Raw genomic sequence first — 115,343 nt, forward strand, 5'->3', positions numbered from 1 at the left:
GGAAGGGCTCAAACCCGTGGCCTTTGTGCTGATTCAGGACGTGATTCGTCCCGAGGCGGAGGAAACCCTCCGGTATTTTATGGAGCAGGGGGTGGACGTGAAGGTCATCTCCGGCGACAACCCGCTGACGGTGTCGCAGATTGCAAAGCGGACGGGGCTCAAAAACTGGGACCAGTGGGTGGATTTGTCGGCCTGCAAGACCGATGAAGAGGTGAAGGCGGCGGCCGCCCGGTACACGGTGTTCGGGAGGGTGCTTCCCGACCAGAAAAAGCTGCTCATTAAGGCGCTCAAAGAAGCGGGGCACACGGTGGCCATGACCGGCGACGGCATCAACGATGTGCTGGCGCTGAAGGAAGCAGACTGCTCCATCGCCATGGCTTCGGGGAGCGACGCGGCGCGGAACGTGTCCCAGCTGGTGCTGTTAAACTCGAACTTCGACTCGATGCCGCGTGTGGTGGGGGAGGGGCGGCGCTCCATCAACAACATCCAGCGGTCGGCGTCGCTGTTTCTGACAAAAACCATGTACGCGACCATGTTGGCGCTGCTGTTTCTGTTTATCCAGATGCCCTACCCGTTCATGCCGATTCAGCTGACCCTCATCAGCGCCGTGACCATCGGCATCCCGGCGTTTATTCTGGCGCTGGAGCCCAACCGGGCGCGGATCGAGGGGAATTTCCTCCGAAACATCCTCATGAAGGCGGTGCCGGGGGGCGTGACTATCGTTATGAACATCGTGCTGACGGTGTTTATCGGGTGGAAGCTCGATTTCCCGGTGGAGATGATTTCCACCATCTGTGTGCTGCTGACGGGGTTTGCGGGGCTGTTGTTGATTCTGCGGCTGTGCATGCCGTTTACCCAGATTCGGAAGATTCTGCTGGGATTTTTGTGCGCGCTGTTTGCCGGGTGCGTCGTGTTTTTGCCGGAGCTGTTCTCGCTGGTGCCGTTGAGCGGCGCCGGGTGGGCGCTGACCGGGGGGCTGGCGCTGCTGGCAGCCGTGGTGCTAAATCTGCTCATCTGGGGGATGGGGAAGCGGTTTGGGAAAGGGCGGTCTGTGGGAAAATAGCGGGCCGATAGGGCATCGGCCCAATAACAGAGATTTCGGACAGCTCGGTAAATCTGCGGGCGGCTGATAGCCGCCCCTACAGGGGCCACGGCCTACCCGTGCTATCCGTCAAAAAAAGGGACAAAAGGCGGGTGATAGGGTGTCGGCCCCTACGGTGTTTCGATAGAAGAGGTAGGGGCGGCTATCGGCCACCCGCCACCATCTATTTTAGAACAGATTGTCCTACCATGGGCTTTTCAGGAATTTGTTTGGTATAATCGCCTTGAGGTGATTAAAATGATCTTTCCAAGGCTGAGAGATTTGCGTAAAGACAATGATTTGACACAGGCGGAGATGGGAAAGTATCTCTGGGTGAGCCAGCGGACTTATTCCCTGTATGAGACCGGAAAAAGGGAGGTTCCTTTGGCGGTATTTATCAAACTTGCAGATTTATATGGTGTGAGTGTGGATTATCTGATGGGTCTCAGCGACGATCCCACGCCGTATCCGCCGTGTAACAAAGAATAAACTGCGGGGGCTGTGCGGGCGGCTGATAGCCGCCCGCACAATGGGTGTGGAAACGGCGGGCCGATAAGGTATCGGCCCCTGCAAGGGGCCAGCCATTCCGGCAAAAAACAATAGAAAGGGGCGGTTTGATGGAAGAGCGGGAGACGGTTTTTGCACTTTTGGGGGCGTATCTCAGGGGAAAAGTGCGCACGCTCCTGTTTTTTCTCATTTCCGCTATGGCGTTCTGCCTCATTTACGCGCTGTACCGGCTTCCCTGGGGGCCGGTGCTTTACTGCGGGCTGATTTCATTCACGGTAGTGCTGCTGTTCGGCGCGGCGGATTTTGCCCGGTTTGTCAAGCGGCACCGGCACCTCATGACCCTTTTGGGGACGGCGGATTTGGAGCTGGGATTCCTGCCCGAGCCGGAAAACCGCATCGAGGCGGATTACCAGCAAATCGCCAAAGTGATGGATCAGACGAGGGCGAAGATTATTTCCGAGCGGGATTCCAGCCGGGAGGAGATGGAGCGGTATTATACCCTCTGGGCCCATCAGATCAAGACGCCCATCGCCGCCATGCACCTGCTTCTCGACTCCGGAGAGGCGACGGAGGAGAAAAAAGAATTGGGGCAGGAGCTTTTCAAAATCGAGCGGTACGCTGAGATGGTGCTCCAGTACCAGCGGCTCGAAACCATGTCCTCCGACCTGATGTTCGGGAAATACGGCATCGGGGACATCGTCAAACAGGCGGTACGGCGGTACGCCTCCATGTTCATCCACAAAAAGCTGTCGGTGGAGCTGGGGGAGCTCTGCGGCACCGTTGTCACCGACGAAAAGTGGCTTGTTTTCGTGGTGGAGCAGATTCTCTCAAACGCCCTCAAGTACACGAGGAAGGGGAAAATCTCCATTTACATGGCGGCGGACGCTCCTAAGACGCTCGTCATCGAGGACACCGGCATCGGCATCCGGAAAGAAGATTTGCCGCGGCTGGGGGAACGGGGTTTTACCGGCTACAACGGGCGGATGGACAAAAAGGCCAGCGGGCTGGGGCTGTTCCTCTGCCGGCGGGTGCTCCAGAAACTGCGGCACGGGATGGCAATTGAGTCAGAGGTGGGGGTTGGGACCAGGGTGCTTCTCGACCTGAGCCGGGATGAGGCGGAGACGGGGCGGGAGTAGGGATGCTGTTCCTTCACATTCCCAAACGGCAACGAATTTGCTGTTTAAGCGGGGAAAACAAAATTTGTCATGTATCATTCAGAAGTTTGGCAATAACTGTGGTTCCCCAATGATGCAAGCTTTTTCAAACGGGGCTGTATATGCAGTTTGAGGCTTCAGTTGAAAAATAGTCCTAAACGAGATATAATCATTTTTGAAAAGAGGTGGACTCTTATGAGGGTTCTTCGAGGTAACTACTCGGTGCAGTATATCTAATGGCGGAGTGCATCGAGATTTTTAGATTTTGCCATCGGCTGGCTGCACCGATTTTATATAAAAATCCAAATATGAGACGGAGTAGTCAACATGAATTTTGAACGATTAAAAGAACAGTGGTTACAGGAAGAGCGCATTGCACATATTCACGGATGGGATTTCTCGCATATACAAGGGCGATATGAAGAAGGCCGGGGCATTCCGTGGAACTACGAGGCAATTGTACGCGGATATTTGTCCTGCGAAGCCAATCTGCTGGATATAGACACGGGAGGCGGGGAGTTTTTACTAAGTTTAAACCACCCGTACGAAAAAACCAGCGCAACAGAGGGATATCCTCCCAATGTCAACTTGTGCAAGTCGGTTTTATTACCCCTTGGAATTGATTTTCGAGAAGCCAAAGATGTCAGCCATATGCCGTTTGGCGATAACTCATTCGATATAGTGATAAACAGACATGGCAATTTCGATGTCAAAGAGTTATTTCGTATTTTGAAACCTGGCGGCATTTTTGTTACACAGCAGGTCGGTGCGGAGAATGATCGAGAATTAGTCAATTTACTGCTTCCTGATACAGCGCTGCCATTTCCGGAACAATATCTAGAAAAGGCTGCCAAAAAATTTACTGACATTGGATTTCAAATTTTACAGTCTCAGGAAGCGTTCCCTATCATTAAGTTTTTTGATGTAGGAGCATTGGTATGGTTTGCTCGAATTATTGAGTGGGAATTTCCGGGATTTTCTGTGGAAAGCTGTTTTGAAAATCTGTACAAGGCGCAACAAATACTGGACAAAGAGGGCGCCATAGAAGCCTCGACGCACAGGTATCTGTTGGCGGCGTTGAAGCCTGCTTAAAATAAAAGCAGACAGATGTACTTTATGTAACAGATCCCTGCTATGCCTATGAATGATATAAATGAACGGATTGAGCGCATCGTTGAAAGGCCGTCAATTTCCACCTATATGGCAATTTAGAGAGCGAAAGCTTAGGGCGCTTTCGCTCTTTTTGAATGATGTGGCACGCCTGATGCGGCAGGGCGCTTTGAGGTGTATGTTGATACGGCTTTTTGACCTGGGAAGCACCGACGACAGAATTTTATATCCTTTTACTTTGCTTTTTTAAAAGACAGATGTCTCTCGAAGCTGTCTCCGATAGGTTTGCCGTTTAAAATGCAAAAAGTAATGATGAAAAAGCGGAAACCTTGCAAAACTGTAAGGTTCCAAGGAGAAATGTAAGCTCTTTCGATGGCTGTACATTTCTTTTTTTATTATAATAGGAGCATGGAAGCGGGGTTCCGGTTCCATCGGGCCAATCCATCCGTCCAAGTGAGATTTCATCCATGGGTCTTTTGGGGTTTTCAGTGGGGGCGGCCCGTTTGGCGGCCCGCGCGCATGCCTTTCGCGATAATGGCCCGCGAAGGGGCAGGAGAACTGCTTTTGTTCCTCTCAATCCTGTTTTGCGGGCGGGCAAGCCGTTTTTTAATCAGATTTTTTAGATAAAAGGAGGAACCCTTATGCCGCTTTTGGAAGTGCGCAACCTAAAAAAAGTATACACCACCCGGTTCGGGGCGAACCAGGTGCAGGCCCTTTCCGACGTGAGTTTTTCGGTGGAGGAAGGGGAGTACGTCGCCATCATGGGCGAGTCCGGCTCCGGCAAGACGACGCTTTTAAACATCTTGGCGTCGCTGGACAAACCCACCAGCGGCGACGTGCTGTTAAACGGGCGAAACATCACCGCCATCAAGGACGGGGAGATCTGCGCGTTCCGGCGGGAGCACCTGGGTTTTGTGTTCCAGGACTTCAACCTGCTGGACACCTTTTCCATTGAAGACAACATCTTTCTGCCCCTGGTGCTGTCCCGGCAGCCCCACAAGGCGATGCAGCAGAGGCTAGGGCCGATTGCACAGAAGCTGGGCATCGGGGAGATTCTTCAAAAATACCCCTACGAGGTGTCCGGCGGGCAGAAACAGCGGGCGGCGGTGGCGCGGGCGCTCATCACGAACCCGCAGATCATTTTGGCCGACGAGCCCACGGGGGCCCTCGACTCCAAGGCGGCGACAAAACTGCTGCGGATGCTCCACGACATCAACGCCGACGGGCAGACCATTTTGATGGTCACCCACAGCATCCGGGCCGCCAGCCACGCCGGGCGGGTGCTGTTCATCAAAGACGGCGAGGTGTTCCACCAGATTTACAGGGGGCAGATGACAAACGACGAGCTGTACCAGAAAATCTCCGACACCCTGACGGTGCTGACGACGGGAGGGAAGGACGTTGAGTAGCCTGTTTTTCCCCAAGCTCGCGCTGACAAACCTGCGCAAAAATAAGAGCACCTATCTGCCCTACCTTTTGTCGGGCATCTTTTCCGAGGCGGCGTTTTACACCATGCAGTCCATCGCGGCGAACCCGGGGCTGAACGACATGCCGGGAGCACAGCCCCTTCAGGTGATCCTGCGGATGGGGACCATCGTCATCGGCATTTTCTGTGTCATCCTGCTGTTTTACACCAACTCCTTTTTGTTCAAGCGGAGAAAAAAGGAGCTGGGACTGTACAGCATCTTAGGGCTCCAGAAGCGGCACATCGCCGCCACCCTGTTCTTTGAGACGCTGTACACGGCGGCGATTACCATTGTCGGCGGCCTGTTGTTCGGCCTGCTGTTCAGCAAGGCGGTGTTTTTGCTGCTGCTAAACCTGTTAAACTTCCCGGTGGCGCTGACCTTTACCGTTTTTCCGTCGGTAATTGCCTCTTCAGCGGGGTTGTTTTTGGGGATTTTCCTCTTGATTTTAGTGGCGAACACCATGCGGGTGAGCCTCGTCAATCCCATCGAGCTGCTCCGGGGCGGGCAGACAGGGGAGAAAGAGCCGAAAACCAACTGGCCCCTGACCATCATCGGTATTTTGATGCTGGGGCTGGGGTACGGCATCGCGGTGTCGGTGAAATCCCCGCTGGACGCGCTGCTTCTCTTCTTCGTGGCGGTCGTCGCCGTCATCATCGGCACCTACTGCCTCTTTGTGGCGGGGAGTGTGACACTCTTAAAGGCCCTCAAGCGCAACAAGAAGTTTTACTACCAGCCGGAGCACTTTATTTCGGTGTCCGGCATGCTCTACCGGATGAAACAGAACGCCGTGGGGCTTGGAAACATCTGCATTTTGAGCACCATGGTTCTGGTGGTGGTGTCCACGACGGTTTCGCTCTATCTCGGGCAGGAAAACACCCTGACAAACCGGTATCCCCACGACATTTCGGTGCTGGTGAGCGACGAGGACTTCGCGCCGGGGAAAGTGGATGAGATCATCGACGACATCGCGGCGAAAAGCGGTGTGACCCTCGTTGACCGGAAAGATTACCGGAGCCTGATGACCTTTGCTATGGAGCGGGATGGGGCTTTTGACTCCGATCCTGAATTGATGCAAGGAAGCGAGATGCCGGTGCAGTTCGAGCTGATCCCCGTGGAGGACTACAACCGCCTGACCGGGGAAAACAAGGCGCTCGGTCCGGGGGAAGTGCTCTTTTATGCCGACGGCTGGCAATTTGACGACAGTGTGCTGCGGCTCGGCCCGAGGAAGTACGGCATCAAGGAGCATCTCGACTCCTTCCCGCTGAAATCCGGGCGGTATCTGGCCACCATGAAGAGCTGCTTTGTGGTGATGGAGAGCCCGGAAGCGATGAAGGACCTCTTTAACGCCACCAGTAACGAGCCGCTCACCGAGTTTCAGATGCACTACTTCGTCTGCGACACCGAGGGGACGGAGGAGGCGCAGATGGCGTTCGCACGGCAGCTCAGGGAAGGCCTTTTAACCACCGAGAAGGCCTTCAGCTACGACAACCGGGCCCTCAACACTCAGGACTGGTACGGCATGTACGGCGGATTTTTGTTCCTGGGCATCTTTTTGGGAATCCTGTTCCTCATGGCGACGGCGCTCATCATCTACTACAAGCAGATCAGCGAGGGATACGACGACCACGACCGGTTCCAGATTATGCAGAAAGTGGGCATGAGCCGGAAAGAAGTGAAAAAGACCATTCACAGGCAGATTCTGACCGTCTTTTTCCTGCCCATCGTCGTGGCGGTGATCCACGTGGCATTCGCCTTTGGGGTCATCTGCAAGCTGCTGTCCATCTTCTATCTCACCGACGTAGGGCTGTTTTTGCTCTGCACCATCGGCGTGATTATCGCGTTTTTCGTGATTTACGCCATTGTGTACGCCCTGACGGCGAAAACCTACTACCGGCTGGTGGAAGAAAACAACTAAACAAAATCACCCGGCCGCGATGGAATGTGTTCCGTCGCGGCCGGGTGATTTTTCGTGGGAATGGGGCGAGCCGCGGGAAAATTCCGGCATGGCGGCGCGCCCCGAAAAGAGATGTATCAGACCTTCAGCATCCGGTAGCCCACGCCGATGTGGGTCTGGATATACTTGGGGTTTGAAGGGTCCGTTTCGATTTTCTTCCGCAGGGTGGCCATAAACACCCGGAGGGAAGCCACGTCGTTGTCCCAGGCGCTGCCCCAGATTTCCTTGGTGATAAAGGTGTGGGTCAGCACCTTGCCGACGTTTTTCGAAAGCAGGCAGAGGAGCTTATACTCGATGGGGGTCAGGTGCAGTTCCTTTTCTTCCAGAAAGACGCATCCGGCGGCGTAGTCGATTTTCAGCTCCCCGTTTGTGAAAACCGAGTCCGGGGCGGATTCGGAGCCCACGTCGTTCAGGCGGCGGAAGGTGACCCGCAGGCGGGCTAGGAGCTCCTCCACCGAGAAGGGCTTTGTCAGGTAATCGTCGGCTCCGGCGTCCAAAGCGTCGATTTTATCGGTGTCCTCGCTGCGGGCGCTGATGACGATGATGGGGGTTTTGGACCAGGAGCGGATTTTCTTGATGATGTCGATGCCGTCCATGTCGGGGAGGCCCAGATCCAGCAAAATCACGTCCGGGTTGTGGGAGACTGCTTCCATGATGGCGGCTTCCCCGTTGGGGGCGGCCTGATAGCGGTAATTGTGGGTTTCCAGGGTGGTGGTAATGAGGTTGCGGACGGCGGAATCGTCCTCTACCACCAGGATGAGCGGTTTATTCATGCAAGGTGACCTCCTCTGCCGGTAATGTAAAGGTGAAAACGGCCCCGTGAGGGTCGTTGTCGCCCACGGTGATGGTTCCGCCGTGGGCGGTGATGATGGACTTGCACAGGGCAAGCCCCAGGCCTAAACTGCGGCGGCTGTCATAGATTTTTGTCTCCGCCGTGTAAAACATGTCAAAGACGTGCTTTTTCGCGTCGTCCGGAATTCCGCCGCCGTCGTCGGAAACGATGACCACCGCCTCGGCACCCCGGCGCTTCAGCTCGATGACGATGTGGGAGCCCTTGGGGGTGTATTTGACGGCGTTGTCCACCAGGTTGATGAGGACCTGCATAATGAGCTTGGCGTCTATTTTCACCAGGATAAAGTCGTCGTCGGATTGTACCTCCACATGATGCTCGCTGCGCTTGCGGTCGGTGTGGCGAAGGGCTTCGGCAACCACTTCGTCGAGAAGCTCGGCGGCGAGGCGGAGCTTCATGGTGCCGTCCTCAATACGGGTGACCGAGAGGAGATTTTCCACAAGGTTGATGAGCCACAGGGAGTCGTCGTAAATATCGGTGTAAAGCTGTCGGCGCTTTTCTTTTTCAATGCTTTCCTCGCTGGACAAGAGGATTCCGGCGTTGCCGGAGATGGAGGTGAGGGGGGTGCGCAGGTCGTGGGAGATGGAGCGGAGAAGGTTAGCCCGAAGCTGCTCGTTTTTGGCTAGAAGGGCGGCCTGCTCCCGTTCTCTCGTCACCTTGTCGTTTTTGAGGGCCAGGGCGCATTCGCCTAAGATGGAGAGCATGATGCTGTTCTCAAAGGGAGCCAGGGGTTTCCCGCCCATGGCGATGCCTACGACGCCGAAAACATCGCTTGCCACACGGACCGAGAGGTAGAGGCATTTGGAATCGCCTAAAGTGCCGGTGGTGGCACCCGCCCGCTTGTTGTTGTGATAGACCCAGGCGGCGACGGCCTGTTCGTGGCTCGTTTGGTATGCGGACATCTCATTCCCGCTGTGGACGGGGAAGAGGAGGGGGGCGGAGAGCTCATCGTTTCGCACGCCGTAAAAGAGAACGTCTTTGTTTAAGAGCTTGGTCAGCTGATTGCAGGTGACCGAGACAATGCCGGCGAAGTCCTTCTCGCTGCCGATCAATTGGTTGGTGTCAAAGAGGATTTTGGTCCGGTAGGCGGTTTCCGCCGACTGCCGCGCCTGTTTTTTGATGCGGACGGCCAGGGAACTGGTGAGGAAAGCGGCGATGAACATAATGACAAAGGTGACAGGGTATCCCGCGTCATAGGCGTTTAGGGTGTAGCGTGGTTCGGTGAAGAGAAAGTTGAAAAGCAGCACGCTGACAATAGAGCTCACAAGGCTGAAGACCCGCCGGGAGGTGGTGACCGCCGTTACTAGCACCCCCAGGATGTAAATGGTGATGATGTTGGCCTCGCTGAATCCCAGCTCGTAAAACAGAAAGCCGATGGCGGTGGAGGCGGCCAGGGCCAACAGGCTTTTAAAAACGTCGGAAGGGACGCGTTCCGGCCGCTGAGGGGAGCGGCGTCTCGCCTTGTAGAGAGGGGTGTTCCGGTCGGGGATGATGTAGATGTCCAGGTTCGGGGAGAGCTGGGTGATCCGCTCGGTCAGGGAGGGGCGGGCGAACAGGAGGCCCCTCCGGGCGCTGCTCCGGCCCAGGACGATTTTCGACACGCCGGAGAGACGGGCAAATTCCGACACCTGAAAGGCGATGTCCTCGCCGTAGACCGTTTCGATGGCGGCGCCCAACTGCTGGGCCAGATGGATATTCTGCCGCAGCCGCTCTTTGTTTTCCTCGGTGATGGCGGAAAAGTCCGGCGTTTCGACGAAGAGGGCGGTAAAGGTGCCCTTAAATGCCCGGGCCATCCGGGCGGCGGTGCGGATGATTTTCGAGTTGGTGGGGGAGGGGGAGAGGCAGACGAGAATATGCTCGTCTGTGTAAAAATCGGTGTTGTTTTTGACCCGGGCCGTGTCGGTCAGGGTGTTCACCCGGTCGGCGCAGCGGCGCAGGGCGATTTCCCGAAGGGCGGTGAGATTGTCGATGTTAAAAAAGTTCTTAAGGGCCTGCTGGGCCTGGGATTCCTTATAAATCTGCCCGGCGTGGAGCCGCTCGATCAACTCCTCCGGCTCGATGTCCACCAGTTCCACCTGGTTTGCGTTGTCAAAGACTTTGTCGGGGATCCGCTCCCGCACCATGACGCCGGTGATGGAGGCCACCATGTCGTTTAGGCTCTCGATGTGCTGGACATTGACGGTGGTATAGACGTCGATGCCGTTGTCGAGAAGTTCGCTTACGTCCTGATACCGCTTCAAGTGCCGGCTGCCGTCGGCGTTGGTGTGGGCCAGCTCATCAATCAGAATCAGCTGGGGCTTCCGGGCGATGGCGGCGTCTAAATCCAACTCCCGAAGGGCGATGCCGCCGTGAACCGTTTGCCGGGTGGGCAGAATTTCCAGGCCGTTTAAGAGTTCCACCGTCTGCGGGCGGGCGTGGGGCTCCACGTAGCCCACCACCACATCGACGCCCCGGCGTTTGGCCGCGTGGGCGGCTTTGAGCATGGAATAGGTCTTGCCGACCCCGGCGGCGTACCCGAAAAAGATTTTCAGGTGTCCCCGGCGGCTTTGTTCCTCTTCCTTGCGGATCTGCCGGAGAAGCTTCTCCGGGTCGGTTCTTGTTTCCTCCACAATACCACCTCCATTACAACCATTATAAAGTGTTTTGCTTTAAATTTCTATGAGAGAATGGTTTTTAGTATTAAGATCGTATAAAGATTCTGCCCCAAAAGAGAAAAGAGGATTCCTTGAGAATCCTCTTTTTGGGGGGCTATTGTTGCAGGATGCCGTCCAGCATCAGGTTCACTTCCAGGACGTTGACGGTTTCCTCACCGAAAAGGCCCAGGAAGCGGCCTTTGGTGCAGGAGCGGATTGCGTTGCGGACTTCCTGTTCTGGAATGCCGCGGGCGCTGGCGATACGGGGAACCTGGTATTCCGCGGCGGCGGGGGAAATGTGGGGGTCCAGGCCGCTGCCGGAGCAGGTGACGAGATCCACTGGGATGGGGGCGTCGCCCATGTGGGGGTTCGATGCCCGGAGTTTTTGCACCCGTTCCGCCACCAGGGCCTCATATTCGTCGCTGGCGGGGCTCAGGTTCGAAGGGACGGCGTACATAAGGGGGTTGCCGTCTTTGCCGGTGTAGGTGGAAACGTCGATGTTCATGATGCGGCCCCAGAGGTGGCCGTCGTCGGTGAATTGCTGTCCCAAAAGCTCCGAGCCATATTTCTTGCCGTCCACTTCGATGATGCTGCCGTTGGCCTGATGGGGGAAAATGAGCTGGGCGGCTCCGGTGACCACGCCGGTGTACAAAACGCCGCAGACGACGGTAAAAATCAGGAAAATTGCCGCTGATTTTGCCAGAACCGATTTGAATGTTTTCATAAAATAATCCTTCCTTTCCGGGGATGGAGCGGTTTTTGCGGCAGAACCGCAAAACGGTCCATAACCGCGTTTGAAAGCTTCATTTCAAGCGGCTCCGCTATGCTAGGCCCAGCATAACCAGCAGCATGTCGATGAGCTTGATAAAGAGAAAGGGAGCCGCCAGGCCGCCCAGACCGTAGATTAAAAGATTGCGGGAGAGGAGCTTTCCGGCGGGGACCTCCCGGTATTTGACTCCTTTGAGAGCCAGGGGAATCAGCGCCACGATGATGAGGGCGTTGTAGATAATGGCGGAGAGTACGGCGCTCTGAGGGGAGTGGAGCCCCATGATGTTCAGAGCGGAGAGGCCGGGGTAGAGCCCCATGAAAAGGGCGGGGATGATGGCGAAATACTTCGCCACGTCGTTGGCGATGGAGAAGGTGGTGAGGCTGCCCCTTGTCATGAGAAGCTGCTTGCCGATGCGGACAATGTCGATGAGCTTTGTGGGGGAGGAGTCCAGGTCCACCATGTTGCCCGCTTCCTTGGCGGCCTGGGTGCCGGAGTTCATGGCCACGGCCACGTCGGCCTGGGCCAGGGCGGGGGCATCGTTGGTGCCGTCGCCGGTCATGGCGACTAAATGCCCTTTTGCCTGGAAGTCCCGGATCATGTCTAGCTTTCCCTCGGGGGTCGCTTCGGCTAAGAAGTCGTCCACGCCCGCCTCGGCGGCGATGGCAGCGGCGGTCAGAGGGTTATCGCCGGTGATCATGATGGTTTTGATGCCCATTTTCCGCAGGTCGGCAAACTTTTCCTTGACGCCCTTTTTGATGATGTCTTTCAGGTGGATGACGCCGAGGATTTTGTGGTTTTTGGCGACGACAAGGGGGGTGCCGCCCTCTTTGGCGATGTTTTTGACGATTTCCCCGCACTCTTTGCTGTAAACGCCGCCCGCTTGGGTGACGTAGGCCTCCATGGCCTCGGCGGCGCCCTTGCGGATTTCGTTTCCGTCGTAGTCCACGCCGCTCATGCGGGTTTTGGCGGTGAAGGGGATGAAGGTCATCTGTTTGTCGGAGAGGCTTCTCGCCCGGATGCCGAACTGTTCCTTGGCGAGGACGACGACGCTGCGGCCCTCCGGGGTTTCGTCGGCCAAAGAGGAAAGCTGGGCCGCGTCGGCCAGTTCCTCAGGGGAAACGCCGTCCACCGGGAGGAACGCATGGGCCTGCCGGTTGCCTAACGTAATGGTGCCGGTTTTATCGAGCATGAGGATGTCAACGTCCCCGGCGGCCTCAATGGCGCGGCCGCTCATGGCGAGGACATTCGACTGATTGAGACGGCTCATGCCGGCGATGCCGATGGCGGAGAGCAGCGCCCCGATGGTGGTGGGGGCGAGGCAGACAAGCAATGCCACCAGAGTGGTCACCGAGGTGGGGCTTTCGATTCCCACCTGTTTGGCGGAAAAGAGGGAGTAGGTGTAGAGGGACATGGTGACGAGGATGAAGATGATGGAAAGGGCGATGAGAAAAATCTGCAAAGCGATCTCGTTGGGGGTCTTTTTGCGGGCCGCGCCTTCCACCATGGCGATCATTTTATCAAGGAAACTTTCGCCCGCTTCGCTGGTCACCTGCACGACAATCCAGTCGGAGAGGACAGTGGTGCCGCCGGTGACGGCGCTCCGGTCGCCGCCGCTTTCCCGGATGACGGGGGCGGACTCACCGGTGATGGCGCTTTCGTCCACCGAGGCGGCGCCGCCCACCACTTCGCCGTCGGCGGGGATTTGTTCGCCCGCTTTGACGAGGACGAGGTCGCCTTTCTTGAGGGAGGCGGAGGGGACGACGGTTATGCGGTCTTTTTCGTCCGCCGACGGGATTTTATAAGCGTCCACGTCCTTTTTCGCCGCCCGGAGGGAATCGGCCTGGGCTTTGCCCCGGCCCTCGGCGATGGCTTCCGCGAAGTTTGCGAACAAGACGGTGAACCAGAGGATGACGGCGATGGCCAGGGTGTAGCCCGACGGCGCGTCCTTCAGGCCGAAGAGGGAGACGATCCACAGGCCGGTGGTCAGGATGGCGGAGAGGTAAACCAGCAGCATGACAGGGTTCTGCGCCTGGGTTCTGGGGCTGAGTTTGAGAAAAGAATCTTTGACGGCTCTGCCGAGCATTTTTTTATCGGCAAATGCGGATTTTATTGGTGCGGACATATGGGCGCCTCCTTAGACGATACTGGTGAAGAACTCAGCGATGGGCCCCAGCGCCAGCGCCGGGAAAAAGCTGAGAGCGCCCACCAGCAGGACGATGACGATCAGCAGAAACACGAACATGGCGTTTGTGGTGGAAAGGGTGCCGGCGGTTTCAGCGATTTTTTTCTTTTTCGCCAGACTTCCGGCGATGGCCAGGGTGCCGATGATGGGCAGAAAGCGGGCAAAGAGCATGACAAAGCCCAGCGAGACGTTTAAAAACACGGTGTTGGCGTTAAAGCCGGCGAAGGCGGAGCCGTTGTTGCCGCCGGCAGAAGAATAGGCATAGAGCAGTTCTGAAAAGCCGTGGGGGCCGGAGTTTGCGAGGCTATTGGCCACTTCGGGGACTGCGGCCGCCATGCCGCTGCCCACTAAGATGGCAATGGGGGTGGCGAGGCAGACGAGAACCGCCCACTTCATCTCGTAGGGCTCGATTTTTTTACCCAGAAACTCCGGGGTGCGGCCCACCATCAGCCCGGCGATGAACACCGCTAAGATGGCGAAAGCGAGCATCCCGTAAAGGCCGCAGCCGGTTCCTCCGAAAATCACTTCGCCCAGCTGCATCTGGACCATGGTGATCATGCCGCCCAGAGGGGTGTAGCTGTCGTGCATCGAGTTGACCGAGCCGTTGGAGGCGGCTGTCGTAAAGGCGGCCCAGGTGGAAGAGGCGGCGATGCCGAACCGAGTTTCCTTGCCCTCCATATTGCCGCCGGCCTGGTCGGACATGGAGATGTCCACCGCGCCGTTTTGTGCAAGCTGAGGGGTAGCGGCCTGCTCATTGACGGCGATGGCCGACAGGGCGATCAAAAGGCAGAGGAACATGGCCATAAAGATGGCGAAGCCCTGTTTTTTGTTTTTGACGCTCTTTCCAAAGGTGAAGCAGAGGGCTGCCGGAATGAGCAGCAGGGAAATCATTTCAAATAGGTTTGTAAAGGCGTTGGGGTTTTCTAAGGGATGGGCGGAGTTGACGCCCATGAATCCGCCGCCGTTGGTGCCGGTCTGCTTGATGGCCACCTGGCTGGCGGCCGGGCCCATGGGGACGAACTGCTCGGTGACGATTTGGGCGTCCTTTATGACCGCGCCGTCCACGGTGACGGTGTTTGTCTCCGCATCGATGACGGCGTTTTCGAGGATTTCTCCGCCGGCGCTAATTGCGATGGGTTCCAGGAGGGAAACGGTCTCGGCGGGCTTTAAGTTCTGGATGACGCCGCCGCCCACGAGGCAGAGGGCGATGACGAGGTTCAAAGGAATGAGGATGTGGACGACGATACGGGTCAGGTCCACCCAAAAGCTGCCCAAGCCGTCGGTCTTGACCTTGATAAAGCCCCGGATGAGGGCGAAGAGCACTGCGATGCCGGTGGCGGCGGAGACGAAGTTCTGTACCGTCAGGCCCAGGGCCTGGGTCAGGTAACTCAAAGTGGATTCACCGGAATAGGCCTGCCAGTTGGTGTTCGTCACAAAGCTCGAAGCCGTGTTGAAGGACAGGTCCCATTTGACGCCGGAGAGGCCTTGAGGGTTGCCGGGAAGAAATCCCTGCAAAAGCTGGAGCAAAAAGAGAAACAAAAGGCCGATGCCGGAAAAGACCAGGACACTCAGCAAATATTTCTTCCAGTTCATCTGCTCGTTTTTGTCCACTCTCATGACCTTGTAGACGGCGTTTTCACAGGGGGTCAGGATTTTTGAGAGGAAGGTTTTCTCCCCGTCCATGACCTTTTTGATATAGGCTCCCAGCGGGACCGCCAGTGCCACCAGAATGGCCAGGTAGAGGACGTATTGCAGGACGGAGCTCATTTTTGCGCATCCCCTTTCATGAGAATATAGAAGTAATAGAGTAAGAGCAGTGCCGCGCAGGCGCCGATGACGCCGACTAAGATGTTCATAAATTGACTTCCTCCTTTGCAAAAAAATTCTAACACCGCCGTGGTTAAAACGGTGTTAGCAAGATTCGTTCTATGTTAAGACGGCATTAAGACGGAAGCTGCCTTGTATTCTACAGCCAGCCGCAAAGCAGGGCGACGGGCAGCATGACGATGGAGGATGCCGCAAACAGAGCAAGCAATGTGAGCAGCGGAGCGCCGATAAAGATTCCTACCCAGCAAAGGACGGGGTGGCGCTGGGTCAAGCGGGTGAAACCGCTTTCTTTTTTGGTTTTCATTGGATGGATTATTTTGATGGCGCGTGTCATATGAATCCTTCCTTTCGGAATTTAAGGCGGGATCTGCCGAAATCGCACTGCCGTTTTCCGCGATAACGGATAAAATAGCAGGCGGCGAACTGCAAAGGCGTTGGTTTAAAATCTTTTTTGCCTTGCGCCCTTCTATGGTTTTATCCTATCACCGGTGTCGTTAAAACGGTAAAAGGAAGGAGCGAAGAAGGATAAAAATTTTGTTAAGATGGGTTTAAAAAGGTAGAAGGCGCAGAAATAAGGCCGAAAGCTTGCGGCCTTATGGGATAATTTATCATTCTGCGTCTTTGGAAAAGCCCCCTTCGCATAAAATTGGGGTAAGGCTTTGCAGCCAATCTCATTTGAGGAGGAATTTTGATAGATGGAGAAAAAAACCTTTCAGGAGATGATCGAGCGGTATAATCGAGAACTCGCCATGCTTCAAAGACAGTCCAGCACCGGGGAAATCTATGATGGGCCGGGGGTTTCAGCGATGCCCAGGCAGGAAGTTCCGCCCCCGGCGCCGGAGGTTCCGCCGACCACACCGGAAACGCCGCCCACAGGCCCGGAAGGAGGAGAGCCTGTGCCGCCGTTGCCGCCTCAAGAGCCGCCCTGCATACCGTGTCCCCCTTGTGAGCCATGCCCCTGTCCCCCTTGTGAGCCATGCCCTTGTCCGCCCTGTGAGCCATGCCCCTGTCCCCCTTGTGAGCCATGTCCTTGTCCGCCCTGTGAAAAGCCGGATTGCGGTTGCTGTGGGCCCAACGTTCCGCCCGAGTGGGGATGCAAACCGCCGCAGATACCAGAATGGGGCTGCTGCGAGCCGTGCGTCCCCTGCGACAAGCCAGCCTGCGGGTGCGGAAATCCAGACTGCAAGTGCGAGACCCCGTGTCAAAACTGCACCTGTGGGCGTGAGGAAAATAACGGAGGATCCTGCGTCGAAAATAATTGTGCTGAGGACCGGCGGGAGTTCCACTCCCAGACAGTGGGGGCGGATGGCCCTGTATTGGTGCAGGACGGACGGCTTCATGAGACGCTGGATATCTTTGTAAACAGCGTGGAGCGGGAGCGGGTCGTGCACACCAAAGGTTACGGCGCTCTGGGCTGCTTTAGGCCCTACCAGTGCATGGCACCCTATACTAAGGCGGCATTTTTGCAGGACCCGTCCGTGGAAACGCCGGTGTTTGTCCGATTTTCCCTGGCGGTGAGCAACAGAGGCACTCCGGACAGTGCCAGAAACGTCCATGGTTTTGCCACCAAGTTTTATACCAAAGAGGGAAACTTCGATATTGTTGGCAACCAGATCCCGGTATTCTTTATCCGGGATGCTATCCGGTTTCCTGAGGTTATCGCCGCGCTGAAGCCATCGCCAAAGAATAACCTGGCTAATCCCGAGGCCATCTGGGATTTTATCGCCCGGACGCCGGAAGCCCTGCACATGGTCACCTGGCTCTACTCCGACGTGGGGACCTTGGACAGCGTTCGCACCATGCGGGGCTTTGGCATCAACACTTTTGTCTGGGTCAACAAGGCGGGGGAGAAGCGGTATGTGAAGTACCACTGGATCCCTTTGGCAGGCGAGCGGTGCATCGACAGTGAGGAAGCCCGGCGGTTGGCCTGTGAAAACCCAGACGTCATGGCAGAGGATCTTTATCACACCATTGCCGGAGGCGGCTGTGTGGAATATGAACTACGGGTTCAGCTCATGAATCCCTGCGACGCGGAGAAGCTCCCCTATGACCCGCTGGACGACACCAAGGTGTGGAGCGAGCGAGATTACCCGCTGATGCCGGTGGGGCGGATGATTTTGGACCGCAACCCCGACGATTACCGCACGCAGGTAGAGCACGCCGCCTTCTCGCCGGCCAATTTAGTGCCAGGTATTGAGCTCTCAGCCGACAAGATGCTCCAGGGCAGGTCTTTTGTCTACTGGGACGCCCAGCGTCACCGGTTGGGTAACGGATTCCGGGAAATTCCGGTCAACCGGTCACCTGACTGGTCGCCTTCCAAGATGCCGGATAGCGGTATGGGAGAGTGTCTGGAAGGGGTTGTCACCCGTTCCGCCATCGAAAAAACCGATGATTTCACCCAGGCGGGGGAGCGATACCGCTGTCTGCCGGAAATCCACCGGCGGCATCTGGTGGAAAACATCGCGGCCGACTTAGGACCCATGCCAAAGCGGATTAAAACCTGCGTGATGGGGTATTTTAGAAAGGCTGACGAGGAGTTTGCCGCCCGCATCGAGGAAGAGATGAACAGAATGAGACGCCGGTAGGAAAACTTTTCTTATTTGCGGACCCTTTTACCCAGATGGACGAAGTTTTTAGGTTCAGATTCTTGATTAAAAATGCCCATTTAGGGTGTTGACATAAAAGCGGTGTAGAGCGCCACTGTGCACTTCTGCGTTTTTATGTCAGCCCCGCTAAATGGGCATTTCCTTTGTCTATAAATCTGGAGGCGTTTATGAGGACGGATTTTATGCCACAAGCGCGATGGCGGCAGCCGTAAGATACTGCATAAAACTCCCCGCTTTTCAGTTTGCGTTGGGAGATAAACCGCAGCCCCCTCGGCCGCATCCACTGAATTTCCGGCCTATCACTCCAATTTTATAAAAAAGGTGAAAAAACAGGCAGATGTTACAGCATCGCTGCGAGGATCTCCTCGAGGGGCACATCCACCAAATACATCGATGTCATTGGAGGATATAATCCACCGGAAAGCGGTCTGAGATTTGTACGACTGGTGGGACCAGGAGTCTCGGTATACCGGGTTTCGGTACACGGATTTTGGACTAGAGGGCGACGGTTTCATCTGCCTTTGCCGCACCGGCATCAACAGGCCAAATTCCTCTCACAATAGGAACTATGCCGCCTTTTGCCAAATTGAATACTTTGGATGATAAAAGGCAAAAACACCGGCTGAGACTGCGAAAGAAGTAAAACTTACTGCTGGAACATCATTAGGATGCAATGACGTCGAATGTCCTTTATTCATATTTTATGGTCATTATAGATAAAATTTGATTACTAAATTGTTATATAGTCGTGTAATATTGCGCCAATTTTTTATAAAAAAGTAGAAAGTATGCGCATAAAACAAATATAAGACTATAAAGTAAATAATAGACTATTTTTTATTCAAATACAGAATATATAATTAGAATGACCCGTGGAGATGAACTGAGTGGGTAAAAGATATTTTAGTTTTCAGTCAAAAGGAGAAGGGAGAAATCAGTATGTTTACAAAGTTTTTCAAACGGCGTTTGGCTTCCTGTTTGTGCTTTGTACTGGCAGCAACGTGTATTGTCAGTAGTTTGCCGCCCGGGATAACGGGGGGCGGATACCAGGTGTCCGCGGCAGAACAGCATGAGAGGAACTGGGCTCTTGGGGCGTCTTATGAGATGCAGTACAAAAATCACCACGATTATGACGACCCGGATTTTACAAAATTAACAGATGGGCAGTATACAAACGGATATACAAATACTCTGCTTGTATTCGGCTGTCGGTGGGATACCGGATATATTACCATGGATCTGGGACACCCGAGGACTTTGAGCCGGGTCGTCATTTCCGGCTACGAACAGCAGGATATCGGCATCGGGATTATGCCGGAAATATTGGTAGAATACTATGACGAAGAAGCCGGGGATTGGAAGCTGGGTACTACCTGGAACAACTCACCGCATTTTACCGGCAACAAAAACGACGGGCCTGGCATAGGGTACGGTTCCTATAAAGAAGAAAGAGATGTAAATTTTACCGCGTCGAGAATTCGCTTTACCTTAAAGGGAATGGAGAACGGATGGATCTCCTATGATGAAATCGAACTGTATGGCCCTGTGGATGAGACTATCCCAAGCATTCCCATCTTTGAACAGAATCTGTCCCGGGACAAAGGCGTTGCCCTCGGCGGCGAAACTTCCTTGTCCGTGTCGCTTAAACCGATGGAAATTGGTATGGGGACCATCACTTATGATTGGTACAAAGACGGCGTAAAAATCGAGGGAGTCGACTCCGATACCCTGACCATCACTGATGCGGCTTTTGAGGACGCAGGATCCTATTATGTAGTCGTCACCAACACCATTGGGGATTTGACGGAAACGGTGACCAGCAATACCTGTAGCCTGGTGGTTCAGGAGGCTTCTAAAGATAGTCTGCTGTACGGCATTCCCTTTACTACCTCTATGACCTACGGAGACGCTAATAAGGGCGAAGGAAACTACATAGAGCGGGATCCGTCCATGCCGGCTGCAACCATGCTGACCGATGGGATGAGATCTGACGGAAATGTGGGAAGCATTTATACCGCATATTATAACAAGGGCTATGGCTCGCTTAGCTATGCTGATTTCGTCTTTGATATGGGCGAAATGAAGCAGTTTGAGCAGCTGAACCTGAGCACTCTCGGCGGTGCGTCGGGAATTTTTGGCCCAAGCCGATTCCAGGTGTATATTTCAAGCAGCGCGGGCGAGGAGCCAACCTGGAAATTGATTCACGATGTGGAATTAGCCGAAGATTTAGGTGTCCACGAGTATATCTATAAGACGAACGGCGGCAAAATAGCAGCCAGACAGATAAAAATCAATGTGTTTTTCTCTAAGAAGCAGCTCCAAAACTGGATCGGTCTGGATGAGATCGAATTGCTTCAGACAGCGGATGGACGGGAACCGGACGGTATCTTTTCCACCGGCGGATACGTCCCCGCGGATAAAGACAACATAGTGTCTTGGGGAAAAACCTATTCGGTGAACAAAAACTCAGAGGATGACCCGGATTTGATCGCCCTGACAGATGGACGGACTGGCGATGAGCTTCTGAACAACTGGATCAATTATCCGGCGTCCAGCGGAAATCTGGAAGTTGTCATCGATTTGGGCGCGGCAACTGCTTTTGAACAGGTGGACGCAAACTTCCTGTATAACGCGGAAGGTGCCGCCAGATGGCCCCAATGGATCCGGGCAGAATACTCAAATGACGGTTCCAATTGGAAATCGGTCGGACAGGTGGACCTGGGTTCTCCTGCCGCTGATGAAACCGAGATCGCCCACGGGCAGATTGTGGCTGAGCAGCCCATCAGCGCCCGCTATGTGAAGCTCACTGTTCCTAACAGCGATGCGATAGCGTTGGATGACGTGATGGTTTTGAAACACAAAACATTTATCGTTGCGCCGCAGGAGCCGGACGTGACCGTTGACCCCAGCAACTTGGCATATGGGCGGCCCTATACTACGGCATGGCCTGCCAACGCCTCTTATCCGGATGACAATTACAAACTGACAAACGGAAAGAGAGGCCGTCTTGCATATAACGATCCTGAATGGGTCGGTTACCATATGAACGACGGCAAAAAAGAAGGATTGACCGATTTTTATGCTACCATTGATCTGGGCTCGGTTCAGAGCTTTGAACAGGTCAAGGTGGGTAGCCTGAGGCAGCAGGGCCCCGGTATTTCCTCCCCCACGGCAATGAAGGTGGAATACTCCTCCGATATGCAGAATTGGAGCACTTTGTCCGACGATGCCTTGAATTACGAAGGGGATTCCGTCAACCGGTATGTCGCCACTGCCGACAAAGCGATTTCCGGGCGGTATGTTCGGGTACATATCGTAGGCGTCAGTTGGTTTTTTATTGACGAAATCGAAGTGTTGCAGGTGGCGGACGACAATCCGGACGCCAATGAAAACCCGGATTACGGCGCTGAACTGAATTTGCTCCGGGGAAATAATACTTATACTATTTCACAAAAACCCGCAATTAACAACTTGGGTGGTCTGCTGACCGACGGAAAATACGGTGTGACCTATACCCAATACGACCAGAACTGGATGGGCTTCACCACGCCGGGACACGTTGTGATGGACTTTGATTTGAGAGCTCTCTCTTCTGTGTCCCAGATTATCGTGAGCTCTAGAAAGGACAGCGGAAATAAGCAGACGATTCCAGAGAACCTCACCATTTTTGCTTCTTCCAACGGGGTCGACTGGATCAATCTTGCATCCCTGAGTGGAGTTCGTCCGGCAGACGGAGAAAACGTCAACCTCACTTGGGATGCTTCGGTGAATAAATTCCCCAATCCTTATTTCGATGATGCGGAATATGCCTATATCCGCTACATCCGCGTGGAATTCGACGTGCCGGCCGGCGGCAATGCCGTCTATCTGGATGAAGTCAAGGCAATCGGTAAGCTGGGACAGTGTTCCAAAGCGGGTACTCCTTATATTCTCGATGAGGACGGCTCTCGCAATCTGGCGATGGGAACTTCCTACACCTATTTCCCAGAGGGGGCGACTAACAGCTACTCTGATGCCACAATGACAAGGTTGACTGACGGCGTTCAAGGCAGCGCCTCCTTCGGCGACGGCAAATGGGTCGGCTTCAACCGCACCGACTGCGCGATTGCAGGAGATATTATCCGCAGCGCCAAGCAAATCCGCTCTATTATTGTGGATTTAAATGACTTGAAAACCATCAAATCCGTTACCTACGGCAATGCTGTAAACAAAGGAGCAGGAATTCCCAATCCAGCAAATACCAAGCTCTTTGTTTCGGTAGACGGTGAAAAATGGCTGCCGATGACCAAGAGCACATCAGCTGGCAAAGCGGTTCCAGACGGAAGATACACCTATGGGTGGCACAACGAGGACATTTCTGAAAACGGCGCAACCATCATTGACTTGCTTCCGGAAAACGAGATGATTATCGCTAGATATGTCCGGCTGGAAGTAGAAGTAACGGGATGGACCTTTGTTGATGAAATTACGGTACAGGGTTACGACGAACTGAAGAGCGGTGTGGCTTATGCAGACAACGGTACCGTGGCTTTGGACGGTCAATTCCTGCAAACAGGGGAAAATACCGGCGATGTCCAAGATATGGTACTCTGCTACACCGGCTGGTATGGATTTGACGCTGAAGGCGGCGAGGCTGTAGGCGATTTAACGTTGACTAAACTGCGTCCGCTGCTGACCTATATCGACGAGAATAACAAAGCGGTAGATACTATGTTTGACACCGTGCTGCTGCTGGCGCTAAAATCCCAATACGGCCGCTATTATGCCGACAGCAGTCAGGCGCTAGCAAATGCCACTGACTGGCATTGGTTTATGGATAAGACCTTTGATGAGGGCGGTGACATGGACACTCTGAACGAAGCGGCAAGAATCGCTTCTGGGGAGCTTAACGACCCCAACTATAAGGTCAAGATGGTTTTGATGTACCCGACCGCTTACAATAAAGAACAGCCAAAATTCGGTTCTCTGGACGGAGAGCGGAATCTCACCTTCCGAACCGAAGATGATTATGATTACGCTCTTAATTGGTGGATCAACGAGGCCCTCAGCCGTTTTGAAGCGGGCAACTACGAATACATCGATTTTGTGGGATTTTATTGGCTGCATGAGGGTGCGGACGACGTTGTGTCAGAACAGCGGATCATGAAATTCAACGATGCTGTTCATGAAAAAGGAATGAAAACTTACTGGATTCCTTATTGGAACGCTTCCGGTACCTCCAGCGCTCATAACTACGGTTTCGATGCCACTGCATTGCAGCCCAACCACTTCTTCACCTACCGTGCCAACCAATCCGCCTATCTGCCCGGCACTATGGCAGAGCCTGTGAAGAACGGAAACCCGCTGATGGACACCTTCGCCTTCCGAATCAAGACCTTGGGCCTTGGTGCAGAGTTTGAAATTGAAGGCGACGCGTTCACGCAGGCAATCAAGTACAACGTTTTCCTCGATTATTTGAATAACGCAGAAAAACATGGATATGACGGTCCTGGAGTTTACCGCAACTGGTATTTGGACCGGCCGTTTGCACAGTCTGCCTACTCCGGAAATGCAGTAGTCCGTTCTATTTACGAATACTCTTATCAGCTGATGAAAGGCACCTATACCCAGAAGGAGTATATCGATCCTAAAGACTTCCCTACAGATCCCGATTTTGGCGGATTGTGGAGAGGCGATGGTGTAACAGGCGGCGGCTCCATCGGCGGCGGTTCTGGTTCCGGCGGAGGCGGAAGTGTCACCCCGAAACCCGATGATAAACCGGATCCCGAAACTCCTCCCACCGGCGACGACAACTACACCTGGGAAGAGACCGACGACGGCTACAAGCTGAAAGACGCTGACGGCGAGTATGTCACCGGCTGGGCCAAAGTGTCCGGCAAGTGGTATTATCTGGGCACAGACGGCATCCGGGCTACCGGCTGGCAGAAAGTCGATAACAAGTGGTACTATCTGAAATCCGACGGCGTGATGGCGACAGGCTGGCTCAAACTGGGCAACACCTGGTACTTCCTGAACGCAGGCGGCGTGATGCAGACCGGCTGGCTCTACAACGGAGGCGTATGGTACTACCTCTACAGTTGGGGCGGCATGGCAAACTCCGGCTGGGTACAGGTAGGAAACACCTGGTACTATATGAGAGGCAACGGCGCAATGATGACCGGTTGGCTGCAGCAGGGAAATACCTGGTACTACCTGAAAGAAAGCGGAGCCATGGCAACTGGCTGGAACTGGGTAAATGCTAAATGCTACTACTTTAACGCCAGCGGCAAAATGGCGGCAAACACCACCGTAGGCGGTTACAAGTTAGACGCTTCCGGCGCGTGGGTCAAGTAGCCCTTAAGGATTTGCTAATAACGATAGCAGTTGCCGTTTTCGTATCGGCCTGTATTCGTTAAATCTCCTTCATCTCCTATATTTGAGAGCGATAATCTCCTCAGCTCTCAAAAACAAAACCGGCTGGTTTCTTCCAGCCGGTTTTGCCTTGTTTATAAAGAGGTTTAGAAACTGTTTTTCCTGCTATTTCTCAATTGCTAAGCCGCAGGGATGGGCAGGAGCGGTGTCGAATCCACCGTTTTGTTTGACCAGGTCGTAGAACCGCCAGCCGCCGGAAAGGTTATAGCAGTCGTAGCCGTGGCCGCTGAGAATCCGGCAGGCGATATAGCTGCGAAGGCCGCTCTGGCAGTTGACGTAGACAGGTTTTGAAGGGTCCAGCTCACTGAGATGTTCCCGCAAAACGTCCACCGGGATGTGGAGGGTGCCGTCGATGTGGCCGCGGGCGTATTCCTCGTCGGTGCGGGTGTCCAGCAGGGTAACGCTGCCGTCTTTGGGGAGGGCGGGAACGTCGTGCCAATGGTACTGCTTGACGGTGCCGTCCAAGACGTTAACAGCGGCGAAGCCCGCCATGTTCACCGGGTCTTTGGCGGAAGAGTAGGGGGGAGCGTAGGAAAGCTCCAGCTCTTCTAAATCATAGACCGTCATACCGGCCCGGATAGCGGTTGCTAAAACATCGATCCGTTTGTCCACGCCCTCGAACCCGACGATCTGCGCTCCCAGGACTTTGCCGCTTTGGGGGTCGAAGAGGGTTTTCACCGTCATATTGCTGGCACCGGGGTAATAGGTGGCGTGGCTGGCTGTAAAGGTAATTACCTTGTCATATTCGATTCCCGCTTTTTTAGCGGCGTCTTCATTGATTCCGGTGGCCGCCACCGTCATGTCGAAGAGCTTGAGGACCGACGAGCCCTGGGAACCTTTGTACCGGCTATCCCGGCCGCAGATGTTGTCGGCGGCGATACGGCCCTGTTTGTTGGCGGGGCCGGCCAGGGGAATGAGGGTTTCCGACCCGGTGACAAAATGGCGGACTTCCACCGCGTCGCCCACGGCGTAGATGTCGGGAATAGAGGTTTCCATCCGGTCGTTGACGGCGATAGAGCCCCGCTGGCCCAGCCGCAGTCCCGCTTCTTTGGCCAGATGTGTCTCCGGGGTGACGCCGATAGCGAGAATGACCATATCGGACGTGAGGGTCCGGCCTTTGTCCAAAATGGTGCGCAGGCCGTCGTCAGCAGGCTCAAAGCCTTCTACCGAGCTGCCCAAAAACAGGCTGACGCCCTTGTCTTTCAGGTAGGCGTGAACGCCGCAGGCCATGTCGTAGTCAATGGGGGACATGACTTGATTTAAACGCTCCACCACCGTCACCGACAGGCCCAGATGGGTCAGGTTTTCCGCCATCTCAAGGCCGATGAAGCCGCCGCCCACGACCACCGCTCTTTTAGGTGCGTTTTCTTCCACGAACCGGTGGATGCGGAAGGTGTCCTCCACTGAGCGGAGGGTAAAAATCCTCTCATGGTTGATGCCGGGGAGGTTCGGGCGCACCGGTTTTGCGCCGGGGGAGAGGATCAGCTTGTCGTAGCTTTCCTCGTATGTGGTGCCGTCGCTGAGGCGGCGGACGGTGACTGATTTCTGTTCCGGGCGGATGGCGAGCACTTCGTTCTGTACCCGGACGTCTACATTGAACCGGCGCTTGAAGCTCTCCGGCGTCTGTAGGGTCAGGGCCTTTTCGTTTTGGATGGTCCCGCCGATGTAATAGGGGAGGCCGCAGTTGGCGTAAGAGACGTAACCGCTCCGTTCCAGTACGATGATTTGGGCGTTTTCGTCCAAACGGCGCAGTCGGGCCGCCGCGGTGGCGCCACCCGCCACTCCTCCGATGATGACAACTTTCATGCCGATTCTCCTTCCGCGATTTCACCGCGCCAGGATAAAATCCCGCCGATGTTTCGCACGTTTTTGTAGCCCATCTGTTCAAACAGAGCGCAGGCCCGGGCGCTCCGGCTGCCGCTGCGGCAATAGACATAGAGGCGGGCCTCCGGGCTGGGAGCTACGGCCTTTATGGCGTCCGTCCGGCCCAGGGGGAGGTTCACGCTGCCCGGAATGTGGCCTTCATCGTATTCCTCCGGGGTGCGGACGTCGATGAGGAGGCCGTCTGTGCGGCGGGCCTCCTCCACCCAGTCTGTGATGGATTTACGGGAAAACAGGTTCATCCGATCATCTCCTCCACCGCGTCTTTGGACCGCATGCCCACCGATTTGGCGGAAACTTTGCCGCCTTTGATGAGGATGAGGGTGGGGATGCTGGTGACGCCGAATTCCTGAGCCAGTTCCAGCTCTTCGTCGATGTTCACTTTGCCCACTTTGACGGAATCGCCGTTTTCTTCGGCGACCTCATCGATGACCGGCGAGAACATCCGGCAGGGGCCGCACCAGGGCGCCCAGAAGTCGAGCAGCACCGGCTGGTCGGAGGAGAGGACCTCGGATTTGAAATTCTTTTTATTGATGGTTAAAGCAGACATAGTAAATGCTCCTTTCGGTAACTGTGTTTTCGGTTTATGAGCCTATTATACGCCTGCTTTTTTTCGATTACCGTGACTTTATCACATAGGCCTAACGGAGGCTTTCCTGAGCGAGTCCACGGAGCTTTTTTTCGTCGGCAATGGTGATGCTGCCACGGGAGAGGGTCACGGCCCCCTCGGAATGGAGGTATTTGAGCATCCGGGTCACCACCTCCCGGGCGCTTCCCAGGTGGCGGGCGATGGCGTCGTGGGTGATTTTCAGCTCGGTTGCGCCGGTCAGGGCGCTTTCTTCCAGGAGAAAGGCCGCCAGCCGGGAATCGAGGCGCTTGTAGAGAATCTGGTCCATGAGCCACATCACGTCGGAAAACCGGGCGGAGATGAGTTCGTTGGTGTAGTTGGCTACCGGAGCGGATTCCTGCATCAGGTGGTGGTAGACCTTTGTGGGGATTTTATAGAAGGTGGTGTCCTGTTCTGCTTCGATAGAGATGTCGAACTGGATGCTGTTGAGCATACAGGAGGCGGAAAACAGGCAGATGTCCCGGCTCAAAAGCCGGTAGAGGGTGATTTCCTTTCCCTCGTCGGAGAGAATGAAGGCTCTTAGCTGCCCCGAAACGATCAGCAGCAGCCCCACGCAGTCCTCCGAGCCGTTGTGGACGATGGTGCCCCTTTGGACCCGGTGGGTGGTGGCGGCCCGGGAGAGGGTTTCCCTCTGGGTAGGAGTGAGTTTTTGCCAAAAGGGCAGGTAGGTTTCGATGGACATGGCGGCGCCTCCTCGGTACACATTGAAAATACCTTTATTGTACCACATTTTAGTCCTATACAAGAAGTCCGGTTTTGCCGCCGTTGAGCGAGCAAAATTGAGGACGAAGTCCTCAAAGGGCTTCTTCGGCGATAAACGCAGTTTACCTGCGTTTATTGTACCACAATTGGAGGGAAAAAGAAGCGGATTTTGACGATTTTTCGAAAAATCCAATGGGCGGCTCTTTCCTTATATAATAAAGAATCAGGTTTTCCAAAAAGAAAAACCGGACGAACGCTTTTGCGCTTCGCCCGGCAGTTTTGTTTTTTAACCGATGAACATCTGGGTCCAGTAATTGCCGCTGGCCACGTATCCGACGCCGATTTGGGTAAAACTGGGGTTTAAGATGTTTTTCCGGTGTCCCTCAGAGTTCATCCAGCCCTTGATTACCGCTTCGGGGGTGCTGTAGCCGTAGGCGATGTTTTCGCCGGCGGTTTTATAGGAAATTCCGAAGCTTTTCATCATGTCGAAGGGAGAACCGTAGGTGGGGCTGGTGTGGGAAAAGTATTTTTTATCTTTCATGTCCTGAGATTTGTAGCGGGCGACTCGGCTCAGCTCCCAGTTGGCGGTGAATTTGCGAAGCCCGTTCTGAACCCGAATCTCATTGACCAGGTCGATGACCTTCTGCTCGTAGGACGAGACGGAGGCATCCAGGGTGGGGACGGTGACGGCCTGTCCGGGGTAGATCAGGTCGGGGTTTTTGATCTGAGGGTTTGCCGAGATGATTTCGCTGGTGCCGACTTGGTATTTTACGGCGATTTTCCAAAGGGTGTCGCCGGAGACGACGGTGTGGGTTTTCGAGGCGGCCCCTACGGGCAGCGCCATGGTGGAAAACAGTGCGGTTGCGGCCAGCAGGGCCGCGATGAATTTGCGTTTCATATTTATTTGTCCTTTCTGGAATTGAACGCTTGCATTCGATTGGCTTTCCTTACTGGAAATTGTACCTTTACGGCGAAGCCGTGGAGGTGCAATTTCGGCATCAAACACTTGCGTTCCATTCAAAACTTCCTTTTTGAAATTGAATCTTTGCGGAGAAGCCGTGGAGATACAATTTCGGGATCGAACGCTTGCGTTCGATCCGATTCCTTGCTGGAATTTGCGCGTTTGCGGCAGGGCGCAAGTCCCGCTTAAAAAATTGAGGGCGAGAAGCTGCAAAAGCTCAAATATGTACAATTTTGCGGCTTTCCGCGCCGGCTGCTTTAAGCAGGTTTACTATAGCACATCTGTTGCATGGATTGCAAAGGTAAGTTATGGAAGCAGAAAGAGAGAAAGGAGGTTTTTCCCCATCGCTGCGGGCTTAACCGCGGATGTCGTTTTCCACAAGGAAATTTCTGACATCCAAAAGGCTGTCCATTCGGGCCAGGCAGATTTCGAGGGTTTCTTCGGTGGGGGAGATTAGGTCTGGAATGACGATGACGGGGATCCCTGCGGCGCGGGCGGCCTGGACTCCGGCTGTGGAATCCTCCAGGACGAGGCACTCTTCGGGCTGTGCACCCAAAAGCTCCGCCGCCTTCAAAAACAGGTCGGGAAAGGGCTTGACGTGCTCTACCATGCCGTCACAGACCACGGCGTCCATCCGGGAGAGTGCTCCGATGCCCCTCAAGTTCGCCATGGCCACCCGCTCCACATTAGAACTGGCGGCAGCCCGTCGAAGGTTTCGGCGGTCTAATTCCTCCAGAAGTTCAAAGAGACCGGGTTTGGGGCTCAAGCGGCCCTCCTGAACAGCGGCCTCATAGCGGGTCTCAAAAACGTCGTAAACGTCCTTTTGCCCGTCGATGCCTGGGTAGGTGTCGGTGAAAAGCCGGGCCCCAATCTTCTGGTCGACACCGATGGTCTGACGGTAAAAATCCAGAGTCATGTCGAGGCCCCGTTCTCGAAGAATCTCCCTAATGAGAGTAAAAGTGAGCTGTTCCGAATCTGCCATCAGCCCGTCAATGTCAAACAGGATGCATTTTGTGTTCATAAAATTCACCAGTCCTTTTTAATTGATGCAGCTCATAACATTTTGCTGCGTATTTGTCCCTTGCGTTGAGAGACAAACTTTCATGTCAAAATATAATCAATCACAAACAATCATTATATGAGAATAGCTCTATCATAGAATAGTTTTATAAAAATATCAATATTAATAATAAAATTTAGGTAAATATGCACGATGAATTCTAAGCAATATTGGTATACATACACATTGACGAAATAATTTTATGCGGATTATAATGAGCATAGAGACATAAACGTTCAAAAACGAAAATAAATAAACACAAAGGATGGAAGATTATGTTTGCCGAACAAAGGAAATCCATCATTTTGGATATGCTGAAATTAAAAGGGAGCGTCTCCCTTACAGAACTCACCGATTTGTTTGAGGTCAGCGAGGCGACTATCCGCCGGGATTTGACCGAGCTTGAAAAGCGAAACCAGCTCCAGCGCACCCACGGGGGCGCGGTGTCCACCAATTTATCCATTTTCGAGGCTGGTTACCTGGAAAAGGAACAGGAGTATCTGGAGGAGAAGCGGCAAATCGCTGAAATCGCGGCGTCCCTTGTCAACGACGGGGACACGGTTCTCTTGGATTCCGGTACTACGACGTTTGAGATCGCAAGGGCCCTCCGGAATAAAAAAATCACCCTCATTACAAACTCCGCTACCATTGTCACCGATGTAGCCGGGACCCCCGACAGCAATGTAGAGCTTATCTGCACCGGCGGCGTCTACCGGGCCAACACCCGGTCCTTCATCGGACCGGACGCGGAGAATTTTATCCGCAACATGGTCCCCGATAAGGTGTTCATTGCCGCAAACGGTTTCAGCACCCGGTACGGGGCGACGACCCCCAACCTGACCGAAGCCAGCATCAAGCGGGTGATGATCGAGGCGGGGAAAGAGGTCTACTTAGCCGTGGACAGCGGCAAAACCGGAAAGGATTACTTTTCGGTCATCGCAAAGCCGGAGGCGTTTCACGGAATCGTCACCGACTCCGGAATGGACGCGCTGACAATCAACGCCCTGCGTTCCGCCGGCATTTCTGTTATCAATGATGCTTCTTATCATATCACCAAAAACCAGGAGGACACGGACATGGACATTACGGAACTCTTAAAACCGGAAAACATGACCCTTGCGCTGCAATCCACAACCCGTGAGGACGCCATCGCCGAGCTGATGCATCTTTTGAACGCTTCGGGGGCGGTTTCCAAGGAGGAGGAGATGGTGCGCGCCGCTATGAAGAGGGAAGAGGAATTTTCCACCGGCATCGGCATGCAGGTCGCCATTCCCCACGCCAAAAGCCAGTATGTCAACGAAGCGGCCATTGCCTTCGGGAGAAGCGCCGGCGGCGTCGACTGGCCGACAGAGGACGGGGAAAATCCAAAAATGATTTTTCTCATCGTCGTGCCGATGGAGGCACGCAATCAGCATCTCAAGCTCCTGGCCCAGATATCCCGCAAACTGGTCCACGAGGAGGTTCGGAACAAGGTTTTGGAAGCGAAGAGCGCGGAAGAAGTCATTGACGCTCTGCGATAGGAATCGGAATGTATTCTTTTTATGAGGAGGGTAAAGGTTATGAAATTAGTTGCGATCACCAACTGTCCGACCGGGATCGCCCATACCTACATGGCTGCCGAAGCGCTGGAAAAGGCCGCCGAGGAACTGGGCGTTTCCATCAAGGTTGAGACACAGGGGTCCATCGGCGTGGAAAACGAACTGACGCCGGAGGACATCAGAGAGGCAAACGCCGTCATCATCGCATCGGGCGTGGCCACGGATATGTCCCGGTTTACCGACATTCCCGTGGTGGAATGGCCGGTGAGCAAAATCATCAAAGAGGCGAAACTGGCAGTGGAAGCGGCCATGAAAGTGGAACGGAAAGCCCCTGCCGCCGGTGGGCAAAAGACTGAACATGGCGGCTCCGCCATGGAAAACTTGGGCGCTCACAGTTCGGGTATCTTAAAGCACCTGTTTACAGGTATCTCCTACATGATCCCATTGGTTGCTGCGGGCGGCCTGCTCATCGCGGTGTCCTTCCTGTGGGGACTGGAACCGGCTGAAGGGTCCTTTGGCGCGACGCTCAATATGCTGGGCGGTGCGGCCATTTCTTTCATGCTGCCTATCATGTGCGCGTTCATCGCCTACTCCATCGCGGATAGGCCCGGTATCGCCCCTGGTTTGGCGCTGGGCTATATATGCGCAAACGTCATCGGCGCCGGTTTCCTGGGCGCCATCATCGCCGGCCTCGCCTGCGGTTACTTTGCGCTGCTGCTCAAAAAAGTCAAGCTGCCAAGGGCACTGGAAGGAATCAGCTCGGTGCTGTTTATCCCGCTTTTGACCATTCTCGTGGTGGGACTTTTGATGGTCTACGTATTGGGCGGCCCGATTTCCGCACTCATGGGCTGGCTCACCGACGCGCTGAAAAACCTGTCCACCACCAGCTCCATCCTGCTGGGCATCGTCATGGGCCTGATGACCGCTTTCGACATGGGCGGCCCCTGCGACAAGGTGGCCTATACCTTTGCCGTCGGCCTGCTGGCTGAGGGCATCACCGCTCCCATGGCGGCCAATATGGCGGCTGGCATGAGCCCCGCTTTGGGCCTGGCCCTCGCCACTGTTCTGTTCAAGAAAAGATTCAACCCACAGGAGAGAGAAGCCGGTAAAGTCGCCTGGGCTTTGGGCGCCTGCTTCATCACCGAGGGCGCCATCCCCTTCGCGGCGGCCGACCCGTTCCGCGTCATTCCGGCGACCATGCTGGGTTCCGCTGTAACCGGCGCGCTTTCGATGCTGTTCGGATGCACCCTGGCAGCTCCCCACGGCGGCATCTTCGCCATCGCGGTTCCCGGGGCGGTCGGAAACGTCTGGCTGTACCTCTTGGCCATTATCATCGGCGCTGTGGTCACGGCGGTCACGGTGAACTTCACCAAAACCATTGGAAAGAAAAAAGCAGCAGCATAGCAGTAAGATACATAACAACTTGGATTTGGGAAGTTTTCGAAGGGAAACTTCCCAAACTCATCTTTACAGCAATAGGAGATTACTATGATAGAGAAAAAATTTCGTTTTTCGGGGGAGGAGGGCTTTCACGCCCGGCCGGTTTCAGAATTCGTCGAAGTGGCGAAGCGGTTTGAGAGTTCCGTCGAGATCGAGTTCGACGGGGAAGTGTACGAGGGGAAAAGCCCTCTCTCCATTATGTGCGGCTGCATCGAGGACGGCTGCGTGTTCACGTTGAAAATAGACGGCCCGGACGAAAACGAGGCATTTGAAGCCATTTACGCCCGGATGGCCCTGTCGGTCGACCGGTATTTTGTGGACGCAGGGGAAGCGGACGGCGGCGCGGGGCAATCGGAAGAGAAAAAGGAGCCCGCCGCGCAAAATCCCGCCGGGGCCGTTGCGCTGTCGGGGGGAATCGCTATCGGCAAGACGATGATTTACCGCCGGAGCGAGCGGGAGTACGAGCAAAAGGCGGAAAACGTGGACGAAGAGACCGATAAGCTGTTCGCCGCCATCAAAGCGGTCCTCGACAAGCTCTGCCGGATGGAGCGGGAAGCCTCCGACGAAAACGCCGCCGGCATCCTCAAGGCCCACCGGGAGATCATCTCCGACCAGTCGTTCATCGAGTCCATCCGGGAGAAAATCGCCGCCGAGGGCTTTTCCTCCATCTACTCCATCCACCTGGTGGCGGAAGAGGTGCGGGGGCGGTTCGAGGCGCTCAAAAACGAGCGGATGCGGGAGCGGGCCGCCGACGTGAAGGACGTGTCGAACCAGCTCATCGACGAGATTATGGGCGGTTCTCAGGGCCTTCAGGTCGACGAGCCGGGCACCATCGTCATCGCCGACGAGCTGCTTCCGTCGGACACCATCCACTTAGACCCGTCGAAAGTGGCGGGATTCGTCACCGAAAAGGGCGGAAAGAACTGCCACAGCGCCATTGTGGCCCGGAGTCTCGGCATCCCGGCCATTTCAAACGTGCCGGACGCGCTGGACAGCATCCCGGACGGCGCGCCCATGATCCTCGATGGGGACAAGGGGCTTTATTTCCTGTTCCCCGACGAGAAGCTGAAAAAAGAGTATGAGGAAAAGCTCGCCCGGGAAAACGCCGAGCGGGAAAAGGACAAACTCTATCTCACCGGGCCGTCCCGGACGGCGGACGGGCGGGAGCTGGAGCTTTCCGCCAACATTTTCAGTGGGGCGGAGATGAAAAACGCCGCCTCGTTGGGAGCGGAGGGCGTGGGGCTTTTTCGGACGGAATTTCTCTATATGAACCGTTCCGACCCGCCGTCTTTGGAGGAACAGTTTGCCTGCTACAAAGGCCTTTTGGAGGCGGCGGACGGCCTTCCGGTGACCATCCGCACCCTGGACGCAGGCGGGGACAAACCCACCCCCTGCCTCAACATGCCAAAGGAGGAAAACCCGTTTTTAGGAGTGCGAGCCATCCGGTTCTGTCTGCGAAACGAGGGGATTTTCCGCACCCAGCTCAGGGCTCTTTTGATAGCGAGCGCCTGCGGCAGGCTGCGGATCATGTTTCCCATGATTTCCACGGTGGAGGAGCTTATAAAAATCCTCAGCCTCCTCGGGGAGGAAAAAGAAAAGCTGGAAGGGGAGGGGGTAACCCTCGGGCAGTATGAGGTGGGCGTCATGGTCGAGACGCCGTCCGCTGCGGTCATGAGCGGGGAGCTGGCAAGGCTCGTGGACTTTTTCAGCATCGGCTCCAACGACTTAAACCAGTACGTCATGGCGGCGGACCGGACCTCCGGGGAGCTGTCGGAATTCCACAGCGCCTACCATCCCGCCGTGCTGCGGCTCATCCGGTACGTGGTGGAGGCGGCGGAGAAAAACGGCGTCTGGGTGGGCGTCTGCGGCGAAAGCGGGGGCGACCCGCTGCTGATTCCGCTGTATGTAGGCATGGGCATCAAGGAACTGAGCATGTCGGCCCCGCGGATCGCCCAGGCCCGGCGGATCGTCAGCAACCTGTCCTTCGGGGAGATGAAAGAAAAGGTGGACGCGGTATTGAGCGCCGCCACCGAAGGGGAGCTGAAAAGCTTGCTGGAAGGGCTCCGGGCGGAGTAACGGTTTTATGAGGGGGCTTGACAGCCGCTCTCAAAATAAAGGAAACGCGGGGCTGACGTGTTGTCAGCCCCGCGTTTTGTGCTTTTTGCCTGCGGACGAGGCGATGCTACATCGATGAAATGCGGGCGGATATGGAATCCGCCCTTACCGCACTGATTCAAACATCATGGAATGCCATAGGGGGTAAATACCCATATCCGTCTGTTCTTTTCACGCCCACTGTAGAGGTGGCTATCAGCCGCCCGCCAATTCCCCCTCGGTTATTTTTTACACGGGGGATATGGCATCGGGTCGTCGGTCAGCTCTACCAGATAATCGGCGCTGACCCCGTAAAAGTCTGTCAACGCCATCAGCATGTCGGAGGTTAGATCCCGTTTCCCGGTTTCATATAGAGAATAGGCATGTTCACTGATTCCTAAATAATCTCCTACCTGTTTCAGGGTCAGGCCTTTTTCCGCCCGCAATTCGCAGAGCCTTCGAAAGCGCATTTTTATCACCTCAGCCTTATGATACAGGAAAAAATCTCGCTGATTAAGGGGATATGATCCCCATAACCAGATATTTTTGTGAGGCGTGCGCACAGGCGGTCAGCGGGAGCGGCGGCCGGACATCCTAAGACCTTCATCGCTCGTTTTTTGCCTAAAACTTTCCCTTTAGAAAATAATATTATGCTATAAAAATAATTTTTGCAAAATAAATAGAAAATATAATTGACATTTAAGAAAATAAGGTGTATTCTTTAGATAAGAAGAAGCGTCGTTGCAATCAAAATAAAAAGGAGTGATTTTGTGTATACAAAACGTTTGTTAAAACCGCCGTTTTTTGAAATCGGCCCCAAGCAGTACCTGTACGGAGACGAAGTACTGGAGCTGGCCCTCATCGCTGAGGAAGCGTCCAAAAAATACGATGTCCAGGTGATTTTCACCACCCCGTTCCCCGACATCAGAAGGGTGGCGGAGGCCACCGAGAACCTGATCGTCTTTGCGCCCTCCATGGACCCGATCCCCGTGGGAAGGGGCCTTGCTAACATCCTGCCGGAATCGGTGCGGGCGGCGGGCGCGGACGGCGTCATGTTAAACCACGTGGAAAAACAGCTTTCCTACCTGACCCTCAAAAACACCATGGACAGGGCCAATGAGCTCAATATGCTGAGTCTTATCTGTTCCGATTCCACCGTGGAGGCCAAGGCGGCTGCCCTGTTGGCCCCAACGGTCATCACGGCGGAGCCCAACGACCTGATCGGCACCGGCAAGGCCAGCGACCTTTCCTACATCCGCACCTCGGTGGACGCCATCCGCTCCGTCAACCCGGACATCTACGTCCTCATCGGCGCGGGAATTTCCTGCGGGCAAGACGTCTACAACGTCATCAAAGAAGGGGCCGACGCCTCCGGGTCGTCCAGCGCCGTGGCCTGCGCCAAGGATAAGCGGGCCATCGTAGACGAAATGCTGCAAGCCTGCCGGGAGGCCTGGGACGAGAGGACGGCAAAATAAACTTTCCATTTGGAAAGCAATTTAAATCACAGGATACATATATTTTCTATTTAGAAAACAATCATTTGTCACAAACGCGGGGACTCCCTGCGAAACTGAAAGTTTGGAGGAAAAAATCATGAAAGTTTACCGCAAAGCAATCGATGTACAGTCCGAGGGCCTGCACCCCACCTTCCACGACGTGACGAAACAGGTGAAGGAAATCGTCAAGGAATCCGGCGTAAAAGACGGCATCTGCGTCGTTTACTCCCACCACACCACCTGCTCCGTCATGGTGCAGGAATGCTCCCACGACCACACCTATTTCGGCTTGGAATTTTTACAGCAGGATCTCTGCAACATCATGGAAAAGCTGGTGCCCACCTGCCGGTATGAGGGCCAGTACCTCCACCCCGGCGAGAAGCACATCGAGTTTGCCTACACTGTCGGCGACGAGCCCTACGCTTCCCTGAACACCGACGCCCACCTGCGCTCCATCTTCTTCGGCCGCAGCGAGAGCATCGTCATTGCCGACGGCGAGATGGATTTAGGCCAGTTCGGCTACGTGTACTTCATCGACTGGGATCAGGTCCGCGCCCGTCCTCGTCAGGTTCAGGTGCAGATCATCGGCGAGTAATTCCCTCAAAATCCGCGGCGACGGTGGCGGGCCTCTCAAACCTCAGAAGCCCGCCCTCTCCGCCGTTTTTCCCTGAAAGAGGGGCGTGACTTGAAGCGCAATTGGTGCAGTAGTGGCAGCAGGAGTGGCCCGTCGTCTCTTACGCAGGGACGTGGTTTGAAACCGATAACCCTCCGCCCAAAACCAGGCTGCTGTGCCGCCCCTGACGCAGGGGATTCGATTGAAAGAAACCCACCGTGCCTTTCCCTCGGAAACGACGAAGGCAAGACACTCGGAAAGGAATGTGAATCTCAATGGAAACGCTGGATAACGCCGCACGCATTCTCGGCGATTTGCAGGATATTATCAGCGGCATCGACCCCGAAAAAGCCCAAGCGGTCCTGTCGGACATCCGCAGAGCAAACCGGGTGTTTGTGGCCGGGGCGGGGCGCTCCCTACTGATGATGCGCGCCTTCGCCATGCGGCTGATGCACCTGGGGCTCACCGTCTACGTGGTGGGCGAAACCGTCACCCCGGCCATCGGGGAAGGGGACCTGCTTCTCGGCGGGACGGCTTCCGGCGAGACGGCCACCTTAAAAGTCATGGCCCAAAAGGCCAAAAAGGCGGGCGCAAGGCTCGACCTGCTCACCATCTACAAAGATTCCTCCATTGCGAAACTGGCCGATTCTGTTTTGATCGTCCCCGCCGCCACCAATCAGGTGGAGGGCGGCAAAACTTCCTGGCAGCCCGGGGGCAGCTCCTTTGAGCAGAGCCTGCTTGTGCTGCTGGACGGAATGACTGCCGCTTTGGCTGGGCAGATGGGGATTCCCCTGTCCGGGGCTTTGGGGCTTCACGCCAATTTGGAATAGAAAATTCGTCCGGGAAGGCTTTCCCGGCTTTACGCACAGTCATTTGACGGAAAACTTGCGGCAGAGCCGCGAAAGAGCAATTTCCTGAAAGGAAGGAGCGAGAATGATTCTCTCCCCATCGTTATTTGCCGCCGACGCCGGCCGCCTGGATGAAGAAATCGCCCAAGTGGAACAGGCCGGCGCAGAATACCTCCACATCGACGTGATGGACGGGATGTTCGTGCCCAACCTCTCCTTTGGGCCCAACATCCTGTCCGGAATCCGTCGGAAGAGCCGTCTTTTTTTCGATGTCCACCTGATGATCGAGAAGCCGGAGCGGTTTCTCGAGCCCTTCATCCGGGAGGGTGCCGACGGCGTCACTGTCCATTATGAGGCGACGGATGCCCTCGACGAAATCGCCGGAATCTGTCGGGAACGGGGCGTCAAGTTCGGTGTCGCCCTCCATCCCCGGACGCCGGTTTCGGTGATCGAGCCCTGGACGGACGTTTTGGACATTCTGCTTGTCATGAGCATCGAGCCCGGGTTCGGCGGGCAGGCTTTTATGCCGGAAGCTGTGCCCCGCATCCGGGAGGCCAAGGCCCTGCGGGAGCGGAAAAACGCCCGCTACCTCATCAGCGTGGACGGTGGGGTGAATCCCGAGACTGCGGCCCTCTGCCGGGAGGCCGGAGCGGACGTCTTAGTGGCGGGCAGCTCGGTGTTCCGGGCGCAAGACCGAAAAGCGGCACTTGAACTGCTGCGCAGATAGTTGTATAATAAAATGGTTCTGTGTGGTTTTCGCCGCGCAGGCAATTGTGCTCATTATGCTGGCCCTTTATAAAAACGCTGATAGGGGAGCGAATTTCACGGCGGCTTCGGGCTGCTCTGTGTTCAGCGGTTTTCTGGGCGGCGGAAAAATTTATTTGTTCTATTCGGTACGACTGGCGGCCGGACGCCCGGCCCACGCGATAAATAAAATGAGGTGAAGAAAATGCCCCAAACAAACGGCCTGAAAATCGACGCGCGCCGCAAAAAAATACTGGAGCTATTGGAACGGGACGGAAAGGTGAAAATCTCCGACCTGAGCGAGCTTTTGGGGGCAACCGTCGTCACTATCCGCAACGACCTGGACGAACTGGAAAAAACCGGACGGCTGGAGCGGATCCAGGGCGGCGCGACTTTAAAGACTGCCTTTTCCGGCAACCTCCACGGCACTTATTTTGAGCGCTGCAAAGGGGAAAACGCTGATTTGAAGCAGCGGATCGCCGCCGCCACCGCCGCCATGGTCCGAGAAGGGGAGACGGTCTTCATTAACTCCGGCACCACGACGTTTTACACTGCTCTCGAGCTGAAAAAACGGAAAAACCTGAACATCGTCACAAACTCCATCTATATCGCCATCGAGCTGGGGGACGTCCCCTCCTTCCGGGTGAAGCTTTTAGGCGGCGACATCAACAATCAGTACCTATTTTTGTACGGTAACGAGGCACTGGATCAGCTCCGCTGCTACAAGGCCGACAAGACTATCCTTTCGGTCAGCGGCATCTGCGGGGGACAGACGGGAATCACCACCTTCCACGCGGAGGAGGCCTCCCTCGACCGGATGATGATGGAGCGCTCCCGGGAGACCATTGTGGTGGCGGACAGCACGAAGTTCGGCCACGAAGGGTTTTATCATGTGGCCCAGCCCGACCGCATCGCCAAATGTGTCACCAACGAAGGCGTGGACCGGAAGGCGGTGGAGAGCCTGCAGGAAATGGGTGTGGAGATCATCCTCGCCGATTGACCACGCGCAGTTTTTTTGATAAACACAAATAATCCGCCTGAGAACCAAGTTCTCAGGCGGATTTCTTATTCTGATTGGGCAAAGGGACCGGGCGGCGGAAAGTTTCTGGCAAAATACCGCCGGTTTTTGTGCAGTGCAGGCGCTACAGCAGGCGGAAACGGTTCCGGTCAAAGGCCAATATCCCCTCGTCCCGCATCCGGCACAGCTGGGCGGACATGGCGCTGCGCTCCACCCCCAGGTAATCGGCCAGCTCCTGCCGGTTAAAGGGGATGGCAAACTCGCTTCGGCCTGCCTTTTTTGCCTCGCCGGACAGGTAGGCCATGAGTTTTTCCCGGGTAGTGCGCCGGGAGAGAAGGTCTAACTTGCCGCTGAGATAGAGGTTTTTCCGGGCCATGACCTGGAGCAGGTTTTCGATGAGCAGCCTGTGAAAACCGCATCCGCTGGGGCAGGGAGAGAGGATTTTTTTGCAGTCCAGCAACAGGATTTCACTTTTTTCGGTGGCGAAAACGCTGACCGGCGCGGAGGGCACCCCGGCGCAGGCGAAAGTCTCGGCAAAAAGTTCCCCAGGACCTAAGTGGGCAACGATGTTGCGGTTTCCATAGTAGTCTTCCCGGACCACCTGAATTTTTCCCGACAGCACCACACCGATTGACTGTACCTTGGTTCCTTCCAGAAAAATCGCCTCGTTTTTTTGATAACAGGAAAATTGTGCGCCGAGGCATTGGAGCATCTGTTCCAAATCTCCTGGGGAAATTCCGGTAAAAAGAGACGTGTTCATCAAAGTTTCCTGAAATTTGAGCATAACGGTCCTTTCGTTGGAAAAACAACGGATTTTTTATTTTCATTATAGTAAAATCAAGTCATCAAGTCAAGGGTGATGTCCGGGCTAAGGCGGGCGCTTCGGGGGCGGGAACGGCTTTTCGGAGCATGGCCTCATCCAGAGCATTGCCGGAAAACGTAGAAAGTATGACTGTTTTGGTGAATTTTTAGGAGGAATCATAGATGCTGAGAAAAATTATTCGGATCGACGAAGAAAAATGCAACGGCTGCGGCCTGTGCGCTGAGGCCTGCCACGAAGGGGCCATCGGCATGGTCGACGGAAAGGCGAAGTTGCTGCGAGACGATTACTGCGACGGGCTGGGGGACTGCCTGCCGGTCTGCCCCACGGGAGCCATCACCTTTGAGAAGCGGGAGGCGGCCGCCTACGACGAAGGGGCGGTCAAGGCCGCTATGGCGGAGAGGGAAGGGAAGAAAGCCCCTCTGCCCTGCGGCTGTCCCGGCAGCAATTCCAAGGCCATCCGCCGGGAGGCGGCAAACACGGTACCCGCTGTCAGCGGGGCGGAGAGCATGCTGAATCAGTGGCCGGTGCAGATCAAGCTAGCCCCGGTGAACGCGCCGTACTTTGACGGAGCGAACCTGCTCATCGCGGCGGATTGCTCCGCCTACGCTTACGGGGATTTTCACCGGACGTTTATCAAGAATCGGATCACCTTGATCGGCTGCCCCAAGCTGGACGAAGGGGATTACGCCGACAAACTGACAGCGATCCTCTCCCACAACGACGTGAAAAGCCTCACTGTCGTCCGGATGGAGGTGCCCTGCTGCGGCGGCATCGAACAGGCGGCCAAGCGGGCGCTTCAGCAAAGCGGGAAGTTCATCCCCTGGCAGGTGGTGACCATTTCCACCGACGGGCGGATTTTAGACTAGGAGAAAAGATGAAAAAACCGGCTGTCTTTTAACAGCCGGTTTTCCGCATTCATTAAAGCTCGCAGTCAGTGACGGCACGGTCGGTGACCACTTTGTGGACAAACTCCTTCACCTTGACGTGGAGGGGATTTGTTTGGTAGGCATTCAGCGCCTCTTTGCTTTCAAACTCGCTGACGAGGCAGAGGTCCATGCCGCCGGGATTGAAATTCCTGCGGACTTCTGCCATGAGAAGGCCGTCCACCTTGCCGACGAGGGCCTCTAAGCCCTCCCGGATAACAGCGGCGTTCTGCTCTTTGGTCTTGCCTTCGGCTTCTTCTTTCAGGTTCCAGAAAACGATGTGTCGAATCATAAAAATCCTCCTGATCAATAGGGAATCGTGGCGAATACGTAAGCGATGGACGCGATAAACGACAAGACAAAGGGGATGACGATGCAGAGGATCAAAGCGAGTTTGGAGGTACCTCCCTTTGCCGAAAGAATGGTGGAGTAGTCGGGGGCATCCCCATGCTGTTTTTTAAGTTTATGGACCCGCTTAAAGGTCCGCTGGGTATACAGCCGGTTCGCAAAGCCGCCGAACAGCCCTTTGACCACCCAGGAGAGCATGGAGCAGACCTGTGAAGCCAGCAGAAACGAGCTGGGCAGGTCGGGAATGGTGTCGGCTCCGGCCGTGACGGCTTGCATCATCTGGAAAGAGGAAATGAGGGAGGGGATGCTCAATACAGCGGACACCACAAAGGCAAGAATGGCCATTCCCCACATTTTTCGATACATAAAATAATAAAAGTCAAAGAAAAAAGCGCACCAGTTCCAGCCGCCGCCTTTTCCAGTTTTGGCCAGGGCCTTGAAGCGTGGAATGAAGTATGGGGTATTGTCCCGGACATAAAGGGCCAGGTCTTTGACCGGCAGGCCGTCTATTTCCTCATCGGGGCCTACGCCGCCGAAGGGGGTGGTATAAGGGTTATAGGCCATGAAGTTTGGGGGCGTCTGCTGGTAGGAACCATAGGGATTTTGGTTTACTCCGCCAGCGGGCGGAGTTTCACCGGGTTCCTGTTTATTAAGGTCGTTGCCGCAGACCTCACAGAACAGCTTGTCGGGGGAGTTGAGCGTGCCGCATCGGCTGCACCGTTTGGAGGTGCTGCCATCATATTTTTCCTCGTCAGTCTGAATTTTGGGCGGCTGCCACTGCTCTCCCTTTTCATGGAGCAAAGTGAGAACGCATCCGCCGCTTTCCTTGGCGCATTCCTTGTGGTAGGGGGCGCCGCAGTCGGGACAGATGACGATCTGGTCGGATTCGGTGAATTCTTTGTTACAGTAGGGGCAGTGGACGCCTTTGTATTTAAACATTGTAACCCTCCAATGGTGAAAAAATTCTTTTCCTGTCTGTCGTAGAATTTTTATCTATGCTGTTTTGACTATTGTGACAATGATTCACAAAAAAGTTTTGCTGTGTAAAACTTCGCATCACAGATGCTGGCACACAAAGTGTGCCATTTGTGGATATTATAGCATATTGCTTCCTTTTTATCAAACAAATCTTTACAGAACCCAAAATCTCGATTATAATAGATAAGATAACGAGCAACACTGTGAGACGGAGGAACCTAAATGCTTCAATTTGAAGAAGAAAAGCTGGCCCTGAGGGCCCTGAAACCGGAGCTGGATGAATTGGCGTCAGCTCTGGGGATAGAAAATGTGAAAAAAGAAGTGGCCCAGTTGGAGCAACAGGCCGCTGCGCCGGATTTCTGGGACGACACCGAAAACTCCCAGAAAGTCCTGAAAAAAACCGGCGCGCTTAAGGCGGTTTTAGATAGCTACAGCGGTTTAGTGAGCCTTTACGAGGATGCTGAGACCATGTTTGAAATGGCGGAGGAGGACGAGGACGAAGGAATGCTCGCTGAAACCGCCCAGATGGTCCAGTCGCTTGAAGCTGGCATCGAGGCCCAGAAGCTCAGCACCTTGCTTTCCGGGGAATTCGACAGTAAAAACGCCATCCTCACCTTCCACGCGGGGGCCGGCGGCACCGAGGCCCAGGATTGGGTGGAAATGCTCTATCGGATGTACTGCCGTTGGGCGGAGCGTCACGCATTTAAGGTGACGGTTCTCGACATTCTCGACGGCGACGAGGCAGGTATTAAGAGCGTTTCGATCCTCATCGAGGGGTTAAACGCCTATGGGTACCTGAAATCCGAAATTGGTGTACACCGGCTCGTCCGGGTGTCGCCCTTCGACTCGTCGGGGCGGCGGCACACATCCTTCGCTTCGCTGGAGGTCATGCCGGAAATCGACGATGACATCCAGATCGATATTCGTCCAGAGGATCTGAAAATGGACGTTTACCGTTCCAGCGGCGCTGGCGGGCAAAAGGTCAACAAGACGTCCTCTGCTGTGCGGCTCACCCATATTCCCACGGGTATTGTCACTTCCTGCCAAACCGAGCGCAGCCAGTTCCAGAATAAAGACATGGCGTTAAAAATGCTTAAATCGAAGCTCTACGAGATTAAGGAGCGGGAGCACCTGGAGAAAATTGAGGATATCCGCGGTGACCAAAAGGAAATCGCCTGGGGCGCGCAGATCAGGTCCTACGTCTTTATGCCTTATACCCTGGTCAAAGACCACCGGACCGGATTCGAGATGGGAAATGTGAACGCCGTCATGGACGGGGATCTGGACGGCTTCATCAACGCGTATCTCAAGGCGCTCGCCCATGGGGAACTGCAATAAAGGATTTATGGCATATTTAAAGGGAGGTTGCGGATCACAACCTCCTTTTGTGTTTTCCCAAAGGAGTGAAAAAATATGGCTGTCATTGAAGGATTGGAAGGAACGTTTGACTCTGTCGCTTCTACCTATGCCAAATTGCGCCCAGGATATCTGAACGAATTGTATCAGGACATTTTCGGCTTTATTCCAATCGGAGAAGCAAGCAATGTGGTTGAAATAGGAATCGGAGGAGGGCAGGCGACGCTGCCGATTTTGCAGACAGGCTGTACCTTGACAGCTGTTGAGTACGGCGAACATTTTTCTGAGATATGCAGGGAGAAATTTAAGAATTTTCCGAAATTTTCCGTCGTCACGGGAAAATTTGAAGAAGTGGATTTTCAGGAGGAATCCTGTGACCTTATATTTTCCGCCTCCGCCTTTCATTGGATACCGGAGGAAGTTGGGTATCGAAAGGTTTTTTCCATGCTGAAAAAGGGCGGGGCGTTTGCCCGGTTTGCCAATCATCCCTTCGAGGACAAGGGGCGGCCAAAACTGGCTGATGAGATACAAAAGCTGTATCGGGTTTATATGCCCGCTTCCTCCAGGCCGGTGGAGTATAGTGAAGAAATGTCAAAAGCAAGGGCAGAAATTGCATCCCAATACGGTTTTGAGGACGTGAAATACAGGCTGTATCATAGGACGAGGACGTTTTCCGCGAAGGAGTATGTTGCCCTGCTGGGAACCTATTCCGACCATATCGCATTGGAACAGCAGAAAAGAGGGGAATTTTTCTCCAAGATCGAACAGGTTATCAACGTCTGCGGCGGTGAGATCACGTTATACGACACCATGGATTTGCAGCTGGCGCGGAAAAATCGGTCCTAAATCGGGAGGCGCTCGCCCACGGGGAACTGCTATAAAGGATTTACGGCATATTTAAAGGGAGGTTGCGGATCACAACCTCCCTTTTTTGACCGCGTATCCTGATAAAGCAAATGATGTTTGGCAGGGCGCCGTCCAGCATGTTTTTATAGATACTGCTTATGGGGAAGCCATTTCTCCCCGTGAAATCTGTGCCGGAAAGCCAGCGTTTTGATGGCCCACTCCACGCACATGCCGATCCACACGCCCTGGATGCCAAGTTTCAGCGGAATTGCCAGCAGGTAGCCGAACCCGACCCGGATCACCCACATGGTCACCAGGGAGAAGTAGGACGAATAGGAAGCGTCTCCAGCCGACCGCATAATAGCCGGCAGCGTGTTGGATGCCGGCCAGAAAAAGGGCATGCAGACCGCTGCGATAGCCAACACGCTGTAAATCATGGACACGGTGTTGGCGGGTGCCTGATACATTTTCAGAATCAGCGGCATCAGCGGCAGGCCAATCACCAGCGAAACCACAGTCAATACCGTGCACAGCCACATCATCGATTTTCCGTAGCGCCGGGCCAGTCCATTGTCCCCCGCGCCGATGCACTGGCCAACTACCGTGATCGCCAGCGTTCCCACGGCGGCAGGAGCCGCATAAAGCAGGGAAAAGGTGGAGTTGGCCACGGCGTTTGCCGCCACGCTCACTGTTCCCAGCTTTGCGATATAAATCTGCACCAGCATGGAGCCGCCGTTCATAAAAATCTGTTCCATCCCATAGGGAATGCCGATGCGGAACATCTCCTTCAAAATCTTTTTATCCAGCTGAAAAATGTGCCGCGCCTTCACCCGTAGGATGCTTTTGGGGGACAGCAGCATCCACATAGCCGCCCCGGCGCCTACAAGACGGGCCAGGTTCAGCGACAGGGCGCTTCCCATAATATCTAGGCGCATCAGATTAATAAAAACAAAGCTTGCCCCAAAGTGCAGCAGATTGATCAAAATCGTCAGGTGCAGGCAGCATCTTGTCTCTCCCAGTCCCCGGAACACCGCAAAGCCGCTCATATATACGGCTAGGAAAATCATCGAAATGGCGATGCCGATCAAATACTGCTCCGCTTTTTGAAGTACGGTTTCATCCACGCCGCCAAACAACATATGTACCAGCGGATCTGCAAACACTACCAGAACCGTGCAGGCGATAATGGCAGACAGGGGCGTTACCAGCATCAGCTGCCCTGCGGCCTTTTTCATCCCCTCAAGGTCCCCTTTTCCCTTAAACTGGGCCACTACCACGGTGCCGCCTGCCGAGACCGCGTTGTAAACTGCATGAATCATCATGTACAGCGGACTGACAAGGCTTACTGCCGACACGGATTCTTGGCTGGAGGAGCTGATCATAGCGGTCGTGAGAACACCGATGCCGCACACGAAAAAGGAATCTATAATCAGCGGCGCCAACATGGAAAAAATCTGCTTTGTGCTGAATAATGAGCTGTCAAATTTTTTGCTGAAAAACTCTTTCATAATCAAAGGCTCCCTTTTTTCGGCTTCCTTTTTATGCCTATCCTTTAATATAGCAGAACCTTTTAAAAAAACAAGTACCTGACACGATATTTTATTATTTTTTGGGGAATTTTTAAATCAGTCTGAAATTTTTGAACATCAGAAAAAAATCCCACCGGAAACCATGTCCCCGATGGGATTCTGAAGCTCGTATGAATGCTGCACCGTTTATTTTGCAGGGCCTAATGTCTTCCGCTCGATGAAGTGCCGCAGAACATCCACTGTGCTGTCGATGCCGATGGCGGCGCTGTTGACGCAGAGATCATAGTTTTCCGCCAGGCCCCAGCGCAAATTGGTATAAAAATTATAGTAGTTGGCCCGCTTTTTATCGAGTTTTTGGATGTTGTCCTCAGCCTTTTCACTTTCCATGCCATAGACGGTAGTGGCCCGGTCCACCCGGCTCTGCAGGTCAGCGTAAATGTAAAAATTGAGGCACCGGGGGCGCTCTTTCAGCACGTAGTCAGCGCAGCGGCCCACGATGACGCAGGGGCCTTCCGCTGCCACCTTGCGGATGATCTCCGACTGAATGAGGAACACCTTGTCGTTTAAGGGAAGCTCCGCCATACCTGTCATTCCGTGGAGCAGATAGGAATTCATCGACAGGGTATAGAGCAGGCTGTTAGTGGCTCGTTCGTCCGCCTTTTCAAAAATTTCCCTGCTGTAGCCGCTCTGCTGAGCCGCCATGGTGATAAGCTCTTTATCGTAAAAGGGAATCTCTAAACTTTCGGCCAGCTTTTTGCCGATGAGGCGGCCTCCGCTGCCGAACTGCCTGCTGATTGTGATGACGTAGTTGGTTTTTGCCATAGGGATTGCTCCTTCCGTTGATGGAATAATTGCATAGTTTGTTCTATTTATATTATGATACTTTTGTGCAAAAACGTCAAGAGAAAACGGGATATTTGGTTGGAAAAAAATGGTACAATATTTTAAAAGGCGGCGGAGAAGGATGCTGCGAGATGGTAATGCCCTCCTGAAGAGGACAGATTTCCTTTGAGTTCGCGGGAAAAATAGAGTATAATGCTACCAAGGGGGATGGATGTATGTTTGATGCTATTTTACGCGCCGACCAGGCAATTTTGAATGGGATACAAGATCTGCTGCGGTGCGAATTTCTGGATATTTTCTTCACTTTTGTCACAAAGCTCGGGAATGCCGGTTTTATCTGGATATTGATCGGACTTTTGATGTGCTGTTTTAAAAAGTGCCGGCGGACAGGCGTCGTGATGCTCTGCTCGGTAGCGGCGGCTTTCCTCATCGGGGAAGTGACCATCAAACCGCTGATCGGGCGGCTGCGGCCCTTTATGGACAACGCGGCGGTACAGCTTTTAATTGATCCGCCCCGGGGATTTTCCTTCCCGTCGGGCCACTCCATGTCATCCTTTGCGGCGGCGACGGCTCTGTTCCTTTGCGGGAACAGGAAGGTGAGCTGGACGTGGTACCTGGGGGCTTTCTTCATCGCATTTTCCCGGCTTTATCTCTATGTCCACTACCCCAGCGACGTTTTGACAGGGGCAGTGCTGGGAAGCCTGACGGCGTGGGCGGTTTACGCACTTTTCCGTCGTTTTGGGCCCGGGAGGAAGGTAAAAGTTTTTAAGGAGATGTAAATTTTTCCTAAAAAACTTGATTTTTTTCGGCATTGGCGCTATAGTAGTGTTAGCACTCACAAAAGAAGAGTGCTAACACTTTTCTTTTTTGTTACTAATTATATGGTTACGGGGTGCATTTTATTGGCGGCACCGGAACGGGGCGAATTTCCAATTTGCCTCCGAGTCCGCGGCGGAAAAGCTCCCCGGAAAGGAAGGAATCTGAATATGGCTAAGAAAAAATTCAAAGCAGAATCCAAGCGATTGCTGGACATGATGATCAACTCGATTTATACCCACAAGGAAATTTTCCTCCGGGAGCTGATATCCAACGCCAGCGACGCCATCGACAAGCTCTACTACCATTCTCTGACGGAGAATCTGAGCGGGCTTAACCGGGATGATTTTGCCATCCGGCTCGAAGTGGACAAAGAGGCGAGAACTCTTAAAATTTCCGACAACGGCTGTGGTATGACTCAGGAGGATCTGGAAAATAACTTGGGCGTTATTGCCCAGAGCGGCTCGTTCCAGTTCAAGAGGGAAAACAACAAGCAGGAGGACATCGACATCATCGGCCAGTTCGGTGTTGGATTCTACTCGGCCTTTATGGTCAGCGACGAAGTCACTGTCATTAGCCGTGCCTACGGTGCGGACAAGGCCTTTGAGTGGAAATCTTCAGGGGCGGACGGCTACACCATTGAGGAAGCGGATAAGGCGTCCCACGGCACCGACATTATTTTGAAAATCAAGGAAAATACAGAGGACGAAAACTATGACGAATATCTGGAAGGCTACCGCCTCCAGGGCATCGTCAAAAAATACTCCGACTACATCCGATACCCCATCAAGATGGATATGGAACGTTCCCGGATGAAAGGGGAGCCCAAGGAGGGCGAACAGCCGGAATATGAGACCTATATCGAAAATGTGACTCTGAACAGTATGGTGCCCCTCTGGAAGAAAAACAAAAGTGAGGTTTCCGAAGAGGACTACAATCAGTTTTACAAGGATAAATTCTATGACTACGAAAATCCGGCGAAAGTCATCCACAGCAGCACCGAGGGCGCTTCCACCTATAACGCTTTGCTGTTTATCCCGGCTCACGCACCCTACAACTACTACTCCAAAGAGTATGAGAAGGGGCTCCAGCTTTATGCCAGCGGCGTGCTGATCATGGACAAGTGCGCCGACCTGCTGCCCGACCATTTCAGCTTTGTGAGGGGGCTCGTCGACTCCCAGGACCTGAGTCTCAACATCTCGAGGGAAATGCTCCAGCACGACCGGCAGCTGAAGCTCATCGAAAGCCGGCTGGAGAAGAAAATCAAGAGCGAGCTGCTCTCGATGCTGAAAAACGACCGGGAAAAATACGAGGCGTTCTTCAAGAGCTTCGGTTTGCAGCTGAAATACGGTGTTTACACCGCTTACGGCGCCAACAAGGAACTTTTGCAGGATCTGCTGCTGTTCTACTCCTCTTCGGAAAAGAAAATGACCACTTTAGAGGAATATGTGGGCCGGATGAAGGAAGGCCAGAAATATATCTACTACGCCTGCGCCGAAACAACCGACCGGGCCGACCGCCTGCCTCAGACCGAGCTCTTAAAAGACCAGGGTTACGAAATCCTCTACCTGACCGACGACATCGACGAATTCGCCCTCAAGATGATGCGGGACTTCAGCGAAAAGGAATTCCGTTCCGTTTCCGACAAGGATTTGGGGTTGGAGAACAAGGAAGAGTCGGAGGAAATCAAGAAGAAAAACGAGGAGAGCGCCGAGCTCTTCCGGTTCATGAAGGACGCTCTGGGCGACAAGGTGGCCGACGTGCGGCTGTCGGAGCGGCTTAAATCCCATCCCGTCTGCCTGTCCAGTGGGGGAGGCTTGTCCCTCGAGATGGAAAAGGTCCTGAATTCCATGCCCAACGACCAGAAAGTCAAGGCCGACCGTGTGTTGGAACTGAACCCCAATCATCCGGTGTTTGAGGCGCTTTGCAAGAAGTTTGCGGACGAGCCGGATCAGGTCAAAAAGTACGCGGGACTTTTGTATGACCAGGCGCTGCTCATCGAGGGGCTGCCCATCGAGGACCCGGTCAGCTTCTCTAACGCCATCTGTGAGCTGATGGCAAAGTAAAATACATTTACAAGGAGAAAAAACGCATCCTGACGGATGCGTTTTTTTGATGCTTTTGCCGGCTAACAAATTCGGAAAAAACTTTTTCCAGTCGAAAAAAGTGGAAAATAATTGTAAACAAGCGGAGTTGCTGCGGATTATGATTGAGCTTTCTGCGGTATTTTGCTATAATGTACATGATTATAAGCAAATGGAGGCGCGATATGGACCTGAAAAAATATTTGTCGAGGAATCCAAAAGGGCTCAAATGGCTGGTACATCTGTACAACCGCACTGCCGGCTTCAATTCCATCCGCAGGGGAAAAAACCGGATTTGTGTCGGTGCATCCCTCTTAAAGCGCACGAAAATTCGGATTTCCGGCGAAGGAAATACTGTTGTTTTTTCAGATTGGTCCGCTCTGTTCCATTGTGCGATACAGATTACGGGAAATTACAACCGCATTGAAATCGGCCCGGACTGCGTTTTACGGCAGGTGGAACTGGTCATAGAGGACGATGGCAACGTGATTTCCGTCGGTAAAGGCGGTAGGCTTTACGGCCCCACTCAGCTGGCAGCTATCGAGGGAACAAAGATTTTTGTAGGGGAGGACTGTTTGTTTTCCAGCGGGGTCAAAATCCGCACCGGAGACAGCCATTCCATTGTGAATATGGATGGAAATAGGATTAATCCATCAGAGGATGTGGTCATTGGGGAGCATGTGTGGCTGGGGACCGACGTTCTCTGCCTTAAGGGGACTCGAGTGCCGGGACATTGTATCGTGGGCGCACGATCCCTTGTCAACCGAGCTTTTTCAGAAGAAAATTGCATTCTTGCAGGGGTACCTGCTCGAATTGTCAAATCTGAAGTCGATTATTTGTGCAAAAGGCTGTAAAATTTTGCATATTTTTCTCAAAAAATTGCGACTTTGTGCATTTTTTACATGTATATTTGCATATTTTTATTGACATTGCGAAAGGAATTGAATATAATATCAGTGTAGAAATTTATACTTTTTATTAATATCATCTTTTTAAACCTGTCATTCTTTTTGCAACATAAAAAATCGGCAAACTGCATAAATAAAAGGGTTGAAACCTTCCCTTGGTATATGCAGTATGCCGATAAAAGATGTGTTTTCAAAAAGTATGCCTTTTGAAAAAAATAAAAATGTTCAAAAATTTTAGACAATATGTCAGCGAAGGCGGAGTGGTAAAACATGAGGTTTAACAACCTGAGTCAAAGATCGTCGGATAACAACTTAATTAGTTTGTTCGCGGATATAGCTGCACTGCTCTTGTCATTCCTGCTTTCTGTTATGATCATTTTCCGGAATCCTCAGATTTGGGCTACCGACTGGCTAGTGGTGGGTACTGGAGTTTTGTACTGCGTTTCAGCAATCTTTTTGTTCCATGTGTTTGAGATGTATTCCTCTATTGCCATCGGCTTCAAGTCGGCAAAAGTCACCATCTGTCTCACCATGGTGTATGCAACTCTTTTGTGCGTTTTTATCAACCTGTTTTTTGTCCGGCGGCCGGATCTTTATCTGCTCTCGGCCTGCGAGGGAGCATTTTCGGTGTTCTTATTGCTGCTCTGGCGGTATTTTCAGCACCTGTATTTCATCCACAGGAAAAATAAAAGCAAAATTCTCATGGTAGAGCAGATGAAAGAGGATAATTCTCGGGTGCGGCGGCTCAAATACTCCTGCCTTGACATATACGACGCCTGGTACGAGCAGGTGGACGTAAACGATATGGATGCGGTGAAAAAATTCATGGAGGAGCAATTTCCAAAATACGACGGCATCTGCCTGATGGAAAGCATCCCCATCCACGTCAAAGATTTGTTTATTAAGGAATCCCTGCGGCTTGGCAAAGAGTTTTTCATCATTCCTGCTATGTATGAGCTGAATTTTACCAAGGTTATGCTGGCCTTTTTTGACGATGTGATGGTGTTCCATATCATCCCTCACCACCTGAGCGCCATCCAGATTTTTTTCAAGCGGGCTTTTGACCTGCTGTTTTCCTCTATCGGCCTCATTGTGGCAGCTATTCCCATGGCGTTCATCGCCCTGGCCATCAAGATCTTCGATCCGGGCCCGGTTTTTTACAAGCAGATCCGGCTCACCAAGGATATGAAGAAATTCAACATCTTTAAATTTCGAACCATGGTAGTCAATGCCGAGCAGATGACCGGCCCCACTTTCGCCCAGAAAAACGATCCGCGCATTACAAAGCTTGGGCGCTTTCTGCGGGCCAGCCGTCTGGATGAGCTGCCTCAGCTTTTAAACGTGTTCCTAGGGGATATGAGCTTCGTAGGTCCCCGACCTGAACGGCCCTTTTTTGTGGAACAATTTATAAAAGATGTGGAATACTATGACCAGCGCTTTACTGTAAAAGCGGGGCTCACCTCCCTTTCCCACGTCTGTGGGCGGTATTCCACCGCCATTGAGGACCGGACTCTGTACGACCTGCTTTACATCATCAATTTCAGTCTGCTGATGGACCTTAAAATCATTTTGTTGACCACCCGGACCATCTTTTTGAAAGAGGCAGCCGAAGGGGTGGACTATCAGGAAAAAAGGGTAAATCATCAGTCCGAGAAATAGATTGTTTCTACACCAGAGGAGTGCCATTATGGATTTTAAGAAAGTGGTTGCCTTTATCAGGCAGCACCTGGTTTCCGCCCTGTGCGTCGGGGGTGCCCTGGCGTTTTTTGTGCTGGGGATGGGAATTTACCGGAACGTGTACCGCGATTCGGTGCATTTTTCCTTTGTATATCCCAACATCGAAAACGGTCAGTACCCAGATGGACAGCGGTTTTTGATGTACGATTTCCTCGACAACGACGTGGTCAGCGAAGCCCTGAACAATATGCGGGAAAAAGGCTGGTACACCGATATTACCCCTACTCAGATTCAGCGGAACCTGAGTGTTTCGGTCTATCTGTCAAACCCGGTGCAGGAAAAGGTGGAAAGCTCTATCGCTTCCGGAAAGGATTTTTCCTACTACAGCAATGAATACGTCATCAGCTTCAGTCAGCCCAACCCTGTCCATTTGCGGGATTGGAATGACTTTTTTGGCCTTTTCAGGAAAAACCGGAGCCGGGAGTTTTTAGACGAGCTTGTGCGTGCCTACATCAAAAAGTTCACCGAGGAGCACGCCGACAGCGGGCAGGCCTTTTACAATCTGACCTCCAGCATCTCCGACAAGGACTACGATTTTACCGACATTACCAACTACTATAAGCTCAAGGTGAACGCCTCTCTGAACTACCTCCAGGAAAAGGATGAGGAGGGCAAGGCATACGTTGCCAAGAGCACCGGACTCTCCTTCAAGGATCTGATCGCGTCTTATCAGGCGTTGTTGGATGTGGATATCCAGAAGCTCGAAAGCTATGTCAAATCTTCCCGTCTGACGAGGAACCTAGAGCAGTTTAAAAACCGCAATCACGTTCTTATCGAAAACGACACTCTATCGATGCTCAAGCAGCAGGACGAGGCTCTTCTTTCAAAGACCGCCATGGAAGAATACGACCACACCTTTACCGAGAATATCATCATCGTCAGCGAAAACGAGGAAAACGGCCTTTACCAGGCCCGGCCCAAAACCGGATACGACACGGTGACCCAGCGGACACTGACCGCTTCCACAAACGCGGTGACTTTGTCGGAGAATATCTCAGCGCTCAACTTAAAAGTGGGGCAGTATTCAGAGTCGGCGGCCGCCGATCCGGCGGAATATGCCAGAATGTGCAGCGTAGCAAACCAGATGGTCGATGAGTTCGACCAGAAATACGAGGACTTGTTCAAAAAATCAAACGCCACCATCAACGAGTACCTCCAGTATGTTAACGGCAATTATATCGAAACTTCCGCCCGGCACACCGGCCTTTTAAACATGAGGATGATCGTGAAGGCCATCATCTTTTTTGTGGCTGGCTTCGCATTTGCAGTGCTCTTCGCCCTGGCCGGCAGACTGGCCAAAACCTATGGCTGGCCTGGAATTTCCAAAAAAGAAAAAGCAGATAGGGAAGACTGAAGATAGGAGGTGACTGGAATGACTGATCTCAACATATTCGACTTGCTGCTGGCGCTCAAAAAGAAGCTGCGGGTCATCATCATTTTTACGATTTTGTTCACTTTCGCCGCCTTCGGCATGGCGAAGATGATGCAGTCGTATACCGCAACCCTTCATCTTCAGTACAAATTCGATGAGGCCAAGGAAGGTCAAGCGCCCGACGGGACAAAGCTGGACGTTTACCAGATCATGAGTCCGTCGATTATTTCCAGCGCTCTCAACAACCTGAACATGGACCTGGACCTTTCCGTCGAAGATGTAAGGAATCAGATGTTGGTCACCGAGGTGGTAGACGCCAAAGCCACTGAAATCCAGAAAGCTTCGGTGGAAAAGGGCGAGGAATACGTCATCAACCCAACCGAGTACACCATCAAATATACCTGCGACGGCTCCTACGGTGCAGAGTTCGGTAACCGGCTCCTGTCCGCCATCATCAAGGCCTACGATGAGCAGTTCGCTGAAGAGTATTACAACATGACCAATGTCATCAACTTCATGGACAATGTCGAGACGGATGACATGGACTACATGATGCTCTGCGACTTTATCAGCAGCAATCTTGACAACATCATCAGCTCCTTAAACGGGCTCAAAGACGGCAACGAATCCTTTCGTTCCGTCACCACGGGACTGAGCTTTGACGTTTTGGCGTCCTATTTTCAGAACCTTAAAGATACCGATTACCAGAAGTATTACGCGAATGTCCGGGAAGGGCTGCTCACAAAGGACAAGGAAAAGCTTTTAAAAACTTATCAGAACAAAATCGAAAGCAACCGGCAGCAGATGGAAACGAACCAGAAGGAATCCGACCTGCTACACGACACCGTCAGCAGCTTTTATGACCAGTATAAGGAGAGCCCTCTCTACAAGCAGGCCATCAACACGCAGAGCACCACAAACGGCTCCAACAGCGAGAACAAAACACTGGTCTACGACGAAAACCTTCTCAAAAACATCAACACCTACGACGATATGATGATTCGCTACGTGGATGCGGGCACTAACGCCGCCATTTTGCGTCGGGACTCGGCCTATTACCAGAACCTCATCGACGAGTTTTCGGCAAACACGGTTTCTGCCGCCGCGCAGCAGGAGCTTCTCGCCCAAAACGAAATTATTCTGGACGAAATGCTCACAAACCTGAATACCTATGTCCAGATGGCCAATAAAACCCTGGACGATTATTATGGCCGGCTCACCGCCAACCACATCAAATACCTGATGGCGGTGGATGTGACTCCCAACATTGCCATCCCGGTTGTGCTGGTTCTGGGGTTTTTCATCGGCCTGTTTATGATCTGCGTTATCTGTGTCTTTATCGAGATGTTCAAGCGGAACATAGAGCGGAAAAAGCTCCAGGAACTGTCTGCCGAGAGCGCGTTTTCCCACATCACCCCGGAGATCATCAACGGCATGACTATGATTGAGAGGGCTTTCTACGAGCAGGCCCTCAACGGCTTTGACGAGTTTTATCTGCTCTATCAGCCCATGGTGGACGGCGACAAAAACTGGATCATGGCGGAGACGCTGGTCCGCTGGAACAGTTCGCGTCTTGGACACATTATGCCCGATGAATTCCTGCCCATCGCTGAAAAATATGGTTTGCTGGATTCTTTCGGCGTCTGGATTTTCCGCAACGTCTGCCACAAGCAGAAAGAGTGGAGCGACCAGTGCCTCAGCCACCAGATCAGCGTCAATTACTCGGTAAGCCAGATCGAGAGCGGTTCCTTTGTCGACAGTTTGTTCCAGATCATGAGTGAGACAAAGGCCGACCCTCAAAAGATCTGCCTGGAGATTTCAGGCGGAGGCGAGATCGACAACATCAACTATGTGGCTCAGAAGTTCGTCGCCCTCAAGGCTTTGGGCGTCATGGTTGCCATCGACCGGTTCGGAGATACCCTGTCGTCCCTGCGGGTGCTGTATGAGATTCCCGCCGACATCGTAAAAATCAGCCGGAACTACATCGCTTCCCTGGAAGCGGCTGAGCACAATTCTTTCTTAGTGGACACCATCACCATCTGCAAAGAACAAAACCTGAAAATCTGTATGCTGGGCGTGGAAAATGAGCTTCAGGTAAAACGTCTCAAGGATATGGGTATTTCCTATATGCAAGGGTATTATTTCTCAAGCCCTCTGAGCGCAAAGGATTATACGATGAAGATCGCTGAGGATACCGACCGCGCCTATGCGGCGAAGAAGAAGGGTGCCGACAGCGAAGACGCGGAAAACAACGGCGTCGTTTCGGTCGTGATTGGAGCCGATGCACCCACACAGGTGGACGCGGATTCGAATGAAGCCGTTGGGCAGAAATCCGAAGCGGAAGTTAATGTCAAAGAAGCTTCCGGGGAAGTTTCCGAAACGGCCGAGACCGTCAAGACGGCTGAAACCGGGGATGCAAAACCAGCCATCGAAACTGAGATTTTCGAGGCAGCGGCTGAGGCCGAGGCCCTGGAATCCGAGGTTATGACTGAGGTTTCCGAGGCGGTCCAAGAAATTGCCTGCGAAGAACCTGCCCCCATAGCCGAAGAACCCCAAAAAACGGTGAAACACAAGGTTAGCCCGGCGAAGACCGGTGCCGCCGGTCGGGTCAAGGTCCGCAAAGTGCAAAACCGGAAGAACCACAGATGAGAGCGGGGAGGAATAAATCTATGATTACGAAAAAACGTGTCCTCGCCTGCATTTTGGCCATTTTTCTTGTGTTTGCCGCCTGCGTGGTGGTGGATGATGTTACCGTCGAGCTAAACACCTACGAGTACTACGACTCCGATCTGCCTATGCTGTTTTACGGCTATCGGATCATGTGCGTTTCCGATTTTCACAATTCCTTCTACCCGGGCCAGATTTCCAAGAAGATAAACGAGGAAAAGCCCGACGTAGTCCTTTTCCTGGGAGACATGACAACGCTCCCCAAAAACAATACCGACAGATTTATGGAACTTCTCGACGGCATCGAAATTGACGTGCCCATTTACGGCGTCCTCGGCAATCACGAGGAATTTTCCGAACGCAAGGACGAACTTATCCGGGAGTTCGCCGGCACCAAGATGAAGCTTTTGCAGAATGAGAGCGTCATGCTGGAGCGGGACGGCGCTTCCATCAAGCTGGTGGGCGTCAGCGACGTGGATATGGAAGACGATCAGGCGAAGGACTCCTGGAGCCTTTCCCAGATACGGGAGTACCTCTCGAAGGAGCTTGACCACTCGGCCTTTACCATTCTCGCCTGCCACCGGTCGAATCTATATCCCTATCTGGAAGATTTGGACGCCGATTTGATGCTGTCGGGACATATGCACGGCGGCGTGGTACGGGTTCCCTTCTTCGGCGGGATATTCGGACAGGACGGCGGCCTCATGCCCGACTATGACGCGGGGCTGTATCAGGAAAGCAACATGGCCTTGTACGTCAACCGGGGCTGCGACTTCACACTGACAAAACCACGGATCAACAACGGGCCGGAGATCGTTCAGATCATCCTCAAGAAATAACGGGACGCCATGAAAAAGATACTGATAATTTATACCGAAATGATTATTGGAGGAGCTACATCCGCGTTGTTGTCGCTCCTCCATTCTCTGGATTACGAAAAATACAGCGTCGATCTGCAGCTTTACAGCAACGGCGGCATCCGGCAAGGGGAAATCCCCAAAGAAGTGCACATTCTGCCGGAGGCGGACCCGTACACCCACGGATTTTGGCAAAAGGCGGCGGGAAAACTCCTGTCGCCTTGCTACATTGGGGCAAAAGTGCGCGCGGTCTGGCAAAAATCGGTGAAAAAGCGGCCTTTGAGCGCAGTGCAGGTCATGACCTGTCAGGCGGCAAAGGCGGGGCAGAAGGCCCAAAAGTCATATGACACCGCCGTTTCTTTCCTGGAATTTTGGCCCCTTTACTACCTGGCGTTCCAGGTGGAGGCAAAGCGGAAGGTCAGCTGGATTCACATCGACTACAAGAAAAGCACGCTGAGCGTCAGTTTAGACGAGGAGGCTTTTGCCCAGTGCGACAAAATTGTCCTGGTGTCGAAACAGTGCCTCGATAATTTTAGAGAGCTCTGCCCGAAATTTGCCGGGAAAGCCGTCTGGACCGAAAACATCGTCTCGCCGGGGCTCATCCGCCGGGCGGCCGGGAAGGCACAGCCGGAGCTGCCCGGCAAAGCTTCGCCGGATGTGATTCGGCTCGTGACAGTTTCCCGGGTGGATTTCAGCCATAAGGGATTGGATCGTGGGATCGAAGCCTTCCGCCGCCTCAAGGAAGAAGGGCTGGCAGGGCGGTTCCAGTGGGTCGTCATCGGGGACGGGGACGACCTGGAAGCCTTTCAGGAGATGATTTCCGAAAACGGGCTCGAGAGCCTCATATTCCCCCTGGGCATGAAGCCGGAACCCCTCCCTTACCTGAAGCAGGCGGACGCATTTTTTCTGCCCTCCCGGTACGAGGGGAAACCCATTTCGGTATCGGAGGCCCAGATTCTCGGGGTGCCGCCGCTGGTCTGCGCCTATGAATCGGCTCGTGAACAAATTTGGGACGGCATCGACGGGCTGGTGTTTGAAAACAGCGGGAAGGGGGTTTATGAGGGGCTGAGACGGCTGGCGGAACAGCCGGAAATCCTCAGTGCCCTGGGGGAAAACCTGCTGAAACGGGATTTTGCCGACCGAGAGGCCATTGAGGCCATCGACAGAATCATCGGGGGCACGTCCTGACTGGCGGGACAGTCCAGTAAAATCCATGATGGAAGGGCGTTGGAGCCGTGAATCTATTGTTTGTCAGCGGTCTGTTCCGCAAAGAGCGGGAACGGGAGATTTTTTCTAAATTCAAGATGTTTCCCTACGCGGCCGCAAACGTTCACCAGTGGCATATCCTGGAGGGGCTGGCGGGGCGGGAGGACGTCTGTGTGGAAGCGGTGAACGCCGCTTTCGTCGGCACCTACCCCCGGGAGTACAAGGACGGCTACATCCACGGAGGCAGCTGGGAATACAAAGGCGTCGAAGTTCACGAGGTGGGCTTTTTAAACCTGTTCGGCATCCGGTCTATTTCCCGCTCCATTGGTGTTTACCGGGGCATGGTCCGCTGGTGGAAGCGGCACCGGGGGGAAGAAAATACCGCGGTGCTCTATTCGATGATCACCCCTTTTATGCTGGCGGGCGCGTTGGCGAAAAGGCGGTGTAAGGGGCTCAAGCTCTGCCTTTATGTGCCAGACCTGCCCGGCTCCTTTTTACAGATCGGCGGCAAGGGGAAAATCTACCGTTTTTTGAAGAGGGTGGACTGTGCTTTGATGAACAGGCTCCTCCAAAAGATGGATAGCTTTGCCCTTTTGACCGAACAGATGAACGAGAAGGTCAACCCCGGCGGGGAAAAGCCCTACACCGTAGTGGAGGGCATCGTTTCCGCCGCCGACGTGCCGGACATCGAGGATTTCGTGCCGGGAAAAACGCCGTCTTTTGTCTACACCGGGCTCATCGACCGGGCTTTCGGCGTGCTGGATTTGGCGGAGGCGTTCACTTTGCTGGAAGGGGACTGCACCTTGGAACTCTACGGCCAGGGGGAAGCCCTTGAGACCATCCGCGAAATGGCCGAGAAAGATCCCCGCATCCGCTGCCACGGGGCGCTCCCCCGCGGAGAAGTCCTTCAAAAACAGCGGAAGGCCACCGTCCTTGTCAACCCCAGAATGCCCGACAAGGATTTTGTCCGGTATTCCTTCCCGTCAAAGACGCTGGAATACCTGCTTTCGGGGAGGCCGGTGCTAATGTTTCGGCTGGATGGCATCCCGGAGGAATATTACGAGTATATCTCCACCTATCCATCCCCGGACCACGGGGAGATGGCAGCGGTTATGAAGCGGCTTATGGACGCCCCGGAACAAGAACTGACCTGCCGGGGAAAACGGGGCCGGGAATTTGTACTGCGAGAAAAAAATGAAGCAAAACAAGCGCAAAAACTTATCGAACTGCTGAAACGGAGCTGAAAGACAGATGCCCAAGATGTTCACCCTTATGACCTGCACCCACAACCACGCCGATCTGCTGCGGCTGACACTCTCCGCTATGATGGAGCTTCGCGGCCTTGAGGAATACGTGGAAGAAATCCTCGTCGTCGACAACGCCTCCACCGACGAAACGCCGGGGGTGGTGAGGGAATTTGCAGAGCAAAATCCCATCGTCCGGTATCTGCTGGAGCCGAAACAGGGTGTGGCTTATGCCAGAAGGCACGCGGCGGACCTCAGTACCCCGTGGCTCATCTTTGTGGATGACGACAACCTGCTCTCGAAAAACTATCTCATCCGGGCGGCGGAGCTCATCGAGGAAAATCCCGACGCGGGCGTCCTCAACGGGGCGGGCATCGCTGCCCCTGTACCGGGGCAGCGCTTTACCGCCGACGAGCAGCAGAGGTTGTTCGCTGTGGCGGCGTATCTGGCCTGCTCCCACCCCAGCGCCGATTCCTTCCGGGCAGGGATGAAAAGCATGGCCACCGTGCCCTACGGGGCGGGGGTCGTTTTGCGGGTTGAACCGCTCAAGCGGTTTTCCGAGCGGGGCTGGACCAAAAACGTGGGCCGCAGCGGCGGTGCCCTCACCTCCGGCGAAGATGGGGAGATCATCGTTTCTGTCTTGCAGGAGGGCTACCGCTACCTCTACGACTGTGAGATGTATTTTTACCACCTGATGCCCAAGGAGCGGCTCGGGGAGGATTACCTCTCGCGGCTTTACAGTGGCATCGGCCACGGCATGTATCACTACCACCGGCAGGGGATTTACGGAAGGCTCCGAAATCTTTGCTATTTTGCCGGGTACTGCCTGAAACTGCTGGTTCTCCCTGTGGCGGCGGCCCTAGTGAACGACCCGGTGAAGAAAATTTCCTATCATTACAAAGCCTGCTCCTGGAGAGCCTATAACCGCTGCTGTCTGGGGGAACGAGGCGAACATGAGGTGGTGAGCCGTCTATGACCGAAGCGCAGATTTCCGTAATTATCCCGGTGTACCAGGCGGAGAAAACCATCCGCCGGTGCCTGGACAGCATTTTTGCCCAAACTTATCCTCATTGGGCGGTTCTGGCGGTGGACGACGGCTCCAAAGACGGGAGCGGGGCGATTCTCGACGAGTACGCTCAGACAGACTCCCGGGTGCAGGTGTTCCACCAGCCCAACGGAGGGGCCGCACATGCCCGAAATGCAGCCATCAAGCGCCTCGAGACAAAGTATGTGACCTTTCTCGACTCCGACGACTGGCTGGAGCCGTACGCACTGGAGAAGATGCTCAAAATCGCCCAAGATACCGATGCCCAGATCGTTCAGTGCAAGTTCTATTATGATCACCCAAATGGGGAGCAATACCTCCCCCAGGACAGCTTCTCCGACGGTATGGTGGCCGACCGGGCGGATTTTCCCAAAACGGTCTATCACAAAATGCTGACTGGGATTCAACTGAACCATGTATGGCACTCCCTGTTTGAGTCCCAGTTGATGGAAGGCCTCGCCATGCCGGAAAATATGGTGACGGGGGAGGACCTTTACTTTTTGATCGACGTATTTCCCAGAGCCAGCCGGTACGCCTACACTGCCAAGCCCTTGTTCCACTATTTCAGGCGGCCGGACGGGCTGACCGGCTCTTCGCTGAAGCTCAAGGAAAAAATCCACTGTAACTGGCTTCTTTCAAAAAAGCTCAGCGCTTCGCTGAAAAACTGGGGGATGGATACCCCGTGGTATCATATAAAAGCGTATCTGCGGCTGCCGCGGGTCTTTGTATCCAAGGCCTACCGTATGGTGCGAAACGGCATGATGAAACTGAAAATCGGCGGGTAAGGAGATGAGGATATGACGGATATTGCCATGGAGGCAGGGAAACCAAAAATAAAAATCAAACAAGTCGACTGGAAGCAGTATTTGACGTATCCAAACGTGATTTTAGGGCTGGGCTGGTTTATCTGCATCGCCATCGGAATGGTGCCGGCGATGGAGAGCCTGCTTTCCATCGCCCTGCTGGGCCTTGCTCTCTTGCTCATCCGCCGGGACGAGTTTTATATCTTTTTGATGTTTTTCATCTTTTTTGTCGATCAGTTCAACTTGGGCTCCGGGTCTCCGGCCTATCGAATTTACTCCTATCTGGTGCTCATCAAATTCATCGTCGAGATTCCAAAGGCAAAGTTCCGAGTGCCTTACCTGCCCGCTTTTTTGGTCTTTTTCCTCTTCTGCATTTTCGGGGTAGGCTCGGTGGGGGGGATCCGGCTGGGCCTGCACCTCTTTGCCGATATTTTTATCATTTACGCCATCCTCATAAGGCTGAAGGCAGACCCGCCTATGTTCCGCAAAATGGTCTTTCTTTTCGGAGCGGTGGCGGTGGCAGCGGGCATTTACTCGTTGCTCGCCGGCAACATCATTTCCTATGACGTGGGCCGCGAAGGGGTCCGCTCGTCGGAAATCGTCCGGTACTGCGCTACCTTCGGGGACGCGAACTACGCCGGATTCTTCTACAACATCGCGATTTTCGGCCTCCTGAGCCTGAAAACGCCCAAATGGTATGCCCGGCTGCCCCTTGTGCTGGTACTCCATTACTTTCTGCTGCTCACCAACAGTATGACGGCTTTTTTGGCCTATTTCTGCTGCCTGGCCATGTTTATCCTCCTGCGTTACCCCAAAAAATCCATTGTCATTTTCCCAACGGCGGCCTTTGTGGCCATTATTGTCATTGCGGTGGTGATGGCAGTGCCGGCGCTGCGGGAGATCGACTTTATCAAAAATGTCGTCATACGGGTCAGCGAACAGCTGCGGTACCTGCAAAGCGGCCGTTTTGACATGTTCACCAGCGGCCGGACCGGCATATGGGAATATTTCATGGACTTTTTTAACAAGCAGGACATTTTAGGGAAGCTCTTCGGCGGCAACGTGGTCACGTCGGCTATCACTGACCCTAAATTTACCGAGCACGGCGCCTGCCACCAGGTTTACATCCAGGGCCTTCTCACCTTCGGCATCATCGGCTCCATCGTGGTGTTTTTGACGGCTATCGGCAAGTTTTTCTATAAATTTGTCACCTATTTTACCACCCATGTCAAGGGCGAAAACGCCGACATCGTCCGGGTGGTGCTGATTGCGACTATGATGTGGCTGTTTTTCGGCTTCAGCATCGACTTTTTCCTGGACTGGCGGTTTATGTACTTTTTCTTCATTTAACGGGCAAAGGAGCGGGGGACTGTGACGGTAAAATCGATTTTCAAAGGGCTGCTGGCGGCCGTGTTGGCGGCGGGGATGCTTTGCTCCTGCCTGCCCGGCGGGGAGGGAAAGCCCGCGTCGCCCTTCCCGGCGGTGGACGGCACTGGCTTTGTTTTAGACGGCGGGCCCTATGTTATCAAGAGCGTGGCCGTGGCCGTCAACGGAAACAACGTGATGACAGAGGACGACTATGAGACGATTGCCGATCTGGGTTTCAACGCTGTTCGCCTCCACTGGGACTACGCTCTGCTGGAGAGCGACGCTGACCCCTATATTTACCTGGATTCCGGGTGGAAGCTCCTGGACGCCCAGATTTCCTACGCCAAAAAGCACCGCGTCAAGGTGCTCATCAACATGCACTTTCCCCAGGGCGGCTACCAGTCGTCTGGGCAGGGGACGGCCCTCTGGACCGAGCAAGAAAATCAAAACCGCCTCGTCGAGATGTGGGGCGCCATCGCGAAGCGTTATGCAGATAATGAAACGGTGCTGGGGTACGGCATCGTCAACGAACCGGTCCCCTGTGCCGCCAACCTGAAAACGGGGCTTCGGCTGTGGAGCGAGCTGGCGGGGAGGATCACCGAGCGAATCCGCAAGGCGGACCAAAACCACATCATCTTTTTGGAGCGGGCAAATGGCATCGCCGACCAAAACGGCGTGCGGAGCCCTCAGGCTTTCGGTGAGGAATACCGCTACGGCTTCCCGGAATCGGAGGATGAAAACACCGCCTACGAGTTTCATTTCTACGATCCCTACGCTTTCACGAGCCAGATTTACAGGCCCCAGGGGGATTCCTACAAGCCTTATCTCAGCTACCCCAACGATTTTGTGACCGAGGCTCAAAACCCCCGGTTCGCGGAAAACAGTTACAAGGGCCCTACCGCCGACCTTGCTAACTATGAGGTTCAGACCGTCACCGGGGAGCCGGTGCGCTACGACGGGGACGGCCCCGCCTATTTCCAGACCGGGCTTTCCTGCGTTTCCTCTCAGGCGGGGGGAGGCGTGCTCCTCAAGGGCTTTCGGGTCCGGGAATACGACGAAAACGGCGGCCTTTTGGGGGATGTTCTCAGCTTGACCATGGAGGAGCCGGAGACCTTTTACATCTGGTCGCCGGATGTGAGCTGGAGCTCCCAGTACGATGAGGTGCAGAAGGCGGCGTACATCGAAAACGCTGTGGGGAATTTCTCTGCCGTCCTCAACGAGGCGAATATCCCCATGAAAAAAGGCCATTCCTATCAGGCGGAGGCCACGCTTTCTCTGTTCGGTTTTTCCCCCGACAGCCAGATCGCTCCGTTCATGAACCGCTATGACTGCGATGGCTACAGCGTTTTGGACAAAGACTACCTGCGGCGGCAGATAGAAACCTATGTCCGGTTCGGGGAAAAAGAGGGGATTTCCCTCTTCCTGGGGGAGTTCGGGCTTTCCGCCGCCGCTCAGGACCCCGCCCGCGGCGGGCTCCAGTGGGTTTCCGACGTAAAGGGGATTTTGGAGGAGGCGGGCCTCAGCTACAGCTACTTCGCCTACAACGACGAATACTACCCGCTGAACCGGAATAACTGGAAGGGGGCGTCTGCGCCGTGAGGAAAAAAATCGCTTTTGTGACGCCGTCTCTGCTGCCCATGCCCCCGGTGAAGGGCGGGGCCATGGAGACGCTTGTCAACCACCTGCTCCTCTGCAATGAAGAGGGCCATGAGTATGATTTCACCGTGTACTGTGTCGGGGGTGAAGTAGCTCAGGCAGCCGCGAAAGATTACCGGCACACCCGGTTCTGCCACCTGCCCGGCAAGGCTTTTTGCCCCCGGTTCGACGATCTGTTGGTCCGCGGCTGCCGGAAGCTGCTGCATCTGGAGCTGAGCCCGGAGCGCGCCTACGGAAAACGGGCGGCGAAGGCCCTTTCCGAAGAAGCTTTCGACCTGGTCATCGTGGAAAACCAGCCGGAATTTCTCCCATTGGTGCGGAAAGCGGCCCCTCATACGCCGGTTTGGCTGCACCTGCACAACCATCCGTCTAATTTCAGCCAAAAGGGCCTCCGCGGGCTTTCTGGCTGCGACGGCGTTTTGGCGGTCAGCGATTTTATCCGGGAAGAAACCCTGGGGGCTTGTTCCCTGCGCCCGGAACAGGCGCTGACTTTTAAAAACTGCGTCGACACCGGGCGTTTTGACGCGGGGCGGCACTCGGAAGAACGGCGGAAAATCCGCGCCCGGTTCGGCGTCGGGGAAGAGGACGTCGTTTTGATGTACAGCGGCCGCCTGTCGGAAGGGAAGGGGGTCGGCGAGCTGATGGAGGCGTTTTTGCAGGAGCCTGATCCTACGCTCAAGCTTCTCCTGGTGGGGAGCGACTGGTACGGCGCCAATGGGAAAACCCCCTTTATCTCTTATTTGCAGAGCCTTGCGGAGAAAGCCCCCGACCGGGTATTTCAGACCGGGTTTGTCCCGTTTGCCGAAATGCCCGCCTATTACGCCGCGGCGGACATCTGCGTCCTCCCGTCCCTTTTGGAGGAAGCGGCGCCGCTGACCGTCCTGGAGGCCCTGGCCGCCGGAAAGCCCTTGATCGGCACCGACGCAGGGGGAATTGTAGAAAACGTGTCGGAGGACTGCGCCGTCATCGTCAAGCGGGACGAAAACTTTGTGCCTTCCCTGGCCGCGGCCATCGGAATGCTCAAAGACGACCCGGAGCTGCGCTGCCGGATGGGAGAAGCGGGCCGGAAACGGATGGAAACGCGGGATGTCGAAAGCTATTACGAGCGTTTCCGGCAAATACTGACTGAAATCTGTGGGAGAAGCCATGCGGACTGAAAATTCCATTCGAAACAGCGCCTTTGCCCTGGGCGGGCAGTTTGTGAGCCTTTTGACCGGCTTTATCATGCGGACGGTGTTTGTCCACACCCTGGGCGACGATTATTTAGGGCTCAACGGCCTGTTCACCAGCATCCTTTCCATGCTGTCCCTGACCGAGCTGGGGCTGGGAACCGCCGTCAGCTTCGCCCTGTATAAGCCGCTGGCGGAAAACGACGAGCCGAAAATCGGCGCGCTGATGCACTTTTACAAAAAAGCTTACCAGCTCATCGCATTGCTGACGGCGGCGTTCGGGCTGCTGCTGCTTCCCTTTCTCGACGCCATCACAAACGGCGTGTCCGACACGGTGCCCCATCTGACCATCATCTACCTGCTGTTTTTGGGCAACACGGTGCTGAGCTACTTCTTTTCCTACAAGCGGACCCTCATCACCGCCCACCAGAAGCACTACCTGAACACCATAAACGAAAGCCTTTTTATGTTCATCCAGTACGTCATCCAGATGGCGGTGCTGCTGACTACCTATAACTACGTCCTCTACCTCGTCGTCCAGATGGGATGCGTCTTTTGCTCCAATTTGCTCATCTCCCGCAAGGTGGATAAAATGTACCCCTACCTGAAACGGTACAAGGGGGAGCGGCTGGACGGGGAAACCCGGTCGATGATGAAAACAAACATCGTTTCGATGATGTTCCACCGGGTCGGTTCGGTGGCGGTGACGGGGACGGACAATATCATCATCGCCCAGATCAGTATGGCGGTTTTGGGGCTTTACTCCAACTACACGCTGATTATCGGGACCATTCGGACGGTGCTGTCCCAGGTGTTTAACGCCGTCACCGCCAGCGTGGGGAATCTCATTGCCGTGGAGAGCCGGGAACGGCAGTACGAAATCTATAAAAACATCAACTTTGTGAATTTCTGGATTTTCGGCTTTTTCACCGTGGCCCTGGGCCAGACGGTAGAGCCGTTTATCGCCCTCTGCTTCGGCGGGGAGCGGCTTTTGTCCCAGGGGGTGCTCTACATCTCCCTTATCAATTTTTACTTGAACGGGATGCGGCTTTCCAGCGTGCTCGTCATCAACGCGGCGGGGCTTTTCAAGCAGGTCAAGTACAAGTCCTTCATCGAGGCGATTGTGAACCTGGGGGTGTCGCTGTTTTTCCTCATCGTGCTGAAATGGGGCATTTACGGAGTGCTTTTAGGCACCACCGTCTCCTTCCTGACCACCAACCTGTGGTGGGAGCCCTATTCCATCTACCGCTGCGCTTTTAAAGAACCTTTGCGGAAATACTTTACGTCCTACGCGGTCTACGCGGTGGTGACGCTGGGGGCCTATCTCCTCGCCGATTTTCTCTGCGGCTTCATCACCCTGGGCGGGTGGCTGGGCTGGATTCTTGTGGGGATCGTCAGCTCCCTCGTGTCAAATGCACTCTTTTTCCTGCTGTTTTTCCGGACAAGGGAATTTGGGTACTTCAAGGAAATCTGCCTGCGCTACGGGCATAAAATCAGCAATAGACTGACTCGGAAGGGGGAATGAATGTGAAAGCGGCTGTCAAATCGGCGCTCAAGGAAATGTGGTTTCGCCTGCCCCATATCAGGAGGCGGCAAAACCGGTATCTCGCCTGGATTCGCGCCCAGTACGACTACAGCGCGAAACCGCCTTCCATCCTCACACCGTCCTGCATCGGCGGGCTCATCTCCCACAACCTGGGGCTTGCGTTTCGCTCTCCCACTGTGAATTTGTGGATGGATAACCACGATTTTGTCAAGTTCGCCTGTGATCTTCAGCATTATCTCTCCATGGAGCTCACCTTTCTGGCCCCCGGGGAAAAAACAGAACAGTTTCAGGAGGGGGATTACCCCGTGGGAAAGCTGGGGGACCTGACCGTTTACTTCAACCACTACCGTTCCGACGAAGAGGCCAAAGACGCCTGGAACCGGCGGAGAGAGCGGGTGGATGCTCAAAACCTTTTCCTCATCTGCGACGACAACCGGCTCTCCGACGAAGAAATCGCGGCGCTCCAAAAGGTCCCATGCAAGCGGATGATTCTCTTTACGGCAAGGCCCCGCCCGGAACTGCCGAATTCCTTCTGGATGAGGCGATATGAGAGCCTGGGGTACCTGGACAACTACAACGTTCGGGAACCGGATGGGTTCCGAGAATTCGAGCGGGTGTTCAACTACGCCCGATGGCTCAATGGGGAAAAGGATTTTGCTATCGGGGAGGGGCAGTTCCCGCCGGAGGTTGCCTGAACCTTCACGCAGACATTCAAAAGACCGGGACGCCCTGTTCCGGCCTTTTTTGCGTTTTTTGTAGACATAGGCCGCATTTTGTTGTATAGTTAAGAAAAGAAACAATAAGCCTTCCAGGCGGGAAAGGAATTGCAGCTATGAAAAAAATCTCCATCGTCTTTTTTGCCCTTTTTCTCCTCACTGCGCTTTTGTGCCTCGGCTCCTGTTCCGGGAATAAGCTGGGCGGCGATGCCAATGCATACAGCTGGGAGCTCAACACCGGCAGCCACACCCTGACCATTGAGGGAAAAGAACCCAGCGGCGGGCCCGATCTTTCCCCGGGGCCGTGGAACCTGGCGGAAGTGCGGGAGATCGAGCACATCGTGCTCAAGGGGAAGGAAGCCCGATATTTTGTCCCCGAGGAGCATCTGGCGCAGCTTCCTAACCTGAAAACCTATTGCGGCAGCTACAACGGGGCCTCCTGGACCATTGATCTGGAGAAAGGAACCTTGACCCTCGACGCTGACGGAGTCATCAGCAATGAAATGTTTCCCGTGGTGGGAGAGGCCTGGAAACACTTTGCCGATTCGGTGAACCGGCTCGTCATCGGGGACGGCGTTACTTCCATCCGGCAGGTGGTGGGCGTGGGAAAACCCGCCGACCCAAGGCCTGTGCTCCGCGAGCTGGGACTTGACACCGTGGTGCTGGGCAAAAAGCTCAAATCCATCGAGGGCCTGGACACTGTTGCCAAAGAATCCTATGAGGTCAATGCCAAAAACCAGACCTTTTTTACCTATGACGGGGCGGTGTACACCAAAGCGGACAATATCATCGCCGCCCGCCCTTCCGGAAAGCCTTCCCTGACCTACCACCCGGACATGCCGGAGCAGATTGCCGGTATGCTGGGGAACTTTGCCTGGCGGCTCAATTTTATCGACCAGACTTTGACTTTTGAAGGAGAAGGCGCCATGCCCGACCCCTGTAACCTGGTGGAACAGTGCATCCCCTATCGTGATTCCATCCACCGCATCGTTTTCGGGGATAAAATCACCACCATCAAAAGGGAGCAGGACGAACGGAATATCCTGAACCTGGAAGCGGATACCTGCGTTTTAGGAAAAAGCATGCAGCACAATATGCAGCTGACCCGGATGGCGGAAAAATCCTATGAAGTGGATCCCGACAACCCCTATTTGTCGGTTTACGACGGGGCTTTGTACTCCAAGGACTACAAAAAGCTGGTGGCTTTTCCCGCCGAGAAGACCTCGGTTGAGTTCCATCCCAAGATGAAAGTCATCGGGCAGGATTCCTTTATCAACGCCCAGATCCCGCTGGTAGTGGTGCCCTGGGGCGTCACTATCGTGGAAGACAACGCCTTTTCCCAGATGGGCACTTATGGAGCTGCCGTGGTTCTGCCGGATACCCTGAAGCTGGCCGGTGCTCACGCCGCCCCCACCGAGGAATGGGCGACGGTTTATCTCTATTCCGACAAAAACACCGTAGCGAAAGAGGCGTTCCCCGTGGGCGGGCAGGCCTACGAGACCCTTGTAAAACAAATGAAGGAAAATATCGGTTTTACTTCAGTCTACGATTTTTATCCTGGCGCCCGTTAGGAAAAGGGGATGAGCGTATCGGGAGAGGTGTCCCCTTACGGAGCAGATTCCCTTTGTTAGGGAGAGAGAAGCGGCCGGGCTTTTGCTGGTCCTATCCCACCGCAAGTTTGTCTAAGTGAAAGAAAAGCCGGAGGCGGGATTGCCTCCGGCTTGTTTTATGGGGAAAAATCAATTTTTGAATTGGCTAAAAATTTGCGGCAATGCTGTTGCGCAGGTAATAATGCAACAAACAGGGTGATATTTTGCTAAAATGCATAAAATTGCGCGTGGAACCCGTTTTTTCTTGATTTTCAAGCTCGGCGGTACTATAATAGAATATAATAATTGGATTACTTTGCCGCAGGGAAAAAGAGCAGTTTTTTGCCTGCAATTTAGAAGGGACGGACAGACTCTTGCTGAAAGAAAAAGAAAAGGCGAAGACACAGAAATTCACTAAGTGGACAGCTGGGCTGTTGATTATTCTGCTTGTGGTCTATTACATTGTCACATTGGTGAACACCAATAAAATCGCAGATCAGGTGGAACAGATCAGCGAACATCCCTTTCCAGTGTCCATCGCGGCTGGAAAGGTGGATACCTGCGCCACTCAGCTGCGGACGTTGCCGGAGCGGCTCACCTATTTGCGCAGCCCTGAGGCCATCGAGACGGTGCGGCGCCATATTGACGAAATCGACTCTGTCATGACGGAAAATCTGGATTTTATATCCCAACGGCACCTGACTAATCAAAAGGCTCCGGAATTGCTCCAGGAAACTTATCAGGACCTACGAGTCCAGCTGAGCGCGCTGCTGACCCTGGCGGACCAGCCAGATGCAGACACTAAGGATATCAACTCCTTCTATACCAGCAATGTAATTCCTCTTTTGGACGAGATTGACCGCCTTGGACTGGTTATCCTAGACGGCGCACAGAAAAATTTTGTTGCCTTTGAGCAGCTGGCCGGCTCAACCAGATTGGGCACCATTGTCTTTGCCACTGTGCTCATGCTGGCGGTTTTAACATCGCTGGGAATCTATCTTTATATCATCCGGACGAAAAACCGGCAGGAACAGGCCATGCAGGACGCGTTGAGGGAGGCCCTCGCCTCGGCTCAGAACGCCAACGATGCAAAATCCCGGTTTTTGTCCAATATGTCCCACGATATTCGCACCCCTATGAACGCCATTATCGGTATGACGGCCATCGCGGGGATGAATTTGGAGGAGCCTGCCAAGATGAAGGACTGCCTCAATAAAATTTCCGCTTCTTCGAAACATCTGCTGGGACTTATCAACGACGTTTTGGATATGAGCAAAATCGAGAGCGGCAAAATCACCCTGAATAACGAGGAATTCTTCATGCCAGAGCTCATTCAGGGGATCGCCGCCATCGTCCAGCAGCAGGCCAAGGCTAAACAGCTGGATTTGGATATCAGCATCAGTGGATTGGATCACGAGCGGGTGGTGGGAGATACTCTGCGCATCAACCAGATGCTGCTCAATATCGTCGGAAACGCCGTCAAATTCACGCCTTCCGGCGGCCAGGTAAACCTCAAGATTCGGGAGCTGCCGCCCAAACTCCAAGGGTACGGCTGTTACCGCTTCATTATAAGCGACACTGGTGTTGGTATACCGGAGGATTTTCTCGACAAGATCTTTCAGCCCTTTGAACGTGTGGGCACTTCCACTCAGAGCAAAATCGAGGGAACTGGCCTGGGGATGGCCATTACCAAAAGCATTGTAGACATGATGGGCGGCCAGATTTCCGTTGAGAGCGAGCTGGGGAAAGGGACCACCTTCCAGGTGACGCTCCACTTGAAGCTGCAAAAAGGGGAAGAGCAGATGGACTTCAGCGCTTTGCGGGAGCTGCGGACTCTGGTGGTGGACGACGATAAGGACGTTTGTGAGGACACGGCTCGGATGCTGCGGGAAATCGGCATGGAAAGCGAGTGGGTCCTTACCGGACGGGAGGCTGTTGAGAAAACAGCTGCCTCTCATGAGGCGCACAGGGACTACCATTCGGTGATTCTCGACTGGAAAATGCCCGAAATGGATGGCCTGGAAACGGCTCGCCAGATTCGGAATAAGGTGGGAGACGAGGTTCCCATCATTATTTTAACGGCGTACGATTGGTCGGATATCGAGGAAGAGGCCAAACAGGCGGGAGTGAACGCTTTTTTGGCGAAGCCCCTCTTCAAATCCAGGCTTTATCACGTGCTGCGGGACGTAATAACGGCAGAGTACTCAGTCTCGGAGGAGGAAAAGGAACCGGACAAAGTTTTGTTTGAAGGCCGGGTGCTTTTGGTAGAGGACAATGCCATCAATATGGAAATCGCTGAGGAATTTCTCAACTTTAGCGGCGTTACGGTGGAAAACGCCTGGGATGGCGAGGAAGCATTACAGATGGTTTCCGACGCTCCAGACGGGTATTACAGCCTGGTGTTCATGGATGTGCAGATGCCGCGCATGAATGGCTATGATGCCACCCGGCAGATCCGCCGAATGGAGGATGCCCGGGGCAGAGGGCGCACCCCCATCGTGGCCATGTCGGCCAACGCCTTTGTGGAGGATGTAGACAAAGCCTACGCCTCTGGGATGGACGCATACCTGACAAAACCGGTGAGCATTGATGAGATTCGCGGCGTGCTGCGGGAATATCTGGGGTAAGTGCAGCGGACAGGATCGGGGAAGCTGTACGGAAAAATAAAACAGATCTGACCTGTGGCCAGCAGGTTTCGACTTTGGCTAAAAAGGAACCCTTCGGACAAGCGACGCTCTTCCGAAGGGTTTTTGCCTTCTGAGAAGGGAAGAGCTGCTTTCGACACCTTTATTTGTTTCCGGGGTTTTGAAACCAAAGCAACATCCCGGCAGTATTAAGGGTAAATGGGTTAAATGATGACGGTATGCGTTTGGAGGGCTTAATCATGAAGAGTTTTTTAAAGCTTGCGGTGACTGTATTTGCGTTGTGCTGCGTGGTCTGCCTAAGCCTCGGCACGGTTTCTGCCGGGGAAAAATACCGGGGAGTGCAGAACGGATGCCTTTGGGAGCTGGATGCTGCTACCGGGACTTTGACGATTGATTTCGGCGAGGGGGCGCCGCGTGGCGACTGGCTGCCCTATCAGAATTCCGTTAAACACATGGTTCTTTTAAACGATGAGGTGAACAGCGGCTATTTAAACAATTACTTTGACCCAGAGCTCTATCCCAATTTGGAAACGGTCTCCGGCACATGGCATCACGGGGCCTACGAGCCGTCCCTGCGGGAAGATTACATAAAACCCTGGAAGAAAGGGGACCCGGAGGTTCTGTGGAAAATCGACTTGAAGGCCGGAACCCTTTCTTTCGACGCAAAGGGAAACCCCTTTGTTCCCGGTTATTTTTCAGATGAGTGCGACTTTTTCGAACATTCCGGCTCAACCGGCGTCTGGGTGAACTTTAAGAACAAAATACACACCCTGGTGCTGTGCGACGGGATCACTTCCTGGCCTTCTTCCATCGATGTTCCCCTGCTCATGTATACTATGGAGTTTGACACCGTGAAGGTGGGCAAAAATGTCAAAGCCTTTGACGGGTTGGCCTATATGGCAAAAACGAAGTATGTCGTGGATTCTGCAAATCCGAATCTTGCGGCCTATAACGGCGCGCTCTACACCAAGGATTACAAGACTCTTGTGGGACTCCCTTATGGCAATCCCAAGGTTCAGCTCCATCCAAAAATAAAGCAGATGGGCAACGGGACGCTCAGAGGCGGCTACAATGGGTCCCAATGGGAAATCGACCTGGACGCGAAGACTCTCACCCTCAGCGGAAAAGGAACGTGGGGCCTTTTTAATATTGGATGGCTTTTCCAGCCCTATCTGCCATATCTCAACCGGCTGGTCATCGCCGACGGCGTCGAAAATTTGTACAGCGATGTGTTTTTTTACTCCCTCAAGGGTTTTGATACCTTTGTATTGGGAAAATCGATGAAATCCTTTGAACACAGCACCTGGCTTCCCAAAAAGGAATTTAAAGTGGATCCCCAAAACCCCAATTTTTCCGTGTACGACGGCGCGCTGTACACCAAAGATTACAGCAAGCTCATAGCCGTACCAACAAAAAAAGCTTCTCTCAAAATCCACCCCGATACCAAAACCATCGGAACCCGGGCCTTTGAGGACACCGCCCTCACTTCAATCGTCATCATTCCTGAAGGTGTGACGAAAATCGAAATATTTGCCTTCACCTGGATGGGCACCTCCAACCTGGTGGTCCTTCCGGACACGTTGACATCCATCGAGAACCAGAGCGACCGCCATCCCGCCCTGCCCAAGTTTATCTTTTCCGATAAGAATAAATTAGCTGCTGAACAGCTTGGCGTAAACGGGAAAATCCAAGCGAATTTGATGCCGGATTCCCTCAAAGGCGCTCAGACTGTGAGCGAGATTTATAAAATCACCCAAAACGGCCAGCACCTGCCAGAGGCCCAGTGGAAAACCGAAAACGGGAAAAAATATTATTATGTAAACGGCGTTAAAGCCACCGGGCATATCCGCATCGGAGGAAAGGCCTATTTCTTTGACCAAAACGGCGTGATGGAGCACAGCAAATGGAAGTATTATAACGGCAATTGGTACTACTTAAACTCGTATGGAGCGGGTGTGGTGAAAATCTGGCTCCTGAGCGGCGGCAAGTGGTATTTTATGCAGGCAGATGGCACCATGGCGACATCCAAATGGATCCAATGGTACAACAAATGGTACTACGTGGGGGCAGACGGCGCAATGTATGCAAACCGTAAAACCCCGGACGGATATTGGGTCAATAAAAACGGCGCCTGGGTTTCCTGACGGACAGTAAAAAGAATAAACCAGCCGGAGGCAGCGAACCTTCGGCTGGTTTTTTTGCGGACACTGGGTATTTATCAAAACAGGCCGCGTGTAATCGGCTGCCGGATTATAAAAACTAAAGTTCCACACATACTAAAAGAAACCGAAACAGTTCAATGGATTGAAAACGCGAGGTGAAATGTTGAAAAACCATTTAAAAGAGGAGACTAGCCCCTATCTTTTGCAGCACGCCGACAACCCGGTGGATTGGTATCCCTGGTGCGATGAAGCTTTTAAATTAGCGAGAGAAAAAGACCTGCCGGTGTTTTTGAGCATCGGGTACAGCACCTGCCACTGGTGCCATGTGATGGCACATGAAAGCTTTGAGGACCCGCAGATCGCGGAAATTCTAAACCGGAATTTCATTTCCATCAAAGTGGACAAGGAAGAGCGCCCAGACATCGACAGCATCTACATGACGGTATGCCAGGCACTGACTGGAAGCGGAGGCTGGCCCACCAGCATCTTTATGACGCCGGAACAAAAACCGTTTTTTGCCGGAACCTATTTCCCAAAAACTGCACGCTACGGCACTGTGGGCTTTGGAGAATTGCTCCGTGCCATCAGCGAGAAATGGCGGACCGAGCGGCAGGCGCTGCTAAAGTCCTCCGAGGATATCGTTTCGTTTTTGAACCGGCAGGCGGAAGAACCGGGAGAATCCGATAAAAACCTGCTGGATTCTGCCTGCGAACTGTACCAGAACAGCTTTGACGAAACGTACGGCGGCTTTGGGGAAGCGCCCAAATTCCCCACTCCGCACAACCTGTTGTTTCTGCTCACCTATTACCAAAAAACCGGTCAGGCGCAAGCCCTCCACATGGTGGAGGCGACATTGGAACAGATGCATAGGGGCGGCCTTTTCGACCACATAGGCTACGGCTTTTCCAGGTACTCCACAGACCGGTATTTTCTTGCGCCCCATTTTGAAAAAATGCTGTACGACAATGGGCTGTTGATCATGGCCTACAGCAAGGCCTACACCGTTACCCAAAAAGAATACTACAGAGATGTGGCGGAAAAGACCGCTTCCTATATCCTGCGGGAAATGACTGATCCGGACGGCGGATTTTACAGTGCACAGGACGCAGACAGCGAGGGAGTGGAGGGTAAATATTATCTGTTTGAGCCCAAAGAAATCATCTCCCTTTTGGGCAAGGAAACAGGGAATGCCTTCTGCCGATTTTACGATATAACAGAGAAGGGGAATTTTGAGGGCAAGAGCATTCCGAACCTTTTGGGAAATCCCCATCCCAGCAACCGATTTGAGCAGCATCTTCCCCAGGTGTACGAGTATCGGAAAAAGAGATACCGCCTCCATTTGGACGACAAGATACTGACGGCCTGGAATGGGCTGATGATTGCCGCATTGTCACAATTGTACCGGGTCACCGCCGATGCAACCTATCTGGAAGCGGCTTTAAACGCCCAGAAATTTATCGAAAAAAATCTCTGCCAGGGGGAAACGCTTTATGTGAGCTACAGAGAGGGGAAAACAGGGCAAAAAGGCTTTCTGGATGATTACGCCTTTTATATTTTTGCCCTTGTGGCGCTTTACGAGGCGACACTCGATCAATCTTTTCTTCGCAAAGCCCGACGATTCTGTGAAAAAGCCGAGGCGGATTTTTTTGACCAGGAGCAGGGCGGTTTTTGGCTCACCGGCCGGGAAAACGAGCGGCTGATTCTCCGGCCTAAGGAGACCTATGACGGCGCGGTGCCCAGCGGCAATTCTGTTATGGCGTATAACCTTGTTCGGCTTCACCTGGTTACAGCCGACCGTTGGTTCGGGGATTTGGCAGAGCGGCAGCTGTCTTTTCTCTCCGGTTCCGCCCGACACTATCCGGCGGGATACAGCATGTTCCTCACAGCCCTGTCGGACGCTTTGGACGAGCCGGAAAAAATTGTCATCGCAATAGGCGAAAACGGTATTCCGGATGGATTGTCCTGCAAAATAAGCCTCGGCGCCGCAGTCACCGTTTTGGATGCACCCACAGAGCAATACCGCCTCCTTGACCATCAGACCACCTATTATATCTGCCGGAACCGCGCCTGCCTGCCGCCAGTCAATGAAATATGACTGGACCAGACGGGATGGATAAGATAATGAAAGAGCAGCCGCTAAAGATTTTTCTTTACCGGCTGCTCTTTGATTTTTACATGGTCTGACAAGTGCTTTGATTGGTCCATGCGGGCCTTTCTTTCCAAAAAACCGGTGCTTTTCATAAATCTCTCATGTGGCCTCACGCAATGGAAAAACCCACATTTTACGAACATCTGCGGCCCAGTAAAGCTTTTCTAAGGTTTACATAAACCGTTCATTTAAGGAAATTTTCTCCCTGTCCGTTTCGTCTAGCTGCCCGTCCAGCAGGAAACGAATATCTTCGGCGAAAAGCCGCTCCTCAAAAGGGACATGCCAGCTTTTTCGTTCGAAATCCGTCAATCCAAAGCTGTCCATCAGCCGGTCGTCCCGATAACCCTTCCAGCTCTCCAGAAAATCCGCGAGATCAGGATCATCGAACACCTCATTGGCATAGTAGACGCAATAATACAGATAAGGAGCGACGGATAGGCGTTCACTGTGCTGCCGCAGGACGTCAAGGTCAGGAGCCAAATTCTTGAAGGCATAATAAATATCACAAAAAAGATAAAGCCGCAGCCCGCCTTTGTACAAAAGGTAGATGGAATTCATATCCTTATAATGGTGAAGGCAGAGTGAAACAAACGCCATTTCCGACTTGAGCCTTTTGACCGTTACCCCTGCAATTTCTGTTTCGGCGGAGTGCGCCAATACATAGTCCATATCGGTGTTCTGCCCGCTTTCCCCCCACAGGATGTCCAGATTGACATCGATATTTACATATGGGCACAGACGGTTTGACGTTTCCTTGACAAAAGGAGCTGTCTGATGACTCATAGCCGTTTGGAACAACAGCTCTCTTCTTGTAAAAGGAACCACGCTGCCTCCGACGAGCTTTCCCTGAATAAATCCATGCTCCAAAAGGGCACTTTTGACGGCATCGAGATTTTCTCTGGAAATCAAAAGGTCGATATCCCCTGACTTTCTCAGAAAGGGGGAGCCGTAAGCGTCCTGGGACAGGACGGCTCCTTTTATGACGGCATGGGGAAGTTGGCGGATCGTGTCAAAGAGAGGCTTGCATGTCTGATAGCGCTCCGTTACCGCCGCCTTTGAAAGCTGAATGTCCATCATGGACTTTTTGTCCCCTGTGAGGTTCCGCAGGAAAAGGCATTTGTGCCTGTCGAACAGCGGAATCAGTTCGGGACAGCCGATGTTTTCTTTGACAAGCTTTCGGATTTTTGCAATGGTCAAATCATCATTCATCTGTTGTTACTCCGTGGTCAGCATAAAAATCCGCATACCCTTTGTTTTTGTCATTTGCCTGATAGATCCCTGTCAGTGGAGCGTCGGACAGGGACTGCAGTTTCTGGAGCAGAATTTCCTCCAGCCCCCTGTCAAACACCCGGCAGGAAATCATGAAGCCCTCGATGCAGTTTTGATGCAAAACCCCCATACCCACGATGCCCATATCGCCGTAAATATCGGTCACTTCCAGGGAGACGACCTGGTAATCCGGGCGGGAGAGCATTTCCAGTATTTCCTGCTTGGAGTATCTGGAGCCGCTCAAATTAAACCGATTGGTTCGGCTTGACAGCTCCGATAACCGTTCCGCCTGGGATGCTGAAGCTTCTTGACAGATGACAACGGTTTGCAGGGACGCGTTATATTCCTCCACGCTGCCGCAGCAAACCCGCTGTTTCTCCCGCTCCTTTTGCTCCCGGTAGAGAACCGTCCGGTTTCTTTCCCCGCCTTCCGCCTGGGGAAAGAAGCCTTTTATTTTTTCGATGAAATTTCCGTTGGAATAATCGACGAGAATGGTTTCCACTTCCGGCAGCAGGGCAGAAACGAGCCCCAATTCATAGGGCATATCGTCCGCGAAGACAAAACTGTCTGGGAACAGAGAGAGCTCGTCCGCGATTTCTCGGATATTGCTTGCCTTATCCTTTTGATTGACCTTGGATAATAGAATATGCTCTTGTTTCAGCAGCATTCGTTCATCCTGGAAGGCACTGTGGATGGTTTCCGGTTCGTTTTTGCTGCAAATGCAGAGCAAAACCCCCTTCTCATACAAACGGACCAGCTCTTTGTGTAAGGCGATTATATCATCGTCTATAACGATTTCTTCTTCTCCGGCGATACCCTTCCATAAAACGTTGTCGCAGTCCAAAATGAGGCATTTCTTGACAGGCGCCAAATAGGACGAGAGCATAGAATACAAATTGGACAGGGTGCTGAATTTTTGAAATAAAAGGTCGCTGTCCCGAATTTCGATCTGGAATTCGTCCTCCAGCGCGACGATAAGCTCAATAAACCGGAGGGAGTCAAGACCTATTTCGGAGAGTTCCTGTTCCGGCGGAATGGAAGACAAATCTTCTACAGGAAGCCCCACTACCTTTGAAAGGCAGCGCAGAATGGCATCTTTATTCATCGTATCAAATCCTTTTTCATTTTGGAGAGACTCTGCTTGAGAAAAATCAGTTTTCTGTATTCGCAGTCCCCATCCTCTTGCAGGGGGTCGCCATGCAGAGTGACGGCCGCCGCCATGCATCCCCGGCTGCACCCTTCTTCGAGCAGGCACCGGTCGCAGCCATAATCGCATCGCAGTCGCTGTTGGGCCAGCTGAACCATACCCTGTGCCTTTTCCTCAATAGAATCCATATCAAGATGGAAAATATTTCCCATGCTGTATCGGCTGTCATACAGCGTCTGACACGGCTGTATGGACCCGTCCGTCTTGACACAGAGGGATAGTCCGTCTGTGCCGTCTATGTAGGGACATTTCATCGAGCACAAAGGCAGGAAAGCCTCTGTGTCAAACTCTTTGTTGAGCCGCTCAATGAGGTTTAGGGCCTTTATCTTTTGCTGTGGGGACAGGCTTTTATCCTCCCACTTCTCCGACCCGTTCCCAGATTTGTAGATAAAAGCGAACTCAGGAAGGAATCCCAGGGAGACAGCCAGCTGATAAAAGCTTTCGATGTCGTCGTAATTCTGCTGGGAAATGACCATTTTGAGCAGGGGAGCGCTGTCAGGGCGATGGACTTGCTGTGCAAAAGAGAGTGCTTTGTCAAAATTCCCTTTTCCGCGGGTTTTCTCATTCTGCTTTTCACAGGAACCATCCAAACTGACCTGCAAGGTCAAATTTTTGCGGGTGTTCAGCATTTCGATGAGCGCTCCGTCCGGGTTTGTCCCGTTTGTGACGACGCCGAAAGACAGGTCCGGATACTGATCCACAAGGCCGAGAACATCGTGAAAAGCGGTATGTAAAGTGGGTTCGCCTCCTGAGAGAATAACCCGGCGCAGCCCATAGGGGAGAAATTTCTCGATCATAGTTTCAAGCTGCATCTTGGAAATCTCTTTTCTTTCCCTGTTTAACCCGGAACGGTTATAGCAGGTGCGGCAATTCAAATTGCATTGGTTTGTGATTTCCACATAAATCATTTTTACATTCATAGTACTTCAACGACCTTTTTTGACACGGTATCCTGCAAAAACTCTTCCACATCTTCCCGGATTTCATCGGGAGAGGTCTCATAAACCGCGCACAGCTTTTGAAGCAGCGTCTCCAAATCGCAGGGCTCTTCCAGCATGCCCAGAATATCAATGCCGATTTCATCGAAAAAGTGAGTGTCACCGCTTTCCGGGTCAAAGACAGCAAGGGAGGTTTCGTCGCTTTGAATGTACTCCATAGATTTGTTTTTCTGATAAACCATAATATTTTCCTCTTTTCTTAAAATTACTTTTTGATAAAGCTGATAAATGGAAGACTGTTTTGTTTTTTCGGCGTCGTACCGGCAGCGGAAGAAGGCCCGGTTTACGAGCATAGATAAGGTGATGAGCCTGGGGGCACAGGGGGGCAGGCTGCGGCCGTTTACAGCAGTCACCTTGCCGATAATCCGCTCATAGGGCACATCCTCCAGGCGAAAAGCGTTGTCCCCTTTGCAGAAATACAAGCCGTCCCGCTTCTCCAGGAGCCGGTGAACCAGCAGTTCATCGTGTTTATAGGTAAAGACCAGGATGTCCCCGATTTCATATTCCGCCTGCCTTTGGACGGTGATCGAATCCCCCTCATAAAGTGTGGGATTCATGCTGACGCCGACAACGGAAATTTCCACCGGCTTTCCGGCGCTGACTTGAACGGCCAGCAGCTTTTGCAGCAGTTTATCGTCCATCTCGAATCACCTCCGCGGCAAAATCCATCCGGCTGTAACACAGCCGGCGGCACTGATGGCCGGCCAGCGCCGAAATGAATTTCAGGTAATCGGCGCTGACGGCGTAATCGGTAATGGGGGCCTTCATCAGCGCAGTCATTTTTTCGGTGGTTGACAGTTTGATCAGCTGATTTTCCGACTCCGTCCTCTGAATAAAAAAGATTCCTCCAAGGGGCGTCGGCCCATCGGCGCAGTCTTCCGGCGTATAGGCATAACGGATATTTCCCCCGTCTTCAAACCGCTGAAGGCCCGGGGGAACGGCCTGCAACCTCTTCAAAACCTGAAGCCCGCCTTCCCGCAGATGAATCGGCGTTTGATAAGGGTAAACGGCAAAGCTCGTCCGATGGAGCAAAATGCAGTCGTCGGTGATGTATTGAAAACCGGCGCCGGAAAGGTAGCTTGCAAGCGTCGTCTTGCCGCCGGTGGTCGCCGCCAGAAACAGGTACGCTTTTCCCTCATGGCCCACAGCGGCTCCGTGCAGGGCAAAAAACCTTTCATCGTAATGGGTGTTCTCGCAGACGATGTGGTCGATTTCCGACAAGGCATTGGGCGAACAGGTGATTTTCCCGTCAAATTCGATGCGATAGCCGTCGTTTTCACGAAAGGCGGCAATGACTTTTCCTCTCGGCTCATCAGATACGGCAATGTACTTTCCGTGCTTCAAAAACAAAGAGCGGCTGAGGTGATGACAGTTTGTCCGTATCGTAAAATCGGTTTGAAACGGCGGTGATAAATATAACGTCAGCATACAGAAACTCCCCATCAGTGTTTTTACAGTATTATACATCATTTTTTGACTATTTTCCAGATTTATTGACATAAAGTAGGAAAAATCTATAAAAACTCGCTTTTATACAGCAAAATTCGCCAAAAAATTCACTCATTTGACAAGGAAGAGTTTATTTAAAAAAATAATTTCAAATTATATTTTCTATAAGTGTAATAAAAAGTTGATTTATAGGTTATTTTCTGGTATAATAGCAAAAAAAGGTGATAAACATGTACAATATAAAATTTCTCAAAGAACCTGGATACGTATATGATCTCCTACACATTTTTATATTTCATTTTAATAAGGATCATTTAAATGGCTATATAAATTACAATAAATCCACGGAAAACATGGAATTTTTTAATAGACTGCAGTTTGAGTTTACAGATATTCCACAGGAACTCTTCATCTTTTTTTATCTCAAAGAAGATGGAAGATGCTTTTTGCCCCAATATTGTTTTTATGATAATGTTGAGAAATATAACGTCAACTTTATTTTTGAGAACATGCAGGACGATTTGCTGGACACCGAGAGAATCGTGTCCAGAATGATTCAGTTTTATTTTCCAAAACTCAGCGACGAAGAGGTGCAGAAGTATCGAAAAAATTTGAAACTTTTGGTGCAGCTCATCGACGAATCCGAATACAGCGACTATGTAAAAGAAAAGCTCTGTGTATTTTTTGTCAATTACGAATGGATCATAAAAAAATTGAATTTTGAGCTGATTTCTAAAGAAGCTCAGTTGAAGTTCTATTATGAGAGAAACTATAAGAAAATTGCAGATTTTGAAAGTAATTTGGACTTTGATGATTTAGTTGTTAAATTGCCTAAAGTATATGGTAAGAATTTTGTCATTAATGAGAAAAAAGATATTTATATTTCTCCTTGTATTGTTTATAAGAATTGTGCTATAACTTGTTTTTTAAACGATAGTAATTTTATTTTACTTGGACTCGACATAGAATCTATGCTTAATTTTTGGCATGATCAGACGAGATTGGTAGATTTAGATGTTTTTGGAACCGCTGTATCGGAAAAAAACCGGATCGGGATTATCGACGCTTTGCTGCTTCGAGACGAAATGTCCATTCGAGAGATTGAACAGATGTTTGGAATCTCCAACACCAATGCTTATTACCATCTGAATTTGATGCTCAAGGCCAATATTATCCATGTCCGCAATCAGGGCCGAACTATGTTTTACAGTCTAAATCGAGAATACTTTGATAATCTGATTGAGGCTTTAAAAAAATATGGAACAAAGAAAGGGAGGGAAGAAATATGAAGCGTTGGCACAAACCAATGGTTCTTACTCTGACTGCAAAAGAATTGAAAAATCAAATCAAAGCTGCTGCCAGATCTTGGGGATGCAGTTCAAACCAATCTAGATAATAAAAATGAAACAGGACGAAGTATAAAACATACTTCGTCCTGTTTTTTTGTTATAACCACAGTGCTGATGATAACATTACAACGTTTGGAAATGAGCCAATCCGGGTATGGAACCATTTCTGCCTTCATTTGCATAATTCATCTGGGCTTCTTTGAAAATAAGTGATTTCTCTATACAGTAGCATATTAGATGCAATACTTGTGCGGTTTATCTAAAATATCTGAATGAATTTAAAAATTTATATATTTATTAAATTGGTATTGATTAAAATAAAATTTAGTGGTATTATTAAATTAATAAAATATTAAACGAGGAGGTAAAATATGAAAAGATTAAACTGTCTGCTGTCATTCATCCTTTCGGCTACGGTTGCGTGCAGCAATATCAACATAGTCGCAGCAGCCAATGAATTACCAATTGCTTCAGATTTTATCACTGGACAATCAGAGGAGAGTTTGCAGTTAACTTCTCCCAATAATTTGCCACTGCCCGGTGCTGTCTGTAATTGCGCCGAGCAGTGCACTGAAGAGAATGATAACCCGGACTGCCCGGTGTGCACGGACAACCTGTCAGGATGCGTTGGAACGCCGGTTCAAGAGCCGGAGTGCGTCTGTACAGAGCGCTGTGACGGGGAAAGCGGGAACGTGGACTGCCCGGTTTGCGTCAATGACCTGTCCGCCTGTACCGGAATGTCGTCTGCGAGGACTTTTTTAGGTGACTTTCCTGTTACGGTGACTATCGGCAGTGAGACGACGGGATATGCGATCTGGGAAGAGGCTGTTGCTGTGGTCAATAAACTTCCTCAAGACGGCGACGTGAGCCAGGCGGTCATCCACCTGTCAGCGGATCTGGAACTGTTGGATGAGGCGCAGAGAATGATGCCTACCAATCCCTGTACCATTGATGGACTCAATGAAGGCGGTGAAAACTTCAAGTTTTTGCTTCCCTCCGGGTATACTCGTATTTTTAATCGGGCAAGTATTCGATATCAAAACCTAATATTTGATGTTCCCAAAGATAATAATGTCTGGATGGAAAACCAACACACCGAAGACGTCCCTATTGACGTTGAATTGGAAAACGTGTCCGCAGAATCAATGATTCTGTACGGAAGCGCTAGTCTGGACACCTTAAAGCTAATCAATTCCAAAACAGGCCCATTGAGTGGGTTCAAAACTCTAGAGGTTAACGAGACCAGCGCAGAGGTAAACGGAAGCTTGAATGTTGAAACGGTAAAATTAAATGATGCGACTTTATATGTAGAATATCTTGGCAGTGATAATGTGGAACTAACAGAATCAACAGTTGACCTATTGGAATTTTATTTGTTTAATTTGCAGCTGGCCGGCTCGAATACATTAAATTACATGGGCAGGACCGATAGTGATTCGGAAGTATTTAACTGCCGTAGCAGCAGTACGATTTCAGGTGAAGGAACCCTTACCCTGAACGATAAAACCCAAAGCGGGATGCCTAAGTACTTCCGTATTTTCCGAGATGTGTACACTGGTTTTACTGGTTATGAGAAAATTATCCTAGGTGAAAATCTGGAAATGTATCGACTTTGTCACGATAGTAAAACCGTATATTTAGAGCCATGTGTTGCCACAGTCGATATCGGTGGACAGAAAACAATCTGCCCATACTGGGCTGACGTACTCAAACTGGTCAACGCACTTCCGAAAGACGGGGACGTCAGCCAGGCGGTTATTATGTTAAATAAAACGATATATAATGCCGAAACTCCAGATGGCAATGAAGAGCTTGTTATGCCGTCGAGTCCCTGCACGATTGATGGAACCGCCCCGGCTGGAGCCGGCGTGAACGGAAAAGACATCTATACAATAAGCCCAGGAGGAAAATTGCAAGCCCCCGTCAAGTTTCGAAATGTAGAGCTATGGCCAACAGACACTTTCAATGACGAACATCCGGACGGAGTGCCAATAATCTTAGAAAATTGTATGAGTATGGGTATTTACGGACCGGGTACAGATAGTTTGGACAATCAAATTACCATACAAGGCAGCTTTATAAGCGGACAAGATATTTGTGACGTTAAATATATTAACTTGGATAACGCCACACTTGACCACACGCAAACACTTCCCACTTTCTATAATTGCGATACGATTCATTTAACCGGAGAAAATGTAATAAAATATGCTCTGTTTGATTTTTGTCCCTTCTGGTTTTTAAACGGAACAGGGTTTACCGGAGAGGGAAAACTAATTCTTGCCTATCCTATGGAGATGAAGCCCTATAACGGTGACTGTATTATCGGACAAAAAGGGGATGATAATGAGTTATCCGGTTTGGATAAGTTGGTTTTGGAACCGGCCGACGTTTTTTCGGATTTCGACATTGTCCGTATCAATAATCAGTATGTTTTAGATGACGGAACCTGTTTTGACATGGACGGCAAACCTTATCTATATCTTCAGGAAGCCATTGATGCAATTCCCGAAAATGGTTCCGGGACAATTCTCGTAAAGTCCTCCTGTGAACTGACATCAGCAGTGCTGATTGATGGAAATCGGACTGTCACCCTTTTAGGAAACAGCGATAGACCTTTTAAGTCAGTGATCCGCCGTTCTTATAAGGACGGTGGCTTTCAAGGCGCTATGTTTGTTGTCAATAAAGGCTCGGTTTTGAACATCGGAGAACCAACGCATCCACATGATATCTTGAGGATTACCGGGGGCTATGATTGGAAATCTGGTAGCTATCCTGCTAGCGGCAGTATAATAGAAAACCGCGGAGGCACGCTGAATCTTTACGGCTATGGAGGCTATGAATTATTCGATAACTATAATCTAAATGGAAAGGGAGGCGCGGTGTATAATACCAATGGCGGTGTATTTAATATGTATGGAGGAAGCATATACTCTTGCCAGGCAGATCAAGGTGCTCAAATCTATAATGATGAAAATAGCATTTTCCGCTATGTATTCGGACTACTCGGACGCAACCTCGAGATTCCGGACATGGGCATTGCCAATTATGGCGTCTATGAATATGCAGGTTCGGAACAATATATTAAAGCCCCAATTCATCTGTACAATGACGGGGTCATTCACGTTACAACCAAATTATCGGCGGACGACAAATTCTTGATCATTCCTTCTTCCGCGGAAGCGGGCACTGTCGTCGCCACCTATGACGACGACAGCCTGGTAAAAGAAAGCAGCTTCCAATACGATCCCGAATTAGTGCAAACCAATCCCGAGGGCCTCCAATTTATCAAAGAAGACGGAAAGGTCGTCCTGGGCATCAAGACCGGCGTAACGCTCACCCCCTCCGAAACCGAGATTTTCTTTGACGGGCAGCCTCACGGCTTTGATGGAACCGTAAAGGTTACCGATTCCCACGGCAGCGTCATCACCCAAACCCTTTCGGACGTCACATTGACTTATTCCGATGAGGAGGACGGGGTCTATGCCGACGCCGTACCCGTCGATGCGGGAACCCACTGGGTCAAAGCAACTTATTCGGGCAGCACTGCTCAAAATTACGGCGCAAGCGTCAGCGCTCCAGTATCCTATACCATCAAACCGGTTAAAGAAAGCATTTCTTTCGTCACCGAAAAGATGGATAAGATTTACGACGGGCTCCCGGTAGAGGACCCAGAAGTGCAGTCCAGTTCCGAAAACTATACGCTGACCTATATGGAAAAAGGGAGCACAGAACCGCTGGGCGGCGCGCCGTCTCATGCTGGAACCTACACGGTGACCGCATCAATTCCCACAACAGAAGGTCATCTGAGCGCCAGTGCTAAAATGGACTTTACCATTTCGCCCAAACCGCTGAGTGAAGTGTCCATTGCGGCTATTGCCTCGCAGCGTTATACCGGACAGCCGATTCATCCTAAACCAACCGTCAGCTTTGTCAATAACCAGGGAACGGTTGCGCTCGATGAAACCAGCGACTTTGTTTATCGCTACGGCAGTAACACCGCTGTTGGAAACGCAGCGGGCTCGGTAACCATTGAAGCGGTTTCCAAAAACTACAGCGGAAGCAAAACTATTAATTTTGATATCGAAAAAAGCAGTGCCCCTGCGCTAACGTTTCCTACTGCTTCTGGCCTGACTTATGGGCAGAAGCTCAACGAGTCGAAGCTGACCGGAGGCACTTCCGGCAGAGGAGCTTTTATCTGGAAAGAGTCCAATGTGGTTCCTCTGGCGGGGAAACAGGCTTATGCGGTGGTATTCATCCCCAATGATTTAGAAAACTATGATTATACCAGCACAGAAGGTTGGAACGAGCAAACGAAAACTGTCGTCCGGGCGGTGGAAATCACTGTAAGTAAAGCGGCTGCTCCGGCCATCGTCTGGCCAACTGCGGGCAGTCTGGCTTACGGGCAGAAGCTCAGCGAGTCGAAACTCTCCGGCGGTAGCACCGATAACGGAAGCTTTCAGTGGTCGAACGGAAGTATTGTCCCGACGGTTTCTAACAATGGGTATGAGATAACCTTCCTTCCGAAAGACACCCAAAACTACGATTATGCCGGAATCGCGCTCAAACGGAATCTTTCGGTTTCGGTGGCGCCTGCCCCGATTACCGGCTCTTTGCAGATCGTGCTTAGCAGCGACTCCAATCAAAACGGTAAGGCGGAAGTGGGAGATGTCCTTATGGTGGAAACATCCAATGTTTCTCCGAGCGGAGCAGTTGAATCGCTCACTTTTCAATGGAAAGTGGGCGGAAAGACTGTACAAAGCGACGGTCATTATACCGTGCAAAGCGGTGATGCAGGTAAAACTGTAACTGTTACGGCTGCTGCATCTGGAAATTATGCTGGAACTGTGTACAGCGGAGAATTTCATATGGCCCGCAAGGTGTTGAACGGAACTCTGAGTATCAGCGGCGTCGCCAAGGTAGGCGAAACCCTCACTGTCGAAGCGGTACTCAATGGAGCTGTACTGAATGAGGATTATACTCTCTGCTGGTATCGTGACGGTGAAAAACTTACCTCTGTTTCAAAGGACTATACTATTGTCAAAGAAGACGAAGGAACATCTTTGACGGTAATGGCAACCGCAATTGATAGAGAAGGTGCAGTCTATACCGGGAGCGTTTCCAGTGAGGCATTTCACATCCCCAAGGGAGCTTTGGCTCCGGCGATCCCCACCGTGACGGCGACGGTAGAAAATGGACAAATTGCTGTGAGCTGGACTCTATCCTCCGACGGTGGCAGCCCTATTTCGGGCTACAGTCTGCGGGTTTTCCTAAACGGCAAAGATGCGGCAAACAGCCCTTATTTACTGAAAGCTAGTGATCATTCCCTGACTATAAGCGGCTTGGCAACTAAAAATAGTTACATCATTACTGTAACTGCAACAAATGCCATAGGTTCTACATCTTCAGAGCCAGTTACCGTTTATTTGCCTGAATCGTCCAGTGGTGGAGGTTCCGGCGGAGGCGGAGGTTCCGGCGGAGGCGGAGGTTCCGGCGGAGGCGGAGGTTCCGGTGGAGGCGGAGGTTCCAGTGGCAGCGGCTCAGGCAGCGGGACTACACCCAAGCCTGATACCAGTAAACCGGACTCCGAGAAGCCGGAGGCGCAGAAACCCTCTTCCAATAAACCGTCGGTTCCGATTACTTCTTACACTTGGGAAAAAACGTCCAGCGGTTACAATCTAAAAAATCAGAACGGAAATTATGTATCTGGATGGGCTAAAGTGGACGGAATATGGTACTATTGCAAAAATGGTGCCATGCAGACCGGTTGGCTCAAGCTGGAAAATACCTGGTACTACCTAAAGGCAAGCGGCGCTATGGCGACCGGTTGGCTGAAACTAGGGAACACCTGGTACTACCTGAAGGCAAGCGGCGCTATGGCGACAGGTTGGCTGAAGCTGGGAGACACCTGGTACTACCTGAAGGCAAGCGGCGCTATGGCGACAGGCTGGCTGAAGCTGGGAGACACCTGGTACTACCTGAAGGCAGACGGCGCTATGGCGACAGGTTGGCATTGGATTGGCGGCAAATGCTACTATTTCTACAGCGATGGAAAAATGGCGGCCAACACAAGTATCGGCAAATATAAAGTAAATTCCAGTGGTGCTTGGGTACAATAGTTTACAGGCCAGCAGCACCTTTTGGCAATATCCAATCATGCTTGCAAACCGTCGATGAATTGGTATAGCAATTTTTCAAAGACGGGGGATTGCAGTTTTGGTTTGTCTGAACATGAGAATAGCCGGAGGTTACGTACCTCCGGCTATTCTCATTGGTAAACAAGTCATGAAAAAACCGCTTGATATCAGGCTTTGTGGGCCTTTATCAAACGGTCTTTCTTGGCGGAGTTGGAGAGACTCGAACTCTCGCGCCGGGTATTAACCGACCTACTCCCTTAGCAGGGGAGCCTCGTCACCAACTTGAGTACAACTCCATGGAAACGTTCTTTCGAACTGTTCAATAAAAATGTGGCGGAGAGAGTGGGATTCGAACCCACGGTCCCTTGCGGGATCACTGGTTTTCAAGACCAGCTCCTTAAACCACTCGGACATCTCTCCGTGCAACTGGTGCGCGGGAACCGCGTCACACGGAACGTATATTATGATACCATACCTTCCTCGGTTTGTCAACATTTTTTCCGCAAAAAGGAGAAAATTGGGGAAGGGAACTGTAACTAGTATCCCGCTTTTTCTCACAAATATGAGAAGCGGGCAAGGTTTTGCCCGCTTCTCAATCAATAATTTCCGGTTTTAACTAAGATTTGCCGCTCGGCCGGTTTCGGAAGCCTTGTAGGCCGCCTCCATGAGTTTTGTCAGGCGAACAGCCTCTTCGATGTCGAATTCCGGAGCGGGGATGTCTTTGGTGACCCAGTCGATCCACTGCTTGATGGGTAAATCAGACGCTTCCGGTAGGGAAGCCGGCACCCACTGTCCCTGGGTTTCGACACCCGTCCAGATGGTTTCGCTGTCAGTGACACGTACAGCGCCTTCGGTTCCGCAGACCTCCACCAGATAATTCCCAAACCGGGAGACAAACCCTGTTTCGGAAACGCCGATGGCGCCGTTTTCATAGGTGAGGACGCTCACGGCGTTGTCCTCTACCGGTTTGCCGGTAACAGAGGTGAAAGCGGAGGAAACGCTGACAGGCTCGCCCAAAAACCAAAGCAGGATGTACATGGGGTGGGCGCCCAAATCGATCATCGCGCCGCCGCCGCACTCATCTTTGTCGTAAAAATGCGCTGGGAGCCAGCCGGCGACGCTGCCATTGTGGGTATTGCGCATTCGAGCGTAGGTCACCTGGCCCAGCTTGCCTTCGTCGATCATTTGTTTTGCGAAAATCAGTCCCGGGATACATTTGTGGGGATAGGAGATCACAAATCGCACGCCGTTTCTGATGACGGCGTCCCGAATTTTTTCCGCGCCCTCCACCGTTGGAGCAAGCACTTTTTCAGTGAAAATGTGCTTGCCTTCCTCGGCGGCTCGGACGATCAGGGGTACATGACCGCTGGTGGCGGAACAGACGATGACTGCCTCAAACTGCTCTTTACGGTAGAGTTCATCCAGGTCCGAATAAGTTGTGACACCGAATTTTTCGGCAAACGTGACGGCTTTTTGCAGGTCGGGGTCCCACACTGCGCAAAGCTGGCAGCCTTCTTGTTCTGCAAACGTTCTGGCATATTCTTCGGTGTGGACATGCCAAGTACCGATGATCGCGGCTCTCATGTTATTCACCGAAGAAAACCGGCTTGCCGGTTTCAGAGGATTTGTAGATGGCTTCGAGAATTTGGGTGACTACCATAGCCTGTTCCGGTTTGACGCAGAGCTCGGTGCCTTTTGTGATAGCGTCGTAGAAGATGTGTGCCTCGATGTCGGAGGGGCTTCCACCGGTTTTTCCATCGAAAAATGCTGCTCCGCCGGCCTGTAGGTTGGGTTTTTCCACATACTGCTTGTTGTGTTTGACGCCGTTTAACCGGACGCCGTCACGCATATCGATTCCCGCTTTAGTGCCGCAAAGGGTGGTCTGGGCTTCGCCAACTTCCAGGGTGTTCAGTGCCCAGCTGGACTCCAAGACGATGGTGGCGCCGTCTTCCATCTGGATAAAGCCGAAGGCAGAATCTTCAACGGTGAATTTTTCGGGATCCCAGTCGCCCCAGGAGTTGCCGGTTTCCCTTTGATCGCCCAGTTTTTTGTAGGCTTTGCCGACGACCATGCGGGGTTTGTAGTTGTCCATCATCCAAAGGGTAAGGTCAAGGGCGTGGGTGCCGATGTCGATCAAGGGGCCTCCGCCCTGCTCGTATTCGTTCAGAAAAACGCCCCAGGTGGGAACTGCCCGGCGGCGGATGGCGTGGGCTTTGGCGTAGTAGATTTCGCCCAGCTCGCCGTCCTCACAGGTGGCTTTCACATAATGGGCTTCCTGGGTGTGGCGGTTCTGATAGCCGATGGTAAGGAGCTTTCCGGTTTCCTTGGAGACTTTTACCATCTCCTGGGCTTCGGCAAAGGTTTTGGCCATGGGTTTTTCACAGAGAACGTGTTTGTCGGCGCGCATGGCGTCGATGGAAATGAAGCTGTGAGAGCGGTTGGGGGTACAGACGTGTACCGCTTTGATGGACTCGTCCTTCAACAGCTCTTTGTAGTCGGTGTAGACCTTGGCGTCGGGGGTACCATACTCTTTGGCGGCTTTCTGGGCGCGCTCTTCGATGATGTCGCAGAAAGCGACGAGTTCTACCCGGCCGTCGTCAGAAAGGTTTTTGAGGGCGGGCAAATGTTTGCCGTTGGCGATGCCGCCACATCCGATGATACCGACTTTGACTTTTTCCATAGAGATCTTCTTCCTTTCATGTTTCGGACTTCGAAAGTTTTACTGAAGTCCGGATTTCGATCCTGTGAGGGAGCACAATATGCCGATTTTCACAGGAAAGGTCTTCCAATTTATTCATCAAAAGCTCCATGGCTTTTTGACCGATGTCCAGCTGCGGCTGGGAAACCGTTGTAATAGACGGAATATAGTATTCCGCAATCTGGTTGTTATCAAACCCGATGATGGAAATATCTTTGCCCACTTCGATGCCGTTTTGATGGAATACTGACGTCATGCCGATGGCTACAGAGTCCGCCACCGCGAATACCGCGTCGGGGAGTTTGCTCCACTGCATTATCTGCTCGGCGGAGCGACGGCCGGCATTGAAGGAAAAACCCTCGTTTGTGACCAGGTTCGGGTCGTAGGGGATGCCGCTTTCTGAGAGGGCGTCTATATATCCCTGGCGGCGGAGGGTTGAGGAATAGTAAAGGTCGCCGGCGGAAGCCAATGCTACCGTGCGGTGGCCGTTGTCAATGAGGAAGCGAGTGGCCTCGTAAGCGGCCTTCTGGTTGTCGATAGTGACCAGGGGAATCTCGGCGTCCTTGACGATCTCGTTTGCAAGCACCATAGGCCAAGAGGCGGCAAATTCGCTCAGTTCTTCGGCGGAGAGGGTGCTGTGCAGAAAAATAATGCCGTCAACGAGTTTTCGCTGCAGCATTTCTATGTATTCCAGTTCGGCATCCCGTCTGGCGTTGGTGACGGCCAGCATGATGTGGTATCCTTCTTCTTCGGCAACCGACTGGATCCCTTTGATGATTCTCGAATAAAACTGGTTGGAGATAGTGGGCGCCAGAACCAGGATTTTCATTGTTTCCAGCCGCCGGAGCGTTCGCCCCAGAAAGTTCGGGTGATAGTCAAGCTCTCGAATGGCGTCTTTGACGATGTCCGCAGTTTTGGGTTTCACACTGTCGCTGTTGTTCAGGACGCGGGAAACCGTCGCGACGGAAACACCTGCAAGTTTGGCGACGTCTTTGATGGTGGCGATGGCTCATTCCTCCTCTGTAATCGGTTACATATATGATATTTCATTTTTTTTTGAAAGTCAAGAGCTTTTGGAAAAATCCTGCTGAAAATCTTGCGTTCTTTCTGGTAAAAGTGTATAATAAAAATAAGGAATCCCTTTCGGCAAATTACATCCTTTTGCAAGAGAATTTCAGGCAGCTTGCCGTCTCAGCGAGGCGCTTCCCCACGGGCGGGCAATGGAATATGGGCTTACGACGATAAGGAGCAAAAAAATGCAAGGTGTAAGAATTTACGAGATTCCAAACTGCAAAATGGTCTCCTCCGGTATCGGCAGTTTCGGCGAAGAAAATTTCAACCTTTTTCTTCAGTGGTTTTCGGGCCGGCCCCAGGGTGTTTTCCCCAAGGATTTCCTCTTTTTTGACGAGGCGGGCGGCGGTTTACACTGGCTTTACCTGTATGAGGAAGGGATGGAAGTGCCTGCGGAATTCGGCGTCATCGACTTTACGGGCGGTCTTTACGCCGTCACGACGGACATCGACCAAAAGACCGATATAGACGCTTTGAATGCCCAGGTGGATGAATTTTTGAACGCCAACGGTTTTGAGCGGGATAAAAGCCGGCCGGATTTAGGCAATATCATCACGCCGCCAGCGGCGCGGGAGACGATGGGTTATTCCCAGATGGACTACTATACCGCGATCAAAGCAAAAGGATAATCCGGGCCGCGGGGCACTAAAGTGATTGCGAATGATGAAAGGGATTTGCCGGGCGGCAGGGGGATTGGGGCTTTGCCCCTTTTCAGACCCTGCCGCCGATTTTGCTCCGTCAAAACCGGCGCGGCTTCCAGTGAAAGGCGGTGAGGAAAATGCCGGCGACAAAGGGACGCGGGAGCTCCGTACAGGGCGGCTCACGCTGAGGAGATTCGTTTTGCCGGACGCCGATGTGATGTTTCAAAACTACGCGGCGGACGGGCGGGTCACCCGCTTTTTGTCCTGGGAGCCCTATCAAAGCGCCGAAGAGGTCCGAAGGTTTGTGGCCTCCGGTGATCGGCGCGTATGGCCGGGAGGATTTTTACCACTGGGCCATCAAGTTTGAGGGCCAGATCGTCGGAAGCATTTCGGCGATTGGCATAGACGAGCGAAACGGCTGCTGCGAAGTGGGGTACTGCATCGCCTGTGATCAGTGGAACAGGGGAATCACCACTGATGCGCTGAAAGCGGCCATGAGCTTTTTATTTGACGAGGTGGGTTTTCGCCGGATCACGGCGAAGCACGACATCGAAAACCTGGCATCCGGCGCGGTGATGAAAAAGTGCGGTATGTTGTACGAGGGCTGGCTGAGGGAGCATTACCGCCGGCACGACGGCAGTTACGGTGACGCGCTGGCCTACGGAATATTAAAGAAGGAATTTTTGGGCGGAGCGGGGGAATCAACCGGATTCGCCGGAGATAAAACGGAGGATTTAAATGGATAAGGTTTTGCTGCACTGCTGCTGCGCGCCCTGCTCCCTTTCCTGCATCGATCCGCTGAGGGAAGAGGGCATTGAGCCTACGGCGTTTTGGTACAATCCGAATATTCACCCTTGGAAGGAGTATGAGGCGAGGCGGGACTGCCTTTTGGGGTACGCAAAAGAAATTGGGATGGAAGTGCGGGTCCAGGAGGACTACGGCCTCAGAGAATTTGTGGAGAAGGTGGCGGCGGATTTGGACAACCGTTGTACCTACTGCTACGAACACCGGCTGGAGGGGGCGGCGAGATACGCCGCGGAGCACGGGTTTGAGGCCTTTACAACGACGCTGCTGGCCAGCGTCTACCAGCGGCACGAGCTGATTGCCGCGGCGGGGGAGCGTTTCGCGAAGCAGTACGGTGTGGAGTTCCTTTATCGAGATTTCCGCCCCAATTTCCGGGCGGGAAATCAGCGGGCCCGGGAGCTTGGCTTTTATATGCAGAAATACTGTGGCTGCGTCTTTTCCGAGGCAGAGCGGTACCAAAAGCAGATCGACAGGGATAAGGCGCGGTTTTCGGAAAACGCCGGAAAGTGACGGTGGAGGAAGCAAAGGACGGAGAGGGCTGTATGCCGGGGACGCGGGCGTTTCAAACAGGAGGATGTGGAATGGAAAGGGATTGCTGTTTTCGTTGGGAGGACGGTATTTTTCGTTACCGGGCGGCGGCTATTATCATCGAAAACGGCTGTGTACTCATGGCGGGCAACGAAAGGGCGGACTACTGTTACTCGGTGGGCGGCGGCGTCCACCTGGGGGAAACCGCTGAGGATGCGGTGGTTCGGGAAGTGCTGGAGGAAACGGGTATGCGCTACGAAATCGACCGGCTGGCGTTTATCCACGAGGATTTTTATGACGGGGATGGAGCGGCAATTGGACTTCGCTGTCACGAAGTGGCCTTTTACTTTCTGATGAAGCCCAGGGGCAGCCAAAAACTCAACAGCCACAGTGTCTGTTCCGAGGGAAGGGAGTCCATGCATTGGATTCCCCTGGACGAATTGGGGAAATACAAAGCGTTTCCCGCCTTTTTTGCCGAAAAGCTCCAAAACATCCCCATGCAGGCAGAGCATATCGTGACGGTGGAGTGAGAAGAGCGGCGCCGACCGGTACGGGAAACGGTCGGAGGGAATTTGAACTCTGATTTTGAGAAAATTCCTGTTTCAAACAAAAAAAGCTTGCATTTTGCCAAAAACTATGGTATCATACTATTTCGAGAGATGTGTTGCGAAAGAGGTGAAGAAAATGAAAGAAGGAATTCATCCGAAATACGAACCCACAACCATCAAATGCGCTTGTGGCAACGTGATCGAGACCCGATCCACAAAGGAAAATATCAGCGTTGAAATCTGCTCCAAATGCCATCCTTTCTTTACTGGAAAGCAGAAACTGGTTGATACCGGCGGACGTGTTGACAGATTTAAGAAGCGTTTTGGTATGGATAAATAAGATTATTCTAAATGAAGCGTTCGAGGCGGCTTTCAGAAATTTCAAAAAAGGAGAAATCCTATTTTGGGCGTTCTGAAAGCTGCCTCATCTGTTTTTACGGGGAAATTGAAACTTCTCTTCCAGGAGAGGGGTCTTATTGATATGGAAAGGATGCGGCATGAAGGATTATCTCACCATCGAGGGTTTTGCGGAAGATGAGTTCGTGGAAAAAAAATCCCGGTTTATCGGTTACGCGAAGCACGTGGAAACCGAGGAGGAAGCGGTTTCTTTTATAAATGAATTGAAACAGAAACACTGGGACGCGACACATAATGTATATGCCTATGTTTTGCGGGACGGGCAAATCAGGCGCTATTCCGACGACGGAGAGCCTCAGGGTACGGCGGGCATTCCCACATTGGACGTGATCTTAAAGGAAGGCGTCGTCGACGTCTGCGTGGTGGTCACAAGGTACTTCGGGGGGATCCTGCTGGGCGGCGGGGGCCTGGTGCGGGCCTACTCCCTGGGGTGCCGGGCGGCGCTCAAAGCTGCCAAAAAGCTCCACATGGCGCCCTGCACCGTACTGGAAACGGCGGTGGACTACGGGTTTTACGGCAAGCTCAGTTACATCCTGCCGAAGTACAACATCGCGACCCTCGATTCCGATTTCGGGGCCGACGTGGTGCTAAAACTGATGATAAAATCCGAGCGGCTTCCGGGATTTTTAAAGGAGCTGACCGAGCTGAGCGGGGGAACCGTCACGCCGGAGGTGCTGGAGGAAAAGTACGCCGATATGGAGTAAGGAAGGCTTCAGCCGGTGCGAAGGGGAAGTTATTTTTCCCAGCAGGTCCGCACGGGGCTTTTTGGAATGCTTGTTGGATTTTTGGCAAGAGGGACGTCTTGTTTCGCGGGACAGCTCCTTTGATTGGTAAAAATGTTGAATCGACGAGTTGATAAAATTTTGCTTCACATTTTTATTGTCGCTCTGTACAGGCGGGGAGCGGGTTGAAATCCGCATCGTTATGGGGTATTGTCTCTCCGTGTAAGCGGGGAGCGGGTTGAAATTGGGTGATTCCAGTGGGCATGGCGCCGCATTTTCGCTGCTCCGCGGGGGTGGGGCGCGGGATTGAAACGTATCAATCCTGCACAGCTTAGACAGCAAGGCTGCGGTCGCGTTCCGAGGGGGGCGTGAGGGATTGAAATCAAATCTGGCGGGTGAGTCTATATTTTGATTTTTTGCCGCTCCGCACGTAAGCGGAGCGTGGGTTGAAATCTCATATATGGCGTTACCGTTACGCGATATACTTGCCGCTCCGCGCAGGCGGAGTGTGGATTTGACGGGGAAAGTGGGAAAATTCTCTCTTTATTGCATGAAAAACGGCAGGTTTTTCCCCTGAAACTGCACAAATTGTGGGAATTGTCGAGAAAAAGAGGATATTTTTTCATTTTCCGGTATCTATTATTATGACGCAATAGGGGAGGGAGCCGGATGGACTGCAAAGACGTGCGCTACGCCATGGAACGGGACTACCTGTCGCCGTATGCCGCTTGGTCGGAGAAGACGAGAGGAAGGCGGCGGCCGGAGGGCCCCTGCCCCATCCGCACCGACTATCAGCGGGACCGGGACCGGATCCTCCACTGCAACTCCTTTCGGCGCTTGAAGCACAAGACCCAGGTGTTTTTAGCTCCCCAGGGGGATCATTATAGGACGAGGCTCACCCACACCCTGGAAGTGAGCCAGATCGCCCGGACCATCGCCAGGGCCCTCTGCCTCAACGAGGATTTGACCGAGGCCATCGCCCTGGGCCACGACCTGGGCCACACCCCTTTCGGCCACGCCGGGGAGCGGGCTTTAAACCGGGTCTGTCCCTTTCCTTTTTACCACCACTTGCAGAGCGTGCGGGTCACCGACGTTTTGGAGCGGGACGGGAAGGGATTAAACCTCACCTTTGAAGTGCGAAACGGCATCGTCTGCCACTCAAGCGGCGGAAACGACAAGGCGAAGGCTTTGACGCTGGAAGGGCGGGTGGTGCGGCTTTCCGACAAGGTGGCCTACATCAACCACGACATCGAGGATGCCGAACGGGCCGAGGTATTAAGCGAGCGGGACCTGCCCTTTGAGGCGGTCTACGTGCTGGGGCGGACAAAATCAGAGCGGCTCACCACCATCATTCGCTCGGTGGTGGAAAACAGCGGGGATGACATCAGGATGGCGCCGGAAGTGGAGAAGGCCCATCTGGCCCTGAGAAGCTTCATGTTCGAATACGTGTACACCAATCCGGTGGCGAAAGGGCAGGAGAGTAAGGCCGAGGCGCTGATCGAAAAGCTTTACGAATATTACCTCAAAAACCCGGACAGGCTGCCGGAGTTTTACCGGGGGCTCATGGAAAGCTTCCCAAAGGAGCGGGTCATCTGCGACTATATCGCCGGCATGACGGATCAGTACGCCGTCAGCCAGTACGAAAGCTTATTTATCCCGAAATTCTGGTCAAAGGAGTGAATGAGAGACGATCCCTCAAAGCTTTATCGAAACGTTAAAAATGAGCTGCGACATTGAGAGCATCGTCTCCAGTTACGTCCAGCTCAAACGGGCGGGGCGAAATCTCACCGGCCTCTGCCCTTTTCATTCCGAGAAAACCCCCTCCATGGTGGTTTATAACGACAGCCAGTCCTTTTACTGCTTCGGCTGCGGGGCCGGAGGGGATGTAATTTCCTTTATCATGCGGATCGAAAACCTGGATTACCCGGAGGCGGTGCGGTTTTTGAGCGAAAGGGTGGGCCTTCAGCTTCCTGAGGACGGGAGGGAGGACGCCTCGTCCCGTATAAAGCCGGTCATCCTCGAGATCAATAGGCTCGCCGCCCGGTTTTTCCACGAATGCCTGAAATCCGAGGCGGGTAAGCCGGGGATGGAGTATCTTACCGCCCGGCAGCTGAGTCCCAAGACCATCGTGAAATACGGGCTGGGGTACGCGCCGCCGGGATGGGACAACCTCAGAAAATTCCTGCGGGGGAAGGGCTTTTCCGACGAGCAGATGATCGCGGCGGCGGTGTTGAGCAAGGGAAAAAACGGCTCCAGCTACGACATGTTTCGAAACCGGGTCATCTTTCCCATTATCGACCTGAAGAAGAACGTCATCGGGTTCGGGGGGCGGGTGCTGGACGACAGTAAGCCCAAGTACCTCAACTCCGCCGACACGCCGGTGTTTAAAAAGAGCAAAAACCTGTTTTCCCTGAACTTCGCGAAGAATCATATCAGCGACGGTAGGCTGATTCTGGCGGAGGGGTATATGGACGTGATCGCCGTCAATCAGGCGGGGTTTGAAAACGTGGTGGCCACGCTGGGAACGGCCCTGACGCCCGAGCAGGCGCGGCTCATCTCCTCCTACGCCAAGGAAGTCATCATCGCCTACGATTCCGACGGGGCCGGGCGCACCGCCACTAACCGGGCGGTGGGGCTTCTGGACGAGGTGGGGGTGCAGACGAAAATCCTCAACATGAAGGGGGCCAAGGACCCGGACGAGTACCTCAAAAAGTTCGGGGTCCAGCGGTTCAAGCTGCTGCTGGACGGGGCAAACAACGTGACGGAATACCAGCTCTCGGTCATCAAGGCGAAGTACGACATCGCCCTGTCCGAGGGGCAGGCGGGGTATCTCACCGAGGCGTCCAAATACCTGGCCACGGTACAGAGCCCCATCGAGCGGGAAATCTACGCCGGGGTGCTGGCGAAAGAGACCGGGGTTTTAAAGGAAACAATCCTTTCGAACATCGCGTCGCTGTTAAAGCGGCGAGACCGCCGGGAGAAGAAAAAACAGTGGACCGACATCCAGGCGGGGCGCAATCAGCCGGTGGACCGACAGAATCCCCAGCGGACGGCCAACTTGCAGGTAGCCCTGGCAGAAGAGGGAATCATCGCCTTTCTTTATAAAAATCAGGACTATCTTGGCTACGTTTTGCAGAAAATCACCCCGGATTCCTTCGTAACGGACGGCAACCGGGAGATTTTTGGAATAATGTTACAAAAACTACAAAATAATAATGGTATTAGTTTAATGGACTTTAATCCCGAGCTCTCAGGGGAGAAAATCGCCAGATTCAGCGGAATTCTCGCCCGCCAGAGCGAAATGCAGATGTCCAGGGAAGCCCTGGACGATTACATGAAAACCCTTTTGGATTATCAATATAAAAAAGCAATGAATCACGCGGGCGACCTGAGCGAGGAGGAACTTCTCCAGGTGGTCGACAAGCTGCGAGAGAAAAAGAAGCAGCCGTAAAAGGGGAAGGGGACGGCGGACGTCTCAACATTTTGGAAGGAAAAAGGAGAATTTGCAATGGGTGCCGATAAGAAGACAGCAGTCAGCGACTTGATGGAACAGGGAAAGCTCAAGGGCAAGCTGACCACCAAGGAAATCACCGACGCTTTGGAGGAACTGGATTTTGACGTGGAGCAGATGGATAAGCTCTACGACTCGCTGGAGAGCCTCAACATCGAAATCATCGAGGATTTCAACATCGAAGAAGAACTGGACCTGGATCTCGAGAACGACGTGCCGCTGGAAGAGGCGGAAGGCGCGGCGGCGGCAGAGGGCGTCAACATCGACGACCCTGTCAAGGTGTACCTGAAAGAGATCGGCCGGGTGCCGCTTTTATCCAGCGACGAGGAAATCGACTTGGCCGAGCGGATGGCCCAGGGCGACCCTGTGGCCCGCCAGCGCTTAAGCGAGGCGAACCTTCGTCTGGTGGTCAGCATCGCAAAGCGCTATGTGGGGAGAGGAATGCAGTTTCTCGACCTGATTCAGGAGGGAAACTTAGGCCTAATCAAGGCAGTCGAGAAATTCGACCACACCAAGGGCTTTAAATTCTCCACTTACGCTACCTGGTGGATCCGCCAGGCCATTACCAGAGCCATCGCCGACCAGGCGCGGACCATCCGCATCCCGGTCCACATGGTGGAGACCATCAACCGGGTCAAAAAAGTGAGCAGCCAGCTCCTCCACAAAAACGGCCACGAGCCCAGCGCTGAAGAAATCGCTCTGGAGCTTGACATGTCGGTGGACAAAGTGCGGGAAATCCTCCGGGTGAGCCAGGAGCCCGTTTCTCTCGAGACCCCTATCGGCGAGGAGGAGGACAGCCACCTGGGGGACTTCATCCCCGACGACGACGCGCCCTCTCCGGCGGACGCCGCCTCCCACACTCTGTTAAAAGAACAGCTCGGAAACGTTTTGGGCACTCTGACCCCACGGGAGGAGAAGGTGCTTCGTTTGCGCTTCGGTTTGGAGGACGGCAGAAGCCGTACGCTGGAAGAAGTGGGCAAGGAGTTCAATGTCACGAGAGAGCGCATCCGGCAGATCGAAGCAAAAGCCCTCAGAAAACTACGCCATCCCAGCCGCAGCAAGAAACTCAAAGATTTTTTGGATTAAGGGCTGTTTTGAAACAAAATTAGCCCAAACCCACAAGGGAAGGGTCGATATGCACATTACATTGGAATCGGATTACGCCATTCGAATCGTCACGTTTTTGGCTCAACAAGGCAAGCGGGCCGACGCGAAGCTCATCTCTGAAAACACCGAGGTGAGCCTGCGGTTCGCCCTCAAGATCCTGCGGAAGCTGGTGTCCGGAGGGATCATTCGTTCCTATAAGGGAACCACTGGCGGCTATGAGCTGGCCCGGGGCCCGGAGAAAATTTCGTTGGCCGACGTGATCGGGGTCATCGAAGGGCCTTACTACCTGAGCCGCTGTTTAAGGCCGGACAGCGTTTGTCCCAGGAGCGGCGAACGCGACTGCAAGGTCAGCCGGGTTTTTGCCGATATTTCTGAGGACGTCCACAGAAAGCTCACGGGAGCCACCTTCGACCAATTGGTGTAGCACAGTCAAGGCATTGCGTCACTCAAAAAGCGTGCGTACGAAAAATACGCGCGCTTTTTCGCGGGTTTGGAACTTTTGGGAAAGCGGAGGCGGAAATTTCCGGCAAGAGCAAACTTTTTGGCGGTAGGAGCCGTCTAACAGATAAAAGATGCAAACCCGTATTGTGTAAAGGGCCGGAACAGCCAGTCTAAATACAGGCGGCTAAAGGAAAAGGGCACGACTCCAAGTATGCGCGAGCATTTTCCCGGTCTGGCTGCGTTTTGCGGCTGTCCATACGGTTTTAGGCGGCGGCCGCAAAATGTGCGGTATTGTTTAAGAAAGGATGAGAGGATGGGCTACGGAAAAAGGACCTACGGCTCCGCCGGGGGATACCCCCTGCGCCGCAGGAGGCGGAGAAACAGTTTTTTCGGGTCGGCAGCCATTGTTTTGGCAGTACTGCTCTGTGGCACGGCGTTTTCGTTGCTGCTGTGGAAGGGCCCGTCCATAATGGCGAAGCTGTCCCAGGAGAAGGCTCAGGGCACCGACGCCGCGGTGCCCCAGGCAGCCGGGGCAGGTGAGGCGGCCGGAGCGGGCGCTGAACCCGATGCAGATGGGGCAGCCGAAGCGGAGGACAGGGGCCTCAGCGTCAGGCCGGAGCCTCTAATGGGCGCTGCAGGAGGCGCTCCGGCGCCGGAATCCGGCTCCGAAAGCAAGGAAGAGGTGAGCGTGTTCGGCGCGCCCGCCACGCTGAAGGAATCGGCCGAGGAGGAGCTGGTGGACGACTCCTATTTCGACGACGCGGCCTTTATCGGGGATTCTAGGACCCAGGGACTCATGCTCTACACCGGCCTCAGCAATGCGACTTTTTACACTGCCCAGGGTCTGATGGTGGACACTTTTTTCACCAAAAAAGTCATCGGTTCGGGGGAAAACAAGGTGACCATCCCCGATGCCATGAAGCAGCAGACTTTCGGGAAGGTGTACATCATGCTGGGGGTCAACGAACTGGGGTGGTCCTATGAGGACGTGTTTATCCAGAAGTACGGCGAACTGGTCGACGAGGTGAAAAAGCTACAGCCGGAGGCCACCATTTTCATCCAGTCCATCCTTCCGGTGTCAGAGGCGAAATCCGACCGGGACAAAATCTACAACAACCCGAAAATCGACCGCTATAACCAGCTCATTCAGAAGATGGCCGAGGATAAAGGGGCGAAATACCTAAACGTCTCGGAAGCAGTGGGGCTGGACGGCGGGGCGCTGCCGGCGGAGGCGTCCACTGATGGGGTGCATCTGAACAAGGAGTATTGCTTTAAGTGGCTGGACTATCTGAAAAGCCACACAGGACTGTAAGGTAAAAATGGTTTACAGTCCTGCGGGCAGCGTTACGGGTACAAATGGTATCCATTGGGGCGGGTTGATTCCCGCCTATGGCCATATCTGGGCATAGTACGGATAAACGGGCGCTTTCGAGCGGCCGTGCAGGACAGAAAGAAAGGGGGGCGGCCGGTGGAGGAATTGGAACAGTACATCACGGAAAACCAAGAGAGCTTTTACCGCCTGGCGTACACCTACGTCAAAGACCGGGACGCCGCCCTGGACGTTGTGCAGAACGCCGTTTTGAAGGCGCTGACCCACGGGGACAGCCTGAGGGAGCCTGCGTATATGAAAACCTGGTTCTACCGGATCCTCGTCAACGAGGGGCTCAACTACATACGGAAAAACAAGCGGCTCATCCCTGTGGATGAATTTTGGGAGCAACAGGCGCCGGAAGTGGACATTCCGGGAAAGCTAGACGTTTACGCGGCGGTGGAGCGGCTCAGCCCCAATCTGCGGACGGTGGTGGTCCTGCGGTTTTTCGAAGATATGCCGTTACAGGAAATCGCGGCGGTGACCGGGCTCAATCTGAGCACGGTGAAAACCAGGCTTTACCACGCATTGAAGGTACTCAAAAAGGACATTGGGCAGTAACGCCCGGAAAGGAGCGAACCCATGGAAGAAAAACTCAGACGGGCAAAGGAACGTTATGACGCCATTGAAATCCCTGAGGAGCTGGGCTCGGCGGTGCAGGACGCCATCCGCCGCGGACGGTTAAAGCGGGACAGGTGGCGGTTTTCCCCGGGAAAAATCGCCTCCTGTGTGGCCGCCTGCGCCTGTGCCGTATTTATGGTGACGATGAACGCCTTTCCGGTGCTGGCCATGGACCTTTACGACGTGCCGCTCATCGGGGGGCTCACCAAGGTACTCACCTTCTATCGGTTTGAGGCGGCGGATGAGTCCATCTACATCCAGATGAATGTGCCGGAGCTCAAAAACACCGGCAACAGCGAGCTGGAGAGTCGGATCAACCGGGAAGTGCGGCTGCGGGTCAACGAGAAGATGGAAGAGGCCAAGGTGAGGGCCAAGGAGTTTTTTGACGCCTATCTGGCCACCGGCGGGCTCAAAGAAGAGTACATCCCCATGGATTTCAGCATCGATTACCGCATCAACTGCCAAAACGACAAGTACGTTTCCTTTACCGTGTCCAAGGCGGAGACCCAGGCCAGTTACTACGAGGAATGTGACTACTACAACATCGACATGGACACCGGCAGCGACCTGACCCTCCGAGATATGCTGGGGGAGAATTACATCGAGCTCTGCAACGAGGCGGTACGGGAAGGCATCGCTGCAAATGAGCGGGAGAATCCCGACGACCTCTACTTCCACGACGAGATGGGCTTCCAGTCCATCGAGCCCGACCAGGATTTTTACATCAACGAGGCGGGCCATGTGGTGGTGGTATTCCCAAAATACGCCCTGGCGCCAGGATACATGGGTACTCAGGAATTTGAGGTTTTGCCGCCCCAATAAAGAAAGAGCAATCAAAATCCCCGGAAGGTAATCTTCCGGGGATTTGTCATTTATGCAGGTTTTTCGATAAGTTATGCTGTTTTTCATAGATTACATCGGAGAATATAGACATATTATGGTGAATATGTTAGAATGTTCTGGAAAAAAGGGAAACGGTTTTGTTTCAGTTTTTCCCTGGAAGAGAGGTGCTCCGCATGGGAGGCGGCGAATTTCCAGACGGCAAAGATTTCTCAAAGGGGGAAAGCGGGCATCCCTTTATCGCTCACAAATCCGAGGACGGGGCCCGGGAGGAACCCATATTGGAGCATCTGCTCAAAACCGCCCGGCTGGCAAGGGAATTTGCCGGGGTATTTGGGGCGGGGGACCTGGGGGAGCTTGCGGCCATGGGCCATGACACGGGCAAATACAGCCGTGAGTTTAAAAGGCGCATCCGGGAAAACGGGCCCAGGGTGGATCATTCCACAGCCGGGGCGAAGGAACTGTACCGGCTGGGTTCGGCGGAGGCAGCCCTCTGTGTGGCCGGGCATCACGTGGGGCTCCCCGAGGAAGGGTCCCCGGGGGACCTGCCGGACAAGCCCTCCCTTTTCGGACGGCTGAAGCGGGAAATCCCTAATTACAGCGCGTTTGCCGGGGAGGTGATTTTTTCCCCGCCGGGCAAGCGGGTGTTTGAGACGGAATTTGAGCGGATGTTTTTCACGCGGATGCTGTTTTCAGCCCTTACCGATGCGGATTATCTCGCCACCGAGGATTTTATGACCGGCGGGAAGGTGACGCGAGGCGGGTACGACGGAATTCCGGCGCTGCTTGCGGCCTTTGAGCGGTATGCGGAGGAAAAGAAATGGGACGCGCCGAAAAACGATTTGAAATGGATGCGGCGGGATATTCTCGGCTGGTGCCGCAAAGCGGCGCGGGGAGAGCGGGGACTTTACAGCCTGACGGCACCTCCGGGGGCGGGAAAAGCCACGGCTTCCCTGGCCTTTGCGCTTCATCATGGGGTGAAACACGGCCTCAGACGGGTGATTTACGTCATTCCCCACACCTCGCTCATCGAACAGACGGCAAAAAAATTTCGGGAGATTTTGGGGGCGGGGAACGTGCTGGAGCACCATTCCGGCGCCTCCTTCGACAAGGACGACGACGGGTTTGACGACAAACTCCGGCTTTCCGCCGAGAACTGGGACGCGCCGGTCATTGTCACCACTGGCGCGGAGTTCTTTGGGTCCCTTTACGGGCGCAGGCCGTCTCAGTGCCGGAAGCTCCACAACATCGCCGGGAGCGCAGTGATTTTCGACGAACCCCAGACCATTCCTCTGAAGGTGCTGCGGCCCTGCGTTAAGGCCATTGGCGCGTTGGTGAGGGACTACGGGGTGACGGCGGTGCTCTGCACCGCGACACAGCCCGCCCTCGGCCGGTTTTTCCCGGAAGGGATGAAGGTGCGGGAAATCTGCCCCGACCAGGAGGGGCTTTACAAGCGGTTCCGGCGGGCGAAGCTCTTGCCCGTCGGGAAGCAGAGTCTGGGGGCCGTGGCCGGGCGGATGAGCGGCATGGAGGCGGCCCTTGCCGTTTTGACGACGCGGAAACAGGCTTACGAGCTTTTTGCGGCCCTCCCAAAACACGGGCGGTTTCACCTGTCCGCCCTCATGTGCCCCGCCCACCGATTGGAGGTGCTCGGGGAGATAAAAAGGCGGCTGAAAGACCCGGAAAAGCCCCCCTGCCGTGTGGCGGCCACATCGCTGATCGAAGTGGGGGCGGAGCTGGATTTTCCGGCGGTGTTTCGGACGGAAGCGGGGCTTGATTCCATCCTCCGGGCGGCGGGGCTCTGCAACCGGGAGGGGGAGAACCCTTTGGAAGAGAGCTTTGTGTACATATTTGAGCCGGAGGACACGCCGCCGGCCTCTCTCAAAAAATACATAGCCATTTACAGGGAGACGGCGGAGCGGGCGGAGGATCTCGGTTCCCCGGAAGCGGTAAAGGCTTATTTCGACGCTCTCCATCAGTGGGAGGAGGACGTCCTCGGCGAGCGGGGGATGGATGAGGAAAACATTCTGCGGATCATCGAGGACGGGTTTCAGGGAGGGAAAATGCCTTTTCTGGAGGTAGACCGCAGGTTCCAGCTCATGAGCGGTCATACCAAAGCGGTACTCATCCCGTGGGACGGCAAGGCGCGGAAAATCCGCCGGGCGCTGCTGCAGGGGAAGCTGTCCCGCAAGAGGCTGCGGGAGGCGGGGCCCTATCTCGTCAACGTCTATCCCGGGCATTTTGAGGCGCTGAAACGGGCCGGGGCAATCCTGACGGTAGGGAAAGATCTGGCGGTGCTGGCGACGGAGACAATCGGCGAGGAGCCGGCGGTGTATTCCAAGGAGACGGGGCTTTCTTTGTTGGAGGAGGACTTCACCCAGGGCTAGGCGGAGGCGGCTCCTGACGTGGGGGCGTGAATGGAAACCCGCGCCGAAAAGCGGGATATACAAGCCGTCATCCGGTCGCCCCTCACGTAGGGGTGAATTGAAAAAGCAATTCAGAGGAAACAATGGGGGTTCATAACCTATCGCCCCTCGCACAGGGACGTGACTTGAAACAGACAGGCGGAGAAATTCATGACCGGTCATAAGGCTGCCCTTCACGCGGGGAGTGGATGGAAACATGGCCGGTACCGAGCTGATGGCCGATGCTACCAGGCCGCCCCTTACGTAGGGACGTGACTTGAAACATGGGTGGATCGGGAAGCGGGACAATTACCATGGTCGCCCCTCACGCAAGGGGCGGGAATGGAAACACCGATAAGCAGGTATTCCAGCTGGAGCGCTCAGGCCGTCCCTTACAGGGGCGTGACTTAAAACAGTATGAAACAAAAAGCCCCTATTCTGGCTATTGCTACCCCTTTAACCGGAGGTGTGGATGACCCTCTGTCGGGCCTTTGCCTGTTCCGTCACGCCTCGCGCAAGAGCGGTTTGCAGTTCTTTGGCGGTGCTGCGTGCCAGCCTCGTTTGGGTGCGGCGTTGAAATATTGATAGGAAAAACGGGCTTTTTTGCCGCACGTGTCCGGCGGGGGCGCTGGGCGCAAATAAAGAAAGGTGTGACGGTTATGGCGATTCGAGTGGAGGCGTGGGGGGATTACGCCCTCTTTACCCGGCCGGAAATGAAGGTGGAGCGGGTATCCTACGACGTGATGACCCCGTCGGCCGCCCGGGGGCTCATCGAGGCGGTGTACTGGCATCCGGGATTGCGGTGGCACATCGACCGGATTTACGTGCTAAATCCCATCCGTTTTGCGGGAATCCGCCGCAACGAGGTGAAAAGCGTCGTGTCAGTCAGCAATGTCCGCACCGTCATGTCCGGCGGGCAAAAGCCCCTTTACATCGACCGGTCGGCCGACATCCAGCAGCGGGCGGCTATGGTGCTCAAGGACGTGCGGTACGTCATCGAGGCCCATTTTACCCTGACTGACCGGGCCAGTGACGCCGACAGTCCCGGCAAGTTTCAGGACATCGTGAAACGGCGGCTGGAGTCGGGAAAATGCTACCATACCCCCTATTTCGGATGCCGGGAATTCCCGGCCAGCTTCCGGCGGTTTGCCGGCGGGGAGCCTCTGACTGCTTATCCCGGCGAGACGAAGGATCTCGGCTACATGCTTTACGACATGGACTACAGCGACCCGGAAAACATCACCCCCACCTTTTTTCGGGCACAGCTTGTAAACGGGGTGCTGGACCTGCGGGACTGCGAGGTGGTCCGATGATTTTGGAGGCGTTGTGTTCCTATTACGAAACCCTGCTCCGAAGAGGGGAAGCGGCCCGGCCGGGGTGGAGCCCCGCCAAGGTGGGGTTTATCCTCATCCTGAGCCCTCAAGGGGAACTGCGGGACGTTTTGCCCCTTCGGGATGATGGGGGGAGGGTCCCCGTCATGCTGGTGCCGGAGCAGGCGAAGCGTTCCTCCGGGTTTAAGCCCAATTTTCTCTGCGACGGCTCCGCCTATCTTCTGGGGCTGGACAGCAAGGGGAACCCTAAGCGGGCCATCGGCTGCTTCGCCTCCAGCAAGGCCTTCCATGAGGAACTGCTGGGCGGGCTGCCGAATCCCTGCGCCAAGGCGGTCTGCGCCTTTTTCGGCCGGTGGGAGCCGGAGAAAGCCCCGGAAAACCCGGTGTTGGCCCCGTATCTCAGTGAAATTCTCAAAGGGGGGAACCTTCTTTTCCGGGTGGGCGGTAAATTCGTCCACAAGGATGAGGAAATCGCCGCCCGCTGGGATGAAAGATACCGGGAACCCCATGCGGACGCAGTGGTGGGACGGTGTCTGGTCACAGGGGAGAAAGGGCCCATCGCCAGGACCCACCCGTCGGTCAAAGGGGTGCGCGGAACCCAGCAGACCGGGGCGAGCCTTGTTTCCTTCAATGGGGATTCCTTTGAGTCCTACGGGAAAAAGCAGAGCTTTAACGCCCCCATCAGCCGGCGGGCGGCCTTTGCCTACACCACCGCCCTGAACCGGCTCATAGCCGACAGGGAGTATGTCCAGCACATGGGGGACGCCACGGTGGTCTACTGGGCGGAGACAGGGGAACGGGCTTACAGCGATCTGTTCGCCGGCGTCACCGGCGGGAAGGAGATTTTTGTTCGGCAGGGGGAAGGGGCGGCCGGCCCGGAGGAAAAAATCCCCTTTACCGAGGCGATCCTCAAGCGGGCCATGAGCGAGCTGGCCCGGGGGCGTCCCTACGATTTAAACGGGGTGGTCCTCCTGCCGGGAACCCGGTTTTTCGTGCTGGGTCTTTCGCCCAGCGCGGCGCGGGTGTCGGTGCGGTTTTTCTATCAGGACAGCTTCGGGCATTTCATGAAAAACATCTGGGATCATTACGTGCGGCTGCAAATCGAGAGACCCGTTTTTATCGAGCGGGAGCTTGTTTCAGTGGGGAGGCTCCTCTATGAGACAGTGAACAAAAAATCCGCCAAAAAAGAGGCCCAGCCGAACCTCACAGAAGGGGTCATGGCGGCGGTGCTGAACGGCGGCGCCTATCCCCGGGCCCTCTACAGCGCCGTTTTGCTCCGAATTCGGGCCGAGGGGGAGCTCCCCTACGCCAAAGCGGCGGTCATAAAGGCATTTCTCTTAAAAAACAGCAGCAACAAAGCCATTAAGGAGGCGGTGGGAACCGTGAAATTAAACGAGGATTCAAACTATCTCCCCTACGTGCTGGGGCGGCTTTTTTCGCTTCTCGAGAACATCCAGCAGGCGGCACTTCCCGGCGTAATTACCACCGTCAAGGACCGGTATTTTATTGCAGCGGCGACCACGCCCCTGTCGGTGTTCCCAAAACTTTTACAGCTTCAGAACAGCCATATGAAGGTGCTGGAGCGGGAGAAACCGGGCCTTGCCGTGGGGCTTAAAAAACAGCTGGGGGACCTGACCGGGCGGATGGAGGAAAATTTCCCCCGAATCATGACTCAGGAGGAGCAGGGGGCTTTTTATATCGGCTACTATCACCAGACTCAGAAGCGGTACGCGGGAAAAACCACCGAAAAGGCGGAGGAGGAAAAACAAAATGGCAAAGCCAATCAAAAACCGGTATGATTTCGTGATACTCTTTGACGTAGAAAACGGAAATCCCAATGGCGACCCGGACGCGGGCAATGTACCCCGGTTCGACCCGGAGACCAATTACGGCATCGTCACCGACGTCTGCCTCAAGCGGAAAATCCGCGATTATGTAGAAACGGTCAAGGAGGACGCCCCCGGCTATCGCATCTACATCAAAAGCGGGGTGCCCTTAAACCGCAGCGACGCTGAGGCGTACGCCTACCTGGGGTTGGACAGCAAATCGGTGAAGGAGCGGAAAAAGGACGACCCCACCCTGGACATTCAGGTGCGGGACTTTATGTGCGAGAATTTTTACGACATCCGCACCTTCGGGGCGGTGATGACCACCTTCATGAAGGATTCCTTGAACTGCGGGCAGGTCCGGGGCCCGGTCCAGTTGGGATTTGCAAGGAGTATCGAGCCTATTTATCCCCAGGAGGTGACCATCACCCGGCTGGCCGTCACCACCGAGGAGGACGCGGCGACGAAGAACAACACCATGGGGTACAAGTATATCGTCCCCTATGCCCTTTACCGGGCGGAAGGATATGTTTCGGCTAACCTGGCCCGAAAGACCACCGGCTTTGGCGAGGAGGACCTGGAGCTGTTGTGGGACGCTATCGTCAACATGTTTGAGAACGACCGGTCGGCAGGGCGGGGCAAAATGGCTGTGCGGCAGCTCATCATCTTCAAGCATGCCTCCGAGTTGGGAAACGCCCCGTCCTACAAGTTGTTTGACACGGTGACGGTGACTCGGAAAGACCCTGTGAGCCCGCTTCCTGCCCGCAGCTACAGAGACTATGACGTGGAAATCGACCGAGAAGCAGTGCCCGAGGGGGTGGAAGTCATCGTCAGGGGGTAACGGGGAAAATTTTGTTCTGGATAGGCGGGATGTGATTTGAAACATCTGCCCGTTCCACAAAAAATTATCGCTGCCGTTTATCGCCCCTTACACAGGGGCGCGGGTTGAAACCTCCTTTTAATATGATTCCTTCTAATCTTTGGGCGGTCACCCCTCACGTAGGGGCGCGGGTTGAAATTCATACAGGGCTTGGGCTTAGTCCAGAGTTTGTTCGGCTGACCTGCGGGTGTAACCTTTCATTGGCGCGGGTTTTCCATCCCATCGCCTTGTGTACAAGGCGATGAAATCCCAATCCATTTATGTGCTAACTGACGAAAATTAGGGGCCAAAGTACAAAATTTGATAAAAAACCGTGAATGCGCTTTTTCGACAAATTATGCTATGGAAATTTGCTAAACTATATACAGGTTGTTTGTGCAATCTCCTCAAAAAACCGTCCTCAGACCTTGAGTCTGAAGACGGCTTTCTCCTTTTTATGGCAAAATTTTGCTTATTCTGGTTTTTGGTGTTCTTCGAGATAGATGTTCGCTGCTGCTTCCAGCGTGGGCAGGGTTTTCTGCGCAGTATCTAAGTAGCGGTAGAGCTTGTATACGAGCAGGCCTCCCACAGCGGACAGCACCGCCGCCATAACGCCGAGAACCGCCCCTACGACAGCCACGATGTTTCCCATCGCTTTGAGTTTTGCAGAATGCTTCATTGTAAATCCCCCTTTTCTCCGACGGTGTTTCAAATGCTTCTACCTGTCAGTATAACAGGTTTTGGCGAAAATGCAACAATTGATGGTTGCCTTGAGAGGGGTTTGGTTGTATAATAAATGCAATCGGCAATGGTTTTCACAGAAAACCTTTGCCTGCACAAGTGCGGCAGCTAAAATGCAAGCATTTTAGCATTGCGTTTCTTTTATCATCATCCGGTTCTGCTGGCGCAGAACTGCGGCGGGTAAACCCGCCTACAAATTCCCAAAGGAATTTGCGGATGTGGTATAATATCCACAAATAGCACACAATGTGGGCTATACGCCGCAGGCGCAATCATTTTGTCTCGCAAAATGATTTGTGGATGATTATCACCATAACAAAAACAGCTAAAGCTGTTTTGCGCCGCTGAAAGCGGCGTGCAAGCCCTATGGGCTTGCGGATATGGTATAATGACATCAAACGGCACGCTTGATGCGCCGTGCATTTCGGGTGCCAAGATTTCTATGGGTTTTGTCGCTATTGCACCGTTTTGCTTGCGGCGGAGTATCGCTGATGGGACGGAGCCTTTTGCGGGACACAATCGAAAGGATGGTTTAACATGGAAAAGTCAAAAGTCTATTTTACCGATATGCGGGCCGAACCCGGCGAAAACCTTTTGCAGAAGCTTCAAAAGCTCATTAAAAAGGCGGGAATCGGCGACATCGATTTCAAAAATAAATACGCCGCTATCAAAATCCACTTCGGCGAGCCAGGAAACCTTTCCTTCCTGCGGCCGAACTTCGCGAAAGCCGTGGCGGACACGATAAAGGAGCTTGGCGGCAGGCCCTTCCTCACTGACTGCAACACCCTTTATGTGGGGCGGCGGAAAAACGCCCTCGACCATATGGACGCCGCCTATGAAAACGGGTTCAGCCCCTTTTCGACCGGCTGCCAGGTCATCATCGCCGACGGGCTCAAGGGCACCGACGAGGTGCTCGTTCCCCTGGAGGACGGCGAGTACGTCAAGGAGGCGAAAATCGGCCGGGCGGTCATGGACGCCGATATTTTTATTTCATTAAACCACTTCAAGGGCCACGAGGCAACCGGTTTCGGCGGCGCGCTTAAGAACATCGGCATGGGATGCGGTTCCCGCGCCGGCAAGATGGAGATGCACTCGTCGGGCAAACCCTTTGTGGAGCGGGAGCTGTGCATCAGCTGCGGCGCCTGTGCCAAAAACTGCGCCCACGGGGCGATTTCCTTCCCGGAGAAAAAGGCTTCCATCAACCACGGGAAATGCGTCGGGTGCGGGCGGTGCATCGGCGTCTGCCCGGTGGACGCGATCACGCCCGCCAACGACGAGGCAAATGACATCCTCAACTACAAGATCGCTGAGTACAGCGCGGCGGTTCTGCGGGGGCGGCCTCACTTCCACATCAGCATTATTATGGACGTGTCTCCGTTCTGCGACTGCCACGCCGAAAACGACCTGCCCATCATCCCCGACGTGGGGATGCTCGCCTCCTTTGACCCGGTTGCGCTGGACCTCTGCTGCGCCGACCTCTGCAACGCCCAGCCGCCAATGAAGGGCAGCATTATGGAACAGCGGGAGCCCGTAGGGCACGACCATTTTACCACCCTCCATCCCACTACCCACTGGGAGGCCGCCGTCGACCACGGCGTCAAGATGGGGCTGGGGAGCCGGGAGTACGAGCTGATTCCCGTTAAATAAAAACAAAAACCCGCCCCGGCCATCAAACTGCCGGGGCGGGTTTTTCGTCAAAAGGGTTATTTCTTTTCAAAGGACATGCAGTCGGTGCACTGGTCCATGGTGGGGTTTGCTTCGTGAGTGCCAACGAGGATGCGGTCGAGGGCGCAGTAGTTTTCAGTCTGGCAGTGGTTTGCACACTGGGTAACGGTACATTCGATACAATGGTTTGCTTTGCAGCTATTCATAATAAGAGACCTCCTTGTAATGGTTAATACTTCGTATTTCTGCGCGTTTGATGTATCGCAGACGATACTATATTTCCCGTGAAGTTTTGATTTTATGCGGCGGATGTGTGAATAGTTTTTCGTCCTCCGCACATAATACCATTGAGATTTTTTCCCAAAAAATCAACTTTAACTTTACGGAAAACAGGAGGAATTCATATGGCAGCTTCATTGAAGGGAACCAAAACAATGGAAAATCTCATGCGGGCATTCGCCGGTGAGAGCCAGGCCAGAAACCGTTACACCTTCGCGGCGGCATGCGCCAAAAAGAAACAGCTTTATGTCATTGAGCAGGTGTTTCAGTTCACCGCCAACCAGGAAAAGGAACACGCCGAGGTGTTCTACAACTTTTTGAAGGATATCGCCGGCGAAAACATCAATGTGGACGGCAACTACCCCACCGATTTGTACGACGATCCAATTCAGCTTCTTAAGGCTGCCCAGCACAACGAGTACCAGGAGTTTGAGCACGATTACCAGCACTTTGCCGACGTGGCGAAAGAGGAAGGCTTTAACCAGATTTCTAACACTTTCCGGATGATCGCCGCCATCGAAAAGACCCACGGCGACCGGTTCGGCCGGTATGCAAGCGCCTTGGAAAACGGAAGCCTCTTCAAGAGCGGCGAGGGCATCCGCTGGATGTGCCTCAACTGCGGCTATATCCACGAGGGACCCATCGCGCCGCAGCAGTGCCCGGTGTGCAGTCACGACCAGGGGTATTTTATCCGCCTGAGTGAAGCGCCGTTTCAGGAAACCAACGAAATCTAATGAGAAAACGAAACCGTCGCCGGAATACTGGCGGCGGTTTTTACGATATACAAGAGATTTTGGAGGAATGCGGGCATCCGGTCCTACGCCAGTAAATTCTTCCCATAAAATGATAGGGATTTATGGCTTTTATCCCATGTCCCTGCTGATCGTTTTTTCTCGTTTGCCTTTTCCCGTCCGGAGTGATATGATGGAGGGAAGAAAACGGGGAAAGGAGGGGGCTTTTATGAAACTGCTGCTTCTTGCGTTCGAGCCGGCGGGAAGCTTGCGCTTCGACCCGTCGGGACAGGTGGCTAAAGAGCTTTGCAAACGGCTTGTGGGCAATATCGAGGGGACGACCGCGCTGATTCCGGCGGTGTTTTCCCGGTGCTGGGAGGCGGCGGGGCAGGCTATTATGGAGGCGCGGCCCCAAGCAGTGCTGGCGCTGGCCCAGCGGGGGAGCGTTCAGGGGGTCACCTTCGAGCGGGTTGCCCGAAACTTCATCGATGCGGAAATCCCCGACCGGGAAGGGGTCCAGCCCCGGAACGCTCAAATCGCGGAGGGCGGAGCGGAAATATACGAGACGGCGCTTCCCCTTGAGCAGATGGTGGAGGAAGTCTGCCAAAAGGGGATTCCCGCCGGGATTTCCCATGACGCAGGGGCCTTTGTATGCAACTATCTTTACTACCACCTGCTCCGAGCGGCGGAAAAGGGGGATTTTAGGACGGTGTTTATCCACCTGCCCTATCTGCCGGGGCAGGACGTCCGCCGGGGGACGGAGGGAATGGCGTTTGACGACATGGTGAGAGGGCTGGAGGCGGCGCTGAGAGCTCTTAGAG

At 53.5% G+C, this 115,343-nt stretch carries 90 protein-coding genes and 2 tRNA genes (2 of these 92 cut by a window edge); 62 read left to right on the forward strand and 30 right to left on the reverse strand.

Going from position 1 to position 115,343, the window contains the following annotated elements; translation table 11 throughout:
• From H8710_RS08450 to H8710_RS08475, 6 genes are all read left to right on the forward strand, one after another.
• Window positions 1–1,063, forward strand: partial view of a cation-translocating P-type ATPase gene (locus H8710_RS08450; protein ID WP_249295046.1) — the end only. It extends 1,313 nt beyond the left edge of the window; 1,063 of the gene's 2,376 nt are visible here — the last part of the coding sequence; its start codon lies beyond the left edge, outside the window; the stop codon is at window positions 1,061–1,063.
• Between the two features lie 276 nt (window positions 1,064–1,339).
• On the forward strand, window positions 1,340–1,570 hold the full coding sequence (locus H8710_RS08455) for a helix-turn-helix domain-containing protein (protein WP_249295047.1): 231 nt from the start codon (window positions 1,340–1,342) through the stop codon (window positions 1,568–1,570).
• Window positions 1,571–1,698: 128 nt separating this feature from the next.
• Window positions 1,699–2,724, forward strand: a complete 1,026-nt coding sequence (locus tag H8710_RS08460; protein WP_249295048.1) for a sensor histidine kinase — start codon at window positions 1,699–1,701, stop codon at window positions 2,722–2,724.
• 345 nt (window positions 2,725–3,069) lie between these two features.
• Window positions 3,070–3,834, forward strand: coding sequence for a class I SAM-dependent methyltransferase (locus tag H8710_RS08465; protein WP_249295049.1), 765 nt, complete (start codon window positions 3,070–3,072; stop codon window positions 3,832–3,834).
• A 659-nt stretch (window positions 3,835–4,493) separates the two neighbouring features.
• The gene (locus tag H8710_RS08470; RefSeq protein WP_249295050.1) at window positions 4,494–5,261 is read left to right on the forward strand and encodes an ABC transporter ATP-binding protein; all 768 of its coding nucleotides are present in this window, start codon (window positions 4,494–4,496) and stop codon (window positions 5,259–5,261) included.
• Window positions 5,254–7,233, forward strand: coding sequence for an ABC transporter permease (locus H8710_RS08475; RefSeq protein ID WP_249295051.1), 1,980 nt, complete (start codon window positions 5,254–5,256; stop codon window positions 7,231–7,233). The genes H8710_RS08470 and H8710_RS08475 overlap by 8 nt, the downstream gene beginning before the upstream one ends.
• 116 nt (window positions 7,234–7,349) lie before the next feature.
• On the opposite strand, the gene H8710_RS08480 is transcribed toward H8710_RS08475, so the two are convergent.
• The 6 genes from H8710_RS08480 to H8710_RS08505 all read right to left on the reverse strand — a co-directional run bounded on the left by H8710_RS08480 (window position 7,350) and on the right by H8710_RS08505 (window position 15,867).
• Window positions 7,350–8,045 carry a response regulator gene (locus tag H8710_RS08480; protein ID WP_249295052.1) on the reverse strand — a complete coding sequence of 232 codons (696 nt, stop codon included), beginning with the start codon at window positions 8,043–8,045 and terminating at the stop codon, window positions 7,350–7,352.
• A complete protein-coding gene (locus tag H8710_RS08485) occupies window positions 8,038–10,731 on the reverse strand; it encodes an ATP-binding protein (protein WP_249295053.1) in 2,694 nt (897 codons plus the stop codon). Before H8710_RS08485 ends, H8710_RS08480 begins: the two co-directional genes overlap by 8 nt.
• A gap of 139 nt (window positions 10,732–10,870) precedes the next feature.
• Window positions 10,871–11,479 carry a potassium-transporting ATPase subunit KdpC gene (gene kdpC / locus H8710_RS08490; protein WP_249295054.1) on the reverse strand — a complete coding sequence of 203 codons (609 nt, stop codon included), beginning with the start codon at window positions 11,477–11,479 and terminating at the stop codon, window positions 10,871–10,873.
• Window positions 11,480–11,576: 97 nt separating this feature from the next.
• Complete coding sequence (gene kdpB / locus H8710_RS08495) at window positions 11,577–13,646, reverse strand: potassium-transporting ATPase subunit KdpB (RefSeq protein WP_249295055.1); 2,070 nt, start codon at window positions 13,644–13,646, stop codon at window positions 11,577–11,579.
• Between the two features lie 12 nt (window positions 13,647–13,658).
• Complete coding sequence (gene kdpA, locus H8710_RS08500; RefSeq protein WP_249295056.1) at window positions 13,659–15,473, reverse strand: potassium-transporting ATPase subunit KdpA; 1,815 nt, start codon at window positions 15,471–15,473, stop codon at window positions 13,659–13,661.
• A 199-nt stretch (window positions 15,474–15,672) separates the two neighbouring features.
• Window positions 15,673–15,867 (reverse strand): hypothetical protein, encoded by a 195-nt coding sequence (locus H8710_RS08505; RefSeq protein WP_249295057.1) that lies wholly within the window; start codon window positions 15,865–15,867, stop codon window positions 15,673–15,675.
• 361 nt (window positions 15,868–16,228) lie between these two features.
• Here H8710_RS08505 and H8710_RS08510 point away from each other — a divergent pair, with 361 nt between their 5' ends.
• Window positions 16,229–18,118, forward strand: coding sequence for a catalase (locus tag H8710_RS08510; RefSeq protein WP_249295058.1), 1,890 nt, complete (start codon window positions 16,229–16,231; stop codon window positions 18,116–18,118).
• Between the two features lie 1,071 nt (window positions 18,119–19,189).
• A complete protein-coding gene (locus H8710_RS08515) occupies window positions 19,190–24,472 on the forward strand; it encodes a DUF4855 domain-containing protein (RefSeq protein WP_249295059.1) in 5,283 nt (1,760 codons plus the stop codon).
• A 183-nt stretch (window positions 24,473–24,655) separates the two neighbouring features.
• On the opposite strand, the gene H8710_RS08520 is transcribed toward H8710_RS08515, so the two are convergent.
• The 6 genes from H8710_RS08520 to H8710_RS08545 form a co-directional block, all read right to left on the reverse strand.
• Window positions 24,656–26,356 carry an FAD-dependent oxidoreductase gene (locus H8710_RS08520; RefSeq protein ID WP_249295060.1) on the reverse strand — a complete coding sequence of 567 codons (1,701 nt, stop codon included), beginning with the start codon at window positions 26,354–26,356 and terminating at the stop codon, window positions 24,656–24,658.
• Window positions 26,353–26,673 (reverse strand): rhodanese-like domain-containing protein, encoded by a 321-nt coding sequence (locus H8710_RS08525; RefSeq protein ID WP_249295061.1) that lies wholly within the window; start codon window positions 26,671–26,673, stop codon window positions 26,353–26,355. Before H8710_RS08525 ends, H8710_RS08520 begins: the two co-directional genes overlap by 4 nt.
• Window positions 26,670–26,981, reverse strand: coding sequence for a thioredoxin (trxA, locus tag H8710_RS08530; protein WP_249295062.1), 312 nt, complete (start codon window positions 26,979–26,981; stop codon window positions 26,670–26,672). The genes H8710_RS08525 and trxA overlap by 4 nt, the downstream gene beginning before the upstream one ends.
• 91 nt (window positions 26,982–27,072) lie before the next feature.
• A complete protein-coding gene (locus tag H8710_RS08535) occupies window positions 27,073–27,741 on the reverse strand; it encodes a Crp/Fnr family transcriptional regulator (protein WP_249295064.1) in 669 nt (222 codons plus the stop codon).
• Between the two features lie 306 nt (window positions 27,742–28,047).
• Window positions 28,048–28,659, reverse strand: a complete 612-nt coding sequence (gene safA / locus H8710_RS08540; RefSeq protein WP_249295066.1) for a SafA/ExsA family spore coat assembly protein — start codon at window positions 28,657–28,659, stop codon at window positions 28,048–28,050.
• 418 nt (window positions 28,660–29,077) lie between these two features.
• The gene (locus H8710_RS08545; RefSeq protein ID WP_249295068.1) at window positions 29,078–29,743 is read right to left on the reverse strand and encodes an HAD family hydrolase; all 666 of its coding nucleotides are present in this window, start codon (window positions 29,741–29,743) and stop codon (window positions 29,078–29,080) included.
• A 314-nt stretch (window positions 29,744–30,057) separates the two neighbouring features.
• Here H8710_RS08545 and H8710_RS08550 point away from each other — a divergent pair, with 314 nt between their 5' ends.
• The 3 genes from H8710_RS08550 (at window position 30,058) to ptsP (ending at window position 34,836) form a co-directional block, all read left to right on the forward strand.
• Window positions 30,058–31,302, forward strand: coding sequence for a fructose PTS transporter subunit IIA (locus H8710_RS08550; protein WP_249295070.1), 1,245 nt, complete (start codon window positions 30,058–30,060; stop codon window positions 31,300–31,302).
• 39 nt (window positions 31,303–31,341) lie between these two features.
• The gene (locus tag H8710_RS08555) at window positions 31,342–32,724 is read left to right on the forward strand and encodes a PTS fructose transporter subunit IIC (RefSeq protein ID WP_249295072.1); all 1,383 of its coding nucleotides are present in this window, start codon (window positions 31,342–31,344) and stop codon (window positions 32,722–32,724) included.
• An 84-nt stretch (window positions 32,725–32,808) separates the two neighbouring features.
• The gene (gene ptsP / locus H8710_RS08560) at window positions 32,809–34,836 is read left to right on the forward strand and encodes a phosphoenolpyruvate--protein phosphotransferase (RefSeq protein ID WP_249295073.1); all 2,028 of its coding nucleotides are present in this window, start codon (window positions 32,809–32,811) and stop codon (window positions 34,834–34,836) included.
• A gap of 260 nt (window positions 34,837–35,096) precedes the next feature.
• Here the strand turns inward: ptsP and H8710_RS08565 are convergent, their stop codons facing one another.
• A complete protein-coding gene (locus H8710_RS08565; RefSeq protein WP_249295074.1) occupies window positions 35,097–35,324 on the reverse strand; it encodes a helix-turn-helix domain-containing protein in 228 nt (75 codons plus the stop codon).
• Window positions 35,325–35,624: 300 nt separating this feature from the next.
• Here H8710_RS08565 and H8710_RS08570 point away from each other — a divergent pair, with 300 nt between their 5' ends.
• From H8710_RS08570 to H8710_RS08590, 5 genes are all read left to right on the forward strand, one after another.
• Complete coding sequence (locus tag H8710_RS08570) at window positions 35,625–36,329, forward strand: triose-phosphate isomerase (RefSeq protein ID WP_249295075.1); 705 nt, start codon at window positions 35,625–35,627, stop codon at window positions 36,327–36,329.
• 118 nt (window positions 36,330–36,447) lie between these two features.
• Entirely contained in the window at window positions 36,448–36,945 is a 498-nt protein-coding gene (locus H8710_RS08575; RefSeq protein WP_249295077.1) for a secondary thiamine-phosphate synthase enzyme YjbQ, read from the forward strand.
• A gap of 293 nt (window positions 36,946–37,238) precedes the next feature.
• Complete coding sequence (gene hxlB / locus H8710_RS08580; RefSeq protein WP_249295078.1) at window positions 37,239–37,793, forward strand: 6-phospho-3-hexuloisomerase; 555 nt, start codon at window positions 37,239–37,241, stop codon at window positions 37,791–37,793.
• Between the two features lie 103 nt (window positions 37,794–37,896).
• Window positions 37,897–38,538 carry a ribulose-phosphate 3-epimerase gene (gene rpe / locus H8710_RS08585; RefSeq protein WP_249295079.1) on the forward strand — a complete coding sequence of 214 codons (642 nt, stop codon included), beginning with the start codon at window positions 37,897–37,899 and terminating at the stop codon, window positions 38,536–38,538.
• A gap of 222 nt (window positions 38,539–38,760) precedes the next feature.
• Window positions 38,761–39,555: a DeoR/GlpR family DNA-binding transcription regulator gene (locus tag H8710_RS08590; protein WP_249295080.1), complete on the forward strand. Its 795-nt coding sequence runs from the start codon at window positions 38,761–38,763 to the stop codon at window positions 39,553–39,555.
• 142 nt (window positions 39,556–39,697) lie between these two features.
• On the opposite strand, the gene H8710_RS08595 is transcribed toward H8710_RS08590, so the two are convergent.
• Complete coding sequence (locus H8710_RS08595) at window positions 39,698–40,357, reverse strand: Crp/Fnr family transcriptional regulator (protein ID WP_249295082.1); 660 nt, start codon at window positions 40,355–40,357, stop codon at window positions 39,698–39,700.
• 200 nt (window positions 40,358–40,557) lie between these two features.
• On the opposite strand from H8710_RS08595, the gene H8710_RS08600 reads away from it, so the two are divergent.
• Entirely contained in the window at window positions 40,558–41,262 is a 705-nt protein-coding gene (locus tag H8710_RS08600; protein WP_249295084.1) for an ATP-binding protein, read from the forward strand.
• Window positions 41,263–41,314: 52 nt separating this feature from the next.
• On the opposite strand, the gene H8710_RS08605 is transcribed toward H8710_RS08600, so the two are convergent.
• Both H8710_RS08605 and H8710_RS08610 read right to left on the reverse strand, forming a co-directional pair.
• Entirely contained in the window at window positions 41,315–41,611 is a 297-nt protein-coding gene (locus H8710_RS08605) for a Dabb family protein (RefSeq protein WP_249295085.1), read from the reverse strand.
• 14 nt (window positions 41,612–41,625) lie between these two features.
• Window positions 41,626–42,606: an RING finger protein gene (locus H8710_RS08610; protein WP_249295087.1), complete on the reverse strand. Its 981-nt coding sequence runs from the start codon at window positions 42,604–42,606 to the stop codon at window positions 41,626–41,628.
• 261 nt (window positions 42,607–42,867) lie between these two features.
• On the opposite strand from H8710_RS08610, the gene prfB reads away from it, so the two are divergent.
• Together prfB and H8710_RS08620 are read left to right on the forward strand one after the other, a co-directional pair.
• On the forward strand, window positions 42,868–43,983 hold the full coding sequence (gene prfB, locus H8710_RS08615; RefSeq protein WP_249295089.1) for a peptide chain release factor 2: 1,116 nt from the start codon (window positions 42,868–42,870) through the stop codon (window positions 43,981–43,983).
• Between the two features lie 75 nt (window positions 43,984–44,058).
• Window positions 44,059–44,847 carry a class I SAM-dependent methyltransferase gene (locus H8710_RS08620; protein WP_249295091.1) on the forward strand — a complete coding sequence of 263 codons (789 nt, stop codon included), beginning with the start codon at window positions 44,059–44,061 and terminating at the stop codon, window positions 44,845–44,847.
• A gap of 143 nt (window positions 44,848–44,990) precedes the next feature.
• Here H8710_RS08620 and H8710_RS08625 read toward each other — a convergent pair whose 3' ends face one another.
• On the reverse strand, window positions 44,991–46,355 hold the full coding sequence (locus tag H8710_RS08625) for an MATE family efflux transporter (RefSeq protein ID WP_249295093.1): 1,365 nt from the start codon (window positions 46,353–46,355) through the stop codon (window positions 44,991–44,993).
• A 207-nt stretch (window positions 46,356–46,562) separates the two neighbouring features.
• On the reverse strand, window positions 46,563–47,198 hold the full coding sequence (locus tag H8710_RS08630; RefSeq protein WP_249295095.1) for a cytidylate kinase-like family protein: 636 nt from the start codon (window positions 47,196–47,198) through the stop codon (window positions 46,563–46,565).
• A 236-nt stretch (window positions 47,199–47,434) separates the two neighbouring features.
• On the opposite strand from H8710_RS08630, the gene H8710_RS08635 reads away from it, so the two are divergent.
• The 20 genes from H8710_RS08635 (at window position 47,435) to H8710_RS08730 (ending at window position 76,904) form a co-directional block, all read left to right on the forward strand.
• The gene (locus H8710_RS08635; RefSeq protein WP_249295098.1) at window positions 47,435–47,998 is read left to right on the forward strand and encodes a phosphatase PAP2 family protein; all 564 of its coding nucleotides are present in this window, start codon (window positions 47,435–47,437) and stop codon (window positions 47,996–47,998) included.
• 207 nt (window positions 47,999–48,205) lie between these two features.
• Window positions 48,206–50,101 (forward strand): molecular chaperone HtpG, encoded by a 1,896-nt coding sequence (htpG, locus tag H8710_RS08640; protein ID WP_249295104.1) that lies wholly within the window; start codon window positions 48,206–48,208, stop codon window positions 50,099–50,101.
• Between the two features lie 203 nt (window positions 50,102–50,304).
• The gene (locus tag H8710_RS08645; RefSeq protein WP_249295105.1) at window positions 50,305–50,973 is read left to right on the forward strand and encodes an LbetaH domain-containing protein; all 669 of its coding nucleotides are present in this window, start codon (window positions 50,305–50,307) and stop codon (window positions 50,971–50,973) included.
• Between the two features lie 324 nt (window positions 50,974–51,297).
• Window positions 51,298–52,686, forward strand: a complete 1,389-nt coding sequence (locus tag H8710_RS08650) for a sugar transferase (RefSeq protein ID WP_249295106.1) — start codon at window positions 51,298–51,300, stop codon at window positions 52,684–52,686.
• A 28-nt stretch (window positions 52,687–52,714) separates the two neighbouring features.
• Entirely contained in the window at window positions 52,715–54,118 is a 1,404-nt protein-coding gene (locus H8710_RS08655; protein ID WP_249295107.1) for a hypothetical protein, read from the forward strand.
• A gap of 18 nt (window positions 54,119–54,136) precedes the next feature.
• Window positions 54,137–56,785: an EAL domain-containing protein gene (locus tag H8710_RS08660; protein WP_249295109.1), complete on the forward strand. Its 2,649-nt coding sequence runs from the start codon at window positions 54,137–54,139 to the stop codon at window positions 56,783–56,785.
• 20 nt (window positions 56,786–56,805) lie between these two features.
• On the forward strand, window positions 56,806–57,642 hold the full coding sequence (locus H8710_RS08665; protein ID WP_249295111.1) for a metallophosphoesterase: 837 nt from the start codon (window positions 56,806–56,808) through the stop codon (window positions 57,640–57,642).
• Window positions 57,643–57,651: 9 nt separating this feature from the next.
• On the forward strand, window positions 57,652–58,848 hold the full coding sequence (locus H8710_RS08670; protein ID WP_249295113.1) for a glycosyltransferase: 1,197 nt from the start codon (window positions 57,652–57,654) through the stop codon (window positions 58,846–58,848).
• 47 nt (window positions 58,849–58,895) lie between these two features.
• Window positions 58,896–60,110, forward strand: coding sequence for a glycosyltransferase (locus tag H8710_RS08675; protein ID WP_249295115.1), 1,215 nt, complete (start codon window positions 58,896–58,898; stop codon window positions 60,108–60,110).
• 7 nt (window positions 60,111–60,117) lie between these two features.
• The gene (locus H8710_RS08680; protein ID WP_249295117.1) at window positions 60,118–61,086 is read left to right on the forward strand and encodes a glycosyltransferase; all 969 of its coding nucleotides are present in this window, start codon (window positions 60,118–60,120) and stop codon (window positions 61,084–61,086) included.
• On the forward strand, window positions 61,083–61,940 hold the full coding sequence (locus tag H8710_RS08685) for a glycosyltransferase family 2 protein (protein ID WP_249295118.1): 858 nt from the start codon (window positions 61,083–61,085) through the stop codon (window positions 61,938–61,940). The genes H8710_RS08680 and H8710_RS08685 overlap by 4 nt, the downstream gene beginning before the upstream one ends.
• 12 nt (window positions 61,941–61,952) lie before the next feature.
• Window positions 61,953–63,308: an O-antigen ligase family protein gene (locus H8710_RS08690; protein ID WP_249295123.1), complete on the forward strand. Its 1,356-nt coding sequence runs from the start codon at window positions 61,953–61,955 to the stop codon at window positions 63,306–63,308.
• Window positions 63,309–63,329: 21 nt separating this feature from the next.
• Window positions 63,330–64,925 (forward strand): cellulase family glycosylhydrolase, encoded by a 1,596-nt coding sequence (locus H8710_RS08695; protein ID WP_249295125.1) that lies wholly within the window; start codon window positions 63,330–63,332, stop codon window positions 64,923–64,925.
• A complete protein-coding gene (locus H8710_RS08700; RefSeq protein WP_249295127.1) occupies window positions 64,922–66,139 on the forward strand; it encodes a glycosyltransferase in 1,218 nt (405 codons plus the stop codon). The genes H8710_RS08695 and H8710_RS08700 overlap by 4 nt, the downstream gene beginning before the upstream one ends.
• Window positions 66,129–67,676, forward strand: a complete 1,548-nt coding sequence (locus H8710_RS08705; protein WP_249295129.1) for a lipopolysaccharide biosynthesis protein — start codon at window positions 66,129–66,131, stop codon at window positions 67,674–67,676. The genes H8710_RS08700 and H8710_RS08705 overlap by 11 nt, the downstream gene beginning before the upstream one ends.
• Window positions 67,673–68,392 carry a DUF1919 domain-containing protein gene (locus H8710_RS08710; RefSeq protein ID WP_249295131.1) on the forward strand — a complete coding sequence of 240 codons (720 nt, stop codon included), beginning with the start codon at window positions 67,673–67,675 and terminating at the stop codon, window positions 68,390–68,392. The genes H8710_RS08705 and H8710_RS08710 overlap by 4 nt, the downstream gene beginning before the upstream one ends.
• Before the next feature lie 137 nt (window positions 68,393–68,529).
• Window positions 68,530–69,984 carry a hypothetical protein gene (locus H8710_RS08715; protein ID WP_249295132.1) on the forward strand — a complete coding sequence of 485 codons (1,455 nt, stop codon included), beginning with the start codon at window positions 68,530–68,532 and terminating at the stop codon, window positions 69,982–69,984.
• Between the two features lie 392 nt (window positions 69,985–70,376).
• Complete coding sequence (locus tag H8710_RS08720) at window positions 70,377–72,629, forward strand: response regulator (protein ID WP_249295134.1); 2,253 nt, start codon at window positions 70,377–70,379, stop codon at window positions 72,627–72,629.
• 257 nt (window positions 72,630–72,886) lie between these two features.
• Entirely contained in the window at window positions 72,887–74,791 is a 1,905-nt protein-coding gene (locus H8710_RS08725; protein WP_249295135.1) for a leucine-rich repeat protein, read from the forward strand.
• A gap of 178 nt (window positions 74,792–74,969) precedes the next feature.
• The gene (locus H8710_RS08730) at window positions 74,970–76,904 is read left to right on the forward strand and encodes a thioredoxin domain-containing protein (protein WP_249295138.1); all 1,935 of its coding nucleotides are present in this window, start codon (window positions 74,970–74,972) and stop codon (window positions 76,902–76,904) included.
• A gap of 225 nt (window positions 76,905–77,129) precedes the next feature.
• Here H8710_RS08730 and H8710_RS08735 read toward each other — a convergent pair whose 3' ends face one another.
• Genes H8710_RS08735 through H8710_RS08755 form a run of 5 tightly spaced genes read right to left on the reverse strand, consistent with a single transcriptional unit; the run spans window position 77,130 to window position 81,860 of the window.
• A complete protein-coding gene (locus tag H8710_RS08735) occupies window positions 77,130–78,167 on the reverse strand; it encodes a nucleotidyltransferase family protein (protein ID WP_249295140.1) in 1,038 nt (345 codons plus the stop codon).
• Complete coding sequence (locus H8710_RS08740; RefSeq protein ID WP_249295142.1) at window positions 78,160–79,332, reverse strand: HAD-IIIC family phosphatase; 1,173 nt, start codon at window positions 79,330–79,332, stop codon at window positions 78,160–78,162. The genes H8710_RS08735 and H8710_RS08740 overlap by 8 nt, the downstream gene beginning before the upstream one ends.
• On the reverse strand, window positions 79,329–80,354 hold the full coding sequence (locus tag H8710_RS08745) for a radical SAM/SPASM domain-containing protein (protein WP_249295144.1): 1,026 nt from the start codon (window positions 80,352–80,354) through the stop codon (window positions 79,329–79,331). Before H8710_RS08745 ends, H8710_RS08740 begins: the two co-directional genes overlap by 4 nt.
• Entirely contained in the window at window positions 80,351–81,073 is a 723-nt protein-coding gene (locus tag H8710_RS08750; RefSeq protein WP_249295145.1) for an HPr-rel-A system PqqD family peptide chaperone, read from the reverse strand. The genes H8710_RS08745 and H8710_RS08750 overlap by 4 nt, the downstream gene beginning before the upstream one ends.
• Entirely contained in the window at window positions 81,063–81,860 is a 798-nt protein-coding gene (locus H8710_RS08755; RefSeq protein WP_249295146.1) for a hypothetical protein, read from the reverse strand. The genes H8710_RS08750 and H8710_RS08755 overlap by 11 nt, the downstream gene beginning before the upstream one ends.
• Before the next feature lie 467 nt (window positions 81,861–82,327).
• On the opposite strand from H8710_RS08755, the gene H8710_RS08760 reads away from it, so the two are divergent.
• Together H8710_RS08760 and H8710_RS08765 are read left to right on the forward strand one after the other, a co-directional pair.
• Window positions 82,328–83,170, forward strand: coding sequence for an ArsR/SmtB family transcription factor (locus tag H8710_RS08760; protein ID WP_249295147.1), 843 nt, complete (start codon window positions 82,328–82,330; stop codon window positions 83,168–83,170).
• Between the two features lie 431 nt (window positions 83,171–83,601).
• Window positions 83,602–89,349 (forward strand): fibronectin type III domain-containing protein, encoded by a 5,748-nt coding sequence (locus tag H8710_RS08765; RefSeq protein ID WP_249295331.1) that lies wholly within the window; start codon window positions 83,602–83,604, stop codon window positions 89,347–89,349.
• Window positions 89,350–89,569: 220 nt separating this feature from the next.
• On the opposite strand, the gene H8710_RS08770 is transcribed toward H8710_RS08765, so the two are convergent.
• The 5 genes from H8710_RS08770 to H8710_RS08790 form a co-directional block, all read right to left on the reverse strand.
• Window positions 89,570–89,663: transfer RNA gene (locus tag H8710_RS08770), tRNA-Ser, on the reverse strand.
• Window positions 89,664–89,698: 35 nt separating this feature from the next.
• Window positions 89,699–89,787: transfer RNA gene (locus H8710_RS08775), tRNA-Ser, on the reverse strand.
• A 192-nt stretch (window positions 89,788–89,979) separates the two neighbouring features.
• On the reverse strand, window positions 89,980–90,951 hold the full coding sequence (locus H8710_RS08780; protein WP_249295325.1) for a Gfo/Idh/MocA family protein: 972 nt from the start codon (window positions 90,949–90,951) through the stop codon (window positions 89,980–89,982).
• A gap of 1 nt (window position 90,952) precedes the next feature.
• Window positions 90,953–92,047 (reverse strand): Gfo/Idh/MocA family protein, encoded by a 1,095-nt coding sequence (locus H8710_RS08785; RefSeq protein ID WP_249295148.1) that lies wholly within the window; start codon window positions 92,045–92,047, stop codon window positions 90,953–90,955.
• A 16-nt stretch (window positions 92,048–92,063) separates the two neighbouring features.
• Window positions 92,064–93,071 (reverse strand): LacI family DNA-binding transcriptional regulator, encoded by a 1,008-nt coding sequence (locus H8710_RS08790; protein WP_346727103.1) that lies wholly within the window; start codon window positions 93,069–93,071, stop codon window positions 92,064–92,066.
• Between the two features lie 250 nt (window positions 93,072–93,321).
• On the opposite strand from H8710_RS08790, the gene H8710_RS08795 reads away from it, so the two are divergent.
• From H8710_RS08795 to cas7c, 18 genes are all read left to right on the forward strand, one after another.
• A complete protein-coding gene (locus H8710_RS08795) occupies window positions 93,322–93,765 on the forward strand; it encodes an AraC family transcriptional regulator (protein ID WP_249295149.1) in 444 nt (147 codons plus the stop codon).
• Between the two features lie 31 nt (window positions 93,766–93,796).
• Window positions 93,797–94,144 carry a GNAT family N-acetyltransferase gene (locus H8710_RS08800; protein ID WP_249295150.1) on the forward strand — a complete coding sequence of 116 codons (348 nt, stop codon included), beginning with the start codon at window positions 93,797–93,799 and terminating at the stop codon, window positions 94,142–94,144.
• Window positions 94,092–94,523: a GNAT family N-acetyltransferase gene (locus H8710_RS08805; protein ID WP_249295151.1), complete on the forward strand. Its 432-nt coding sequence runs from the start codon at window positions 94,092–94,094 to the stop codon at window positions 94,521–94,523. The genes H8710_RS08800 and H8710_RS08805 overlap by 53 nt, the downstream gene beginning before the upstream one ends.
• Window positions 94,516–95,091 carry an epoxyqueuosine reductase QueH gene (locus H8710_RS08810; protein ID WP_249295152.1) on the forward strand — a complete coding sequence of 192 codons (576 nt, stop codon included), beginning with the start codon at window positions 94,516–94,518 and terminating at the stop codon, window positions 95,089–95,091. The genes H8710_RS08805 and H8710_RS08810 overlap by 8 nt, the downstream gene beginning before the upstream one ends.
• A gap of 71 nt (window positions 95,092–95,162) precedes the next feature.
• Window positions 95,163–95,639, forward strand: a complete 477-nt coding sequence (locus H8710_RS08815; protein WP_249295153.1) for an NUDIX hydrolase — start codon at window positions 95,163–95,165, stop codon at window positions 95,637–95,639.
• A 154-nt stretch (window positions 95,640–95,793) separates the two neighbouring features.
• The gene (gene rpmE / locus H8710_RS08820; protein WP_249295154.1) at window positions 95,794–95,997 is read left to right on the forward strand and encodes a 50S ribosomal protein L31; all 204 of its coding nucleotides are present in this window, start codon (window positions 95,794–95,796) and stop codon (window positions 95,995–95,997) included.
• A 157-nt stretch (window positions 95,998–96,154) separates the two neighbouring features.
• Complete coding sequence (locus H8710_RS08825; RefSeq protein ID WP_249295155.1) at window positions 96,155–96,778, forward strand: YigZ family protein; 624 nt, start codon at window positions 96,155–96,157, stop codon at window positions 96,776–96,778.
• Between the two features lie 687 nt (window positions 96,779–97,465).
• Window positions 97,466–98,476 carry a deoxyguanosinetriphosphate triphosphohydrolase gene (locus H8710_RS08830; protein ID WP_249295156.1) on the forward strand — a complete coding sequence of 337 codons (1,011 nt, stop codon included), beginning with the start codon at window positions 97,466–97,468 and terminating at the stop codon, window positions 98,474–98,476.
• A 10-nt stretch (window positions 98,477–98,486) separates the two neighbouring features.
• Window positions 98,487–100,247 (forward strand): DNA primase, encoded by a 1,761-nt coding sequence (dnaG, locus tag H8710_RS08835; RefSeq protein ID WP_346727104.1) that lies wholly within the window; start codon window positions 98,487–98,489, stop codon window positions 100,245–100,247.
• A 57-nt stretch (window positions 100,248–100,304) separates the two neighbouring features.
• The gene (gene rpoD / locus H8710_RS08840) at window positions 100,305–101,393 is read left to right on the forward strand and encodes an RNA polymerase sigma factor RpoD (protein ID WP_249295158.1); all 1,089 of its coding nucleotides are present in this window, start codon (window positions 100,305–100,307) and stop codon (window positions 101,391–101,393) included.
• 49 nt (window positions 101,394–101,442) lie between these two features.
• Complete coding sequence (locus H8710_RS08845) at window positions 101,443–101,838, forward strand: RrF2 family transcriptional regulator (RefSeq protein WP_249295159.1); 396 nt, start codon at window positions 101,443–101,445, stop codon at window positions 101,836–101,838.
• Between the two features lie 330 nt (window positions 101,839–102,168).
• Complete coding sequence (locus H8710_RS08850; protein WP_249295160.1) at window positions 102,169–103,167, forward strand: GDSL-type esterase/lipase family protein; 999 nt, start codon at window positions 102,169–102,171, stop codon at window positions 103,165–103,167.
• Window positions 103,168–103,323: 156 nt separating this feature from the next.
• Window positions 103,324–103,785, forward strand: a complete 462-nt coding sequence (locus tag H8710_RS08855; protein ID WP_249295161.1) for an RNA polymerase sigma factor — start codon at window positions 103,324–103,326, stop codon at window positions 103,783–103,785.
• A gap of 21 nt (window positions 103,786–103,806) precedes the next feature.
• Window positions 103,807–104,667: a DUF3298 and DUF4163 domain-containing protein gene (locus H8710_RS08860; protein ID WP_249295162.1), complete on the forward strand. Its 861-nt coding sequence runs from the start codon at window positions 103,807–103,809 to the stop codon at window positions 104,665–104,667.
• A gap of 158 nt (window positions 104,668–104,825) precedes the next feature.
• Window positions 104,826–107,072 carry a CRISPR-associated endonuclease Cas3'' gene (locus H8710_RS08865; RefSeq protein ID WP_249295163.1) on the forward strand — a complete coding sequence of 749 codons (2,247 nt, stop codon included), beginning with the start codon at window positions 104,826–104,828 and terminating at the stop codon, window positions 107,070–107,072.
• A gap of 677 nt (window positions 107,073–107,749) precedes the next feature.
• Entirely contained in the window at window positions 107,750–108,403 is a 654-nt protein-coding gene (gene cas5c / locus H8710_RS08870; protein ID WP_249295164.1) for a type I-C CRISPR-associated protein Cas5c, read from the forward strand.
• Window positions 108,400–110,220, forward strand: a complete 1,821-nt coding sequence (gene cas8c / locus H8710_RS08875; protein WP_249295165.1) for a type I-C CRISPR-associated protein Cas8c/Csd1 — start codon at window positions 108,400–108,402, stop codon at window positions 110,218–110,220. Before cas5c ends, cas8c begins: the two co-directional genes overlap by 4 nt.
• A complete protein-coding gene (gene cas7c, locus H8710_RS08880) occupies window positions 110,192–111,088 on the forward strand; it encodes a type I-C CRISPR-associated protein Cas7/Csd2 (RefSeq protein ID WP_249295166.1) in 897 nt (298 codons plus the stop codon). The genes cas8c and cas7c overlap by 29 nt, the downstream gene beginning before the upstream one ends.
• 490 nt (window positions 111,089–111,578) lie before the next feature.
• On the opposite strand, the gene H8710_RS08885 is transcribed toward cas7c, so the two are convergent.
• On the reverse strand, window positions 111,579–111,785 hold the full coding sequence (locus H8710_RS08885; protein ID WP_249295167.1) for a hypothetical protein: 207 nt from the start codon (window positions 111,783–111,785) through the stop codon (window positions 111,579–111,581).
• Window positions 111,786–112,384: 599 nt separating this feature from the next.
• Between H8710_RS08885 and H8710_RS08890 the strand changes: the two genes are divergently transcribed.
• Window positions 112,385–113,494: a DUF362 domain-containing protein gene (locus H8710_RS08890; protein ID WP_249295168.1), complete on the forward strand. Its 1,110-nt coding sequence runs from the start codon at window positions 112,385–112,387 to the stop codon at window positions 113,492–113,494.
• A gap of 56 nt (window positions 113,495–113,550) precedes the next feature.
• Here H8710_RS08890 and H8710_RS08895 read toward each other — a convergent pair whose 3' ends face one another.
• Complete coding sequence (locus H8710_RS08895; RefSeq protein WP_249295169.1) at window positions 113,551–113,718, reverse strand: DUF1540 domain-containing protein; 168 nt, start codon at window positions 113,716–113,718, stop codon at window positions 113,551–113,553.
• Window positions 113,719–113,916: 198 nt separating this feature from the next.
• Here H8710_RS08895 and rbr point away from each other — a divergent pair, with 198 nt between their 5' ends.
• Both rbr and H8710_RS08905 read left to right on the forward strand, forming a co-directional pair.
• A complete protein-coding gene (gene rbr / locus H8710_RS08900; protein WP_249295170.1) occupies window positions 113,917–114,525 on the forward strand; it encodes a rubrerythrin in 609 nt (202 codons plus the stop codon).
• 226 nt (window positions 114,526–114,751) lie between these two features.
• Window positions 114,752–115,343, forward strand: the 5' portion of a protein-coding gene (locus H8710_RS08905; RefSeq protein WP_249295171.1) for a pyroglutamyl-peptidase I. It continues 41 nt past the right edge of the window; the window shows 592 of its 633 coding nt (coding positions 1–592); the start codon lies at window positions 114,752–114,754; its stop codon lies off the right edge, out of view.

It is taken from the genome of Fumia xinanensis (assembly GCF_014384905.1).
Classification (GTDB): Bacteria; Bacillota; Clostridia; order Oscillospirales; family Ruminococcaceae; genus Fumia; species Fumia xinanensis.

What these genes read in the sequence shown, in the direction of transcription:
- H8710_RS08630 (WP_249295095.1), bottom strand. Translation starts at nt 47,198, where the DNA reads ATGGCAAAAACCAACTACGTCATCACAATCAGCAGGCAGTTCGGCAGC.
- H8710_RS08650 (WP_249295106.1), top strand. Translation starts at nt 51,298, where the DNA reads ATGAGGTTTAACAACCTGAGTCAAAGATCGTCGGATAACAACTTAATT.
- H8710_RS08535 (WP_249295064.1), bottom strand. Translation starts at nt 27,741, where the DNA reads ATGTCCATCGAAACCTACCTGCCCTTTTGGCAAAAACTCACTCCTACC.
- rpmE (WP_249295154.1), top strand. Translation starts at nt 95,794, where the DNA reads ATGAAAGAAGGAATTCATCCGAAATACGAACCCACAACCATCAAATGC.
- H8710_RS08550 (WP_249295070.1), top strand. Translation starts at nt 30,058, where the DNA reads ATGTTTGCCGAACAAAGGAAATCCATCATTTTGGATATGCTGAAATTA.
- H8710_RS08520 (WP_249295060.1), bottom strand. Translation starts at nt 26,356, where the DNA reads ATGAAAGTTGTCATCATCGGAGGAGTGGCGGGTGGCGCCACCGCGGCG.
- H8710_RS08545 (WP_249295068.1), bottom strand. Translation starts at nt 29,743, where the DNA reads ATGAACACAAAATGCATCCTGTTTGACATTGACGGGCTGATGGCAGAT.
- H8710_RS08800 (WP_249295150.1), top strand. Translation starts at nt 93,797, where the DNA reads ATGATGAAAGGGATTTGCCGGGCGGCAGGGGGATTGGGGCTTTGCCCC.
- H8710_RS08655 (WP_249295107.1), top strand. Translation starts at nt 52,715, where the DNA reads ATGGATTTTAAGAAAGTGGTTGCCTTTATCAGGCAGCACCTGGTTTCC.
- H8710_RS08610 (WP_249295087.1), bottom strand. Translation starts at nt 42,606, where the DNA reads ATGTTTAAATACAAAGGCGTCCACTGCCCCTACTGTAACAAAGAATTC.
- H8710_RS08460 (WP_249295048.1), top strand. Translation starts at nt 1,699, where the DNA reads ATGGAAGAGCGGGAGACGGTTTTTGCACTTTTGGGGGCGTATCTCAGG.
- H8710_RS08510 (WP_249295058.1), top strand. Translation starts at nt 16,229, where the DNA reads ATGGAGAAAAAAACCTTTCAGGAGATGATCGAGCGGTATAATCGAGAA.
- H8710_RS08565 (WP_249295074.1), bottom strand. Translation starts at nt 35,324, where the DNA reads ATGCGCTTTCGAAGGCTCTGCGAATTGCGGGCGGAAAAAGGCCTGACC.
- H8710_RS08740 (WP_249295142.1), bottom strand. Translation starts at nt 79,332, where the DNA reads ATGAATAAAGATGCCATTCTGCGCTGCCTTTCAAAGGTAGTGGGGCTT.
- trxA (WP_249295062.1), bottom strand. Translation starts at nt 26,981, where the DNA reads ATGTCTGCTTTAACCATCAATAAAAAGAATTTCAAATCCGAGGTCCTC.
- H8710_RS08680 (WP_249295117.1), top strand. Translation starts at nt 60,118, where the DNA reads ATGCCCAAGATGTTCACCCTTATGACCTGCACCCACAACCACGCCGAT.
- H8710_RS08455 (WP_249295047.1), top strand. Translation starts at nt 1,340, where the DNA reads ATGATCTTTCCAAGGCTGAGAGATTTGCGTAAAGACAATGATTTGACA.
- H8710_RS08645 (WP_249295105.1), top strand. Translation starts at nt 50,305, where the DNA reads ATGGACCTGAAAAAATATTTGTCGAGGAATCCAAAAGGGCTCAAATGG.
- H8710_RS08750 (WP_249295145.1), bottom strand. Translation starts at nt 81,073, where the DNA reads ATGGACGATAAACTGCTGCAAAAGCTGCTGGCCGTTCAAGTCAGCGCC.
- prfB (WP_249295089.1), top strand. Translation starts at nt 42,868, where the DNA reads ATGCTTCAATTTGAAGAAGAAAAGCTGGCCCTGAGGGCCCTGAAACCG.
- H8710_RS08635 (WP_249295098.1), top strand. Translation starts at nt 47,435, where the DNA reads ATGTTTGATGCTATTTTACGCGCCGACCAGGCAATTTTGAATGGGATA.
- H8710_RS08555 (WP_249295072.1), top strand. Translation starts at nt 31,342, where the DNA reads ATGAAATTAGTTGCGATCACCAACTGTCCGACCGGGATCGCCCATACC.
- H8710_RS08590 (WP_249295080.1), top strand. Translation starts at nt 38,761, where the DNA reads ATGCCCCAAACAAACGGCCTGAAAATCGACGCGCGCCGCAAAAAAATA.
- H8710_RS08725 (WP_249295135.1), top strand. Translation starts at nt 72,887, where the DNA reads ATGAAGAGTTTTTTAAAGCTTGCGGTGACTGTATTTGCGTTGTGCTGC.
- H8710_RS08850 (WP_249295160.1), top strand. Translation starts at nt 102,169, where the DNA reads ATGGGCTACGGAAAAAGGACCTACGGCTCCGCCGGGGGATACCCCCTG.
- H8710_RS08735 (WP_249295140.1), bottom strand. Translation starts at nt 78,167, where the DNA reads ATGAATGATGATTTGACCATTGCAAAAATCCGAAAGCTTGTCAAAGAA.
- H8710_RS08465 (WP_249295049.1), top strand. Translation starts at nt 3,070, where the DNA reads ATGAATTTTGAACGATTAAAAGAACAGTGGTTACAGGAAGAGCGCATT.
- H8710_RS08830 (WP_249295156.1), top strand. Translation starts at nt 97,466, where the DNA reads ATGGACTGCAAAGACGTGCGCTACGCCATGGAACGGGACTACCTGTCG.
- rbr (WP_249295170.1), top strand. Translation starts at nt 113,917, where the DNA reads ATGGCAGCTTCATTGAAGGGAACCAAAACAATGGAAAATCTCATGCGG.
- kdpC (WP_249295054.1), bottom strand. Translation starts at nt 11,479, where the DNA reads ATGAAAACATTCAAATCGGTTCTGGCAAAATCAGCGGCAATTTTCCTG.
- H8710_RS08705 (WP_249295129.1), top strand. Translation starts at nt 66,129, where the DNA reads ATGCGGACTGAAAATTCCATTCGAAACAGCGCCTTTGCCCTGGGCGGG.
- H8710_RS08665 (WP_249295111.1), top strand. Translation starts at nt 56,806, where the DNA reads ATGATTACGAAAAAACGTGTCCTCGCCTGCATTTTGGCCATTTTTCTT.
- H8710_RS08600 (WP_249295084.1), top strand. Translation starts at nt 40,558, where the DNA reads ATGCTGAGAAAAATTATTCGGATCGACGAAGAAAAATGCAACGGCTGC.
- ptsP (WP_249295073.1), top strand. Translation starts at nt 32,809, where the DNA reads ATGATAGAGAAAAAATTTCGTTTTTCGGGGGAGGAGGGCTTTCACGCC.
- cas5c (WP_249295164.1), top strand. Translation starts at nt 107,750, where the DNA reads ATGGCGATTCGAGTGGAGGCGTGGGGGGATTACGCCCTCTTTACCCGG.
- kdpA (WP_249295056.1), bottom strand. Translation starts at nt 15,473, where the DNA reads ATGAGCTCCGTCCTGCAATACGTCCTCTACCTGGCCATTCTGGTGGCA.
- H8710_RS08715 (WP_249295132.1), top strand. Translation starts at nt 68,530, where the DNA reads ATGAAAAAAATCTCCATCGTCTTTTTTGCCCTTTTTCTCCTCACTGCG.
- H8710_RS08525 (WP_249295061.1), bottom strand. Translation starts at nt 26,673, where the DNA reads ATGAACCTGTTTTCCCGTAAATCCATCACAGACTGGGTGGAGGAGGCC.
- H8710_RS08710 (WP_249295131.1), top strand. Translation starts at nt 67,673, where the DNA reads ATGAATGTGAAAGCGGCTGTCAAATCGGCGCTCAAGGAAATGTGGTTT.
- kdpB (WP_249295055.1), bottom strand. Translation starts at nt 13,646, where the DNA reads ATGTCCGCACCAATAAAATCCGCATTTGCCGATAAAAAAATGCTCGGC.
- H8710_RS08670 (WP_249295113.1), top strand. Translation starts at nt 57,652, where the DNA reads ATGAAAAAGATACTGATAATTTATACCGAAATGATTATTGGAGGAGCT.
- cas8c (WP_249295165.1), top strand. Translation starts at nt 108,400, where the DNA reads ATGATTTTGGAGGCGTTGTGTTCCTATTACGAAACCCTGCTCCGAAGA.
- H8710_RS08660 (WP_249295109.1), top strand. Translation starts at nt 54,137, where the DNA reads ATGACTGATCTCAACATATTCGACTTGCTGCTGGCGCTCAAAAAGAAG.
- H8710_RS08815 (WP_249295153.1), top strand. Translation starts at nt 95,163, where the DNA reads ATGGAAAGGGATTGCTGTTTTCGTTGGGAGGACGGTATTTTTCGTTAC.
- H8710_RS08765 (WP_249295331.1), top strand. Translation starts at nt 83,602, where the DNA reads ATGAAAAGATTAAACTGTCTGCTGTCATTCATCCTTTCGGCTACGGTT.
- H8710_RS08480 (WP_249295052.1), bottom strand. Translation starts at nt 8,045, where the DNA reads ATGAATAAACCGCTCATCCTGGTGGTAGAGGACGATTCCGCCGTCCGC.
- H8710_RS08845 (WP_249295159.1), top strand. Translation starts at nt 101,443, where the DNA reads ATGCACATTACATTGGAATCGGATTACGCCATTCGAATCGTCACGTTT.
- H8710_RS08785 (WP_249295148.1), bottom strand. Translation starts at nt 92,047, where the DNA reads ATGGAAAAAGTCAAAGTCGGTATCATCGGATGTGGCGGCATCGCCAAC.
- H8710_RS08755 (WP_249295146.1), bottom strand. Translation starts at nt 81,860, where the DNA reads ATGCTGACGTTATATTTATCACCGCCGTTTCAAACCGATTTTACGATA.
- H8710_RS08825 (WP_249295155.1), top strand. Translation starts at nt 96,155, where the DNA reads ATGAAGGATTATCTCACCATCGAGGGTTTTGCGGAAGATGAGTTCGTG.
- H8710_RS08625 (WP_249295093.1), bottom strand. Translation starts at nt 46,355, where the DNA reads ATGAAAGAGTTTTTCAGCAAAAAATTTGACAGCTCATTATTCAGCACA.
- H8710_RS08885 (WP_249295167.1), bottom strand. Translation starts at nt 111,785, where the DNA reads ATGAAGCATTCTGCAAAACTCAAAGCGATGGGAAACATCGTGGCTGTC.
- H8710_RS08745 (WP_249295144.1), bottom strand. Translation starts at nt 80,354, where the DNA reads ATGAATGTAAAAATGATTTATGTGGAAATCACAAACCAATGCAATTTG.
- H8710_RS08605 (WP_249295085.1), bottom strand. Translation starts at nt 41,611, where the DNA reads ATGATTCGACACATCGTTTTCTGGAACCTGAAAGAAGAAGCCGAAGGC.
- rpoD (WP_249295158.1), top strand. Translation starts at nt 100,305, where the DNA reads ATGGGTGCCGATAAGAAGACAGCAGTCAGCGACTTGATGGAACAGGGA.
- cas7c (WP_249295166.1), top strand. Translation starts at nt 110,192, where the DNA reads ATGGCAAAGCCAATCAAAAACCGGTATGATTTCGTGATACTCTTTGAC.
- H8710_RS08595 (WP_249295082.1), bottom strand. Translation starts at nt 40,357, where the DNA reads ATGCTCAAATTTCAGGAAACTTTGATGAACACGTCTCTTTTTACCGGA.
- H8710_RS08895 (WP_249295169.1), bottom strand. Translation starts at nt 113,718, where the DNA reads ATGAATAGCTGCAAAGCAAACCATTGTATCGAATGTACCGTTACCCAG.
- H8710_RS08685 (WP_249295118.1), top strand. Translation starts at nt 61,083, where the DNA reads ATGACCGAAGCGCAGATTTCCGTAATTATCCCGGTGTACCAGGCGGAG.
- H8710_RS08620 (WP_249295091.1), top strand. Translation starts at nt 44,059, where the DNA reads ATGGCTGTCATTGAAGGATTGGAAGGAACGTTTGACTCTGTCGCTTCT.
- hxlB (WP_249295078.1), top strand. Translation starts at nt 37,239, where the DNA reads ATGGAAACGCTGGATAACGCCGCACGCATTCTCGGCGATTTGCAGGAT.
- H8710_RS08690 (WP_249295123.1), top strand. Translation starts at nt 61,953, where the DNA reads ATGACGGATATTGCCATGGAGGCAGGGAAACCAAAAATAAAAATCAAA.
- rpe (WP_249295079.1), top strand. Translation starts at nt 37,897, where the DNA reads ATGATTCTCTCCCCATCGTTATTTGCCGCCGACGCCGGCCGCCTGGAT.
- htpG (WP_249295104.1), top strand. Translation starts at nt 48,206, where the DNA reads ATGGCTAAGAAAAAATTCAAAGCAGAATCCAAGCGATTGCTGGACATG.
- H8710_RS08780 (WP_249295325.1), bottom strand. Translation starts at nt 90,951, where the DNA reads ATGAGAGCCGCGATCATCGGTACTTGGCATGTCCACACCGAAGAATAT.
- H8710_RS08890 (WP_249295168.1), top strand. Translation starts at nt 112,385, where the DNA reads ATGGAAAAGTCAAAAGTCTATTTTACCGATATGCGGGCCGAACCCGGC.
- H8710_RS08575 (WP_249295077.1), top strand. Translation starts at nt 36,448, where the DNA reads ATGAAAGTTTACCGCAAAGCAATCGATGTACAGTCCGAGGGCCTGCAC.
- H8710_RS08860 (WP_249295162.1), top strand. Translation starts at nt 103,807, where the DNA reads ATGGAAGAAAAACTCAGACGGGCAAAGGAACGTTATGACGCCATTGAA.
- H8710_RS08810 (WP_249295152.1), top strand. Translation starts at nt 94,516, where the DNA reads ATGGATAAGGTTTTGCTGCACTGCTGCTGCGCGCCCTGCTCCCTTTCC.
- H8710_RS08795 (WP_249295149.1), top strand. Translation starts at nt 93,322, where the DNA reads ATGCAAGGTGTAAGAATTTACGAGATTCCAAACTGCAAAATGGTCTCC.
- H8710_RS08505 (WP_249295057.1), bottom strand. Translation starts at nt 15,867, where the DNA reads ATGACACGCGCCATCAAAATAATCCATCCAATGAAAACCAAAAAAGAA.
- H8710_RS08730 (WP_249295138.1), top strand. Translation starts at nt 74,970, where the DNA reads ATGTTGAAAAACCATTTAAAAGAGGAGACTAGCCCCTATCTTTTGCAG.
- H8710_RS08470 (WP_249295050.1), top strand. Translation starts at nt 4,494, where the DNA reads ATGCCGCTTTTGGAAGTGCGCAACCTAAAAAAAGTATACACCACCCGG.
- safA (WP_249295066.1), bottom strand. Translation starts at nt 28,659, where the DNA reads ATGAAACGCAAATTCATCGCGGCCCTGCTGGCCGCAACCGCACTGTTT.